Annotated in this window: 104 protein-coding genes and 4 pseudogenes (1 of these 108 running past the window's edge); 69 read left to right on the forward strand and 39 right to left on the reverse strand. The window is 42.3% G+C overall.

Features of this window, described 5'->3' with window-relative positions:
• From EAE89_RS02375 to EAE89_RS02495, 25 genes and pseudogenes are all read left to right on the forward strand, one after another.
• On the forward strand, positions 1-209 hold a 209-nt coding region (locus EAE89_RS02375), incomplete at its 5' end, for a transposase (RefSeq protein WP_422615499.1).
• Positions 210-239: 30 nt separating this feature from the next.
• Complete coding sequence (tssB, locus tag EAE89_RS02380) at positions 240-791, forward strand: type VI secretion system contractile sheath small subunit (protein WP_214085310.1); 552 nt, start codon at positions 240-242, stop codon at positions 789-791.
• Between the two features lie 7 nt (positions 792-798).
• Complete coding sequence (gene tssC / locus EAE89_RS02385) at positions 799-2,280, forward strand: type VI secretion system contractile sheath large subunit (protein ID WP_214085370.1); 1,482 nt, start codon at positions 799-801, stop codon at positions 2,278-2,280.
• 57 nt (positions 2,281-2,337) lie between these two features.
• The gene (locus tag EAE89_RS02390; protein ID WP_214085311.1) at positions 2,338-2,832 is read left to right on the forward strand and encodes an Hcp family type VI secretion system effector; all 495 of its coding nucleotides are present in this window, start codon (positions 2,338-2,340) and stop codon (positions 2,830-2,832) included.
• A 58-nt stretch (positions 2,833-2,890) separates the two neighbouring features.
• A complete protein-coding gene (tssE, locus tag EAE89_RS02395) occupies positions 2,891-3,334 on the forward strand; it encodes a type VI secretion system baseplate subunit TssE (protein ID WP_054475585.1) in 444 nt (147 codons plus the stop codon).
• A gap of 1 nt (position 3,335) precedes the next feature.
• Positions 3,336-5,147, forward strand: a complete 1,812-nt coding sequence (tssF, locus tag EAE89_RS02400; protein ID WP_214085312.1) for a type VI secretion system baseplate subunit TssF — start codon at positions 3,336-3,338, stop codon at positions 5,145-5,147.
• Positions 5,138-6,100, forward strand: coding sequence for a type VI secretion system baseplate subunit TssG (gene tssG, locus EAE89_RS02405; RefSeq protein WP_214085313.1), 963 nt, complete (start codon positions 5,138-5,140; stop codon positions 6,098-6,100). Before tssF ends, tssG begins: the two co-directional genes overlap by 10 nt.
• Before the next feature lie 23 nt (positions 6,101-6,123).
• A complete protein-coding gene (locus EAE89_RS02410; protein WP_214085314.1) occupies positions 6,124-8,130 on the forward strand; it encodes a type VI secretion system Vgr family protein in 2,007 nt (668 codons plus the stop codon).
• A gap of 34 nt (positions 8,131-8,164) precedes the next feature.
• Positions 8,165-8,761, forward strand: a complete 597-nt coding sequence (locus EAE89_RS02415; RefSeq protein ID WP_214085315.1) for a DUF6931 family protein — start codon at positions 8,165-8,167, stop codon at positions 8,759-8,761.
• A complete protein-coding gene (locus tag EAE89_RS02420) occupies positions 8,761-9,060 on the forward strand; it encodes a PAAR domain-containing protein (RefSeq protein WP_021323682.1) in 300 nt (99 codons plus the stop codon). The genes EAE89_RS02415 and EAE89_RS02420 overlap by 1 nt, the downstream gene beginning before the upstream one ends.
• Positions 9,061-9,073: 13 nt before the next feature.
• A complete protein-coding gene (gene tssA, locus EAE89_RS02425) occupies positions 9,074-10,159 on the forward strand; it encodes a type VI secretion system protein TssA (protein WP_235525372.1) in 1,086 nt (361 codons plus the stop codon).
• Between the two features lie 94 nt (positions 10,160-10,253).
• Positions 10,254-10,826 (forward strand): type VI secretion lipoprotein TssJ, encoded by a 573-nt coding sequence (locus tag EAE89_RS02430; RefSeq protein ID WP_235525371.1) that lies wholly within the window; start codon positions 10,254-10,256, stop codon positions 10,824-10,826.
• Positions 10,827-10,831: 5 nt separating this feature from the next.
• Positions 10,832-12,229 carry a type VI secretion system baseplate subunit TssK gene (gene tssK, locus EAE89_RS02435; RefSeq protein WP_149616682.1) on the forward strand — a complete coding sequence of 466 codons (1,398 nt, stop codon included), beginning with the start codon at positions 10,832-10,834 and terminating at the stop codon, positions 12,227-12,229.
• Positions 12,229-12,849: a DotU family type IV/VI secretion system protein gene (locus EAE89_RS02440; protein ID WP_054475571.1), complete on the forward strand. Its 621-nt coding sequence runs from the start codon at positions 12,229-12,231 to the stop codon at positions 12,847-12,849. Before tssK ends, EAE89_RS02440 begins: the two co-directional genes overlap by 1 nt.
• A gap of 15 nt (positions 12,850-12,864) precedes the next feature.
• A complete protein-coding gene (locus EAE89_RS02445) occupies positions 12,865-16,368 on the forward strand; it encodes a type VI secretion protein IcmF/TssM N-terminal domain-containing protein (RefSeq protein ID WP_214085316.1) in 3,504 nt (1,167 codons plus the stop codon).
• Positions 16,361-18,919, forward strand: coding sequence for a type VI secretion system ATPase TssH (tssH, locus tag EAE89_RS02450; RefSeq protein WP_339423026.1), 2,559 nt, complete (start codon positions 16,361-16,363; stop codon positions 18,917-18,919). Before EAE89_RS02445 ends, tssH begins: the two co-directional genes overlap by 8 nt.
• 98 nt (positions 18,920-19,017) lie before the next feature.
• Positions 19,018-20,256 (forward strand): hypothetical protein, encoded by a 1,239-nt coding sequence (locus EAE89_RS02455; RefSeq protein WP_235525370.1) that lies wholly within the window; start codon positions 19,018-19,020, stop codon positions 20,254-20,256.
• A gap of 16 nt (positions 20,257-20,272) precedes the next feature.
• Positions 20,273-20,899, forward strand: coding sequence for a response regulator (locus tag EAE89_RS02460; protein ID WP_054475564.1), 627 nt, complete (start codon positions 20,273-20,275; stop codon positions 20,897-20,899).
• Between the two features lie 3 nt (positions 20,900-20,902).
• Positions 20,903-24,508: a transporter substrate-binding domain-containing protein gene (locus EAE89_RS02465; protein WP_244866103.1), complete on the forward strand. Its 3,606-nt coding sequence runs from the start codon at positions 20,903-20,905 to the stop codon at positions 24,506-24,508.
• Positions 24,490-24,638: pseudogene (locus EAE89_RS02470) on the forward strand (IS110 family transposase); the annotation flags it as partial. The gene EAE89_RS02465 and the pseudogene EAE89_RS02470, both read left to right, overlap by 19 nt.
• Positions 24,639-24,729: 91 nt before the next feature.
• Positions 24,730-24,975, forward strand: coding sequence for a type II toxin-antitoxin system Phd/YefM family antitoxin (locus EAE89_RS02475; RefSeq protein ID WP_054475561.1), 246 nt, complete (start codon positions 24,730-24,732; stop codon positions 24,973-24,975).
• Complete coding sequence (locus EAE89_RS02480; protein WP_214085317.1) at positions 24,975-25,376, forward strand: type II toxin-antitoxin system VapC family toxin; 402 nt, start codon at positions 24,975-24,977, stop codon at positions 25,374-25,376. The genes EAE89_RS02475 and EAE89_RS02480 overlap by 1 nt, the downstream gene beginning before the upstream one ends.
• Positions 25,377-25,712: 336 nt before the next feature.
• Positions 25,713-27,272: an MFS transporter gene (locus EAE89_RS02485; protein WP_072161782.1), complete on the forward strand. Its 1,560-nt coding sequence runs from the start codon at positions 25,713-25,715 to the stop codon at positions 27,270-27,272.
• Positions 27,273-27,297: 25 nt separating this feature from the next.
• Positions 27,298-28,101: an SDR family NAD(P)-dependent oxidoreductase gene (locus EAE89_RS02490; protein ID WP_214085318.1), complete on the forward strand. Its 804-nt coding sequence runs from the start codon at positions 27,298-27,300 to the stop codon at positions 28,099-28,101.
• A 115-nt stretch (positions 28,102-28,216) separates the two neighbouring features.
• The gene (locus EAE89_RS02495; RefSeq protein WP_214085319.1) at positions 28,217-29,332 is read left to right on the forward strand and encodes an NADH:flavin oxidoreductase; all 1,116 of its coding nucleotides are present in this window, start codon (positions 28,217-28,219) and stop codon (positions 29,330-29,332) included.
• A 158-nt stretch (positions 29,333-29,490) separates the two neighbouring features.
• Here the strand turns inward: EAE89_RS02495 and EAE89_RS02500 are convergent, their stop codons facing one another.
• Complete coding sequence (locus EAE89_RS02500; RefSeq protein WP_214085320.1) at positions 29,491-30,471, reverse strand: EthD domain-containing protein; 981 nt, start codon at positions 30,469-30,471, stop codon at positions 29,491-29,493.
• Positions 30,472-30,830: 359 nt separating this feature from the next.
• On the opposite strand from EAE89_RS02500, the gene EAE89_RS02505 reads away from it, so the two are divergent.
• The 3 genes from EAE89_RS02505 to EAE89_RS02515 are packed head-to-tail and all read left to right on the forward strand — an operon-like array spanning position 30,831 to position 36,282.
• Positions 30,831-32,519 carry an FAD-dependent monooxygenase gene (locus EAE89_RS02505; RefSeq protein WP_214085321.1) on the forward strand — a complete coding sequence of 563 codons (1,689 nt, stop codon included), beginning with the start codon at positions 30,831-30,833 and terminating at the stop codon, positions 32,517-32,519.
• The gene (locus EAE89_RS02510) at positions 32,519-32,752 is read left to right on the forward strand and encodes a DUF2783 domain-containing protein (protein ID WP_054475547.1); all 234 of its coding nucleotides are present in this window, start codon (positions 32,519-32,521) and stop codon (positions 32,750-32,752) included. Before EAE89_RS02505 ends, EAE89_RS02510 begins: the two co-directional genes overlap by 1 nt.
• 44 nt (positions 32,753-32,796) lie before the next feature.
• Positions 32,797-36,282, forward strand: coding sequence for an indolepyruvate ferredoxin oxidoreductase family protein (locus tag EAE89_RS02515; protein ID WP_054475545.1), 3,486 nt, complete (start codon positions 32,797-32,799; stop codon positions 36,280-36,282).
• A gap of 175 nt (positions 36,283-36,457) precedes the next feature.
• On the opposite strand, the gene EAE89_RS02520 is transcribed toward EAE89_RS02515, so the two are convergent.
• The 6 genes from EAE89_RS02520 to EAE89_RS02545 form a co-directional block, all read right to left on the reverse strand.
• Positions 36,458-37,849, reverse strand: a complete 1,392-nt coding sequence (locus EAE89_RS02520) for an MmgE/PrpD family protein (protein WP_214085322.1) — start codon at positions 37,847-37,849, stop codon at positions 36,458-36,460.
• Positions 37,850-37,908: 59 nt separating this feature from the next.
• The gene (locus EAE89_RS02525; RefSeq protein WP_214085323.1) at positions 37,909-38,487 is read right to left on the reverse strand and encodes an acyl-CoA carboxylase biotin carboxyl carrier protein subunit; all 579 of its coding nucleotides are present in this window, start codon (positions 38,485-38,487) and stop codon (positions 37,909-37,911) included.
• 45 nt (positions 38,488-38,532) lie between these two features.
• Positions 38,533-40,011 carry an acetyl-CoA carboxylase biotin carboxylase subunit gene (locus tag EAE89_RS02530; protein WP_054475538.1) on the reverse strand — a complete coding sequence of 493 codons (1,479 nt, stop codon included), beginning with the start codon at positions 40,009-40,011 and terminating at the stop codon, positions 38,533-38,535.
• Entirely contained in the window at positions 40,008-41,240 is a 1,233-nt protein-coding gene (locus tag EAE89_RS02535; RefSeq protein ID WP_054475536.1) for a hydroxymethylglutaryl-CoA reductase, read from the reverse strand. The genes EAE89_RS02530 and EAE89_RS02535 overlap by 4 nt, the downstream gene beginning before the upstream one ends.
• A gap of 13 nt (positions 41,241-41,253) precedes the next feature.
• A complete protein-coding gene (locus EAE89_RS02540) occupies positions 41,254-42,759 on the reverse strand; it encodes an acyl-CoA carboxylase subunit beta (protein WP_214085324.1) in 1,506 nt (501 codons plus the stop codon).
• 236 nt (positions 42,760-42,995) lie between these two features.
• Complete coding sequence (locus EAE89_RS02545) at positions 42,996-43,457, reverse strand: MarR family winged helix-turn-helix transcriptional regulator (protein ID WP_054475531.1); 462 nt, start codon at positions 43,455-43,457, stop codon at positions 42,996-42,998.
• Between the two features lie 551 nt (positions 43,458-44,008).
• On the opposite strand from EAE89_RS02545, the gene EAE89_RS02550 reads away from it, so the two are divergent.
• The 5 genes from EAE89_RS02550 to EAE89_RS02570 all read left to right on the forward strand — a co-directional run bounded on the left by EAE89_RS02550 (position 44,009) and on the right by EAE89_RS02570 (position 51,926).
• Positions 44,009-44,590 carry a nucleoside deaminase gene (locus EAE89_RS02550; RefSeq protein WP_083451849.1) on the forward strand — a complete coding sequence of 194 codons (582 nt, stop codon included), beginning with the start codon at positions 44,009-44,011 and terminating at the stop codon, positions 44,588-44,590.
• 283 nt (positions 44,591-44,873) lie between these two features.
• The gene (locus EAE89_RS02555; protein WP_054475528.1) at positions 44,874-45,752 is read left to right on the forward strand and encodes a PhzF family phenazine biosynthesis protein; all 879 of its coding nucleotides are present in this window, start codon (positions 44,874-44,876) and stop codon (positions 45,750-45,752) included.
• A gap of 602 nt (positions 45,753-46,354) precedes the next feature.
• On the forward strand, positions 46,355-46,939 hold the full coding sequence (locus EAE89_RS02560) for a phosphopantetheine-binding protein (protein ID WP_054475526.1): 585 nt from the start codon (positions 46,355-46,357) through the stop codon (positions 46,937-46,939).
• Between the two features lie 1,225 nt (positions 46,940-48,164).
• On the forward strand, positions 48,165-48,713 hold the full coding sequence (locus EAE89_RS02565; protein ID WP_083451848.1) for a GNAT family N-acetyltransferase: 549 nt from the start codon (positions 48,165-48,167) through the stop codon (positions 48,711-48,713).
• A gap of 78 nt (positions 48,714-48,791) precedes the next feature.
• The gene (locus EAE89_RS02570; RefSeq protein ID WP_214085325.1) at positions 48,792-51,926 is read left to right on the forward strand and encodes an AMP-binding protein; all 3,135 of its coding nucleotides are present in this window, start codon (positions 48,792-48,794) and stop codon (positions 51,924-51,926) included.
• 196 nt (positions 51,927-52,122) lie between these two features.
• Here the strand turns inward: EAE89_RS02570 and xylB are convergent, their stop codons facing one another.
• Both xylB and xylA read right to left on the reverse strand, forming a co-directional pair.
• Entirely contained in the window at positions 52,123-53,610 is a 1,488-nt protein-coding gene (gene xylB / locus EAE89_RS02575) for a xylulokinase (RefSeq protein ID WP_054475522.1), read from the reverse strand.
• A gap of 35 nt (positions 53,611-53,645) precedes the next feature.
• Entirely contained in the window at positions 53,646-54,965 is a 1,320-nt protein-coding gene (gene xylA, locus EAE89_RS02580; protein WP_149616668.1) for a xylose isomerase, read from the reverse strand.
• 277 nt (positions 54,966-55,242) lie between these two features.
• Here xylA and EAE89_RS02585 point away from each other — a divergent pair, with 277 nt between their 5' ends.
• On the forward strand, positions 55,243-56,424 hold the full coding sequence (locus EAE89_RS02585) for a XylR family transcriptional regulator (protein ID WP_214085326.1): 1,182 nt from the start codon (positions 55,243-55,245) through the stop codon (positions 56,422-56,424).
• A 140-nt stretch (positions 56,425-56,564) separates the two neighbouring features.
• On the opposite strand, the gene EAE89_RS02590 is transcribed toward EAE89_RS02585, so the two are convergent.
• Entirely contained in the window at positions 56,565-57,878 is a 1,314-nt protein-coding gene (locus EAE89_RS02590) for a glycoside hydrolase family 30 protein (RefSeq protein WP_214085327.1), read from the reverse strand.
• A gap of 493 nt (positions 57,879-58,371) precedes the next feature.
• Between EAE89_RS02590 and EAE89_RS02595 the strand changes: the two genes are divergently transcribed.
• The gene (locus tag EAE89_RS02595) at positions 58,372-58,755 is read left to right on the forward strand and encodes a nuclear transport factor 2 family protein (protein WP_054475515.1); all 384 of its coding nucleotides are present in this window, start codon (positions 58,372-58,374) and stop codon (positions 58,753-58,755) included.
• Positions 58,756-58,928: 173 nt separating this feature from the next.
• The gene (gene aptA / locus EAE89_RS02600) at positions 58,929-60,260 is read left to right on the forward strand and encodes an omega-aminotransferase AptA (RefSeq protein WP_214085328.1); all 1,332 of its coding nucleotides are present in this window, start codon (positions 58,929-58,931) and stop codon (positions 60,258-60,260) included.
• 135 nt (positions 60,261-60,395) lie between these two features.
• Here the strand turns inward: aptA and EAE89_RS02605 are convergent, their stop codons facing one another.
• Positions 60,396-61,382: an alpha/beta hydrolase family protein gene (locus EAE89_RS02605; RefSeq protein WP_214085329.1), complete on the reverse strand. Its 987-nt coding sequence runs from the start codon at positions 61,380-61,382 to the stop codon at positions 60,396-60,398.
• 273 nt (positions 61,383-61,655) lie between these two features.
• On the opposite strand from EAE89_RS02605, the gene EAE89_RS02610 reads away from it, so the two are divergent.
• The 3 genes from EAE89_RS02610 to EAE89_RS02620 all read left to right on the forward strand — a co-directional run bounded on the left by EAE89_RS02610 (position 61,656) and on the right by EAE89_RS02620 (position 63,874).
• Positions 61,656-61,934, forward strand: coding sequence for a type II toxin-antitoxin system TacA family antitoxin (locus EAE89_RS02610; protein ID WP_172908031.1), 279 nt, complete (start codon positions 61,656-61,658; stop codon positions 61,932-61,934).
• A complete protein-coding gene (locus EAE89_RS02615) occupies positions 61,931-62,455 on the forward strand; it encodes a GNAT family N-acetyltransferase (protein WP_214085330.1) in 525 nt (174 codons plus the stop codon). The genes EAE89_RS02610 and EAE89_RS02615 overlap by 4 nt, the downstream gene beginning before the upstream one ends.
• Positions 62,456-62,698: 243 nt before the next feature.
• Complete coding sequence (locus EAE89_RS02620) at positions 62,699-63,874, forward strand: DmpA family aminopeptidase (protein WP_214085331.1); 1,176 nt, start codon at positions 62,699-62,701, stop codon at positions 63,872-63,874.
• A 6-nt stretch (positions 63,875-63,880) separates the two neighbouring features.
• On the opposite strand, the pseudogene EAE89_RS02625 reads toward EAE89_RS02620, so the two are convergent.
• From EAE89_RS02625 to EAE89_RS02645, 5 genes and pseudogenes are all read right to left on the reverse strand, one after another.
• Positions 63,881-64,126, reverse strand: a pseudogene (locus EAE89_RS02625) (type II toxin-antitoxin system death-on-curing family toxin); the annotation flags it as partial.
• Between the two features lie 101 nt (positions 64,127-64,227).
• Positions 64,228-64,614 carry a type II toxin-antitoxin system death-on-curing family toxin gene (locus tag EAE89_RS02630; protein ID WP_149616661.1) on the reverse strand — a complete coding sequence of 129 codons (387 nt, stop codon included), beginning with the start codon at positions 64,612-64,614 and terminating at the stop codon, positions 64,228-64,230.
• Complete coding sequence (locus EAE89_RS02635; protein WP_054475504.1) at positions 64,611-64,832, reverse strand: type II toxin-antitoxin system Phd/YefM family antitoxin; 222 nt, start codon at positions 64,830-64,832, stop codon at positions 64,611-64,613. The genes EAE89_RS02630 and EAE89_RS02635 overlap by 4 nt, the downstream gene beginning before the upstream one ends.
• Positions 64,833-65,190: 358 nt before the next feature.
• Positions 65,191-65,598, reverse strand: a complete 408-nt coding sequence (locus EAE89_RS02640) for a type II toxin-antitoxin system HicB family antitoxin (protein WP_133813054.1) — start codon at positions 65,596-65,598, stop codon at positions 65,191-65,193.
• 286 nt (positions 65,599-65,884) lie between these two features.
• The gene (locus EAE89_RS02645) at positions 65,885-66,328 is read right to left on the reverse strand and encodes a cupin domain-containing protein (protein WP_214085333.1); all 444 of its coding nucleotides are present in this window, start codon (positions 66,326-66,328) and stop codon (positions 65,885-65,887) included.
• A 268-nt stretch (positions 66,329-66,596) separates the two neighbouring features.
• Between EAE89_RS02645 and EAE89_RS02650 the strand changes: the two genes are divergently transcribed.
• The gene (locus EAE89_RS02650; RefSeq protein WP_214085334.1) at positions 66,597-67,490 is read left to right on the forward strand and encodes a dihydrodipicolinate synthase family protein; all 894 of its coding nucleotides are present in this window, start codon (positions 66,597-66,599) and stop codon (positions 67,488-67,490) included.
• A gap of 227 nt (positions 67,491-67,717) precedes the next feature.
• Positions 67,718-68,743, forward strand: a complete 1,026-nt coding sequence (locus tag EAE89_RS02655; RefSeq protein WP_054475494.1) for a P1 family peptidase — start codon at positions 67,718-67,720, stop codon at positions 68,741-68,743.
• An 81-nt stretch (positions 68,744-68,824) separates the two neighbouring features.
• Here the strand turns inward: EAE89_RS02655 and EAE89_RS02660 are convergent, their stop codons facing one another.
• Both EAE89_RS02660 and EAE89_RS02665 read right to left on the reverse strand, forming a co-directional pair.
• Complete coding sequence (locus tag EAE89_RS02660; protein ID WP_149616655.1) at positions 68,825-69,703, reverse strand: Insecticial toxin; 879 nt, start codon at positions 69,701-69,703, stop codon at positions 68,825-68,827.
• 391 nt (positions 69,704-70,094) lie between these two features.
• A complete protein-coding gene (locus tag EAE89_RS02665) occupies positions 70,095-71,789 on the reverse strand; it encodes a glycoside hydrolase family 18 protein (RefSeq protein WP_054475490.1) in 1,695 nt (564 codons plus the stop codon).
• A gap of 415 nt (positions 71,790-72,204) precedes the next feature.
• On the opposite strand from EAE89_RS02665, the gene stlA reads away from it, so the two are divergent.
• The 4 genes from stlA to EAE89_RS02685 all read left to right on the forward strand — a co-directional run bounded on the left by stlA (position 72,205) and on the right by EAE89_RS02685 (position 75,426).
• Positions 72,205-73,803, forward strand: coding sequence for a phenylalanine ammonia-lyase StlA (stlA, locus tag EAE89_RS02670; protein ID WP_054475488.1), 1,599 nt, complete (start codon positions 72,205-72,207; stop codon positions 73,801-73,803).
• Between the two features lie 101 nt (positions 73,804-73,904).
• The gene (gene ydfG, locus EAE89_RS02675; protein WP_054475486.1) at positions 73,905-74,654 is read left to right on the forward strand and encodes a bifunctional NADP-dependent 3-hydroxy acid dehydrogenase/3-hydroxypropionate dehydrogenase YdfG; all 750 of its coding nucleotides are present in this window, start codon (positions 73,905-73,907) and stop codon (positions 74,652-74,654) included.
• Positions 74,655-74,768: 114 nt separating this feature from the next.
• Positions 74,769-75,131 carry a DUF1283 family protein gene (locus EAE89_RS02680; RefSeq protein ID WP_054475483.1) on the forward strand — a complete coding sequence of 121 codons (363 nt, stop codon included), beginning with the start codon at positions 74,769-74,771 and terminating at the stop codon, positions 75,129-75,131.
• Between the two features lie 22 nt (positions 75,132-75,153).
• Complete coding sequence (locus EAE89_RS02685; RefSeq protein WP_054475481.1) at positions 75,154-75,426, forward strand: DUF1161 domain-containing protein; 273 nt, start codon at positions 75,154-75,156, stop codon at positions 75,424-75,426.
• 63 nt (positions 75,427-75,489) lie between these two features.
• Here the strand turns inward: EAE89_RS02685 and bioD are convergent, their stop codons facing one another.
• The 3 genes from bioD to EAE89_RS02700 all read right to left on the reverse strand — a co-directional run bounded on the left by bioD (position 75,490) and on the right by EAE89_RS02700 (position 78,526).
• Positions 75,490-76,161: a dethiobiotin synthase gene (gene bioD, locus EAE89_RS02690; RefSeq protein ID WP_214085335.1), complete on the reverse strand. Its 672-nt coding sequence runs from the start codon at positions 76,159-76,161 to the stop codon at positions 75,490-75,492.
• Positions 76,162-76,270: 109 nt separating this feature from the next.
• Positions 76,271-77,488 carry a sugar metabolism global transcriptional regulator Mlc gene (mlc, locus tag EAE89_RS02695; RefSeq protein WP_161804201.1) on the reverse strand — a complete coding sequence of 406 codons (1,218 nt, stop codon included), beginning with the start codon at positions 77,486-77,488 and terminating at the stop codon, positions 76,271-76,273.
• 123 nt (positions 77,489-77,611) lie between these two features.
• The gene (locus EAE89_RS02700; protein WP_054475475.1) at positions 77,612-78,526 is read right to left on the reverse strand and encodes a LysR family transcriptional regulator; all 915 of its coding nucleotides are present in this window, start codon (positions 78,524-78,526) and stop codon (positions 77,612-77,614) included.
• Positions 78,527-78,670: 144 nt separating this feature from the next.
• On the opposite strand from EAE89_RS02700, the gene EAE89_RS02705 reads away from it, so the two are divergent.
• Positions 78,671-79,921 carry an MFS transporter gene (locus EAE89_RS02705; RefSeq protein ID WP_420806651.1) on the forward strand — a complete coding sequence of 417 codons (1,251 nt, stop codon included), beginning with the start codon at positions 78,671-78,673 and terminating at the stop codon, positions 79,919-79,921.
• A 269-nt stretch (positions 79,922-80,190) separates the two neighbouring features.
• Here the strand turns inward: EAE89_RS02705 and arsH are convergent, their stop codons facing one another.
• Positions 80,191-80,889 (reverse strand): arsenical resistance protein ArsH, encoded by a 699-nt coding sequence (arsH, locus tag EAE89_RS02710; protein WP_054475471.1) that lies wholly within the window; start codon positions 80,887-80,889, stop codon positions 80,191-80,193.
• A gap of 84 nt (positions 80,890-80,973) precedes the next feature.
• Here arsH and EAE89_RS02715 point away from each other — a divergent pair, with 84 nt between their 5' ends.
• From EAE89_RS02715 to EAE89_RS02725, 3 genes and pseudogenes are all read left to right on the forward strand, one after another.
• Complete coding sequence (locus EAE89_RS02715; RefSeq protein ID WP_054475469.1) at positions 80,974-81,294, forward strand: transcriptional regulator; 321 nt, start codon at positions 80,974-80,976, stop codon at positions 81,292-81,294.
• A gap of 44 nt (positions 81,295-81,338) precedes the next feature.
• The gene (locus tag EAE89_RS02720) at positions 81,339-82,628 is read left to right on the forward strand and encodes an arsenic transporter (protein ID WP_214085336.1); all 1,290 of its coding nucleotides are present in this window, start codon (positions 81,339-81,341) and stop codon (positions 82,626-82,628) included.
• Positions 82,629-82,739: 111 nt separating this feature from the next.
• Positions 82,740-82,892: pseudogene (locus EAE89_RS02725) on the forward strand (Tn3 family transposase); the annotation flags it as partial.
• Positions 82,893-82,927: 35 nt separating this feature from the next.
• Here EAE89_RS02725 and EAE89_RS02730 read toward each other — a convergent pair.
• From EAE89_RS02730 to EAE89_RS02765, 8 genes are all read right to left on the reverse strand, one after another.
• Positions 82,928-83,440, reverse strand: coding sequence for a GNAT family protein (locus EAE89_RS02730; RefSeq protein WP_054475464.1), 513 nt, complete (start codon positions 83,438-83,440; stop codon positions 82,928-82,930).
• Complete coding sequence (locus tag EAE89_RS02735; RefSeq protein ID WP_054475463.1) at positions 83,437-83,718, reverse strand: type II toxin-antitoxin system TacA family antitoxin; 282 nt, start codon at positions 83,716-83,718, stop codon at positions 83,437-83,439. Before EAE89_RS02735 ends, EAE89_RS02730 begins: the two co-directional genes overlap by 4 nt.
• Before the next feature lie 131 nt (positions 83,719-83,849).
• On the reverse strand, positions 83,850-85,016 hold the full coding sequence (locus tag EAE89_RS02740; protein ID WP_054475461.1) for a glutathionylspermidine synthase family protein: 1,167 nt from the start codon (positions 85,014-85,016) through the stop codon (positions 83,850-83,852).
• 148 nt (positions 85,017-85,164) lie between these two features.
• Complete coding sequence (locus EAE89_RS02745) at positions 85,165-86,085, reverse strand: DUF1190 domain-containing protein (RefSeq protein WP_054475459.1); 921 nt, start codon at positions 86,083-86,085, stop codon at positions 85,165-85,167.
• A 12-nt stretch (positions 86,086-86,097) separates the two neighbouring features.
• Positions 86,098-86,535 carry a DUF350 domain-containing protein gene (locus tag EAE89_RS02750; RefSeq protein ID WP_054475457.1) on the reverse strand — a complete coding sequence of 146 codons (438 nt, stop codon included), beginning with the start codon at positions 86,533-86,535 and terminating at the stop codon, positions 86,098-86,100.
• On the reverse strand, positions 86,536-87,198 hold the full coding sequence (locus tag EAE89_RS02755) for a YjfK family protein (protein ID WP_083451847.1): 663 nt from the start codon (positions 87,196-87,198) through the stop codon (positions 86,536-86,538). It abuts the gene before it with no gap.
• A gap of 61 nt (positions 87,199-87,259) precedes the next feature.
• Positions 87,260-87,946 (reverse strand): PspA/IM30 family protein, encoded by a 687-nt coding sequence (locus EAE89_RS02760; protein ID WP_054475455.1) that lies wholly within the window; start codon positions 87,944-87,946, stop codon positions 87,260-87,262.
• A gap of 20 nt (positions 87,947-87,966) precedes the next feature.
• Positions 87,967-88,353 (reverse strand): DUF2170 family protein, encoded by a 387-nt coding sequence (locus tag EAE89_RS02765; RefSeq protein ID WP_054475453.1) that lies wholly within the window; start codon positions 88,351-88,353, stop codon positions 87,967-87,969.
• A 762-nt stretch (positions 88,354-89,115) separates the two neighbouring features.
• Between EAE89_RS02765 and EAE89_RS02770 the strand changes: the two genes are divergently transcribed.
• Positions 89,116-89,715, forward strand: a complete 600-nt coding sequence (locus EAE89_RS02770) for a lytic polysaccharide monooxygenase (protein ID WP_054475452.1) — start codon at positions 89,116-89,118, stop codon at positions 89,713-89,715.
• A gap of 73 nt (positions 89,716-89,788) precedes the next feature.
• Here EAE89_RS02770 and EAE89_RS02775 read toward each other — a convergent pair whose 3' ends face one another.
• Positions 89,789-90,379, reverse strand: a complete 591-nt coding sequence (locus EAE89_RS02775; RefSeq protein ID WP_235525369.1) for a LysE/ArgO family amino acid transporter — start codon at positions 90,377-90,379, stop codon at positions 89,789-89,791.
• Positions 90,380-90,740: 361 nt separating this feature from the next.
• Here EAE89_RS02775 and tus point away from each other — a divergent pair, with 361 nt between their 5' ends.
• On the forward strand, positions 90,741-91,667 hold the full coding sequence (tus, locus tag EAE89_RS02780; protein ID WP_054475448.1) for a DNA replication terminus site-binding protein: 927 nt from the start codon (positions 90,741-90,743) through the stop codon (positions 91,665-91,667).
• Positions 91,668-91,727: 60 nt separating this feature from the next.
• Here the strand turns inward: tus and EAE89_RS02785 are convergent, their stop codons facing one another.
• Positions 91,728-92,099 carry a VOC family protein gene (locus tag EAE89_RS02785; protein WP_054475446.1) on the reverse strand — a complete coding sequence of 124 codons (372 nt, stop codon included), beginning with the start codon at positions 92,097-92,099 and terminating at the stop codon, positions 91,728-91,730.
• 134 nt (positions 92,100-92,233) lie between these two features.
• Positions 92,234-92,803: a hypothetical protein gene (locus EAE89_RS02790; RefSeq protein WP_054475444.1), complete on the reverse strand. Its 570-nt coding sequence runs from the start codon at positions 92,801-92,803 to the stop codon at positions 92,234-92,236.
• A 317-nt stretch (positions 92,804-93,120) separates the two neighbouring features.
• Here EAE89_RS02790 and xre point away from each other — a divergent pair, with 317 nt between their 5' ends.
• Positions 93,121-93,570 carry a type II toxin-antitoxin system antitoxin Xre gene (gene xre, locus EAE89_RS02795; RefSeq protein WP_054475443.1) on the forward strand — a complete coding sequence of 150 codons (450 nt, stop codon included), beginning with the start codon at positions 93,121-93,123 and terminating at the stop codon, positions 93,568-93,570.
• Positions 93,567-94,046, forward strand: a complete 480-nt coding sequence (locus tag EAE89_RS02800) for an RES family NAD+ phosphorylase (RefSeq protein ID WP_054475441.1) — start codon at positions 93,567-93,569, stop codon at positions 94,044-94,046. Before xre ends, EAE89_RS02800 begins: the two co-directional genes overlap by 4 nt.
• A 62-nt stretch (positions 94,047-94,108) precedes the next feature.
• On the opposite strand, the gene fumC is transcribed toward EAE89_RS02800, so the two are convergent.
• A complete protein-coding gene (fumC, locus tag EAE89_RS02805; protein ID WP_054475439.1) occupies positions 94,109-95,503 on the reverse strand; it encodes a class II fumarate hydratase in 1,395 nt (464 codons plus the stop codon).
• 233 nt (positions 95,504-95,736) lie between these two features.
• Here fumC and manA point away from each other — a divergent pair, with 233 nt between their 5' ends.
• From manA to add, 3 genes are all read left to right on the forward strand, one after another.
• The gene (gene manA / locus EAE89_RS02810) at positions 95,737-96,912 is read left to right on the forward strand and encodes a mannose-6-phosphate isomerase (protein WP_214085337.1); all 1,176 of its coding nucleotides are present in this window, start codon (positions 95,737-95,739) and stop codon (positions 96,910-96,912) included.
• Between the two features lie 135 nt (positions 96,913-97,047).
• Positions 97,048-98,595 carry a YdgA family protein gene (locus tag EAE89_RS02815; RefSeq protein ID WP_054475436.1) on the forward strand — a complete coding sequence of 516 codons (1,548 nt, stop codon included), beginning with the start codon at positions 97,048-97,050 and terminating at the stop codon, positions 98,593-98,595.
• A 78-nt stretch (positions 98,596-98,673) separates the two neighbouring features.
• Positions 98,674-99,675 (forward strand): adenosine deaminase, encoded by a 1,002-nt coding sequence (gene add / locus EAE89_RS02820; protein ID WP_054475434.1) that lies wholly within the window; start codon positions 98,674-98,676, stop codon positions 99,673-99,675.
• A gap of 135 nt (positions 99,676-99,810) precedes the next feature.
• Here the strand turns inward: add and EAE89_RS02825 are convergent.
• The 3 genes and pseudogenes from EAE89_RS02825 to vapB form a co-directional block, all read right to left on the reverse strand.
• Positions 99,811-100,071, reverse strand: a pseudogene (locus EAE89_RS02825) (CcdB family protein); the annotation flags it as partial.
• A 53-nt stretch (positions 100,072-100,124) separates the two neighbouring features.
• Positions 100,125-100,544, reverse strand: a complete 420-nt coding sequence (locus EAE89_RS02830) for a type II toxin-antitoxin system VapC family toxin (protein WP_214085338.1) — start codon at positions 100,542-100,544, stop codon at positions 100,125-100,127.
• Complete coding sequence (gene vapB / locus EAE89_RS02835) at positions 100,541-100,774, reverse strand: type II toxin-antitoxin system VapB family antitoxin (protein WP_054475430.1); 234 nt, start codon at positions 100,772-100,774, stop codon at positions 100,541-100,543. The genes EAE89_RS02830 and vapB overlap by 4 nt, the downstream gene beginning before the upstream one ends.
• Positions 100,775-101,081: 307 nt before the next feature.
• Here vapB and EAE89_RS02840 point away from each other — a divergent pair, with 307 nt between their 5' ends.
• Both EAE89_RS02840 and EAE89_RS02845 read left to right on the forward strand, forming a co-directional pair.
• Complete coding sequence (locus EAE89_RS02840) at positions 101,082-101,483, forward strand: hypothetical protein (protein WP_054475428.1); 402 nt, start codon at positions 101,082-101,084, stop codon at positions 101,481-101,483.
• 166 nt (positions 101,484-101,649) lie between these two features.
• Positions 101,650-102,042, forward strand: a complete 393-nt coding sequence (locus tag EAE89_RS02845; RefSeq protein WP_054475426.1) for a hypothetical protein — start codon at positions 101,650-101,652, stop codon at positions 102,040-102,042.
• A gap of 253 nt (positions 102,043-102,295) precedes the next feature.
• On the opposite strand, the gene EAE89_RS02850 is transcribed toward EAE89_RS02845, so the two are convergent.
• Positions 102,296-103,273, reverse strand: a complete 978-nt coding sequence (locus EAE89_RS02850; RefSeq protein ID WP_214085339.1) for a bile acid:sodium symporter family protein — start codon at positions 103,271-103,273, stop codon at positions 102,296-102,298.
• Positions 103,274-103,338: 65 nt separating this feature from the next.
• A complete protein-coding gene (locus tag EAE89_RS02855; protein WP_054475421.1) occupies positions 103,339-104,376 on the reverse strand; it encodes an oxidoreductase in 1,038 nt (345 codons plus the stop codon).
• 185 nt (positions 104,377-104,561) lie between these two features.
• On the opposite strand from EAE89_RS02855, the gene EAE89_RS02860 reads away from it, so the two are divergent.
• The 11 genes from EAE89_RS02860 to EAE89_RS02910 all read left to right on the forward strand — a co-directional run.
• Complete coding sequence (locus tag EAE89_RS02860; RefSeq protein WP_054475420.1) at positions 104,562-105,002, forward strand: DUF2569 domain-containing protein; 441 nt, start codon at positions 104,562-104,564, stop codon at positions 105,000-105,002.
• Positions 105,003-105,110: 108 nt separating this feature from the next.
• Complete coding sequence (gene rsxA / locus EAE89_RS02865; protein ID WP_054475418.1) at positions 105,111-105,692, forward strand: electron transport complex subunit RsxA; 582 nt, start codon at positions 105,111-105,113, stop codon at positions 105,690-105,692.
• Entirely contained in the window at positions 105,692-106,324 is a 633-nt protein-coding gene (rsxB, locus tag EAE89_RS02870) for an electron transport complex subunit RsxB (protein ID WP_214085340.1), read from the forward strand. Before rsxA ends, rsxB begins: the two co-directional genes overlap by 1 nt.
• Positions 106,317-108,569: an electron transport complex subunit RsxC gene (rsxC, locus tag EAE89_RS02875; RefSeq protein WP_214085341.1), complete on the forward strand. Its 2,253-nt coding sequence runs from the start codon at positions 106,317-106,319 to the stop codon at positions 108,567-108,569. Before rsxB ends, rsxC begins: the two co-directional genes overlap by 8 nt.
• Before the next feature lie 12 nt (positions 108,570-108,581).
• Positions 108,582-109,661 carry an electron transport complex subunit RsxD gene (rsxD, locus tag EAE89_RS02880; protein ID WP_054475411.1) on the forward strand — a complete coding sequence of 360 codons (1,080 nt, stop codon included), beginning with the start codon at positions 108,582-108,584 and terminating at the stop codon, positions 109,659-109,661.
• Between the two features lie 9 nt (positions 109,662-109,670).
• Complete coding sequence (rsxG, locus tag EAE89_RS02885) at positions 109,671-110,300, forward strand: electron transport complex subunit RsxG (RefSeq protein WP_054475408.1); 630 nt, start codon at positions 109,671-109,673, stop codon at positions 110,298-110,300.
• The gene (locus EAE89_RS02890; RefSeq protein WP_054475405.1) at positions 110,297-110,995 is read left to right on the forward strand and encodes an electron transport complex subunit E; all 699 of its coding nucleotides are present in this window, start codon (positions 110,297-110,299) and stop codon (positions 110,993-110,995) included. Before rsxG ends, EAE89_RS02890 begins: the two co-directional genes overlap by 4 nt.
• A 1-nt stretch (position 110,996) precedes the next feature.
• Positions 110,997-111,635 carry an endonuclease III gene (gene nth / locus EAE89_RS02895; RefSeq protein WP_054475403.1) on the forward strand — a complete coding sequence of 213 codons (639 nt, stop codon included), beginning with the start codon at positions 110,997-110,999 and terminating at the stop codon, positions 111,633-111,635.
• Between the two features lie 135 nt (positions 111,636-111,770).
• On the forward strand, positions 111,771-113,714 hold the full coding sequence (locus EAE89_RS02900) for an exoribonuclease II (protein WP_054475400.1): 1,944 nt from the start codon (positions 111,771-111,773) through the stop codon (positions 113,712-113,714).
• 805 nt (positions 113,715-114,519) lie between these two features.
• Positions 114,520-114,969, forward strand: a complete 450-nt coding sequence (locus tag EAE89_RS02905; protein WP_214085342.1) for a phage tail protein — start codon at positions 114,520-114,522, stop codon at positions 114,967-114,969.
• 136 nt (positions 114,970-115,105) lie between these two features.
• Positions 115,106-115,343, forward strand: the beginning of a protein-coding gene (locus EAE89_RS02910) for a phage tail sheath family protein (RefSeq protein WP_214085343.1). 827 nt of this gene lie beyond the right edge of the window; only the first 238 of its 1,065 coding nucleotides appear in the window; it begins with the start codon at positions 115,106-115,108; its stop codon lies beyond the right edge, outside the window.

A 115,343-nucleotide genomic window follows, 5' to 3' on the forward strand; every position in this document is an offset into this window, starting at 1 on the left:
AAAATAGTCAGCATTATATTCTTGATGTCGTTTTTAAAGAAGATGATTCACGGATTGTTCTGGATGGTGCGATTGAGAATCTTGCGTTATTCCGGCGTCTTGTCTTGAACATGGTTAAACAATGTGATTGTGGCGCCCCGAGCCAGAGAAACAAGCTCAAGAAAGCAGGCTGGAGTGATGATTATCGTGCAAGAGTGTTCTTTGGATGAAGATGAGTCAAAGTATGCTCGCGCCCTGCCATGAATACTCAACGTAAGCTTGATAAAGTAAGGTCGCCCCGTGTTCAGATTACTTATGATGTCGAATTAGGTGGTGCGGTCGAGAAAAAAGAATTGCCTTTGGTTATTGGTGTGATTGGGCAATTTGCTGAGCAATCAATTCCTATGCGTGAACGTCGTTTTATGCATGTTGATAAAGATAATTTTAATGCTGTGATGGAAGGTTTATCACCTTCGTTGGAATTACAGGTTGAAAGTGCGCTGCCGGGTCAGAGTGGATTTATTAATGTTGATTTGCGATTTAAATCAATGGCTGATTTTACCCCAGAGAATCTGGCGAAGCAGATTGAGCCACTGCGTAATTTACTGGAAGTTCGCAGCAAATTGAGTGATTTGAAAGGTCGTGCATTGAGTAATGAAAAATTGCGTGACCGTCTGGCGGAAATTCTTGCTGAACATGCGGATAAATTACCGCAGGTAAATGAGGGAGCGGAAACCGCCGTCACAGAAAATACCGCGGATGACGCCACCCCGGAAAATAACAATATTCCGGAAGATAACAATGCACAGTGAGGACAGCATGGAACAGAGCGTTGTTGAACAGCAAGAATTGAAAGCAACGGAAACCAGCGGCGATTTTCTTGATCAGATTATTGATAACACTCAGGCCATTCGTCGGGAAACGGATCGTGATCGGGTAAAAAGCCAACTCGACCAGTTTTTAGCAGAAGTGACTGCGGGCTCATTAGCGGTTTCTGGTGATTTGGTAAACAGCATTGAGGAGCGTATCGCCGCGATTGACGCGCTGATGTCCGCCCAACTGAGTTTGGTATTGCATCATCCAGAATTCCAGTGTCTGGAATCATCCTGGACGGGGCTAAAAGGGTTACTCGATCAGAGTGAAACTGAGAATACCCAAATTCGCATGTTGAACGCGACAAAAACCGATTTGATTAAAGACTTTAAATCGGCTTCTGATTTTGATCAGTCAATGCTGTTTAAAAATATTTATGAACATGAGTACGGTACCTTTGGTGGTGAACCTTACTCGGCATTTGTTGGTGATTTTGATTTTGATAACAGCCCAGAAGATCTTTACTTACTGGAGCAGATTTCTCATGTGGCGGCTGCTGCCCATGCACCGTTTATCAGTTCGGCTAATGCAGGCATGTTGGGGCTGAATGATTTTGGAGAACTACCGCGTCCGCGTGATTTGTCCAAGCTGTTTGACACATCCGACTATTTGCGTTGGAAACGCTTCCGGGAATCTGATGACTCCCGCTATGTCGGCCTAACTTTACCAAGAGTGATTGGACGTTTGCCTTACGGAGCAAAAACCATCCCGGTTGAACAGTTCTGTTTTGAAGAGAAGATGAGAGAAGGGGACAGCAGCAGTTATCTGTGGATTAACGCCGCTTATGCATTGGCTGGCCGTATGGTGGCTGCGTTTGAACAATATGGCTGGTGTGCCGCGATTCGCGGTGTGGAAGGCGGGGGATTGGTAGAGGCATTACCGACTCATCATTACTCCTCTGTGTCCGGCGAAAAAATGCTGCAATGTCCGACTGAAGTGGCTATTTCAGATCGCCGTGAGAAAGAATTGGCAGAATTAGGCTTTATTCCGCTGGTTTATTATAAAGGGACTGACTACGCTGCATTTTTCTCGGTGCAGTCGCCAAATAAACCCAGGAAATATAATTCTGACTTGGCAAATGCTAATGCGAAATTATCAACACAATTGCAATATATTATGACGACCTCTCGTTTTGCACATTATTTGAAAATGATTGTGCGTGACAAAGTGGGTAGTTTTATGTCCCGTGGAGAATGCCAGACTTATCTGCAAAGTTGGATCAGCCAGTATATTGTTGGCTCTGATACTGTCGGCGCAGAAATTAAAGCCAGCCATCCATTGCGGGAGGCAAGAGTTGATGTTGTTGAAGTTCCCGGTTCGCCTGGAACATATCGCGCAGTAGCTTATTTAAGGCCACACTTCCAATTAGAGGGATTAAGTATGTCTTTACGGTTGGTTGCAGATTTACCACCGTCTTCGGCTGCCTAATTATTTTATTTATTAATATTTATCCTATTCTATTACAAATAACAGGAGTAGTTAATTATGAGTTCTTCTATTTTTTTACAAATTGATAGTATTCCAGGTGAAAGTACCGACAGCCAACATAAAGGTTGGATTGAACTGGAGCATGTCAATTTTGGGGTGTTCAACCACGCACGTATTGCAGACAGTGGTAAACGTAAGATTACTGTTGGTGCAGCGGATTTCCGCACCATCGATTGTGTGAAGGTGATGGATACCAGTTCTATCAAACTGTTGTCTGCGGTAGCGCAGGGGACTGCGATTAAGAATGTGAAATTGGCAATCTGTACGATTTTCAAAGGAGAAATGCACCCTTACGCGGAAGTTGAAATGGACGAATGTATTATCTCCGATGTCCATGAAACTTGTTCACGTGGCGGCGAATTCCCGCAAGAGCAATTTTCCATCACTTATTCCAAAATTAAATGGACATTCACACCACTCAGCCCAGACGGCACCAAAGGCAGCAAAGCAGGTCCAGAAGGTTGGGATCTCATCGAGAACAAAAAACAGTAATTTTTACTGTTTACTGCCGGCCTTTGGCCGGCAGTTTTAACCAGAAAGAAAGGATATTATGATTCAACCTTCATTTCTCCATCGTCTGAAAGATGATCATCCACAAAATGAAGAACGTGGTGTAACGCCCACTTGGTCACATCAGGAAGTTGTGAAAAGCCTCATGTTCGATCTGAATATGTTATTTTCATCAAGACCGATTTCCGCAGTTTTACCTTTATTTGGTGAGTTACCGAAATCAGTTTTAAATTATGGCGTTTCTGATGTGATTAGTGTTGATATTTCGGATGATGAGCGTATTGATGCACTGAATAATAATATTTACCAAGCTATTTCCTGGTTTGAACCACGCCTGAAAAATGTCGTTATTACATTACAAAAAAATACACCGGAGAATATTACTTTTTGGGTGAGTGGAATTTTTTTCAACGAGCAGATTGTGTTTTCTATCTCATGGAGCAGTACCGCTTATACCTATTCAATTTCATGGGACAGATCATAATATGATGTTATTACCACAGAAAATACTGACTTATTATAATCGGGAGCTGAGTTATTTAAGGCAATATGGTGCCGCTTTTTCTCAGCATTTTCCTAAAATTGCTAAACGTCTTGGATTTGCGGAGGGCGTTTCAGAAGATCCCCATGTAGAACGGTTAGTAGAATCTTTTGCTTTTCTGACGGCCAAGATTCATCAACGTATTGATGAAGATATGCCGGAATTGAACAACGCAATGCTGGAAGTACTGGCGCCACAATTCTTACGTCAGATCCCGTCGGTGTCGTTGGTACAGTTTCAGCAAGACCCGTTGGCATCGGGTGTGACTGGCGTGATGACAGTAGCACGGCATACGCCGTTAATTTCTCAGCCAGTCGGTGATGTGGCTTGCCGTTTCCGCACGGTATATCCGCTGGAAATGTTGCCATTGGATTTAACCCACGCAGAACTGATGCCAGATCCTTATGATCGGGATTTTATCTTAACGCTGAATTTCACGCTGTGGCCGGGGGCCAGCTTTCAGGCGCGCCATATTCGGTTGTACTTACATGGAACGCCGATATTGGCCCATAGCTTATATGAACTGTTATCGGCGCAGGTTAAGCAACTGGAATGTCGGTTGGGTGAGCGCGTATTCAATATGGATGGCCGAGATATTCAGGTCGTGGGTTTCGAGCCGCAGGATAACTTGTGCGCTGATGATCTGATGATAAATCCGATTCATCATCTGTTCCGCGATTATTTTAGTTTTCCTGAACGGTTCCTATTTCTGGATATTCCGTTGCCTGATGCGGGTTTAATCACTAAATCAGCCGGAGAACTGCATTATCGTTTCCGGCTTAAGGATTGTGCTGCGCTGCGTCGTATTGAGCGTATGAGCAATAAAGTGGATAACGAAACGTTTCGGCTAAATTGTGTACCCGTAGTAAATCTTTTTTCTCATCAGGCGGAACCGATTATCCCGTTGGAAACTGAGCACGAATATCTGGTTCAGCCGGATGCGCGTCGTCCACAAAGCATGGAAGTCTATACCATTGATCGGGTTGAGATTGTCAGCCGTCAGCAGGAGCAATTGAGTTCTAGAACAGTGCCGCCATTATTCGGTATTGAACACACACAAGATGGCGAACAGCCTCTGTTGTTCTGGCAAGCATCACCGCGCCTTTCACTCAGGCACAACGAAACAGGAATGAATATGTTTATCGGTTTTTCCGATAGCAGTGGTGAGCAATTAAAGTCAGAAACCGATGTGGTGGTATTGAATTTAACCTGTACCAATCGTGATATGCCACGGCTGTTGAGCAATGGTCATCCTGATGGGGATTTTGAATCAGAAGTTGCTTTGCCGGGCGTAAAAATTCTGGGATTGATCCGCCCCCGATTTCCGGTGCGCCCACAACCGAACTGCGCATTGAACTGGCGTTTGGTATCACAGCTCAATCTGAACCAAATGTTGCTGAGTGGCTCGCAAGGCGTTCAGTGCCTGAAAGAGACGCTGGAGCTGTACAACTTACATAGTGATCCCGCTATATCGCAGTTAATTGCACAGTTACAACAGATTGCGGTTGTGCCGGTGAGTGCACGCCTGAATCCGGCTGATCCCTATTCTCTGGCGCGTGGATTGGAAGTGACGTTGACATTCCAGACACAGGCGGGTGAGTTTGTCGATTTTTATCTTTTTTGCAGTCTACTGGAACGTTTTATCGCTATGTATGCGCCAATTAATAGTTTCACGCAGACAGTGATTCAATTGGAGTCGGTCAATAATAGTATGCGTCGTTGGCCTCGTCGTAGCGGGAGGCTGACATGGCTTTAGAAAATAGGATACGTCTGGCTGGTGGCCGCTTTTATCAGAATGTTCGTCGTCTGCTTAAATGCTGTCACTATCGGCGGAGTGGTGAGACAGAAATTACTCCTGATGATGTGGTGCAATTTAGCTCGGTCCTTACGCTGGATGCGCCGGAAAGTGAAGTGGATGCTTTGTTGTCACCGCAGCAAGAGGGTGAACAGTATCGCATGGCGGTGTATCACTTTGGTTTGCTGGGAACGTTTGGTGCATTGCCGTTGCGCTATACCGAATGGCTGATTGATCGGCGTTATCGCTATGGCGATGAATCAGCTCAAGCGTTTATTGATATTTTTACCCATCGTCTGCTCAGTCTGCGTTTTCAGGCGTGGCAGAAATATCGGTTATTTGTTAATGCCGAATTGCGAAGCCGTCGGGCGTTACCCGCGATCATTCCAGCAGTTGCCGGGCAATTAACAGTAAGTGAAACTCAGCATGTTTATCCTGCCTGCGTTGGCTTGTTGGCAACATCTGTCCGCTCAATGGTGAATTTGCAACATCTGTTACAGCGGGAATTTAACATGGCGATCAGTATTCAGCCGTTTCGGGGACGTTGGCAATATGTAGAGCAAATGCACTGTTGTTGCCTGGGCCGCAGTTTGTTGGGTGATAACCCGATGTTGGGGCGTGCTTACTGGGATATTCAGTCAGGATTTCATATTCAGCTGGGTCCGTTTGCAGCCCAGCAGCGCGCCGATTTTATGCCGGGAAATGAACGATATCGCAGATTGACGCGGTGGGTGTGGCAATTTGCTGGTCCGTTGCTCTCTTTCTCGCTGGAATTGTTGGTACAGCACGATGGGCGAGGCAATAGATTAAATGGCAGCCGTCGATTGGGATGGGACGGTTGTTTGGGGGATACCGGCGATACCCATATTCAGCATGTGTATCTGGGAGAATGTGTGAGTCCTTATACGGTTTGAACAAAAAATTCAGGTGAGAAAATATGCTGTTAGGGCAAAAGAATCGTTTTTTACAGGTTATCGGCAGTCTGTCAGATATTGTGGCGCTGAGTAAAATCAGAGGAGAAGAGCGCTTGTCTCGTCCTTATTCCTTTTCTGCCGAGCTTTATTCCAGCGCGGACTGGGACAAACTGGAGTCTTATATTGGTAAACCATTGGCATTTCGTATTGGTGATGCACCAAATCACCGTATTGTGCATGGCATATTGACGGAATTGCAGCAACAAGGTTTTACCGACGGTCAGTTTTGTTATCAGGCGCGAGTTGAACCGTGGCTGAAAATGTTGACGTTAACTAGTAACCTGCGTGTTTATCAACGCATCAGTGTACCGGATATGGTGTGTGATATTTTCCGTAAACGTGGGTTTAACGATGTTGAATTAGCGTTAAAAAGCAGTTATCCGAAACTTGAATATTGCATGCAATACAAGGAGTCAGATTTTGATTTTGTGACGCGCCAACTGGAACAGGCAGGTATTTTCTACTTTTTCCGCCATGAAGAAGGGCGCCATGTGTTGGTACTGGCTGATCACCCTTCGACGTTTATTAACGCCCCTCTGGCGGTATTGCCGTATCAGTCGAAGCTCGGTAGTCAGCAAGGATACGGGCTGCGTGCCTGGCATATTCATCGTACGATGATCCCAGGTATGGCGGAAATGAGTGGCTATAACGTTAAAAATGCATCGGTAGTTAGCGCCAGTGCTAAAGCGAATAGTGGTTATTCCGTCAATCCGAAGCTTTCTATCTATGACGATCGGCGGCAGGAGGAACGTAATCAGCTGGAGGCGCAGGCGGCGCTGTGCATGGAACAATGGGAATCACAGTCGCATTATGCAAATGCGGTTAATAGTTATCCTGGTTTGCAAGTTGGACATCAATTTACATTGAAAGGGCATATCAGCGCTGATGGGCGTTATGCGGTGGGCAGTCAGCAATTAAAAGCGGAAAGTAATCTGGAGGAAGGCGGGTTGTTGTTTTCGTCGCAGGTGACGCTGTTTCCGGCAAATAAAACATTCCGCCCACGTCCTTCAGTTACGCGGCCCTATATTGCGGGTGTGTTGTCTGCGTTGGTTGTGGGCGCGGCATCGGAGGAGATCCATACCGATGCACAGGGGCGTATCAAAATCCAATTTCATTGGGATAAAGAACACAAAAAAAATGATGACAGCTCTTGTTGGGTGCGTGTGAGTCAGTTTTGGAATGGTGCAAAATTTGGTGCTCAATTTGTGCCACGTGTGGGCAGTGAAGTGCTGGTGAGTTTTGTCGACGGCGATCCCGATAGTCCGCTAGTGACTGGAACGGTTTATAACGGAGTAAAGATGCCTCCGTTTGCGTTGCCGGGACAAAAAACGCAAAGCGGCATTGCTACTCGCAGCAGTGCAAAAGGTACGGTGGAGCAAGGGCATCAATTTTGTTTCGAAGATAAGAAGGGTGAAGAATTTATTTTGCTTCACTCACAAAAAGATCTGCGTCTAAAAGTGAAAAATGATTTTTCGGCGAATATCGGTCGTAATGCCTCGTGGGAAATTGAAGAGAAGCGCGATACAACAATTAAAAAAGGCCACGATACGTTAATTCTGAATGAAGGTAATGCTGTCACCGAGGTGAAAAAAGGCGATAAGAAGCAAACACTGGATCGCGGCAATTTCACCACGACTGTCAGCGCTGGCAGCTATTCTCTGGAGGTATCCAGAGGCAGCGCCAAAATTAACGCTGGACAACACTGCACGATTACGGCCAATCAGGGAATTGAGCTGAAAGTGGGTGCCAGTAAATTGTCGATTACCCCTGCGGGGATCACCATCAAAGCGCCATCTGTCACGGTAGAAGGGTCAGGGAAACTGGCATTGAAGAGCAGTGGTGTGGCAGAACTCACGGGAACCACAGCTAAAGTACAGGGCAGTGCAATGGCACAATTAAAAGGCGGCATTGTTCAGGTGGATGCGACCGGTATTGCGATGGTGAAAGGGATCTTGACCAAGATTGGTTAATAGTAGAATCAACGGATAATGAGAGTTTGGAGCAATGGCTAAATTACGACACTGTCAGCTTTCGTCACAGGCGGAGTTGGTATTACAGCAACATGTAGCACATGAGCAGAATCTATCGGCACTTAGCCAGGAAATGTTGTGGCAGGATGCTGTGTTCTACACCATTTTCATGTTGCCTTACACCCAGGCTCTGGAACTGGCACTGACATTTATCTCCTGTGTTTATGAACGGGATCTGGGGCAGGAACAGCGGTTGCTGTTGCAGCAGGTGCGACACTGGCGCGCTAATGGGGGTGACCTGTTACGTCATGAATTGTTCGAGCAGGCACAGACTATTGGGTTTGATAACCCTATCTCGTGTCTGGCGCTGTCGGTTTTCTGGAGCGAGGGCAGCATGACCACGCCGGATCTTGAAGATGTTTATCCGCAGCCGTGGCAGTCACTGGCGGCACTGGCAGATGCGCTGTGTCTGATCCTGCACTTTTATGGTGAACAGCCGGAACAGCAAACGCGGTATGCCGAACAGTTTTTCCAACTGGCGCATGGGCACTTAAGGCAATTGACACCATTACAGGATCAAGGCCGCAAAAACTATCTATACCATGAAGCTATGTTATCAGGAGAAAAATGATGCCAATGCCAGCAGCTCGGGTAGGTGATATGCATATTTGTCCAATGATGTCTCCTGCTGTACCCCCCATACCGCATGTGGGCGGCCCGATTATGCCGCCAGGCGTACCAACCGTTCTGATTGGTGGCTTGCCCGCTGCGACGATGGGATCGTTATTGGTGTGTGTGGGGCCGCCGGATACGGTGGTGATGGGAAGTCCAACGGTGTTGATTGGCGGACGGCCAGCGGCCAGACTTGGCGATTTGTGCGCGCATGGCGGCACGATCACGACAGGCTATCCGTTGGTGATTATTGCCTGAAAGGGAAGCAAGCGTGAATTTAGCACAGACAGACATCACACGTTTTTTACATCCTATCTCTGCTGATACACCTGCGGGATGTGATATCGAATATGAACCTCTTTTTGAACAGATAAGCGCTGCGCGTGAAGTTGATGAGGATCTCCCACAGGATGATGAGTGGGGATATGAAACACGTCAGGCTGACTGGCCTCAGGTTTCAGTGTTGTGCCAGGAAGTATTGGAAAAGCACAGTAAAGACTTACAGATAGCTTGTTGGCTAACTCAGGCACAAGGGAAACTGTATGGTTTGGCAGGTATTGCTGGCGGTATGACATTACTTGCCAGCCTACTGGAGACTTTTTGGCCGGTACTGTATCCGCCGTTGGATGATGAAAAAGGAAACCGTGCTGATGCCCGTCTTGGTCGGTTGAGTTGGCTGGATAAACAACTGGTCAAACAGCTGGATAACCTGACACTGACTAGTGATGGTAAATTGAGTCTGAGCGTTTGGCAGCGAGTGCAGTATTTTGAACAACGTGTCGCGGCTAATAGTGAATTACGCGCTCCCCTGATCAGTGATGGCTATTTCGGGATCGCTGAATGTGATGACAGTATTCGCGCTACGCCGGCTGAACAATTTGACCAGCTATTGGCACAGGCAGAACAAGTCAAGCAAGCATTGGAAAAACTACACCAAATTATGGCGGGTCTGGTGCCAGATACTGGCAACAGTATGAGTGCTAGCGCCCAGCGATTACAGGAGATGGTGGCATTAATCACGCGTTTTCATGAAATTGTTGCGCCGGAAGCCACGCAGCAATATCACAGTGGGGAAGTGTTATCGGGAGGAACAGCGGCAAACGGTATCAATACAACGTTGGCAGAAGATCGGTCGCATCATGAAATACGCGCTGTTGCCATTGGGCAGATGATCAATATCGCCAATTATTTTCGTAAGAATGAACCCACCAGCCCGGTGCCATATTTAATGGAACGGGCAGCGCGCTGGGCAAATATGGGAATGGCCGAATGGCTGGAGGAAATGATGGAAGATAATACCTCAGCGCGACAGGAAATTATGCGCGTGATAAAAGGACCAGAGAAAAATAGAGAGTAAAATAATGAAGAATAAGATGAATTTTTATAATGTTATTAAACGTAGTTTCTTAGTATTACTAATGATTTTTTTAATCAGTGGTTGTAGTGATTCAATGTCTAATAATGAAAAACGATTACAAGCGATTGAACAAGCTAAACCTATTTACACTAGTAATGCGATTCGTTTAAAAATGACAGCTGATCCACAGCTGAATGTTTTTAATAATATGCCAAATAGTTGCACGATATTAATTGCTCAGGCGGAGAAACGTGAACAATTGGATAAATTACTGGCTAATCCCTCGCTATTACGCAATTTATTTGCGGGTACGGGTGCAACAGAAAATATATTACAGCTTGATAATTATGTGATGATGCCGGGGCAATCTGTATTTTTACATATTGACAGAGCGGAACAGGCACGCTATGTCGCGCTGATTGCGGGTTATTATCCGGCTCCAGAAAGCGCACATGTGCGGGTATTATCGCTACCGTTGCGTCTTGAGCAAAGTGGTTGGTGGAATAAATCCTGGAGTGCTGAGTTTGTTCCTATGAATATTGATTTAATGCTGGGGCGTTATGCGATTACCCGGAGTCATGTCTTTGCGGGCAATGCGGGAGATGAAGTGATTTTCCCCGGGCAGGCAGCAGTATCTGATAATAATGGGAATCTGTTGAGGAAGTAAACGCCATGTTTGAACATAAACCGATGTATTGGTATTCAGGATTGTATTTACAACCGCAACATTTTCAGGCGCATGAATTGCAACATGAATATTGGCAAGGACGTTATCAGCTATTGACTCAACCTTATGCTTTCGGTGTCGTAAGGCTGGTGTTTAATCTGGCCGCGCTGAGTGATGAAGTACTCAGTGTTCATAAAGCGGCATTCGTTTTTCCTGATGGTTGTTATGTGGATTGTGATGTGAATGGTGTGCTCAGTGCCCGCTCACTGCGCGATTGCTGGCCGGAACGTGAAAAACCACAGCGCATTTATATTGGCTTGCGGACGTTTAATCATAACCAGAGTAACGTCACCGGTGTCGCGGATGCGACTAGTGTAGGTGATATTACTAGCCGTTGGGTGACATGGCCACAAGAGCAGAGGATGCGGGATGCTTTTGGGGAAGGGCCAGAGGCAGAAGTGCAGCAACTCACTTATAACTTACGTTTTTTTCTGCATGATGAGATTGCACAGGCAACGGGCTATACGCTGTTACCTGTGGGCCAACTGCGCTGTACGGGTGATGGTATTGAACTGGATAACCGCTACTTGCCGCCATGTTTGACGTTATACGCTGTGCCACAACTGGGACAGCGTATTGATCAACTTTGTCAGGAATTGACAGGGCGTGTCCATCAACTGGAAGAATTGAAGCGCCCGCAAACATTGGAAGCAGAAGTTTATACTCAGGAGAAAAGCACATTATTACTGACACTGCGTACTCTGGTGCGTTATGTCGTGCAGTTGCATCACTATCAGGAGACGCGTGATGTTCATCCTTTGCAGATTTTTGGGCTATTGCGTCAACTGATCAGTGAACTTTCCTGTTTTACTGACCGTTGCTCTTTTTTGGGGGAATGGAATGGCCGGGAGGGGACGCGGGAGAAATATCAGCATTTGGATCTGGCTTTAACACTCAATAGTTGTGAGCGAACAATTATCGATCTGCTCAATGCGCTGGTGCTAGAACCGAACACGGTCATCCCACTGCAACAGGAATACAGCGGTTATTATCATGCGGCGTTCAACGTAACAGGTGCGAGTGAACAGCAACGGATCTATTTGGTGCTGCGCTCTGACAGCTTAACTCACAGCGAGCGTGAAATTCCTGATGATCGTTTGATTAAGTTGGCGGCAGCGGAACAGATTGACGGCATTATTAATCGGGCTTTGCCCGGAGTGCGTTTGTATTACCAGGAGATTGCCCCACACGGTTTACCTAACCGAATGAATACCCGTTATTTCCGGGTAGAGAATCGTGGCGCGTTGTGGCGGCAGGTAGAAGATAGCGAACGCGTGGCGGTGCACTGGGCTGATGCGCCGGACGATTTACAGATAGAAATCGTTATAGTGAGAGTGTCGTGATGTGTTTGTTGGATTGTTACATTCCGGTATTTACCTGTGTGTTGCGTATGATCCAACAGCAGGTGAATCAAGCCGAAGAGCTGCGGCAGACATTGTTAACCGCGCTGACGCAGGCGCAGAATGAAGCGCAGCGGCATGGTTATGGATTGCAAGATATCGAAGAGGCGAATTTCGCGGTGGTGGTTTGGGCTGATGAAGCTATTTTGTGCGCAGGTCAGAAAGAATTGAATGTTTGGCGACAGTCATCGTTGCAAGCGCAGCTTTATGATGCTGAACTTGGCGGAAATACATTTTTTGATCGTCTGGCGGCATTATCTGCGGATAATTATCAAGTTCGGTTGGTCTATGTTTTTTGCCTGCTTTCTGGATTTTATGGGCGTTATGGCAGACGTGACAATTTGGAATTGCACAATATTATCCAACAGGAATTAGATAATTTCCCTGATACTTTGCGTCGTTATATTGCTACAAAAAATCACAGGTTGATGAACACGTGCGATAATATTCTGGAAAATAAGCGGCCCAATAATAAATGGCGTAGGAAGTTAATGTTATTAATATTGTCTCTTACCTCAATTTATATTTCTATCACAGTTTATTTATTGAATATTAGCCGATAAATTCGGAAATTAAACATGAAAAAGTTATTTTATGCCATTGGCTGGCTCAGCGTGATGGTCGTCCTTCTGTTACTCAGTTTAATCATTGCTGTGGCATTTTCATGGCCAACAATCGGTGGTCTGATATTATTTCTTTGCTTATTGCTGTTGTTATTACTGCTACGTGGGACGATGGCATTAATACCGCAAATAACAAATAGGCTGAGTCGGATAAATAGGTTCTGGCGGCAGGGAAATAATCGTCTGGAATATTTACTGTATCAGCATTGGTGGTGGGGAGGACGTTTACAAAGCTGGCGTCGATTCCGTTCTCGGTTACACCGTAACGGTCCTGTTCCTCCGTGGTTTCTGGTGGTGGGAGAACGTGGTAGCGGTAAACAACCGTTGTTAGCACACAGTAATGTGGTGCCTATGGCAGGGAGAGATCTGACATCGTTTTCGGAGAATGCCTTTACTTGCCGTTGGTGGTTTTTCCGCCGGGCAATGTACATGGTAGTTTCTGGCCGTTATACCGAAGGGCAATCCTTGTATCGGCAAGCATGGTTACGTTTGATACGTTGGATCGCACTGGTGCGTAACCCTGCTGGTGTACTCGTTTGTTTGTCGGTGGAGCAGTTACTAAATAGTGACAATAGAGCGCTTTATATCATGGCGCGTAATGTACGTGCGCAGTTGGAACCGTTGCAGATACGTTTGGAACGTCGCTTACCGATCTGGTTGATTCTGACACACAGTGAAGCATTACCGGGGTTCAGCCATTGGTGTTCGCAATTGTCGGCAGAGCAGCGTGCTGATTTATTGGGCAGTTTTATCAGTCAACATACCGATGGCAATGTCACTGATGTGCTGGATAAGAGCATGCGTACGATGGTCGATACCTTGAAGATGATGCGTCTTAAGCTGCTTAATCAGCAACGGCAGCAACCACGGTCGGAAGTACTGGCATTGCCGGAAACCGTTGCTCAACTGAAACCTGCATTGGGCTGTTACCTGAGTGCATTATTCGAACGCGATCATTATCTGGAGCATGGCCTGTTACGCGGCGTGTTTTTTACTGCGGAACATCAAACCGAGTTACAGCAAACCGAAGGCGTTTTTAGCCACCGTTTATTGGGGGAATATCTGCCCGGCCAGATTCGACGTAGTGATTCTGTTTTGCTAACAGGTTGGCGAACATTAGCCAAACGCACGTTGGTTAGCGTGTTTAGCCTGACGATGGTGTACGGCGCCGGTAGCGCATTGGTTAATACCTGGCGTGGTGTCACGCAGCTTGAGAATATCCATGAAACCCATCCGCTTGAACGGAGCTACTTACGTTATCAGCAGGTTGAACGCTGGTTACAGCAAACCTTGCCTCCTCTGCTTTTTTATCCTGTTACCTATACGACAGAACAACGTATGGCGAGGGAATATCAGCAGCAGGTTTCTGTTGATGTGTTCAATCCTGAGTCGACAGTCACTCGCTTGCTAACACGTTTCCAGAATGCTGAAGCACCGCAAAAACGACTGTTGGTTTTGCATTGGGCGCGTTTTATCAATATCGAACAGGCCATGGCGCGTGGTGCTTCGCTGGAAACTTTACAACACATGCCCGCTTATTCCGCTACGTTATTAAGCGGTACAAACGACTCTTTACGGGCAGATCAGCGTGTGGCATTGCGTTTAGCGCAATACCGTCAAGGCAATGCACAACAAGCGTTTGATCAATGGCGGGATACATTGCAGGCATTATTGGAAGATTCCAGCGACTGGCAGTGGCTTTTGGCGGATGAACAGCCGACAGGAACGCACTCGCTAACGTTGGCGGATTTCTGGCCGCTGACGGGAGATGATGCCGCTAAGGCTAACGCGCGTATTCGTGGCATTTATACTCGGGCAGGTGAACGAGATATTCAGGCTACATTGGTCGAGTTAGAGCAAGCTCTCAACCGACCGGCAGTTTTTCCTCCTTTACAACGCTCGTTTTATCAACAATATCAGAATCAGCGTCAGTCTGAGTGGTTGGCATTTGCTCAAGCAATGCCACAAGCGGAAGGGTTGGTACGTGGCAAGAAAAACTGGCAAACACTGGTATTAGCAACCGGCCAGTATGGCAGTCCTTATATTGTTTTTCTGTCGCGGTTGGAGAGTGATCTGTCCACAGTGAAGCAGGAAGATCGGCAGCCTTGGTTGCAAACACAGCAGCGTTTATGGCAACTGCATGGCTATGTGCAAAAAGGCAGCATGATGCAGCGTGTCTCGCTGGGAAATATTTCCTTACGTCAACGCATAATGTCATGGCTTGGTATTTCACCGCAGATCTCTGTGCAACTGGATGACAATACGTTAACGCGCTATCGCGATTACCGGCAGGCCATACAGTTGAATAGCCAACGTGAATTACTCAGTGATATGGAAACTGAATCGTTAGTCAAAAATGCGTTGAGTGATGGGAAAGGGGAACTGAACGATGACGGTTTGCGTACATTATTCAATCGCTTCGCGCTGTGGCGTCATGAAACGGAAAGCAAGAATGCCGGGGTGAATGAAACCTTGTGGCGGCTCTATCAGGGGGATGCTCATCTGGTACTGCGTTATGCCTTCTTAAGTGCCGCCAGCCGCTTGCAAACACAGTGGGAAAGTAAAGTGATCTGGCCGATGGAAAAATTAAGCGGACAAGCGCTGTTCGATGGCCGGGAACTGAATGCTCGATTGTATGAATACAGTAATGCATTTGTGCGGGATACGGCAGATTATGCGCTGGATATTCGTCCTGCAGGCATTAAGCGTCAGGAAATTGAAGGGGTGGCTTTTCCATTTAGCGACAATTTCATTTTTTATATCAATAACTTGATTCAACCGAATAACATGCTTTCATCTACATCTGATATTCGTCGCCGTTTACAAGAAAAGCTTACTTTGTTGGAAAACGAACATGAATTGGCGGCGGTACAGCAGCAGAAACCAGAACAAGAGCAATCGGCAGAAGTCGTGATGACTAGTCAGCCCGCGACGGCTAACCGGGGAGCACGGGTGTTGCCAGTTGGTAGTTCGGTGACATTGAGTTGTGATGATGGTGAACAGCAACTCAGAAGTATGAATTTCAATGACAGCATGACCCTGCGTTGGAACCCAGCATCATGCGGCAAGGTACAAATTGATGTGTATTTCCCCAGTTTTACGCTCAGTAAAAGCTACGTTGGTACTGATGGTTTGCTGCAATTTATACGCGCTTTCTCCCGTGGTGAACTGACACTGGCAGCACAGGCATTCCCGCAGCGGCACAATGAATTAAGTTCGCTAGGTATCAATAATGTCACCGTGCGCTATCAGATCAGCGGAGAGAAAGCCGTTTCTTCATTGTATCAACAGTGGCAACAACGTCAGCAGCAACAAACCGCGTTGTTGGAACAACGCAACCGGCTGGATAGTCAGTTGCTGGATTTAAGTGAACCGACAGTGGCGAAAGGCTCTCTTTCCACACTGCCGTTACAAATCACCACCTATTGGAATGAATTAAGGAAACCTAAAAGTGAGTAATTATCTGAAACAGATCGTGGGTAAATTAACGGTGGAAGCGCGTCAGTGTCTTGATGAGGCGGCTAATTTGGCGGTACGGCGCACCCATCATGAAGTGGAGATTGAACATTTGCTGCTAGCTTTGTTTGAAAAACAGATGTCGATGATGGAGCAGGTGTGTCATCACGGTGGTATTGATGCTATCGCGTTACTGAATGCTTGCCAACGGTCGCTGACGCTATTGCGTAGCGGTAATCATCGTCCGCCAGTATTCTCTACCAATCTGACAGAATGGCTGGAACAATCCTGGATGTATGCCAGCACTCGTTCTCACTTGGGATCGTTGCAGATTACCGCTCAGGCGTTGATTGTGGCATTGCTCGTGAATCCATCACTGCAACATTCACTCACCTCGGAGCTACAACAGGCGTTACAGGGTAACATTGATGCGATAGAACAGTGGTTGTGTACACAGGTACATACCGAACTGCAGCAAATGACGGCTGCCAGGGATAATACGCAATCTGCTCTGGCACAGTATGCTCATCATCTGACTCAGGCGGCACGTGATAACAAATTGGACCCGGTTTTGGGACGTGAACAGGAGATTCGTCAATTAATTGACGTGCTGTTGCGTCGTCGTCAAAACAATCCGTTGTTAACCGGTGAAGCAGGTGTCGGCAAGACAGCTTTGATAGAGGGGCTTGCTCAACGTATTGTCGATGGCCGTGTGCCGGAGGTGCTGACGCAGGCCGAATTATTCACACTTGACATGGGGCTATTGCAGGCAGGTGCTAGTGTGAAAGGTGAGTTTGAAAGTCGCCTGCAAAACTTATTAGACGAGGTGCAGGAATATCCGGCACCCGTGATTTTATTTATTGATGAAGCGCACACTCTGATTGGCGCTGGTGGTCAAGCTGGACAAAACGATGCAGCCAATTTGTTGAAACCGGCATTGGCACGGGGTGAATTGCGGGCGATTGCTGCAACTACCTGGGCCGAATATAAGAAATACTTTGAAAAAGACGCAGCGTTAGCACGTCGTTTTCAGGTGATTAAAGTTGAAGAGCCTTCTCTGGAACTGGCGACAGCTATGTTGCGTGCCATAACACCGGCTATGGAAACACATCATGGAGTCAAAGTACTCGCAGAGGCGGTAACCGAAGCCGTGACATTAGCTAGCCGTTATATCAGTGGGCGTCAGTTGCCGGATAAATCAGTCAGCCTGTTGGATAGCGCCTGTGCCCGTGTCTCAGTTTCACAGACTGACGAACCTGCGCCTATTGAAGATCTGCGTGCCATGCTGGCAAATATTGCTACCGAACAGGAAGCATTATTACGAGAAGGTGGTCATGAAACTCAGTTAAAGAAATTGGCACAACGTCAGGCCGAATTACAGGCGTCACTGGAAGAAATTTTGCCGGAATATCATGTTCAGCGTCAGTTAGTGAATGACATCCTCGCTTGTGAAGAACATGACGAACAGCTACCCGTATTGAGGGCAGAACTGCATCAACGCCATCGTCAACACGCCTACGTATTTGACTGTGTTGATGCCGCCTGCGTAGCGGATATTGTTGCGGGTTGGACGGGAATACCGCTTGGTCGGATGGTGGAAAATGAACGTGATGTACTGCGTCAGCTCGAAAGGCGCCTTGGTCAGCGAGTTATGGGACAAGATCATGCGCTCAGTCAGATAGCCCGGCAAATTCGAATTGCCAAAGCGCAACTGGCCGATCCGGTCAAGCCTACCGGAGTATTTATGCTTGCAGGTCCTTCTGGTGTTGGGAAAACGGAAACCGCTCTGGCATTAGCGCATGAATTGTATGGTGGTGAACATCATATGATTACGATCAATATGTCGGAATATCAAGAAGCTCATTCGGTTTCTGGCCTGAAAGGTTCTCCTCCAGGGTATGTCGGTTATGGACAAGGTGGCGTGTTGACCGAAGCAGTTCGGCGTCAGCCTTATAGTGTGGTACTCCTTGATGAGGTGGAGAAGGCACATCCTGATGTGTTGGAGTTGTTCTTTCAGGTGTTTGATAAGGGCATGATGGAAGATGCGGAAGGGCAACAGATTAACTTCCGCAATACGTTGATTATTCTTACCACTAATGCGGCATCGGATTGGGTGATGCGGGCAGTAATGCATGGGGTAAAAGAGGAGGGCGAAAATCGCTCGGCAACACTTGAAGATATTCAGCAGGTTATCCGACCAGAACTGCAACGGATTTTTACTCCCGCATTTTTAGGTCGTTTGCAGGTTATTCCTTATTTGCCGGTACAGGGTGCAGTTCTGCATGCCATTGTGCGCCATAAACTGAATAAAGTTGTGGAGCGTTATCGTCAGGCAACTCAGTGTGAACTGCACTATAGCGCTGCGTTGGTGGATTTTATCGCTGAAGGGTGCCGGATTGCCGAAAGTGGGGCCCGTGAAATTGATAACTTGTTAATGCAGTTTGTTCTACCGTTGTTATCGGATCAATTGCTACTAGGAGATACGCCAGTGAATGAGGATGTTTGGCTGGATGTTATGGACGATCAGGTCCAGTTATTGTCAGAACAAAACTGAACTATCACCATAGAATATTATCAACTTAGCGTAAGAAGCTGCCCTCTCTGCTATTATTATCTTATGATGTAACATCAGTGTTACGGAATGAGATCCTGATGAAAATGAAAAAGATAGTGGTCTTTTGGTTTGCTTTTACGCTAGTTAATTTTGCGCTGGCACTGCTAAGTTTGCAAGTGCGTGATGTCTGGAGCTTGTCGTCATTGGTGTGGTTTCCGGCGGGTTTGTTACAAGGTATTTTTTGTGCCAGGGCGCCCCGGTACTGGCCTGTCTGGTTAATAACGGGGGCGTTGATTTCTCTGACCGCGAGCCAATGGTATGGCAGACCAGTAAATGTATCGTTGATATTTGCTTGCATCAATGTCGTGATGTTGGCAGTGACGGGGCTAATCTGGCAATTTTTTTACGGTGTAATGTGGGCGCCAAAACGAGCAAGGGATATCTTTAATCTGACAGTGCTTTGCTCATTAAGCGGAATTATTGAGCGATTTGTTGCGAAGTTAGTACTTTATTTATTGGACTACCCTACCGATATATCCATTTCATTATCAATTGCCGTAGGCTCTGTGTTGAGTTATCTGCCGTTTACGTTTTTTGTCATTTCTTGTATCACCTACGAAAAGAGTCGGGCTGGAGATAAGAGAGTCTATGGTTTATGGCTAGTGGCTTTGTTAGTCATGGCAGCGTTGTTTACCAGCCCGTCACCTGAAACCGGGAAAATACAGTGGCAAGGAGTAGCGCTCATGTTTTCCTTCAGTTTGCCGATGCTACTAGCGTTAAGTGGTGATTTATTGGTATTAGGCAGCTTCTTATCTTTATGTACGCTGGGGATTGTGAGTGCAACCATTTTTGGTTTTGGGCCATTTTCATCTCCATCAATGAACCTTCAACAGAATGTACAAATGGCGGCATGGTACAGTACCGCGTTTACCTTGCCTGCGTTACTATGCTGTGGCTGTTTATATAACGCAATCAATGCATTGCATCGTTGTAAAGCGCGTTTTTTGTTAATGAAGATGATGCTGGAACAAGAACAGATTAACTGTTTTCGATTAAGTGCCGATGGACATCTGTATTGGCACCATGATTCGGTTTGGATGCGGTGTGGAAAAGCTCCTGTCTACTGGTCACAGTTGATGGCCTGGGTGCATAAAGAAGATAGACAGAAAATTGAACAGCTTAAGAGTTCAGTTTCTTTGATGCCACAGATGTTAAAAGTGCGGATTGCTGATGGCAAAGGTGAATTTAACCAAGTCATTATCGCCTTGATTGTTCATGTGGGGGAAAATGCCGGTTTTATTGAAGGAACTATGCGTGAAATAGCAGATAGAAAATAATATGGAGAAATAACCTATGTCAAGACGAGTTATTATTGCTGACGATCATCCGGTATTTCTATTAGGACTGCGTACAGTATTGGCAACATTACCCGAGAATTATCAGGTTGTGGGGGAAGCGCATGATGTCTCGGCACTTTTCTCTCTGCTGGCGGAAAAAGAGGTGGATATGCTGATTACGGATTTCAATATGCCAGGTGATAACCAGATAGATGGCTTGAGGATGATTAGTCGGATACGTGAGCAGTATCCGAGCTTGCCGATTGTGGTGATCACGATGATTAGTGACCGAAAGATAATTGCGTCGTTGATTGATTACAAAGTGAAAGCGATTTTAAATAAAAATAGTCTATCTCACGAGCTAGTGAAAGGGTTGTACAGCACAACGGGACGTGATGAGCCTTATTTAAGTGAGCAATTTCTCGAATCTCCGGGTGAGGAAGTTGTAAAAGCACTCACCGGCAAAGAGCTAGAAGTGATGAAATTATTGGGCCAGGGGTTGAGTGTGAATGATATCGCTGCGCGTTTGTACCGTACTAAACAGACGATCAGCGCACAAAAAATCAGCGCAATGAAAAAGCTGGGATTAGACAATGAAGCTGCTCTTTATAATTATTTGCATCAGGTTGGATTGGGATTGTAACAAATGAAAGGCTGGTGGAACGGACCTCGATGGGTAGCTATATTGTTACTTTTGTTGCCATTATCTGGCCGGAGTCTCAATCTGTTTGAATACCATAATGCGCAAGATCTGCCTTCAGGTGGACTGCCGGTGGAATTTTATTCGAACGTCGTCACTCAGGAGTTTGTTCCATTACCTGTCAAAGAACCCGAAATTCTGGCGCCGCATTTCCCAACCCTAAAAGTCGGCATTCTTTGTTGTATTGGGGCTCCATTGGTGATCCATCGTTGGGATGGCAAGCTGGAAGGGATTTATGCTGATTATCTTCGCCTGATTGAAACGGTGTTGAAAAGGCCGGTGGAGGTACGTCTGTTTGGTAACTGGGCATCCGCCTATGAAGCATTGCAGCGTGGAGATATTCAGCTGTTATCGCATTCTGCCTCATCACAGTCGGGAAATAGGAACGATGATACTTACCCGATTCTGGTGCAGCCGCTCGCCCTGATTGTGCGTAAAGAACAAGTGAAGATGCCATTTGACAAAATGAATATTATGGCAGCACCTGGCAGTAACCCGAATGTCGTTAAGCAATTGAGCAAATACTACCGCAGCGTTTCAGTGGCGCAAAATCAACAGGAAGCAATTCAGGCGGTGGTAGATGGTCAAGTGGATGCTTATCTGGATGGTCAAAGCCAGATTGCCTATTTGCTGGCTTTTCGTCCGTTTGCTGGGCTAACCTACCGTCGGGATCTTTCTCAGGGAGAACGGTACGATTTTCTTGGTCACAATGGTGATGATATGGTTGAAACGATCAATCTCATCCTGACCGCCATTCCCCATGAGATAAGAAATAAGGTTTATCAACGTTGGATTTCTGGATTAGCGCTGGGAAGTAATAACGACACCTCGATCTTTTCACCACAAGAAAAAGCCTGGATTAAAAAAAATCCTGTTATTAATGTCGCAATCAGTCGTACTGCACCGCCTTATTCATTCTTAGATAAAAATGGTGAAATTACGGGGTTAGATGTCGATATTTTACATCTGATAGGAGAGAAAAGTGGCATCACCTTTAATTTTATTCCGGCTGATGGTGCTGTGGGGGTCAAAAAGCTGTTAAAAAACGGCGAAGCTCAAATGACTTCTTTGGTCAATACACCAGAGCGGACCCGATGGCTCTCTTTCAGCCATCCTTATGGCACGGTGGAATGGGTAATGATTACCCGCAATGAGCGTAATGCGCCTTATGAGTTTGATCAGCTTAAGCACCACCGGGTCGCTGTTCAGCGCGATCATGCGCTATTGTCAGTATTGAAACAATACCCAGAGATTTCCGTCGTGGAAGTTGACAATGTGACGAAAGGCATTGATATGGTACTGGCTGGGGCAGCGGATGCAACCTTTGATAGCTTGATTAGTGCTGATTATCTACAGGCAAGCCACTATGGTTCTAATATTTCTATTCAATTCTTTAGGGATTCCTTACAACCAGAACAGTACGCCATCCTACCTTCCTATCCTAAACTAGTTAGCATATTGAATAAAAGCATTGATGCACTACCGCCAAATGAGCTGCGTGTATTGCGCTTAAAATGGTTATCTATGGCGAATGTAACGCCCTATGATGACAATAAAATCTCTCCTTGGGTGAAATTGTGGGGAGGGGCGTTATTTGTGATTGCATTGAGTTCAGCCTTTTGGGGGAGCTATCTTGCACACCAAATCAGACGCCGGAAAAAGGCTGAAAATAACTTACAGAATTTGCTGGCATACTGGGAAACGTTATTCAATAACATCCCTACGCCTATGTTTGTCTGTGATCCAACGATGTGCATTACGGCGGCGAACCTCTATTTCAGACGCGAAATGAGCCTGATTGAGTCTGATGTGATTGGTCGCAGCCTTTTTTCTCTCTGTTTTTTAGATCCTGATGATGAGCAAGAGATCAGTATGATTTTCTTACGTTGTCTGGAGGGGGAACTGGCACATTTTTCTGACCGCAGTATTGTGGCACGAGGCAGAGACAAACATGTTTATTTATGGCTTGAAAGTTACCGAAATACTGAAGGCATTGTTCAGGGGATCATTGGTGGTTGGTTTGATGTCACTGAGCGTAAATTGCTAGCGCAAGAGTTGCGTCAGGAGCGCGATAAAGCTGAACTTGCCAGTTTGGAAAAATCAGATTTTCTGGCACACATGAGCCATGAGATCCGTACCCCTTTACAAGCGATTATCGGTATTCTCGATTTGGAAGTAAAACAGCAAACTCAACCATCCGCACCGTTGCATATCGCATGGCATGCCGCTATGTCCTTACAGGGAATCATCGGTGATGTGCTGGATTTTTCCAAGATAGAAGCTGGGCGCATGGTGCTGAATTTGAAGCCAGAATCATTGCAGGATGTTTTGGAAAGTTGTGCAGCGACGTTTAGCCATCGAGCAAAGGAGAAGGGGCTGTATTTCACCCGGCAGTTCGATTTGCCATCTGAATATTATCATCTGCTGGATGCTACACGTGTCACCCAGATAGTTAATAACCTGTTGGGCAACGCGATTAAATTTACTGAACAGGGCGGTGTGCGGATCAGCACTCGCTATCAGCATATTCCAGACAGTAATCGAGATGAAATTACGCTGGTGGTTGCAGATACGGGTTGCGGTATCCCGGAAATCCTGTATGAGGCGGTTTTACTACCCTACGTACAGGTGACGCAAAATAATGGCGGTAAAACCGGTACTGGGTTGGGATTACCTATCTCTGTACAGTTAGTTGAATTAATGGGAGGGAGCCTAAAAATCACTGGTGTGCCTGGTGGTGGCGCACAGGTAACCGCGGTATTACCGCTTATGCGCAGTACGATTGAAAAGGAGATTGCGAGTGAAAGAACTGAAAATATTGGCATAGAGATTAATGAACCACTGAATATCCTGGTGGTTGATGACTTACCTGCCAATTTACAGGTGCTATCATTACAGTTAGCGCCATCGGGCCATCGTGTTTTATTGGCTGAAAGCGGTGAACAGGCCATGAACCTAATGGAAGATGGGTATTTCGACATTGTGCTGACGGATTGCCAGATGCCGGTGATGAATGGTTACGAGCTGACCCAGTTACTGAGAAAACATGAACGGCTGCGGCAATTACCGCCATTCATTATTCTGGGGTGTACCGCGAATGCGTTTTCTACCGAGCAGGCCCGCTGCCTGGAGGCGGGAATGGATGGTGTATTGATTAAGCCGCTGGTGCAAAGCAAGTTACTGGCAGAAATTACTCGTTATTACCGACAAGTCAATGATGAGGCAGCGCTCCAGTTTGATGAGATTCAAACGTTGGCTCAACAAGACATAGTTGTAGAACGTCAATTACTCAGTGCGATACAGAAAGGGATGTTGGAAGATATTGCAGAGCTGAGGCAACAGGAAAATCAACAACGCCATGAGAAAGTTGCGCATCATGCACATCGTATGAAAGGTGCTTTTGCTTTGATGCGATATCAGCAGGGAATACGTGTCTGTCTGCGTATAGAAAAAGGCGAATGTTATGATGAGAAAACAATTGCCGTTTTGTTGACTCGTGCGGAATATTTCCAACGGCAGATCGAGCAGCGATTGGAAATAAAGCTAAATTAATTTCCTCTCAGTCTGTCTGGCCTTTCGTTAAAAGCAATAAAAATGATTTTATTGTTGTCGAAGCGATATGCGAGGCAGAGCATCACGGTCTTCAATGCGTTTTGTTCAACCCAGAATCGAAGCTCAACAAGCCCCTGATAAATCCTTAATCTAGTCTAGTTAACTTGACTAGATTAATAAAGACAAATAAACTTAAAGTGTGTACATCAAGAGGTGATGTTATGGAAAAGGTTAACATCTACGATGCGAAAACCAACCTGTCTAGAATTGTTCAGGAAGTTGCTCGCACTGGAGAGCCAGTCGTGATTGCTAAGAATGGTCATGCACTGGTTAAAGTCGTCGCATACAGAGAAGAGAAGCCTAAGCGAAAATTAGGTTTTCTCAAAGGTAAAGGCAGTGTTCCCGCCAATTTTGACGATATGAACAGCGCCGAAATTGTTGATATATTCGAAGGAAAATACACTTAATGGAATTACTGTTAGATACCAACATCTTGCTGTTTATGGCATATGAACCAGAAAAACTGAAAACTGATATTGTTGATCTTCTGGAAGATACCAGTAAAACGCTTTGTTTTAGTGCGGCGTCTATATGGGAGGTCGTCATTAAAAGCAATCTGAATAAGCCTAATTTTTCTGTAGATCCTGAACAGTTCAGGGATGGACTGTTTGAAGCTGGTTTGATTGAAATACCCATCAAAAGCGAGCATATGCTCGTTGTGTGCGATTTACCGGAAAAGCTACATAAAGACCCGTTTGACCGGTTAATTATCGCTCAGGCGAAATACAATAAGATCCCACTAATCACTAGTGATAGCAAACTGATAGATTTTGTCAGTGATTATATTACTGTAATCCCTAATAGATAGCCAAAATGAGTAGGTAATTTGGCTATCGTAAGCTAATAGTTTAAGTACCGGTATTTTATCCTCTCCATCTTCTATTTCTGCACGTATTATCTAAAAGCAATTTCTTCTGAAATATATTACATCACTTTATTACTCCTATTGGTGAGTTTTCAGGGCATTTTAGCCTTCAAATCACGACCTTCTTGCAACCAACTTACCTTGTATCCTGTTTACGCTATACTTCATAAAAATAGATTGCATGCGATCTATTCGTATGACACCATTATGGTCATTATAGCTCCTTGAGCTGAAACAAAGATGACATCTGATTAACCAAACCGAGTCATGGAGTTTAAAATGAACGTTTCACAGCAGATACCAGCTCCTGATAATTATAGTGAGGAGAGAAACCGGTATTCAGTATTACTTCCTTTATGTGCTGCGGGAATCATCATCCCTATCGTATTTACAGGGCCTGCAATTGCTACGCCTATGATTGCTCTCGAACTTGGTGGTTCTTCGATTGAGTTGGGCGGGATTGTTAACGCTTATAACGTTGCTTTTGGTAGTTGTGTGATGGCTGGTGGAACATTGGCTGATCGGTTTGGTCGTAAGCGTTGTTTTTTAAGTGGATTAATCCTGTTTTTTATCACGTCACTTCTCATTGGTTTCGCTCCCGATATTACTTCACTCAACATACTTCGAGGCATAGAAGGAATCGCCGGCGCGTTGACCCTGACAAGTTCATCAGCGCTTATCGCGCAAGAATTCGATGAACATTTACGATTGCGCGCGTTTAGTTTCCTTGGTACCTCTTTTGGCATTGGATTAGCATTCGGCCCTATGCTTGTGGGGATGATGATAGCTAATTTCGGTTGGAGATCGCTTTTTTTCTTTATCGCGCTGGTATCACTAATTGTCCTTTTGTTCAGCGCCAAAAAGGTAAATGAATCAAAAGATCCCGACGCGAAAAATATAGATTGGCCGGGCATCATTCTTTTTACACTTGCCTTGAGTACATTAACGCTGGGAATTGTTTTTGCACCAGAAAGAGGATGGACTGATATTTATATTATTGGATTATTTCTTGCGAGTGCTTTGTTTTTAGTTATTTTTGTTATAGCGGAAGTTAAGTCTCGCTATGCAATGCTTGATTTAAGCCTATTCCGCTATCCGCGATTTATTGGCGTGCAATTATTGCCCATTTCAACCGGATTCTGTTTTGTCGCATTATTAGTTTCTCTACCAATCTGGTTTATCGGTATTCAAGGTTTTGATGAGGGGCGAGTAGGTCTTGCAATCCTTCCACTGACAGCGCCGATGCTGGTTGTCCCTTTCATTGCTGGATATCTCTCGAAATATGTCTCACCTGGGCTGATTTGTAGTGTTGGGTTGTTGGTTGCTGCTGTTGGCGGGTGCTGGTTAGCTTTCAGCCTCCAAGTTAACGGAGAGATAAATTCTTTAGTTGGTCCTTTGTTAATGATCGGTATTGGTAGTGGATTGCCGTGGGGACTCATGGATGGTTTATCGATGAGTGTCGTTCCTAAAGAACGCGCAGGCATGGCAGCAGGCATATTTACAACGATGCGCGTGTCTGGAGAAGCTTTAGCTATCGCTATCATTGGTGCTTTGCTGGCAGCTCAAACATCAGCCATTCTGGTTTCCTCCAAAGCAGATCATGCTTTTTCAAATATCGTCTCCAGTGAGTGGGGAGGAAAGATCGCGAGTGGTCAAATGTCATCCATACTTGAATCGGTTGCTGATGCAGATAGGACAAGTTTAGGCCACTGGCTTGCAACAATATATCAAAGCTCATTTGGTTCAATTCTACTGATAATAGCCGCATTAACAGCGTTGAGTGCGTTAGCTTGTGCATTATTGCTACGACGTGAAAAACAAAACGCCATTCGTAATTAATTGACTTGCAAAAGCGAGGTATCTGATGGATTTGCAGCTGACAGGAAAACGAGCTTTGGTAACAGGAAGCAATAGTGGGATTGGTAGAGCGATAGCGATTTCCTTGGCAAATGAAGGCGTACAGGTTGTTGTACATGGACGAAGGAAAAAGGAAACTGAAGAAGTCATGCAGGAAATACTTGATCATGGTGGGCAAGCACATATGGTTATCGGCGATCTGACCAATGATGATCAAGCTCAAGATGTTGTCCGGTCGGCTCAAATTGCCTCTAGCGGAATCGATATATTAGTGGCAAATGCGGGCGCTTTTCCGCCAACGCCAATCCTGGAAAGTACGGCTCAGGATTGGTTAAATCTTTACGATCAAAATGTGGGTTCTATTATTCGTTTGCTTCGTTTTATTGTTCCTTCAATGGTGGAAAATGGATGGGGACGAGTGATTACTTTAGGGAGTATTGCCGCATCCCGTCCCTTTGCTTCTTTCGGTGCTTATGCGACAACAAAATCGGCCTGTGTGAGCCTTGCGGTCACCATTGCAAAAGAATTTGCGGGTACCGGTGTAACTGCCAATTGTATTAGTCCGGGTGATGTTATTACCCCAGCCGCAGAACAGCATTGGCGAACTGTAGCTAAACGTAATGATTGGGCTGATGAATGGGAAAAGATTGAATCTCATGTGGCTTCTAATATTTCACCGACTTTGGTGGGACGATTAGGGCGACCAGAAGAAATTGCTGATCTGGTGACTTTCCTGGCAAGTCCGAAATCTAATTATATTAATGGTTCTAATTTTAGGATCGACGGGGGTTTTCTAGCGAGTACGGCTTAATTCGATATATACTCAGTGGATTTCAAGATGGATCGCGACGGCAAGGGAGCGAATCCCCGGGAGCAAGAGGCAACTTGAAAGATAACGGGTATAGATAAATAGCTAGAGGGATATTATGGATACGCATTACGCTGCATTGTTTGCGCCAATGTCATTTGGTTCTCAGATGTTGAAAAATCGAATTGTCATGTCACCAATGACACGGCAATTATCTCCCAATGGTATTCCTGGGCAGGTAAATGCTGCATATTATCGACGACGTGCCGAGGGAGGTGTTGGTTTAATTATTACCGAGGGGGTATGTATTCCCCATATCGCAGCAAATGGTTACGCGGATGTTCCGGTAATGTATGGAGATGAAGCGCTTAACGGATGGAAAACAGTTGTAAAGCAAGTGCATGAATATGGTGCATTGATAATTCCCCAACTCTGGCATGTTGGCCCAATGCGTAGACCGGGTATTGGGCCAGATCCTTCAGTGCCTGGATATGGCCCGATGACCATACGCGACGGCGACCAGACAATAGTGAAAGGTCTCAACGAGAAGGATATCAAAGATATTATTGATGCGTATGTTCAGGCGGCTAAGAATGCATTGGACATTGGTTTTGATGGTATTGAGATCCATGGAGCCCATGAGTATTTGTTAGATAGTTTTATTTGGCAAGTGACAAATCAGCGTAAAGATAAATATGGAGGAACATTTAATAACCGTATTCGTCTTGCATCTGAGGTTGTCAGCGCGATACGAGCAGCCACTAGCCCTGAATTTCCTATCGTATTCCGTTTTTCACAGTGGAAAATACGCAACTATGGCGCTAAAATAATCGAAACCCCTGATCAGTTAGAGAAATTTGTGACAACGCTAGTTAAAGCGGGTGTAGATGTATTTGATGTTAGCACCCGCCGTTTTTGGGAACCAGCATTTGAAGGGAGTCCAGACAGCCTGGCAGTTTGGACCCGACGTTTAAGTGGCAAGCCTACTATTATGGTCGGTAGTGTTGGTTTGGATAAAGCCTATGCGATCGCGCAGTTGCGTGGAGATGAGAAACCAGATGCAGGGAGAGCTGATTTAGCTCCGGCAATAGAATTGTTGGCATCCGGCTCAGTTGATTTAGTTGCTTTGGGGCGAATGTTATTAGCTGATCCAGAATGGCCGACAAAAGTTTATGAAGGAAGACTATCGGAAATTTTTCCTTTTGATAAGTCGTCAATGATGACGCGTCTTTGATGTTATTTACATATACCCTTCCTCTCACCCCAGTCACATAGTTATCTATGCTCCTGGGGATGCGTTCATTTGCCGCCGCGCTGCAACTCGAAATCTGCTCCCGATTATTTGTCTGGTGTCTGTCAGATGAATTTTTGTATCTGATTGTCAATCCAAAATTATAAAAGGCTATTTATCGAGTTTTGATTTATTAATGTGTGAGAAAGTGCACTCCAATATTCACTTTTTTCTATATTAAATAAAGAATTATTTTCTAGAGTGGCAGATAAATCCAGATCCTGGAGAAAGTCTTCTAAATCGGTTATCGATGCGAATGCCATAATTGAGATGGCATCGATATCTTTTGCTATCGGATGGAAAAATTTCTCTCCTGTCATGATGGGACCAATATTATGTAGCTGAATGTAACGTTGAACAAACTTTTGTGTTGAAGGTTGAGAGATTATTGCTTTGGCATATTGGTATAACAGAATTTCATGAAAATCACTGCGATTTAATTCCGTTGCCCGTCGATGAATATTGACTAAAAGTATAGCATCGCTATTTGTTTTGCTCGGAATTAAAACATGTTGACGGCAAAGTACTGGACAGAGTTCTCGAAAGATCACTTGGTCCTCAGGCAAGATGGCTCTACTAATTTCTGGATGTTCGAATAAGGAATACAAGTTATCTATATTTGGGAAGCTTAAATACGCTATGCCATCCCATTGTGGCCGACGATGGCTAGGAATATGCCCTATGATGGTATTAAACAAATGCCCGTCTTTATCAAGTGGTGGCTGATAAGGAAGAGGGTTGATGCTTGAAGGACCCGATGAGAATCGGTGGATTTGATCATAGCGTAGTAACGTATATTTCCCATCGGATTCCCGTGGTAAGGCATGAAGGAACCTGGGACCATGAACTTTACGCCAATATTCGGTCCATTTTTCGAAAGCCAAATTTGCATCCTTTTCAAATGCATTTATGACTAAAGGCGGTTCCACCAAAGGGTGGCCTTGTACGTCAAGCATTTGATTTGGATCTTTGCGACGTTCTGTTAATGGCGAACTGTCAGCTCTGGAGAGCAATGTGCAAAGTACGGTTGTCTGAGGTGTGGATGATGAACTAACGGGAAGAACGCTAATGCAATCAGTCATATGTTACTTCCTTAGCTAAGCGCTGGTGCAATATTAGTGCATTACAAACGTTCGAAGTGTCCGATCAGTATGCGAGGGACAATGAACCAAATAATGGTATCATGCGATTAGTAAGCATGTAATGGTATTTTTGTGCTGGCTAGACCCTATCATGATAGGAAAATAGCATAAGGTTACTGTTCGCTTCATTTTTTGGCCCTTATAACGAATAGCAATGTTGTAGCTGTTTATATTTACATTAAAATTTAAAGAATATATTTGCTTATTACACGCAAACGATCTAAATTCAAAAAAGAAATAATCCCGTTCAGTTCTCATCTATCGTCTCTGTTCTCGCGTCATTTCGGAGAGCTAAAAAAATGCATCAACCTCCAAGTTTGGATTATAAAAAACCTTTGGATATCAATTTATCAGTGCCAAGGAAGGTTCCCGTAGTGATTGTAGGAGCTGGATTAGTAGGATTGACTTTGGCATTAGATCTCGCTCGTAGAGGTGTTCCAAGTGTCGTGCTTGAAACACGTCAGGCATTAATTGAAGGTTCTCGAGCCATTGTCTTCGCTCAGCGTTCTTTAGAAATACTTCAGCGGTTAGGGTTAGGGGAACGATTGACTGAGAAAGGCGTCAATTGGAATTTGTCCAGAATTTATCATAGAGAACGAGAGTCTTTCAGTTTTGACTTTAAAACCGAGCCTTATTTTGGTTGCCCTGCATTCTTGAATATTCAACAGACTTATATAGAACAGTGGCTAATTGAGGATTGTTTAGCCAGTGGGTGGGTTGATTTGCGCTGTTTAAACACGGTGACCTCGTTAGAATCGAGTGGTGTTGGGGCTTCGGTGAAGGTCACCTGTCCAGATGGTTCGTATCGACTGGATTGTGATTGGCTCATAGCTTGTGATGGCGCGCGCTCATTTGTGCGGAATGCGCTGAATTTACCGTTAGTTGGTAGGCATTTTCATGATCATTTTTTGATTGTTGACGTCGAAATGAAACCGGACTTTCCTGCGGAACGTCGTTTCTGGTTCGATCCACCGTTTCATCCGGGGCATTCGGTTCTTTTACATAAACAACCTGATAACTTGTGGCGTGTTGATTTTCAATTGGGTGCAGAAGCAGACCCAGCATTTGAGAAACAGCCAGCAAGAGTTACCGAACGTTTAAAGGCAATGCTAGATCCGAAAATCGCTTTCAGGATCGACTGGATAAGCATATATACCTTTCGATGCAGGCGATTGGAGAATTTTGTTCATTCACGAATCGTATTCGCTGGCGATAGTGCCCACGAAGTCAGCCCTTTTGGAGGAAGAGGGGGAAATGGAGGAATTCAGGATGCAGATAATTTGGCCTGGAAACTCTGTGCCGTTGTAAAACATGGAGCATCACCAAAACTATTGCAGTCCTATGATGAAGAACGAGTTTACGCTGCGGATGAGAACATAATTAATTCGACTCGCAGTGCACAATTCATTACCCCGCCAAATCACGCAATAGCGACGCTTCGTCAAGCCAGTCTTGTTTTGTCTGAAACGACGGCAATGGGATGTACCTTTGTAAACTCTGGGCGTTTATCCAGTCCAGCTCGACTAGGAGGTATCGGGCAATTTTTGCCCGATACCTCTGTGAAAGGCAGAGTGAAACCCGGGGATGTTGCTCTGGATGCTCCGGTAAAAAATGGAGATGAGAGTAGCTGGTTATTGCACTTTATCGGTAGAAAAGGGTTCACACTTCTATGTTATCGGCTAAGTTCCAATTATGACGGAGGAGTAAATCATATTCATATAGAAGATATTAGTAATTCCTATCCATTAGAAATCATTACAGTCGTGTCGGCTACAGTAGAACAACCGACTGTAGCCTCAATTGATATCACTTTGGTAGATCACTATGGTTTGGTTGCTAAGCGTTATGATTTGGCTTGTGGATCAATCGTATTATTCAGACCTGATCAACATGTGTTAGACGTATTTCCCTCGTTTAACCGTGATGACATTGAAAGGACACTTGCTCATTCCATGCCAATAGCTACCCATGCCGAGAGAAAAATATAATGAAACCGTACAATCACTTTTTGGCAGGATCGTTAATTACCTACAGCCATTTAACAGACCCAGATGCCTGTTATGAAATGATAACAGAGGCGTGTCAAGAGCTGGGGGATGAACCAGGGAATCTATTTTACGCTCAATTGGTTTTATTACTCGTTAATCATATCGGTGATTCTAATATCTTACGAGAAGCGATAACTGTTACACGTAAGGGGCTGACGACAGTCGCTAATTAAGTCGCGTAATAACCTTTAAAAACTTATATTCAAGGGGAATTGATATGATTCTCGATACTTCTTATCGTCTTGAATCTCGATATCGTCGAGGTATTGATGAACCTCAAGGCAAAATATTTATCAGTGGACAACAAGCTCTGGTACGAATGTTATTAGCTCAATCAGCCCTTGATCGATCTGTTGGTTTAAATACTGCGGGATTTGTCAGTGGTTATCGAGGTTCACCACTTGGTGGTGTTGATAAAGAGCTTTGGGCTGCAAAAAATTTATTGGAGAAAGCAAATATTCGGTTTCAACCCGGTATAAATGAGGATTTAGCGGCAACGACCCTCATTGGGACCCAACGTGTAGAAACGGATAAAATGCGTCTCTTTGACGGTGTTTTTGGGCTTTGGTACGGGAAAGGGCCTGGGGTGGACCGATCCGGTGATGCGTTAAGGCACGGTAATGCATATGGTTCATCACCCCACGGAGGAGTATTAGTCGTTATTGGTGACGATCATGGATGTGTATCTTCCTCAATGTCGCATCAATCAGATCAAGCTTTAATTGCCTGGGGATTACCCGTTATTCATCCTATTAACCTTCAGGACTATGAATATTGTGGACTCTGGGGTTGGGCATTATCGCGTTTTTCAGGTTTATGGGTGGGTTTTAAGGCGATTACTGAAACTGTAGAAGCAACAGCATCAATTAAAGTATCTGAGTTTCCCTCGTTCAAACAACCTGAAATAGAAACTGGGCCTGATGGATTACATTGGCGTTGGCCAGATTTACCGGGTATGCAAATTGAGCGACGTTTTGCTTATAAGCTAGAAGCGGCTCGTCGTTTTATCAGCGAAAATTCGTTAGATAGCGTAGATTGCGCCCCGGCTACCCCAAAATTGCTTATTGCCGCAGTGGGTAAAGCCTACCTGGATGTTCGCGGAGCATTAGATGAACTGGGTATCACTCTGACTGAATTAGAGACGGCAGGCATTGCATTACTCGGTATTCGAGTTGTTTATCCATTATCTCCTGTCTTAAAAGCTTGGGCACAACGGAGTGAAAAGGTATGGATTATCGAAGAAAAAACCGGGATCGTTGAGAACTTGCTAAAGGCCAGTATATTTAATTCAATTCTCGATAGCAGGCCATTAATTATTGGCAAGTCAGACGAAAATGGAATGAAACTTTTACCCAGTGAGGACGAGTTAAGGCCATCACGTATTGTCGATGTTCTTGTCAAACAGCTTCGGGAATGTGGCCTGTCAATAGAAGTCCCATCATTTTGGTCAATGAAACTCATAGAGCGTTCTCTGAATTGGGTAAAACGCACGCCATATTTGTGCTCCGGTTGCCCACATAATAGTTCCACAATGATTCCAGAAGGGAGTCAGGCGAGGTTAGGTATTGGATGTCACGCGCTGGCCGCTCGTATTCCTGAACGTGCCACGACAGGCAGTGTACAAATGGGAGGGGAAGGTGTTGATTGGATAGGTCAAATGTCGTTTGTCAGAACAGACCACATTTTCCAAAATATGGGGGATGGAACTTTTTTTCATTCTGGATATTTGGCTATTCGACAAGCGATCGCGGCAAAAGCTAATATCACTTATAAGATTTTATATAATGATGCTGTCGCAATGACCGGTGGTCAACCACTGGATGGTAGCTTAAGTGTTGAGCAAGTAGCGGCGTTAGTTTGTAGCGAAGGGGCTAAAGAAGTGGTTATTGTTGCTAAAGAGCCTGAGCGTTATAAAACAAAGGACCGTTTGCCAGAACAAGTCAAAGTCTACCACCGTGATCAGCTTAATGAGGTGCAGCTTCGATTGCGAACAATACCGGGTGTCACCGTATTGATTTATGATCAAGTCTGCGCCACTGAAGATCGCAGACGTCGCAAACGCCAACCCGTACCTGCTAAAAAGACCTATGTAACAATAAACGAACTGGTCTGTGAAGGTTGTGGAGATTGTCAAATCCAGTCGAATTGTTTATCCGTGGTACCCGTTGATACCGAGTTTGGAGCTAAACGAGCGATAGATTCTGAGTCGTGTAATACCGATCTTTCATGCTTAAAGGGTTTTTGTCCCAGTTTCGTCACTGTTACAGGGAAACCGCGTTTAGTTAATATGGATAAAACTGAACGGCAATTGATTATGACACGGGCAGATGAGTTACCGCTGCCGCAATTACCCGGTATTAATCAATGCTATGAAATATTGATAACCGGTGTTGGTGGTACGGGTGTTGTTACTATGGCGGCGACTATCGGTTTGGCGGCGCATCTACAGGATTTTTCAGTTAGCGTGCTTGATTTTACGGGATTCACACAGAAAGGCGGCTCGGTTTTTAGTCACATACGCATTGGTGCTAAAGATCATATATTACATCAGCATCGTATTGAACGAGGATGTGCCGACGTTTTAATCGCTGCGGATTTAACTGTTGCTTCAGAGGATGAGGCATTAAATGCTCTGCGTTCAGGACAAACTAAAATCATTGCCAATACTCATGAAATGCAGACAGGTTCAATGGTTCGTGATAGAAACCTCAAAATAGACACTTCTGATATTGAGAAACGATTAATAGAATTAGTCGGGGAAGATGGCTATGACGCTATCAATGCACGTTATTTTGCAACTCAATTCGTGGGGAGCATACAAACAAATATATTATTGTTGGGATATGCTTGGCAGAAAGGCGTCATCCCGTTAAGTTTACAAGTTCTTGAGCAGGCGATTAATTTACAAGGCGGTGATGTTGCTGCTAATAAAGTTGCGTTCGCTGGTGGTCGGTTGCTAGCGACTGATCCTGCGTATGTGCAATCCTTAGTTGTCCCTGCCGCATCTGTCAGGGCCAGCGGCGGTGAACAGGGGCTCCGTGAGGTTGTCGAGTCTCGTAGCCGTTATCTTACGGACTACCAGAATGAAAGCTATGCGGAAAAGTATCGAGCACAGGTCAATGCTGTTGTAAAAGCTACTGCTAACTGGGGGGATTTCACATTAGCTCACGCAGTTGCTCGCAATTTATTTAAACTCATGGCTTACAAAGATGAATATGAGGTTGCCCGCCTGCATAGTTCACCGCAATTTCTGCATTCTTTGACCGAATCATACATTGGGCGTCCCAAATTAAATTTTCATCTTGCACCGCCATTCTTGGGTAAGTGGCTGGGAAAAAATGGGTATCATCGTAAAATTACTGTATCTGGTTGGATTATTCCTTTTTTTCGCGGGCTTGCCGCTCTCCGATGTGTGCGTCACACTTTTTTCGACATCTTTGCCTGGTCTCATGAACGACGTGAAGAGCGGCTTTTGGTTTCGAGATATAAGGATACATTAAATGATTTATTATCAAAGGTTTCACCAGATAATCTCTCTTTGATTGTCCAGTGGGCGGAAGTACCCGAAAATATTAGAGGATATGGACATATCAAGGAGCGTTCAATTGCAGTCGCTTATAAACGTCAGGATGAATTACTTAATCAAATAGCGAATGGTGGCGCCACAATATATTCATCAATACCCATTAAAGAAGTTAATTAATAAGCTCTGTATAAATAACTGAATTAAGTGATAATCATTGGTTATTAATTTCTAAATAAAATAAAGTTTGAGAGTTACTGGTTCTAATATTTGGCTACATTCTTATATAAAACACAAAGTAACTCTCATTAATAATAAATTTATATGTCCATACCAGAATAGCGGTTAAATCCCTTTATCTTGGGAATAATACGTTAGCAAGCATTTGATAATCTGGATTATGATTTTCGCGATCTAAAATCCAATCTAATATTGCTGAAATATTTTTGTGAATATATGCATTTTGGGAATAAACCACACATTTTTTAAACTTGTCTATCAACTCTTCAAGCGTCATTGGGTTTTTGGCATTACCTTTTGCATAAGAAACTTCGCCTTTAAGTTGGGTCGCATCTTTAAACTGAATAATAATTTTGATTTTTCCATGTGTGCCTAATTCAGGTATTTCACATTCGGCTGCACTTCTGAGATAAATTTTTCTACTTAAATCAATGATATCCTTGCGACGAATGGCGTTTTCCGTGAAATCATCAATAAATAAATCCCCTGTTGTGAGTACGGCCGCAATATTATACGCGAGGCTGAAACGGGCTTCGACTACGGTTTGTGGTACTTGTTTTCGTTCTACTGGCGAGCCAACGAGATCAAATATTTGTTGGTTGGTAAGAACATCTATACGCTCTATTTCATTAATATCAATCTGTTGACCATTTAGCATTTCTTTTATTAACGCCACGGCTGAGGTATTTGGGCGGCAAGTAGGATAGGGTTTAAATGCGATTAATTGATCGAGTACAAAGGTTGTGCCTAATTCGTCAATAATTGAGTCAAGATTTGAACCAGGTTCAAAGGCGCTATAATAGCCCCAGCGTCCACTGAGAAATTGTTTTGCCCCGGTAAAACCTTGTTCAGCGAATATTACCGCTTTCACTGCATGGGATGCGACCAAGCCTTGTTGGTAAAAAACGGTTGAGGCACCGTCTATCATACATTGTGTTTCACCCAATGCGGATGTATATGCAATCCCAAGTGCGTTATGCAGTCGATCTCCTGTCAGGCCATATAACATTCCTGAGGCCGCTGTTGCTGCAATAACTTTACACAGGTCATACCGGCCACTTTCAAGTAATGTTTCCTTACGCGCCCTTGAAAGTCTAAGAGAAAGTTCCATACCTGCAATATAGGCAGTCATGAATTGTTCACGCGATATTGGTCGATCAAGGGAATCGGCAATAGCAAGCAACGCGGGTAATATCGCCACACTGGGATGTGTTCCGAGTGAGTCGCCAACATCATCGAAATCTAGCACTCTGGCAGCCGCTCCGTTTAACATTGCTGTGGCCGGAGCCGGTAAAGCTAATATTCGCCCAACTACTCGACTTTCTGGTTTTCCTCCCCATTTTTCGGTTATTTTAGTCAATAGTTCAACGCCGGGGTCACGGGTGCCAGCTAATAAAACACCAATAATATCAAGTAAGCAGTGGCTGCCGATTTCTCGGGTATTGTGATCAATTGAGGAATATTTAAGACTATCACAATAACTAACGATTTTAGATTCTAAGTTCATGATAATTCCTGTTTATAAAAGTCTTATTCACGCTATAAGTCTTAAAAATAATTAAATATTTATCTAACTGGATTGAAAGTCATGAGTACCTGATCGGTACTGACATTTTCTCCCACTGCCACATCTATTTTTTGGATTAAATATTTTCCTGGAGAGTAAAGTGTTATAACCATTTTCATGGCTTCTATACGTAATAACGGTTGTTTATCTTCTACAACACTGTTTTCAGAGACGAGAATCTCTAATACATTGGCTGGAATAGGGGATGACAATATATTGCTATCTTGATAAGGCTTAATGGATTTGTTTTTCCATAAATTCCCCATACTTAAAGCTATTGCTCGATGGCTTCCCGCATAGTCGATAAGAAAGTCATTTGATGAATTGCGTTTTAATAAAATCGTTTTTCGAATACCGTCAATCTTTATTCTTAATCGTATTGTATCGCTTGATATATGTTGCACATCTTCTAACTTGAGTTCACATGAAATGCCTTGAATATCATTCCATTGCGCTTGGTAAAGATGCGAACCAAGGCTATGAATTGTTGTCCTGACTTGGTTCAATTCACCTTCTACGACACCGTTTAGCAATGTTGATATTGTTGATGATACAGAGCTTGGATCTGTATTACGCATATGCAGTCCTCTTAATATGAAGGAATTTATGGCGTACCTGTTGACTCATTTCCAACTGCTATTTCGTTGAATCCATGGTGATATTGGTTTATGTGTATCCGAATGTGTTTGCACATCAGGAATAAGATTTAAATGTAGAACCAAAGCGGTAATTGCATGCATTGCCAGAGCTTTCCGCTGGGGTAGGGAATGGGTATTTTCGATTGTTTTACCGATAGAAAGATCATAATTGCCTTGGTTGAATGATTGGTTGTCTATTAACCAACGATGTACTGCGAGATTAGTACTAAAACCCGCAATAACCAGTTCATCCAGCGCCAGCCGCGACCGCTTTAAAGTTTGTTCACGATTGGCGCCGGAAACAATGAGCTTGAGGCATAAGCTATCAAACAGAGGCGACATCTTAGCGCCCAGATGTATCCCTGAATCAACACGTATACCCGGTCCTTCCGGGATACGATAATCCAACACTTCCCCACCGTTTGGTAGAAAATTCCCGTGGGCATCTTCCGCACAAATACGAAATTCCATTGCATGACCTGAGAAATGAATGTCCTGCTGAGTCAGTGTCAAAGGCTGATTTGCCGCGGAATAAATCATGTGTTCAACGATATCTATGCCGGTTATAGATTCTGTAACCGGATGCTCAACCTGAATGCGGGCATTCATCTCAATGAAATAAAAATGTCCTTCTTTATCAAGCAGAAATTCAACCGTGCCGGCGCTGTCGTATTCTACCTGATGAGCAACCGCCAACGCAGCGTTATGAAGTTTTTCATATTGCATTTCTGTCAGTCCGGGAGCGGGTGCTTCTTCAACAATTTTTTGCCGTCGGCGTTGCACGCTACATTCACGAGTTCCAAGATGTAAAATTTTTCCGTATTGGTCAGCCAGTATTTGAACTTCTATATGGCGGATATCTTCTCCCAGGAACTTCTCAAGATAGACCTGATTGTTGCCGAATGCCCGTAGAGCCTCTTGCCTGACTTCCTCATAAGAGGTGATAAAGTCTTCCGGTTGATCTACCACTCGAATCCCACGTCCGCCGCCGCCATGAGCGGCTTTAATCAACAGGGGATAACCCAGATTATTTGCCAAAATCATTGCCGCATTAGCATCGGCATCAATTTGCATGCCCGGAATAATAGGAATTTTAGCCCGTTCTGCCGCTGCGCGAGCAGCAATTTTGTCACCTGTCTGGCGGATAACTGCGCTATTAGGACCGATAAAAATTAAGTTGGCCTTAGCACAGGCGTCAGCGAAATCAGCGTTTTCTGCGAGAGGGCCATATCCCGGTGCTACGGCATCTACCTTACAAGATAGCGCGACGTTAATCACCGTCGTGATAAGCGTTTCAGGTATCCAGGCGTCAACTCTTACCGCTTGATCAGCAGCATGAACAAATTCTGCATTATCATCATCCGCGCTGTAAATCACGGTGGTATTAATATCCATTAGCCGACATGTACGTATGAAACGCAGGGCGATTTCTCCTCTGCAACAGATAAGTACATGGCGGATCATAACGATGTATCCTCGGATGATTCAGTTGGCTTGGTCGGGTTTAAGCCACGACCCAATACGGTATGGGCACGGGTGAATTCTCCCGCACTTACCGCGCCAGCAACGGAGATTTCACCCGCCAGTGCAACTGCTGCTGTTATTTCAGCCAATTTACGGGCATCGTGAGTGCACCCAATCATGCTGAGACATTCTTGCTGGATGGGGAGTTTAGTTCCACCGCCGACCACGCCAACGATAAGGTTGGGGATGGTCAAACTGGCGTTGAGATCTCCGTTATCAAGTACTTCAAAATGCGTGCAGGCATTTTTAAAAGAGACGGTAACAAAAGCCGGATCTTGCCCACAGGCGATAAACATTGCGGTTAACGCATTAGCGACATGGATGTTTGGCGCTGTGGCTCCGCGTTGTGCAAGTAATGTGTTACATGCTAATAGAAATTGTTGCATGCGTAATGGCGTTGTACGTAATCGTTCTTTTACCAAACTGTGAGGTATTCGGACACTCGCGGCAACATATCGGCCTTTAGCCTGATCACTGACAAAACGTTTATCTCCCCCTAAGGTATTGAAATAGTGTGAAATAAGTTCGGGACACGCTTCCTGAATATAACGACAAACGGCCTCATTCGCCTTAGTCGCCATATTTAATCCCATTGCGTCACCTGTCTGGTAGGTCAATGCTAATCCGATTAAATTACCCTGAAAGAGCGGGGAAATTTCTAACAGCCGAGCGTAACGGCTGGTGTTGTTGGCAACTATTAAGATTTGCGACATGTGCTCTTGCAGCCAGTTGGCGAATTTTAGCGCATCCTCAGATCGGTGTAATACAACAGCAGAGACTTTTGTCAAAGCGTCGCCCAAAAAGCGATATGCGGGGTTTGGTGTGTTTTGAACGGAATTCTCCTGACTCAGTATTTGGCAACCTCCGCTATCACTGATTAAATTCATTCCTCTTGAAAAAGAAGCAATCAAAGCGCCCTCTGTCGTTGCCAGGGGAATAGCAAATGTTCCTTTGGCTGATATGCCATTGATCAGAAGCGGGCCAGCTATGCCTAGAGGAACCCCAACGTAACCAATCATGTTTTCGCAGGTTCCTTGAGCTAACTCGGGTCCCATGGTTTTGCCTGCAATATAGGGATAAGATTGCCCGGTTGTTTCGGAAAGCCAGGATAACCGTCGGCTTACCGATGCCTGACTATAGTCATCGTGTCGATCACGCGGAATTGCCATAATTTTAATTCCTTTATAGTTGTATGTTCGAATGCCGTCTGGCTGGATGACCACTTATTTTGTCTCTTAATATTCTGAAACTTGAAATAAGCCGGTTACGCAGATGAGAAGCGGGGATCAGTCCTTCAATGTAGGTTTTTTTTGCAGAATATGCAGCGCTAGCGTGGGCTTGACGATATTCTGTAATCAAAAGTTCTCGCTGTTTTTCTGGTTCTTGAGCAGCCGCAACAATTTTACGAAATATGATATTGACCGCGCCTTCTGGCCCCATGACAGAAATTTCGGCATCAGGCAGGGCATAAATGAAATCCGTGGCTCCCCGATTGGCTAGTGTTGGATATGCTCCTCCATATGCTTTACGCAATATCACGGCAATCTTAGGGATCGACGCTTCACAATAGGCGTGCATAAGCTTAGAGCCAGCGCCTATTATGTTACCTTGTTCCTGCTGTTTTCCCGGTAAGTAGCCCGGTACATCAACTAATGTCAGTAAGGGGATGCCAAACGCATCACATAAACGGACAAAACGAGCGGCCTTTTCAGAAGCATCAATATCTAAACAGCCCGCTAACCAATTAGGTTGATTAGCGACAATGCCGATGACATGTCCACCCAAGCGAGCCAGACCGGTAATGATATTGCGAGCATACAATTGCTGTATTTCAAGGAAAGTTTCTTTATCGACTATTTCTGCAATGACTTCCTTGACGTCGAAAGGAAGAGATTTGTCATGAGGTACAATTTCCTCAATGTTGGGTGTTTCTCGCTGCCTCGCTGTAGAATCTGAGATAACGATAGGCGTTTCGGCATTATTCTGGGGAAGATAGGATAATAGATGTCGTGTTAAAGATATTGCCTCCAACGCTGAATCGACCAGAAAGTGAGCCAGCCCGGTCTGACTTGCATGCATTAACCCACCGCCTATATCTTCTTTACTGACATTTTCTCCGGTCGCTTGTTTAATGACCGCTGGACCGGTTAAAAATAAAGTAGATTGTTTATCAATCATTATTATGAAGTCAGTGAGTGCTGGTGTGTAAGCCGCTCCGCCTATACAGTCGCCGAGTATTAATGATATTTGAGGGACAACGCCGGAAGCTTGTACTGTTTTACAAAATACGTAACTGAATTGAGAGTTGGCATCAACGCCTTCATGTATGCGTAAGCCAGATGATTGATTCAGCGCTATGATCGGCATACCAGTACGTAAAGCTAACTCTATGACTTTGCATATCTTTACGGCATGAATTCGGCTGGAACTGCCTCCCATAAACTGATTGTCATGACCATAAACAACCACTGGACGGCCATTGATGAATCCATATCCGGTAGATATCCCGTCTCCGGGTATTTTCTTTTGATCTGCGTTAAAGAGAATACAGTCATGTTCTGCAAGCGCATCCAATTCTGAAAAGCTACCTGGATCAAGCAGATTTTCGATCAGATTATAATTTGGGTTTGCGGGGGATACTTCTTTTTGTTGATTGATGATACCGGTAGTGTCAGATAATTCGGACATGTAGTGACTCCGCTCGCATAACGAAACAAGATAACAAAATGGACCTTATCTGATTATGATAATAGATCTCATGCGAACTAATCGCAAGCTGTGTTATTGAGGATTTCGTTGATATAAATTTGCGCGCTGAATTTAGGTGTACGATGGACGCTCTCGTGGGTTAAATGAATTTTTTTCTCCATTTTGCTGCATAGGGTACTTACTCGAGGCGTCCATCTCGTCAGATCCGTACTCGTTTATTCACTGGTTTCACTAGCCGTACTGGCTGCATTGATAATCTTGTCAAAAACGCGATCAACAATGGCCAGATTTTCGTTAGGTTCACCATCAAGTAATCGAGCTCGGATATTTCTTACGACAATTTCGGCTTGCTCGGCTAAATTACGTCCTTCATCAGTGAGGTAAAGCGCCTTAGCGCGACGATCGGTAGGATCGTCTTGCCTGATCAGTAACCCGGCTCCTTCTAGCTGATCGAGTAGCCTGACTAATGATTGTCCTTCAAGCCCCATATGGTCGGCTAAGGTGCGTTGGCGCAGACCCTCTCCAAGTTTATTAATCAGCCAGAGCGGAGTTGTTGTCGCTTCGGATAAATTTAGTTTGCTCAGTTCCTCATCAGATACCTTACGCCACATCCTTGCGGCGCGTTGCAAACGTAGACAGAATGTATCGTCAGCCAAGGTTAGTAAACTTGTGTACATCTTATTGCCTTTTTGTTTGAGTGCTTATGCTCTGATGAGATCAGCTAGCATGGGATAAATCTGCTAGTTATATAATATCGGAGTAAGCAGGAGCTTGTGAATCTGTGGCAAGTTATGCTCAAAGAATAGATACTAACGAGCAATAAGCATGCTTCTAACTTCAAAGTTATACCAAATATACCAAAGTGAGGGAAAAATAACACCACTTGTCCGAATTCCGGGATTGAACGTTACCAAAATCCAAAATCGTGCTCCTGTGTGTCGCGGGCAAATACCGACCGGGCTTGATTTATATAATATCTGAAAAAAAGGGTGTGACGGTTATGATATTAATAAAAGCAAGAATAAACATCACATTAGTTACTTAATAATTTTCTTTTTTATGTAATTTACTCGTCAATATTAATGATTTATATATCAGATAAAAAATTAACATAAAACTATGTTGTTGTTTTTTAAATGATGGAATAATCGGAAAATATTACTCAAACTGTAATTTATCCTATTGAAATAGAAAATCGATAAAATGATAACCAAGAAAAGGATTAATCATGAATAAAACCAGAAGAAAATTATTGGCAATGCCTGACATTATGAGTGCCAATATATCTTTTGTTACACAAACGGGTGAAAATAAAACACAGTTTACAAATAATATATTATCAGAACAGGAGATTGCCAAACATGAAAAATATATGCGAGAAGCAATAGAAGAAGCTAAAAAGAGCGCTAAATATCCTTTTGGTGCGGTAATCGTTAACAGGAACAGCGGGGAAATATTAAGTCGTGGTGTGAATTCATGGGTAAAGAATCCCATTTTGCATGGAGAAATTCAGGCAATAAATCACTATGTTACTTTATATGGCAACCAAGGATGGAATAATGTTGCACTGTATACCACAGCAGAGCCTTGTTCAATGTGCATGAGCGCCTTGGTCTGGACGGGTATTCGGGAAGTGATCTGGGCGACGTCTATCAGTGGCCTTCGTAATATGGGTATACGCCAAATTGATATTTCTGCGCAGGAGATTGCGGAAAGAGCATCATCATTTTACAGCCCGATCTCTTTGGTCGGAGGGATCTTGGCAAATGAGACAGATAAATTGTTTTCTGAGCTCAGAAAGAAAAACTGAATCATAGTACTTCGTATCAGTAGCGAAATAATAAATTGTTATTTCGCTATCTTTATTGTCGAATAAACCTAAATTTTTATACCCTTCATCTTTCAAGCTGCTGCTTTGTTGGCTGCGTTCACTTGCCGCCGCCCTGCAACTTGAAATCTATTGGGTATAGTTCTGTATTTATCTGGAAACTCAGAGTAGCATGAAACCATATAAATATGAGACTGACTACTGTGTTATTCTTTTTGGGGTCAGGGTTTAAGTTAATTTAGAAAAACAAAAAACAGGAAACTCTATGTCTAGTGTACCTTTTAAACAAGTTGACGTTTTTACTTCAAAACGATTTAAAGGAAATCCCGTTGCGGTTGTTATGAATGCTTCTGAGCTTTCGACGGAGCAAATGCAAAGTATCGCCCGTTGGACCAATCTTTCCGAAACCACTTTTGTCCTTCCAACAATAGATTCGGCGGCTGATTATCGGGTTCGTATATTTACACCAGGAAGTGAGTTACCTTTTGCGGGTCATCCCACTATTGGTACCGCACATGCATTGCTTGAAGCTGGCGTTATCTCAGTAACAGATGGGCGTTTAATTCAGGAATGCGACGCAGGCTTGATCACCCTAAATGTTAGTGAAATGGAAAATGGTGAACGGTCAATCTCATTTGAGTTACCAGATCCGAAAATCACGTTACTTAGCAGAGAACAAATCAGTCGCCTTGAAGATATTCTTAGTTGTTCGATCAATGATGAATTAACGCCAGCATTAGTTGATGTTGGTGCCAGATGGATAGTTGCCTGTACTCCTGATGCAGAAACAGTGCTCGCTGCACAGCCCGATTTCAGCCGCTTAAAAGCTCACGACATTGAAATGAATTGCACCGGAATTTGTATCTATGGTTCGTACCCGGAAGGCATGGAGGCGCACATTGAAGTTCGCTCTTTTGCCCCTGCTTGTGGTGTAAATGAAGATCCGGTTTGTGGTAGTGGAAATGGCAGCGTTGCGGCGTTTATGCGTCACCATCATGTTATGCCACCAGAAGGTGTGGCCGTGATCTCTTCACAGGGTGCAAAACTGGGTCGTGAAGGGTTGTTATCGCTCGTTCAGCGTGGAGGCAAGATTTTTGTAGGCGGAAGTGCCGTTACCTGTATTGACGGCACAATTGCATTCTGAAACAAATATGAGCGAATAAGACCAGTTCTAATTTAAGCATGTTTAATGTAATACAGAATTATGAATATTTTCAAAAAGCTAGATTATTCTAGCTTTTCATGTTTGTTATAACTAAAGGTTTGATTTATTTAAGTTATACCCAATAGATTTCAAGATACATCGCGACGACCAGGGAGCGAATTCCCGGGAGCCCCGGGAGCATAGCTAACTCTGTGACCGGGGTGAGTGAGTGCCGCCAACTTGAAAGATAACAGGTATATTGTCTAAGGATGAAATAATGGCAGTTAACAACTCGGCTCGTGAAAGCAGTGATCAGGATATCCTATCAAGCAAATGCAATGTGGATGATTTTAAAGGCTGCCGGTATCGCCAGAACGAGCCAAGTTTATGCTGCGTGATACGAAGGCTCGTGTAGTTCTAACATTGGGCGCGCCGGGAGAGCTTTATCTTGGTGGTATTGGATTGGCTCTCGTGAGGAATTAAGTACTCAACGATTTGTCGCAAACCCTTTTGCCGATGAACATGACAAAGAAAAAGGGTATACACGACTCTATAAAACGGGTGATCTGGTTCGCTGGCGAGGTGACGGTGAGCTGGAATATTTGGGAAGAAATGACTGCCAGCTAAAAATCCGCGGATTTCGGATCGAACCGGGAGAGATAGAGAATACGCTGATGGACCTAGACGACGTACAGCAGGCAGTGGTAATTGCCCATGGAAATGGAGCGAGTAGCCACTTAATTGCGTATATCGTACCGACACCGGGAAAAGGGCAATCAGAATCGAGCCTGCGTGATGCGTTGGTGAAGGTTTTGCCGGAGTACATGGTTCCGAATATGTTTATTACGCTGGAAAAGTTACCGTTGACGATAAACGGCAAATTGGACCGCAAAGGCTTGCCGGCGCAGGGAGAAGTCAGAAATGGTGACTACGAGGCACCCGTGAAAGAGATAGAGCGTAAGCTGTGTCAAATCTGGCAAGCAGTATTGGGTGTAGAGCGGGTAGGCATCAATGATAATTTCTTTCACATCGGTGGTAACTCTTTATCCGTTGTCCGGTTGGTTGCAAAGATGAATGCTCAAATGCCGGATCAAATGAAAGTAAGGATTAGGGATGTTTTCAGACATAAAACCATCGCCATGCTGCTAAAGTCGCTGGAAAAGACATTTGAAGTAACAATGGCGTAAATCATCAATAATATAGAGGGAAAGCAAGGTACGAAAACACCGCTTTCCCTAAATTGTCTAAAAAGCCTTTGCTCATTATGATAGAACTGGCGGGGGCTTATTGAAGGCACTTAAAAATCGTTTTATTAAATAAGCTTATTATGTTCAAATTATCAGTAATAGTGATGAAATAAATAAACAGGAGTTTAGGTTTTAAAGTTATTCGTTATTCTAATAAATCAAATCAATAATATGCTTCTACATAAATACCACCTGGTTTAATAAATTGACAACTGCATATATCAGCAGTAGCATATAAAGGCAGTTTGTGGTGGTAGGAGCGCCCCATGTAAAAAACAGAAATTTCCAAACAGAATTAACTGCCAGAAAAAAAACTGAATTTTGGGGTTTTTCTGATCTAAGCAAAAGTGATCAGAATTAAATTAAGAAAATAAAAAGATTTAGGGAAAAGAATATTTCATTGTTAGGTCTATGAATAATACGATAATGTTTTTTCATTGATTGGTGATCTACTTTAACGGAAATATTAACAGAGCATTTAACTCAAATAATTTAATTTTTACTTGTTAAACTTATACACATTCGATTGATGAAATACCTGTTTGAATCATTATCATCAAATTAGGCAGCATTTAATGCTGATAAATATGTACAGAAAGCCACAGTTGTTTAAATAAAGATCATTCATTTATTCCCATGTGATATATTAAATATTTTTAAGATCGAAAAAATTATATTGGCTATGCGCCATAATGAACGGCATATTTTATCCATATGTTAATTTATGGGAAATTTATTATTAATATTAATTCTTAGTGTGACTAATATCACAAAAAAAGAAGAAAACAGAGGAAAAATATCAAGCAAAATTTTATCTTGCATCACAATTTCAGTATGAAGCTAATTATTGCTAACTACTTAGTTTCATAAAGTAATTTCATTATGAAATTGTTATTTATAGAAACTTTCAGGTGTTAATGGGTTAGAATCAGCTCTTGGCATCTCTGGATTTATTGGATTCGGTTGCACACCATCTGGTGTCGTTGCTCTTGATATCAAAATGATGCAGATCATTCGCGGTCAGTTTAGTCATGTGAAAGCACGGATAGACAGAAAAACTCGGACAATGATTTTTGCGTCAGCACATCTCTATAGCGAGAGGGGCGGTTTATGTGCGACTGCAAGCGGTATCATTGCTAAAGGATGATGAAAGGGAGAGCTGATTATGCTGAAAAATGAAAGAATTATGCTGGTTGAACCTACAATCGACCTTGCTGACACAATGTATTCCGCAATTAAAGAAAATAGAGAGCACCTTTCTCGTTATATGCCTTGGGTAAAAGCCATCACGGATGAAGAAAGTTTTATCGAGAATATGAAGGAAGCGGTGGAAAATTTTAATAAATGTGAAAGTGAATTGCGATTTTCCATTATTCGGTTAGCTGATAATCGATTTCTTGGCGCACTGGGGCTTATTGTCCGTGATAAATCAATCCCATTCTTCGAAATGGGATATTGGCTATGTCGTGATGCTGTAGGCTTGGGCTATGTCAGTGACGGTGTGAAACTCTTAGAAAGATATGCTTTCGAAAATCTTAAAGCCAAAAGAATCGAAATTCGTATGGCAGCTTGTAATATGGAAAGTCGGAAGGTCGCAGAAAGAAATAATTATCAACTAGAAGGCATTCTAAAATGCGAACGAAGGCTACCATCTGGAGAAATAGACGATACTGCAATATATAGTAAATGTATGTATCAGTCCGCATTAACATAAAAAAACAAAATCAAGAAAATAAAACCCTCTGTATTGAGGGTGGCACAACTCATTCTTAAACAAACTATGTGAATGCTTATGTACGATACAACGCGTTATCCAGTTAATAGCTACCAACAAAATTTTCATTTGGCCTCTCAATTAGATGAGACCCACACGAAGTACTTAATTCCGGTCAAGGTGTCGATACAATGTGTGTATGATATAAGCAAGATATTAAGCGCACTAAATCAGTGGATAGCACGGCATCCAAATATTTTTTCTAAATTGTCGTTTGATCAAGGCATGACATTTTTTACTGCCGAAAACGCGACAATAGAACAATATAAATTTAATCAGGAAGAGAAAAGAGAGCTGGCGTTACTGAAATATCTCCAACAGCCTATTAAGGTCGATGACGATCCTTTATTTCGGATTGTGCTATTTTATCTGGAAAACGCTGGCATTGAACTTGCACTGCTTTTTCATCATATTCTCATTGACCAGCAAGGGCTTGAAGAATTGATGACAGATCTCGACCTTATTTTTCAAGGGCACGACAAATCACCTGCTGTCAGGTTAAACTCATCACCTAACAAAGAAATTGAGCACTCACTTTTTGACTTTTGGTATCAGTCAATACATTCATATGAAGCAATTAGATTCAAAGCACCTGAATCTAAAGATGCACCTTCGTCAGACTGGCGCTACGATTTAATATTCACTCAGGAACTGTCAGATAAAATAACCCAATTCTGCAAGGAAGAGGGCGCTACTCCGGCAATTTTTCTCAACAGCTGCCTTGCGATTGTTATTTCATCACTACAACATTCAGATAAAGTTCTCCTGGGAACAGTGACCAATGCCCGTCAGGAAGAAGATGAAGGTATAGGATGTTTTGCTAATACGACATTCCTTCCGCTCGATCTGTCGAAAGCGACAAGATTCACTGATGTTATAGAAATAGTGTTAGAAAAGACTATCGATATTCTTGAATATGGACATTATCCGTTTCAGGCATTGCGCAAAGGTATGCTGGAAAAAGGCTGGGGAGGAGAAAATCCATTTCACATTTTTACCAGCTTTGCCGAGAAGTCGGAAAATAAATTAACCACACTTGCATGGGAAGTGATATTTGCTGGTGGATCTAAATTTCCGCTGAATGTGCTGTTCTCAAAAGGGCATGAATGTTTTTCTGCATGTATAACATACGACACCACTATTTTTAACCAAGATTATGTGGCTGCTGTATGCCAAATGATTATTGAAGTGGCGCAGAAAGCCGTTCATACCAACAACCATTTGGATATTACCAATCGAGAACTTTATAGAAAGTTTGCACCGTTAACGACAGGAGCATTTCAGCCAGACGGTACATTACTGGGGCGATTTAGACAACATGTGACAGCCTGCGGAGATAGGCCGTTCTATGTAGACCATGAGCAAATATTAACCTGGAGTGAGATTGATACCATTTCAAACCGTGTCGCCTCATCATTACTACGTTTAGGTGTTAAAGCTGGAGATAGAGTAGTTTTTGAGGCGTCAAGGGATTACCGATTCATCTGCCTGGTATTAGGTATCTGGAAAATCAGGGGGAGCTTTGTTTGCATAGACGAACAGGCCATTTTAAGCAGAAAGACCCGTGTCTTTACTGAGGCGAAAGCGGCCCTCCTGCTTACTCTAACCGAACACCATGAATTGCATGAGAAAAGCTACTGCATAGAAGAGATATTGCAACATAACGGTGAAGCACAAATCCTCACCAGTTATGACGTCGCCTCAGTCAGCGATGAAGCCTATATGGTGTTTACTTCTGGAACTACGGGAACGTCAAAAGGTATCTCTATATCGCATGGTAATGTTATTCATTATGCCAAGAGTATCGCGATTGAACTGGAGCGACTGGCATTGACAGAAGCCGAATCGCCTCTCGCTTTTGCAGTCGCATCTACACTGTCAGCCGATTTGGGTTATACCTCTATCTTTGCTTCTCTCTACATGGGGGGAAGCCTGAGTATTGCGCCTTATCACATCAGCCTCGATCCTTTGTTATTCTCGCAATTCATCCGAGAGAACCAGATTGATGTTCTAAAAATCACGCCATCCCATGTATGGGGCCTTTCACAGGGAGAGGGAATCGCCTCAACATTCCCCTTAAAATGTCTCATTTTGGGAGGAGAGAAACTTTCGGGCCAGCAACTTGATGCTGTTCAACAAAGCGGTATCAAAGTACTTAACCATTATGGGCCATCAGAAACAACGGTAGGCGCAGTACTCCACCATCCCAAATCCGCCGATGTCAGATTACCCAGCGTCCCTATTGGCAAGCCTTTGGGCCTTAATCAGGTTTTGATAGTCGATCACAATAAAAGATTGCTGCCGGATGGAGTCATGGGTGAATTGACTATTTCTGGCCCCGGTGTCTCCAGAGGGTATCAGGGGTCCCACGAAAACACGGCGGGTTTTGAGCAAAATCCATTGACGGGGCAGACATACCATACGGGGGATCTTGCTTACTACAACAACGATGGCGATCTGGTTTTTGCATGTCGGAAAGATAAGCAAATAAAAATCTTAGGACATCGAGTTGAATTAAATGAGATTGAACATGCGGTGGCTATGCACATCAATCCCGCAGAGTTTCGGGTGAGATTTATCGCTGGGCGTATCACACTTTTTTGTACAAGTTTGACGTTTGACCGTTGGCAGAAACTGTCGGTACTCCTAAGAGATACCTTGACAGACTATATGATCCCAACTGAGTTCGTGAAACTTGAGCGCCTGCCGACAACCCTGAATGGAAAAATTGATGAAGAGGCGTTAAAGCAGTTTGCACACAATGTCTTTACACATAATGCTTTTACACAAATAAAACAACACCAATTTTCTCTGTCACAGATTGATCAACGGATTCTGAATATATGGGAGAAACACATTGGGCTGGCTAAGTCACTGGAAGATTCTATTTATGCATCAGGGGCGAGTTCCATATCTGCGGTAAGGCTGATTGCTGAAATTAATGAGCAATTTGGTTTGAACCTGAAAGTATCAGACTTTCTTAAGCAGCCAAGAATTGTTTTTTTTCAGGATATTCAATTAGGGAAGCCGACTCAGTCAGAAGAAGTGGAAGAAAATCAACATGGAGAGAGAAGCTATTCATTAAGTTCACTGCAACAGACGATGTGGAATATCAACCAGCTTGATGAAACAGACACCTCTTATCTGAACTAATACAGTTTAGTTAGGGTTCTTGGTTACTCTCCAGAATATCGCCCAATGATTACACCAGTATTTGATTCGATTTATACCCTTCATCTTTCAAGCGGCTGCTTTGTTGGCTGCGTTGCAATTTGAAATCTATTGGGTATATATACATTTTCATTACCCAAGTCGATTCACTGAGCTCAATAAGTGAGCGGCAATGATGTCAGAATGTCGTACCATTATGTCGTTCCGGGAGATAAATCGATTTCAATGCCTGATAAATTTTACTAAATGACTGTCTTCTTTCTTGATAAATTTCATAATGTTTCTCATTGGGCCGCACTACGTGTTCTAAAGGTAATTCCGGTAGTAGTTCCTTTAACGATAAAAATGGATTGAGAGCAATTTGTGCCAAACGAGCTGCACCTAATGCTGGCCCGACATCACCTCCTAACCTAAATTCTAAAACTTGCCCGGTCACATCCGCTAACATTTGCCGCCAATATGGACTACGAGCACCACCACCAATCAAGGTAATTTTCTCTGGTGTCACTCCTGCCTTAACTTTGTGAAGGGCATCTATACCATCAGCCAGACCAAAACTAATTCCCTCTAATACCGCTCGACAAAAATCGATTCTTTTATGTTGATGAGTTAATCCCCAAAATAGACCTTTAGCATTTGAATCATTATGTGGTGTCCTTTCGCCTGATAAATAGGGGAGAAAAATAGGAGAAGCGATATTAATATCTGTCTGAGATTCAATGGTGTCTAGCATAATCGATACTGAAGAATGATGCGTTATTTCTGCAACCCAATCCAGACAATTTGCCGCATTCAACATAACAGACATTAAATGCCATGAATTAGGTAGAATATGGCAAAAACTATGTACTGCATTTTGTGAAGAATAAAACCCATTATTCACAACAAAATAAACCCCGGAACTACCAAGAGACAGCATTGCTTGCCCAGATCGGTATAATCCGACACCTAAAGCGCCGGCAGCATTATCTCCTCCGCCGGCAATAACCGGTACAATTGGCATTCCCCAACGTTTAGCCACGTCAGGTAATAACGTACCCGTTATTTCATTGCCCTCAAATAAATAGGGCATGTGAGAACGATTTAATCCAGTTGCATCAAGTAACTTATCACTCCAGTCTCTTTTGGCAACATCAAGCCACATTGTACCTGAGGCGTCAGACATATCTGTTGCAAAATTACCGCACATTTTAAACCGCAAAAAATCTTTCGGTAATAAAACCTTATCAATTTCCGTATAAATTTCTGGTTTATGTTTGGCTATCCATTTTATTTTAGGTGCCGTAAAACCAGGCATCATTATATTACCTGTAATCTCTTGTGCATCAGGAACAAGATGCATAATTTCTTCACATTCTTTTGTACAACGCCTGTCGTTCCAGAGAATCGCTGGATGCAAAACGTGATAATTTTTATTTAGTAAAACAGCGCCATGCATTTGCCCGGTTAAGCCAATGGCTTTCACTGATTGAAGGGAGTTTCTTTGAGATAATTTTTGAATAACTATCTCAGTTTTATGCCACCATTCTGAAGGTTCTTGTTCCGAATAAAGTGGATGTGGATGAGAAATTGATAACTGCTCACTCGCGATATCAATGATTTTTCCTTCTTCATTCAATCGTACCGCTTTTATACTTGATGTTCCTAAATCAATACCAATGTACATAGTCCACCTTTCATTCCCATTATCTGTCGATTCATTTAACCATGAATATAACGATTAATAAGATTTTCCAGCCATTCCTGTTGCCCACTTTGATGTTTAGGTTCTTGTGTCAGTCTTGCTGCATAATCAGCAACTTCATCAAGCGTCATTCTTCCTTTAAGAATATTTTTACCTAATTCACTATGCCAACCGGAATAACGTTGAGCGATATATTTATCTAATTTACCGTCTGATAATATTTTCATGGCATTTTTTAATGATAAGGCCATCGTGTCAATTGCACCGATATGTCCATAGAATAGATCTTCAATATCGATACTTTGGCGGCGAACTTTTGCATCAAAATTTAAACCGCCTGTTGTAAAGCCACCGGATTTTAATATTTCATACATCACGAGCGAATTTTCTTCTACACTATGGGGAAACTGATCGGTATCCCAACCAAGTTGAGCATCCCCGCGATTTGCATCAATAGAACCAAATAGACCTAATGCAATTGCTGTCGCAACTTCATGTTGAAATGAGTGCCCGGCTAATGTGGCATGGTTGGCTTCAATATTCAGCTTAATTTCGTTTTCCAAGCCAAACTGTTTTAGAAAACCGTAAACTGTCGCTACGTCATAATCATATTGGTGTTTAGTTGGCTCCTGGGGTTTAGGTTCAATAAGCAAGGTGCCCTGAAAACCAATTTTATATTTATAATCTACAACCATTTGCATAAAACGACCGATCTGTTCTCTTTCCTGGCGTAAATCTGTATTGAGCAAACTTTCATAACCTTCACGTCCTCCCCAGAGTACATAGTTTTCACCAGCCAATTTTTTAGTTATTTGCATGGCTTGACATACCTGTGCTGATGCATAAGCGAAAATATTTGGATCGGGGTTAGTTGATGCACCGGCAGCATAACGCGGATGGGTAAAACAATTTGCCGTTCCCCATAATAACTTAACACCGGTCAGCTCTTGTTTGTTGGCAAGAATATCGGACATGACATTCAAATTATAAATATATTCTTTTAAGGAATAACCTTCAGGGGAGACATCAATATCATGGAAACAATAAAAAGGAATATTCAGCTTGTAGAAAAACTCAAAAGCAACATCCGCTTTAAGTTTAGCTCGTTCTAAGGCATTACCTCCTTTTTGCCAAAAACGTTCAAAGGCGCCAGAACCAAACATATCGGAACCATTCCAGCAGAAGTTATGCCAATAGCAAGCAGCAAAACGTAGATGATCTTTCATTTTTTTACCCAGAATAATCTCTTCAGGATTATAGTGGCGGAAAACTAATGGATTATTGCTTTGCCTACCTTCATAAATAATTCTATTGATTTTCTTAAAATACTGGTGCATATCAACCTCTATCTATATACCCGTTATCTTTCAAGTTGCCTCTTTGTTGGCTGTTTTCACTTACCCTGGTCACAGAGTTATCATAGACATACGTGAGTGTATAAAATTTTGTTTATCAACTGCTATTTTTTCAATTGTGTTATTTTATTTCTTCATTAAGATTATTGTTAATTGTGTGATTTATCTCATAATTTGGCATTAATTTAATCCTGAAAATAGAAAAATAATTATGATTCACACTGTATATATTCAATTTTAATCTTCAAGGTCACCAACAATGCCTAGACGCTATCACATAACATTATTATTCAACGCCAATAAAGCTTATGATCGTCAAGTGATAGAAGGAATAGGGGGATATTTACAGGCATCTCAATGTAATTGGGATATTTTCATTGAGGAAGATTTCACCACTAAATTAAATGGCTTGAAAACCTTGCAGAGTGATGGAATTATTGCTGATTTTGATGATATGGAAATTCAACGTTTTTTCAGTCACTTAGACATTCCTGTTGTTGGTATTGGTGGTTCTTATCACCAGGAAAATCATTATCCTGCGGCGCATTATATTGCGACAAATAACTTTGCTTTAATAGCGAGTGCGTTTAATCATTTAAAAGCTAAGGGTATTAAACGTTTTGCATTTTATGGTTTACCGCCAGCTAGTGGTAAACGATGGGCAATAGAACGTGAATATGCTTTTCGGCAATTGGTTGAAAAAGAAAAATATCAAGGTATTGTATATCAGGGAATGGAGATAACGCCAGAAAACTGGTTTTACGCACAAAATAGATTAAAAGATTGGCTCCAAATTTTACCCTCAAATATAGGAATTATCGCGGTAACAGATGCAAGAGCCAGACATATTTTAGCAGCATGTGAACATTTGGATATTCCTATTCCTGATAAAGTCTGTGTTATAGGTATCGATAATGAAGAAATAGCCCGTTTTCTTTCACGTACTGGACTATCTTCCGTTGTGCAAGGTACACAACAAATGGGCTATCAGGCTGCAAAATTACTTCATCGGCTGCTTGATGGTTATGCGCCTAAAAAATATCATCGTCAGTTAATTCCACCTTTAAAAGTTATTGCAAGACAATCGACAGATTTTCGTGCATTAAAAGATCCCGCTGTCATTCAGGCAATGCACTATATTCGCCATAATGCTTGCAAAGGGATAAAAGTTGAACAAGTTATTGATGCCGTGGGCATGTCACGTTCTAATCTTGAAAGCCGTTTTAAAAGTGAGTTTGGGCAAACAATTCATACTATCATTCATAATAATAAATTAGATAAAGTCAAAAATCTTTTAACAGATACCTCTATTCCAATAAGTGAAATTGCCAGTATTTGTGGATATTCTTCTTTACATTACTTTTACTCTATGTTTAAAAGAAATTATAATATAACACCTAAAGAATATCGGAACAGATATAAAATTATTAAAAAAATTTAAACGTTAAATGACATTTTTAATGTAATAAACCATCCGTTAAATTAACAGGATGGTTTTTAATTAGATATTTTTGCCATTCCCATGGTGTATAGCTTAGTATATCTAAATCATCTGATAAAATAGACCAAGCAAATAATAACTTAGCTAAAAATAATAGAATTAATAGAGTTAGGCTCTAAGAAAATATGCCAAACATCATTGTTATAATTTATATTTAGTGGTTGTTTTTCTTTATGCGCGTTATTTACATTAACTACAATAGATCCATCTTTATTCTCGAAAGCGACAGAATTTCCTGACATATTACCTTCTAACTCAACATGTTCCGCATCAGGTAAAATTAAACCAGAAAAATGGCGCATGACATAATACTCGGGATTATATATTACTTCGTTTGTTCCTTTGGGAATACTTATCATGCTATTTTGTTGCCAACCCCAACTACTTTCTCCACCTGAATGCAGCACCATATTCCAGTACAAATAACCATTAGCACCATTAGTTAAATAATGTCTGAAAAGTGTAAATATATAATGGGAATATTCCCAACTATTATGACCATTACCACATTCATTTTCAGTTTGATAATATTTTAATTCTGGGTAGCTTTGTACTGTCCTTTGAATAGCATTTTTTCCTTGCCATTGATAACCAACACCTTTTATATATTTATAGGCGTCTGCATCACGCAATACACAGTTTGCGTAATCATCATAATCCTGTCCAACTTCTTTGGAGAATTCTGGTGCATTAATTGTGCCTAACCAAATTTCAGTTTTTATATTATTTTGTTCGAATTTAGGACCAAGGTATTTCTTTATAAAATCTCTTAATTGTTCACCACTCCACACACAAGAAGGGAACTTTTGATCTGCGGCAACTTCATTTTGAATATGAATTTGAGCAATTGCAATGTCTTCTTTCTGATATTCTTCAACAAATTTCGTGAAATATAAAGCATATGCATCCTGGCTTTGAAAATCACTCTTTAATTTACCAAAATTATATACCTGATGAGTTTTAAGCCATATAGGGGGACTCCACGGTGAAGCAGATATTTTTAGGTTAGGTTGTCTTTTTAAAGCTTCTTTTATATAGGGAATGAGTAAGCGTTTATCTCTTTGAATGGAGAAATGTGCCATACTATAATCATCTTCAATATCATTTAAACTATACCAGGAAACCGCATAATCACTGGCACCAATAGGCATTCTGGCTAATGTAAATTTGCACTCTCCATCGGGTGAAAATAATTTATCTAAAATGGTCTTTCTATTTTCTTTATCTAGTTCTAATAAAGATTTCATTCCAAGCTCATTAAAGCAACCACCAAATCCGTCTAACTTACGACCTCGTTTATTAGTGATAATTAAATTGGGTTTTTTATCTGTTTTTGTAATAAATTCTTCTTCTTTCCATTTTTCTTTATCATTTGTATAAATAAATTTAATCATGTTTTATATCCTGCTATTGTTAAATATAAGTAAATTCACATAATATTATTTCTTTGTTGCAACCAATTAAGCACAGTTAATTTGGTTTTAATATTACGTTATTTCACAAATGGTTTAACTTAACTGGTTTTTTTGAATTCCATCACATATCTTTTATCGGGATCATTTTTTGATTATAAACCATAGTGTTAATAATATAGATGTTTACATTAAATTAAAGGGTAGGGTAGAAGCCGCTCTTAAGAAAATAAACGTAACTACACAACACACATGTATTAAGTACATATATTAAGTACATATATTAAGTACAACAGGGTATGGGGAATGCGTCATTATACGGGAGCAGTATCGATTCACCGCAAGGAAAGTACTAAATTCTCGTAATATGACCGTTAAAACTCATAAATTTATTTTATGTATGATATAAAAGCTATGGCTATTCCGGCTTACGGTTTTCAACATCCATATTTACCTTAAATTAAGGAGTTATTACATGAACAACCCAACCTATATTCAGGAATACAATGCTATCGTTGAAGTTATAAACAAGTACAAAGAAGGCTGTGCAAAAGCTAACAGCGACATGATGAAACCTGCTTTTAATGAACAAGCGACCATTTTTGGTGTTGATGACGATAACACGTTGGTTGGTGGTCCGATTCAGGGGCTTTTTGACATCATCGACAACACGTTCTGTCCATCCCCGGAAACGAAAATTGGCATCGTTAGTATCGATATTGTAGGAACCGCCGCCAGTGCTCGTATTGATATGGACGACCTTTCTGGTTTCCGTTTCACCGATTTCCTCCATCTCTTGAAAGTGGACGGTAAGTGGACAATTGTCAGCAAAATCTACCACACTCATCAAAACACATAAGCCAAAGCGATATGGGGCTAATTCAAGTCTCTATCATAAGCCTGACAGCGTTCTTTTTGGACTCTGTTGAAGCCGAATTAATAGGTGCGTAAATACAAAGTATTTAAATATGTTGGCGAAAATAGAGGTGGGGCACTAAACTCAAATTTTACTTTTGTGAGAGGAAGTTAGCTATGTCTGAAACCCGTTTTTCTGAATCGTTAAACCTGAAATCTCACTGGATGCCATTCAGCGGCAACCGAAATTTCCAACGCGATCCGCGCCTTATCGTCGCAGCTGAGGGACAATGGCTAAAGGATGATAAAGGGCGCAAGATTTATGACAGTTTGTCCGGTCTTTGGACTTGCGGAGCGGGTCATACCCGAACAGAAATTCAGAAAGCTGTTGCTGATCAATTAAGTACGCTCGATTACTCGCCAGGATTTCAGTTCGGTCATCCTTTATCGTTTCAACTGGCAGAAAAAATTGTCAATTTAACACCTGGTAATCTCAATCACGTCTTTTTCACCAGTTCAGGTTCTGAATCTATAGACACCGCAGTTAAAATAGCGCGAGCTTACTGGCGTGTGAAAGGCCAACCCGAGAAAACCAAACTGATTGGCCGTGTGCTTGGCTATCATGGTGTCAATATTGCTGGTACCAGTTTGGGGGGGATTGGTAATAACCGCAAAATGTTCGGGCAGTTGATGGACGTAGATCATTTACCCCATACGTTACAGAGTGGTATGGCATTTACGCCAGGTATGGCGAAAACCGGCGGCGTGGAGTTGGCCAATGAAATGCTCAAGTTGATTGAACTGCATGATGCCTCCAATATCGCGGCGGTTATTATCGAGCCGGTGTGTGGCTCCGCTGGTGCGATTATTCCACCTAAAGGGTATCTACAGCGTTTGCGTGAAATTTGCGATCAGCATAATATTTTGTTGATTTTTGACGAGGTTATTACCGGCTTTGGCCGCATGGGGCGCTGGACGGGGGCTGAATATTTTGGAGTGACACCAGATATTCTTAACTTTGCCAAACAAATTACCAATGGCGCTATTCCTCTGGGAGGTGTAGTAGCAAGCAGTGAAATTTATGAAGCTTTTATGTCTCAACCGCTACCGGAACACGCCGTGGAGTTCAGTCATGGTTATACCTATTCGGCACACCCCGTAGCCTGTGCCGCTGGACTAGCAACCTTGGAACTGCTGGATAAAGACCATCTTATCCAGCGCTCTGCCGAACTTGCTCCTCACTTCGAAATCGCTCTTCATTCTCTCGGAAACTGTCCAAATGTGACTGATGTCCGCAACTGTGGCTTGATAGGGGCAATTCAGTTGGCGGCCCGTGATGGTGATGCTGCTGTGCGTCCTTTTGATGCCAGCATAGCGCTTTGGAAAGCGGGTTTTTATGTCCGCTTTAGCGGCAATACGCTGCAATTCGGGCCTATGTTCAATGCTGAACGAGCTGATTTGGATCGCCTTTTTGACGCCGTAGGTGAAGTCTTACATTACATTAACTGAGGATAGGGCGGGTAACCCGCCCAGAATAAGGTGATGAAAGGGTACGAAAATGCTCAGTAGTGAAACGGACCATTGAAAACAGTGGTCCATTTATCGACCAAACGCGAATATAAAAATAATAGTGTACAAATATGACTAAAACGTCTTGTTTTGTAACGTTCTTTTAAAAAACTGAATGACCTCATCATTAAACTCTTTGTGAAAATTTATGCGGTCAAAACCAGCCGGGTCTGTACAAATTATTGGTACATCACGTTTTTGTCGAATGGTGCACGGGGCAAGAAAAGAAAAATGGCCTGCATTCTTTGCAATATGAAATTCTGGAGCAAATCTCAGGGCATTTCTTATCGATTCTATATCTTTCAGTACCACACCATCACCACCGAATTCAGACGCCCATAGTTGTATTGGTGCAGAAACACTTTTAAATCCATCTTGCGAGAACAAATTGAGTGGATCGGCAAGCACGAAAGCTCTTATACGAATGTCACTTTTAGGTAATACCAGAAATTCTCGTTCACGAGCTTCTTTGCAAAGTGGCAAATCATCACGCAAGCAAAAATTGGCAGCCATCCCATAATCCGGTTTAGCTCCTGCTGCGGCTAAACCTGTATAACCGCCTCGAGAGAAACCAAAAAAACCAATTTCTCCTGATGCTAAATGCGTATGTTCTGGCCATGTTCCAGTCATGAAATCAATCAGACGTTTTATATCATTTGGACGATTTACAAACACACGTAAGTGTCCTTGATCGGACACGTCCTGAAAATTGTCGCCAGGATGATTGATGGCTGCAACAACAAAACCGGCATCAGCCAATGCTTCTGCCGTGTCGTGATGCCCTAAGAACGATCCCGCACTTCCATGTGAAATAATCACCAATGACCACATTGATCCAGATGCTACACAATCACGCACCCCAGGTAAGGTAAATGGCCCAAGTTGAAATTGACCCGCAGGTGATTGGCATGGATACCAAACAGCCCCATGCATCTCAGGACCCTGTTCGTCCGCTGGAACATCAATCAAGCTAAATCCAGCCGCTTGTACACTCTGAATAAATGCTATCAGCATAAATGTACTGAGTGCAGCGAGAAAATAGTGAATGGTTGAACGTAGCATAGGGATATTTTCCTTAATCGAAACTTATTGAGATAATAGAGTAGTGAGAATATTGTTTCGAGAACTATTTTCAAGAACATGGAAGCCTCGTTTTCAGGTTTCTAATCAAAGCTGAACTCTTTTTCCCAAAAACAATTGGTTTCAATGAGAGGAGAGAGTTGGCACTCAGAAACTCTGTGTAATCCGTTCGAATAGCACTTTCACTGCGTATACCTTGCTGGCCGGTACGCTTTAATGTACAATTTTAATACGTACAAATAGGAGGGCTTAACCATGCCTCAGATCCCAGTAGAAACTAACGACCGTATGTCGCTACGTATCGCCTCAGAAGAAAAATCGCTGTTAATACGTGCAGCCGCTTTACAGCATACCAACTTGACTGAGTTCGTGATCCGCAATGTGATGCCAATAGCACGAAAAATTATCGACGAGAATGAGCGGCTGGAGTTGACAGAAAGAGATAGTTTGCATGTTCTGGATCTTTTAGATAACCCACCGGCACCCAATGACAAATTGATGGCTGCCGCATTTGCCTTGCCGAAACAATCATGATGCTATCGATTTGGCATGAAGAAGCTATTGGCAAATATCATGATCGTACCTCCTTTAATTGCGGTGATGAGGCGCTGAATCAGTTTTTACATCTCCATGCAAGGCAGAGCCATGAGAAAGGTGGAGCAAAAACTTTCCTGGCTGTTAGCGGGGGCAATAAAAAGATATTGGGCTATTACAGTTTAAGCCCGGCCTCCATTGCTTACGAACGAGCGCCTGAAGTGATTAAACGCGGTTTGACTCGACATGAAGTACCGGTATTTCGGCTTGGCCGCCTAGCTGTAGATTCTTCAGTACAGGGGCAAGGACTTGGCGGGCAGTTATTGCTTACAGCTGGGCGGCGTTGTTTGTTGGTAGCTGCTCATGCCGGCGGAGTGGCATTGTTGATTGATGCCAAAAATGAGCGTGTCGCTCAGTGGTATACCAGCTATGGTGCTATTTCGTTATTAGATGCTCCTCTATTTTTGCTGTTACCATTCAAAACGATCCATACAGCGCTGACTACAGCGGGGAAGCTCTAACACTAATGCCTTCATGATACATCCTCTCATTTTTATGTTTTCAATATCATTTGTATAGACAATGAATGGACAGTAAGCAATTTAACTTATGTTGAATATTTAGTGATGGAAATTTTTTAACCGAGATCCCGAAAAAAGATACAAAAGGGCATACAGACTGGCCGAAAACGAATCCTTTTCATATTATATTGTGGATCTTGATATTCTGATCTTGAGCCTACAAGTTAATTACAAGGAGTAATTGTGAAAATATTGAATATTATAATTTTATCTATATCGACAATAATAGCTTCCAATTCTTTAGCCAATGAGATGAGAGCAAGGGACTTAGGCATTCCGTTCTCTGGCGTAACGGGGAAATATAATGCGATTACAGATGTCAGCGGTGTACAAGTTGGCTATTCAACCATAATAGAAGGCAATGGCAAGCTAGAGGTTAGAAAAGGCCCAATAAGAACCGGCGTGACAGCTATATTGCCAAGGGGGAAGAAATTTAGCCCAGTATTTTCGGGTATATTCTCTTTAAATGGAAATGGAGATATGACAGGCAATCAATGGGTCAAAGAGAGTGGTTTCTTGGAAACGCCAATATTAATCACTAACACTCATAGCGTTGGAGTGGTCAGAGACTCAACAATTAGCTGGATGATTGATAACAATCTAACATCACCACTAAAAGATGATTTATTTTGGTTATTACCTGTGGTTGCAGAAACGTGGGATGGAATATTAAATGATATAAACGGTATGCATGTAAAAAAAGAACATGTATATAATGCGTTGAATAGTGCTAAATCAGGAGCGATAGAAGAGGGTAATGTCGGTGGGGGAACGGGAATGAACCTTTTTAAATTTAAAGGGGGCACAGGTACTTCATCAAGAGTTCTGGATAAAGAAGATGGAGGATATACTGTTGGAGTTCTTGTTCAGGGCAACTTTGGTAATCGTGATGACTTAATTATTGCGGGGATTCCGGTTGGTAAAGAAATACAGGATCTTGAGCCGATATATCATGGGAGTAAGAAAAAAATAAAGGATGCGGGTTCTATAATAGCCGTCGTAGCCACAGATGCACCATTAGCGCCTCACCAATTAGAAAAAATAGCCAAAAGGGTATCTCTTGGGCTTGCAAAAGTAGGTGGTGTAGCCAGAAATACTAGCGGTGAGATATTTATTGCATTTTCAACCGCAAATAATGATGCATTCTCCAGAGATAAGGCAAAAACAATAAAAATTCTGCCAAATGACAAACTAGATCCTTTATATGAAGCAACAATAAACGCAACAGAAGAAGCAATAATTAATGCCATGATTGCCGCTAAAAAAATGGTTGGGAGAAATAGTAATACTTCCTATCCTATTCCTAAAGATAGGGTTAAAGAGATATTAAAAAAACATAATGTACTTAATATCACCTGAGAGATATTAGTTCAGACAAGGTGAATCCGAGCTGTCCACCAATTCCCGCAAATATTGAGCTAACTGACTGACAGTTTTCTCACCGGTAGCAGCTTCTACAGTTAGGTTTTCCAGCATATTGCCGTTGTCTCGAATACGAACACCATTACGCCATAGAAAAGTCGTAGTCACGAGAAATGCAGTCCGCTTATTACCGTCATTAAAGATATGACCACGAGCAATCGACACCCAGTAAGGGTGTGTCAATTCCCACTCTGTACCGCTGGTTGCTAGCGCCTACCTAGATGGAAATGAATGTCACTGCTCCAGTGATGATCGTGAGATATCGGTAAGTAGGGGCATGGTTTCTTCCATTAATTCCTTGAACTGTCCACCAGTTCACGCAAACACTGCGCCAACTGGTCTACCGTTTTTTCCCCAGTAGCTGCTTCAACCGTCAGATTTTCCAGCGTATTGTCAGTATCGTGAATACGGATGCCATTACGCCAAAGAAAGGTCATAGTAACGAAAAAAGCAGTGCGTTTATTGCCATCGTGAAAGATATGACCGCGGGCGATAGCGATCCAGTAAGTAGCCGCCAGTTCAAACAGATCAGTGACGCCTTCGTAGTGAACACGATTCTGCACCCGATAAATCAACGCCTGTGCTCTGCCGGGGTCAGATAGACCTGCCACACCAGGAAAGCGTTGTAAAATTCGATCGTGGAAGGCAATGACTTCCTGTGCGCTGACCCAAATCATCGGTCAGTCAGCGCCTTGATCGTGTGTTCATGCCGTTGCATGATGGCATCAAATTCCGCATCCAGTTTGGAATTTTGATAGGCCTCGAATTCGGCTTTGCTGATCAGCACGGCGGCACTGCCGTCACGACGGGTGATTTCAACAGGCTCACCATTTAACGCGGTATCCAGTACGGTGGAAATATTGGCTCTGGCCTGTGTGGTGGTATAGGTTTGCATGGTTATTTCCTGATATGTACGAGTATAGTGTACGTTTAAATTGTACATTACCCTAGGGCTAATGTGTAAATACATTTCATCGGCATATAAAATCACCCATAATCACTTACGTAACATTAGACAATCCGCTTTTCGCCGACAATAACGTCCTGCAAGAAGAATATGGGGGCGGGGTAACTGTATGATTGATCGTGGTCTGCGGGCGGTTATGAACTAAATGAATGGCGGACTAAATTTAACATAATATACATTAGGCGCACTATGGTTATAACACCAATATAGTCATATCACTTTGGTATTCTTAAAAGAAAAAGCCCGCTAACAGCAGGCTTTTCATGGTTTTGATAGAGGAATTATCTTACGAGTGTTTCGACAGCTCACGTCGAGCCAATTCAGCCAAGAATCCGCTGCGGCTATGATACTCACGATGTGAGTTCACGTATTCATCAATTCTACCCAACAAAAATTGAGGCATAGTAATGTTTAGCTTGATGGCTTTTCCATCGTATTTAGTTAAATCCATATCAACATAAGCCCAACTACCGCCAGTGCAATCTTCATTGCTTAGATGGTCAGCAACAGTTCTGGCTTGTACTGGAGCCTCACCCTTTTCGCTCATGTATTCAAAATAAGTATCTAATGCGTTTTGAGCATCGCTAATAGCGTCGTCAATGGTATCACCAGCAAAGTAACATCCGATCACGTCTGGCACAAAACCAGAAAACGATCCGTCGTCAGCCTGATGTAAATAAATAGGATATCTCATGCTTACACCTTCTCTTTGATTAAAGAGCGGCCTTTCAACCGCTTAATTAAGTTATTTCAGTCCTGCTTAAGTATTTTAGTGACATTTTAAACTTGGAATAACAACTTACTGCTGTATCGTGTGACGGGCAATATTAAATATGTCTTCATCAGCCAACTCGGAAAACTTATACATTTAAGTCTTTCGTTGCCATTACAAAAATATCATCCATGCTGTTTTTGCTGACAGGAGAATTCAGGCCATCCCAACGCTGACACGTTCTTTCGTCTTCATGCCTGAATGATTTTTACTCAGCGGGTTTAGAAAGCGGGATATCTTTTTGCCCCGCGTAGAAGACCAAGAGAGTAACGCCTTCTTTGCCTGTGTAACCGCGATGAGTGCTGTCAACCATCTCAGGTAACACCTCTCCCGCCTTTATAAGACGTTTTTCACCACTGGATTTTTTCTCTGCCGTTAACACCCCGTTCAGCACGTAAGCGGCATTAGGTATCGGGTGCTGATGCCAGTCAAGACTGGTATTTGGAGCAATAGTAATTTTGAGAACTGAAAGCTGAGGTGTGCCTTTAGGATATCCCTGATAAGGCACGTCATCCCAAGATTTTTCAGTCTCAAGCAATTTTTCAATGTTAATACCCGCAGTATTGCTGCTATGTGCTTGAATGAAAAACGGAGTAATGAGGAAAGCAAAAGATGTAAAGAAGAGTGATAAAGTTTGAATAGATAGCCGCATATGGGATTCCTTGTACATAAATAATTGGGTAGGTGACCTGTGGCAATTAGTCAATATAAGATTATCTAATGATTTCTGTTATTCCGTCAATTGAACAATCGCGGGTCCGTGAGGATGCGTTAAAACAGGCTTGTAAAGCCGTATCCATAAGATGGTGAACCCGCTATTATTAGAATTGAAACTAATCTCATCAGTCTGGAAGAAAAATAATTAGTTGATTCTCACGGGTAGCTTCAATTATTCATTTATTAAGAAACAGGAGAAAAAAATGTTTACCGGATTGAGTGCTTTTCCTTTAACACCGCTGTGTGGCAATAAGGTGGATGAGAAAACATTTATCTCGCTTATTGAAAATCTTGTTGAGGCTGGAGTGGATTCTGTCGGCGCACTGGGATCGACGGGGAGCTACGCCTATCTTACATTGCCGGAACGTGCACATGTCGCCCGACTAGCTGTTGAACATGCGAACGGTATACCGGTTATGGTCAGCATTGGAGCGCTGCGTGTAGCAGATATACTCAATCTTGCTGAAGATGCCCAGCACGCGGGTGCTAGCGCGGTAATGCTGGCTCCTGTTTCTTACCAACGCCCCACACCGGATGAGGTGTATTCACTCTATGAAGAAGTCAGCCGCCATCTATCCGTGCCGCTCTGTGTCTATGATAATCCTGCAACGACAGGTTTTGAATTCAACGATGAGTTACTGATTAATATTGCCAGTTTACCGTTTGTCAGCTCGCTCAAACTTGCTCGCTTGCCGCAAGAGCTGTCTTTGGCTACACAACGGGTGAATGCACTTCGTTCCCGCCTTCCCGGCCACGTTTCGCTCGGAATCAGCGGGGACTGGCAAGCGGCGACGGGTCTTTGTGCGGGATGTGATGTCTGGTTCTCTGTTATAGGTGGACTTTTTCCGCAAACTGCACAGGCTATTACCCGCGCAGCAAAGGATAATGATGAAAAAACGGTACAGATGTTGTCGGCTGCCCTTGAGCCTGTCTGGAGGCTTTTCAGAACCCATGGTAGCCTCAGGGTCACCGCAGCCGCCGCTGAGTTGCTGAACAAAGTAACCGCCCCTTGCCTTCCCTTTCCACTCAAATCATTATCAGGTCAGTCCCGTGATCAGCTAGATGCTATTCTCGAAGATTTAAAAAAACTTATTTAAACTAAATGATGAAAAATATGCTCGCCGGAAATTTCCTTTTCCGGCGAAGAGAGCCATCTTTCTTTTCATAAGTGCATAATCTCTGTCTAACCTTGAATATCCCCCCTTCGTTTATCAAGCTGAATTCATGCCAAAAATCACAGTTTGTTTAGTCGTCTTTGCTATGATTTACTGCAAAATCATTAATATACTTTATGAATAACTTTAAAGATTAAGGTGGGTAATTTATGTATAAGACAAATGGAACAATCCTGGATGTACCGGGTATCAAAGTTGGGCATGCTGAAGATGAGTTGAAACAAACCGGTTGTAGCGTAATTATTTTCGACGATGGGGCTGTTTGTGGTGTTGATGTCAGAGGTTCTGCTCCGGGGACAAGGGAAACCGAACTTTTAGACCCTATTAATACTGTTCAGAAAACCAACGCATTGGTGCTAAGTGGAGGGAGTGCTTTTGGATTAGATTCCGCCTCTGGCGTCATGCGCTATCTTGAAGAAAGAAAAAAAGGTTTTGATGTCGGTGTCGCTGTTGTGCCTATCGTTCCTGCCGCAATCATATTTGATCTAAATTTTGGTGATCCTGCTGTTCGTCCTGACGCTAATATGGGCTATATTGCATCGAAAAATGCTTCTACAAATTCTTTTCCATCGGGCAATATTGGTGCAGGTGCTGGGGCCACTATAGGTAAAATGGCCGGTTTTGATAAAGCTATGAAAGGTGGGCTTGGGACAGCATCTGTTAAGTTAGCTGGGGGACTGACAGTCGGCGCCATGGTTGTTGTAAATGCTGTTGGTGAAATCAGAGACCCTAAAAATGGTAAAACTATTGCAGGTGCATGTGATGAAAATGGCCACCTTATCGATCTTATTTCCTACGTTTTAGAAAATTATAAAGATCATCATTTCACTCAGGGGAAAAATACGACCATTGGCATAATTTGTTGTAACGCAAATATGAATAAAAGCCAGATGAAAAAAGTTGCCCAGATGGCTCATGATGGGCTTGCGAGGACGATATATCCTGTTCATACCATGAGTGACGGGGACACTATTTTTGCAGCGACAACAGGTGGTGTAGATTCATCGGTGAATATTGTTGGTATGCTTGCAGCGGAGGTTATGGCTGTTGCGGTTTTAGATGCTGTGAAATCAGCTAAGTCAAAATTTGGGGTTAGAGGTTATGCTGATTTAGCAAATACTTCTATATCCAGTGACGTCCCAAGTGTCACCGGAGCCAACAAAGAAGTACGATGAAATCCAAAACGTCTTACCACCCTTTTCACGAATGAGTTAAAAGGGTGATTTGGCCTGAGCTAATACAATTAACAGTAATGTTTATTTTTTCCGACTAAATCTTGCCATACCCGGTTTTTTAGGATTAGGAACAAAGCCCGGATTTCCAGCGCCCGGTTTCCAACTCACTTTCATTTTTGCACCAACCTTGTTGTAAAACTTTTCTAATTCATAAATATCATTGGCTATTATCCATTTTCCTTTACAGATGATAGCAACTGGAAACTCTCCAGGTTCGGCAACAACTTTGACAATCCCACCTCGTTTTTTGACTTCTTCTCTCTCTTTGTCCATAGCAAAAGCAGGATAACTTACCTGAGGACCATGTCTGATAACATTATGTTCTATATCTTCAAATGGCCGGTTTAAATCAGCGTGGGCAATAAATCGGTTAATCAGATCGATTATTTTCTTTTCTTCTAATGAAGCAGATGGAACTGAATGTGGTTGCGTCGTGAAACTAATCATGTCATGCATATCATAGTCACCAGTGAAAGGCAGCGCGGCCCAGTTTTCTTTTCCTTTTAAGGAAGAGAGACTTGCCTCGAGATTGTTTAAATCTATTGGATAAATTCTTCTGTCACCACTGCTCATATATATACCTTTAAGATGACCACTTTTTTTATCCCAGTGACCGACATAACCCTCAATAGATGCCTTCCGCACCTTATTTATGACATCTGAAGCTTCATCTCCAAAATATGCTTTTCTAATTGAACCAGGTTTAATTGTTTTTTCAAGAATATCGTGTCCTTTCGCGGCAGCGCCTTTACTAAGCGCTTTCAGAGTTGGTTCACCTGCCGCCCGAAAACTGACAGCAAAATTACCCATTTTAGACGCTTTTTCAATCGCCTTCATGTGCCCTTCCCAAATAAATTCTCTCTTAACTTGCTGGCGAACACCAAAGTCATTCTCGAACATATTTATAAATCCTTTGAATAGTCTAAGCGCGGAATAATAAAAATAAGATTAATATTAACTTATTTAAATATCCTCCACTCTATATTGTATATTTATATAAAATAACTCTAAACCAAGTTAATGCCTACATCACGATTAAATATTAATTTTATGACAAATCAGAAACTGTAAACACAAAGCTAAAAGTCCACTTCGGTAATGAAATTGTTGGAATTTCATTGCGTAGTGCTTAAAATGCTATACCCAATAAATTTCAAATTGCAGAGCGGCGGCAAGAGAACGCAGCCAACAAAGCAGCAACTTGAAAGATGACGGGTATATATGCAGATTAAAGAAAGAAATAACACCACCAGTACATATATTGTACTGGTGGCTTGGGTTTAATTAATTATTAAATTTTTATCCAGGGATAAGCATCATCAGATGTTCCAGCGCCGTCAGGTACGGTTCCCCTATTCCACCATTTAGCTTCCCAGTTTTGACCTTTCCAGCTGACTTTATCGCCAGCTTTATACTCATTATTTGCATCCCATGTTGGGTAATCTCCGCCCTTGTCCTGATCACCCGGATCAACATTGACACCTTTGAAGTAGAATGGCGTCATATCTATTTTTTGGGTAATTAGCTCACAGCCAAGACCTTCTCTTGCGGCATTGACTAACAAACCTCGGTCTTGGTCTGCGGTCCATGTAAATATTCCACCCAAGTTCTTCTCCAATGCATATTGAGCCTTGGATTTAACGGAACGAGGGGTGTCAGTCGAAATAAACAATTTGCTTTCCTCATTGTAGAGATAATCAGCATCTGCTATTTCATCTGTATATAATTTAAAGTTATTCCTCCCTTTCTTTCCTTCTAAATCCAGATAATTATATATTGTGTCGTACCATTCTATTGTTCCTGATTCAAACGAGCCTGTTGTCGTAATTTTGGGATCTTTTTTCGGAACATAGCCAGGATCATAACTACCAGACAATGGAGAATAGCTATCAATAACGGTATTTCTAGCATTGCGTGAATATCCAGCATAACCAATATTGATTGCAGATGCTGGAACACCAATACTTAGTAAATATTCAACCGCTTTTTCTACACTATTCTCACCTTCTGGATAATTACGGAGATTCGTATGATGTAGCAGTTTTTCAGCCCATGGAGTACCAAAGAAATCATAGGTCATCACGTTAATACCATATAGTCCGGCTTTCAATAATTCTGGTATTTTTGATTTCTCCATTTTTTCTGGTACTGCGGAACAGGCTATGCTTATTTTTATATCTGAACGCCCTGCTTCTTTGAAAGCAGCTGTTAAGTCCTGAATTAAGCTAATATAATAATCACCATCATCAGGCGCGTAAATATTACCTTCGTTCCCTGCAACTCCTGGATATTCCCAGTCAATATCAATCTCAGTAAACATGGGAAAACGTTGGAATATATCAACCAGACTTGAGCAGAAATAAGATTTCAGTGTTTCATCTCTGACCATATTATAAAAACCATTACTCATGGTCCAACCACCAACACTGAATGACATAATAAGGTCATGGCCCTGAGCTTTTGCAGCCTGTTGAATTTTAGCCAATCCACCTAATACGCCCATACTTTTAGATTGATCAAAATCCCTTGGCATTTGGATATCCTGCCAACCAGCATAAGTACAATTCTGATAAGACTGGCAATCACCCCATGCATCTGTAAATGTCACTTCTCCATTATTGGTACGGTTAAATAGTGGTGCTTGTTCTTTAATTTGCTGCTTTTTTTCACCTTCATCACCTAATATTCCACAGAACCCAATAATTAATTTATCATAAGCGAAAGGATTATCTAAAAGGTGTTGTAAATCTATTCCTCTACCTCGACTGGTGGGATCTTGATTCCCTTGTAATCTGCCATCATATTGTGACCAATCTGTATAATACCCGAAAATTTTCGGTTTATTTCGTGTATCATATTTATTATAAACAGGTAATAAAACTCTCCCTGATGTGTAACTGAAATTTATTGTCTCCGTTGATGGGTTGAAATTATCTATTTGGTAAGACTGTTCACTAAGAAAATCTGTCTGGATTATTTTTGACATAAATGACCTCGATTATATATCAATTTATTTATGTTGATTAACATTCCGCAACTTTATTTCTTACAGTGATGCAATTACAGTCTAACTTGTTTTATTAGGAAAACAACTAATTGCTATTTTTTTGATTGTTAATGGTTAACTTAATTTTATGTCAATGTGTATGATATTATCACTTGTTTATTATAAGATGGAAAAATTAAAAGCAATAGTCTCAATTTGAAAATATATTAATTTGACATTATCATAACTTCCAATTTAAATAAAATTCCGTAAATTAATTTTTACGAACCATTGATTTTAATTTTATTTTCAGGTGGCTATTTTTCTGTGTTTTATACTTATACTAATTTGTATCATTAAGGGAGTTTGTTTCTTTAATATATTATTATCATTCTTATTTTATACGGAGATGAAAATGACCGCTAAAGATATTCAGCCAACCATTATTATTAATGAAAATGGTTTTATCTCTCTGGAAGATATCGATCAGATTGCGACAAAACAGAAAAAAGTAGAGATATCAAAGGGTGTCATAGATATTTTGAATCGTGGTCGTGAAAAATTAGAGGAAAAATTAAACTCAGGAGAGGTGATATATGGGATTAATACCGGATTTGGGGGAAATGCCAATTTAGTTGTGCCGTTTGAGAAGATTTCAGAACATCAGGAAAATTTGTTAACTTTTCTTTCTGCTGGCACTGGGGACTATATGTCCAAAACGTGTATTAGAGCTTCACAATTTACGGTGTTACTTTCTGTTTGCAAAGGTTGGTCTGCAACTAGGCCAATTGTCGCTCAAACGATAGCCGATCATCTTAACCATGATATTGTGCCTCTGGTTCCCCGATATGGCTCAGTGGGTGCAAGCGGTGATTTAATTCCTTTATCTTATATTGCACGGGCATTATGTGGTATTGGTCAAGTTAATTATATGGGCGAAGAAATTAGCGCGGCTGAGGCAATTAAACGTGCAGGATTGACGCCGTTATCCTTACAAGCAAAAGAAGGACTCGCTCTTATTAATGGCACTCGGGTGATGTCGGGTATCAGTTCAGTTACAGTTATTAAACTGGAAAAACTATTAAAAGCCACACTTTCTTCTATTGCATTGGCTGTTGAAGCATTACTCGCATCTCATGAACATTATGATGCCAGAATTCAGCAAGTTAAAAACCATCCTGGACAGAAAGCAGTAGCTAGTACATTGCGTAATTTATTGGAAGGTTCGACACAGATCAATTTATTAGCAGGGATTAAAGAACAAGCGAATAAAGCTTGGCGTCACCAAGAAATCACCCGGCTAAATGATACTTTACAAGAAGTTTACTCAATTCGTTGTGCACCGCAAATATTAGGTATAGTTCCAGAATCTTTAGCTACAGCTCGAAAAATATTGGAGCGGGAAGTTATTTCTGCTAATGATAATCCTTTGATTGATCCAGAAAATGGTGATGTTTTACATGGTGGGAATTTTATGGGGCAATATGTTGCCCGGACTATGGATGCATTAAAGTTGGATATTGCTTTAATTGCCAATCATCTTCATGCAATTGTAGCGTTGATGATGGATAGCCGTTTCTCCCGTGGATTACCAAATTCACTTAGCCCAACTCCCGGTATGTACCAAGGTCTGAAAGGTATCCAACTTTCACAAACAGCTTTGGTTGCTGCAATTCGCCATGATTGTGCTGCATCTGGTATACATACTTTGGCGACAGAGCAATACAATCAAGATATTGTGAGCTTGGGTTTGCATGCCGCGCAAGATGTTCTGGAGATGGAACAGAAGTTACGTAATATTGTTTCAATGACAATTCTGGTAGTTTGTCAGGCAATTTATCTCCGTGGCAATATTAGTAAACTTGCACCTGAAACAGCTAAGTTTTACCATGCGGTACGCGAAATCAGCTCTCCTCTGGAGGCAGATCGTGCATTGGATAAAGATATAATTCGGATTGCAGATGCAATTATTAATGATCAACTTCCTTTGCCAGAAATCATTCTTGAAGAATAAGAATAAAGTTACTGAAATTCTTCAATGATCTCTTGACTAAAAATGCAGAACCCCATTTACTTGCTGGGATAAAAGCAATATCGGTAAATAAGGGGTTTTGTATGATTGTTTTTGTGACAGGAGCAACTTCAGGTTTTGGTGAATCAATCGCTAGAAAATTCATTCAGCATGGTTCTAGTGTTATTGCTGCTGGACGCCGTAAAGAACGATTAAAAAAATTAAAAGAGGAATTAGGGGATAAATTTCACTTTGTTCAACTTGATGTTACTGATCGGATGGCTATTAACCAAGCTATACAGCAATTGCCAGCATCACTCCGTGATATTGATGTTTTAGTTAATAATGCAGGTTTAGCGCTTGGATTAGAACCCGCGTATCTGGCGAACCCGGATGATTGGGAAATGATGATTGACACCAATACCAAAGGGCTTGTAAATATGACCCATGCTCTGCTGCCTAAAATGGTAAAACGAGACCGTGGGCATATTATTAATATCGGTTCTACTGCTGCAAGTTGGCCATATTCAGGCGGGAATGTTTATGGCGCCACTAAAGCATTTGTAAAACAATTTAGTTTGGGTTTACGGGCAGATTTACAGGGGAAACAAATCCGTGTTACTGATATCGAGCCTGGTTTAGTTGGTGGCACCGAGTTTTCTTTAGTACGTTTTAAAGGTGACAACGATAAAGTGAATAAAACCTACGATGGAGCACAGGCATTAACAGCCGAAGATGTAGCAGAAGCTGTTTTTTGGGTTGCCAACTTGCCTGATCATGTCAACATTAATACATTAGAGATGATGCCAGTTTGCCAGTCATTCGCAGGGCTTAATGTACATAGAAATATATAATCACATTCTTCTTGATATTTTGTTGAATATCTCAATGCTATCTTATAGTTTATCTATCTGATAATTCCCTATTGTGCCATTAATGGGTCCCACTTTCTTTCAAGAGGATAAAAGATGAATATTTATAAGTCTTTGATATTAAAAATTATATCAGCTATTGCTCTGGTAATTCCTTTGCTGTGGCAAGCGCCAGCATTGGCGGCAACTTGTACCTCCAGCAGTACCTGTGTCACAGTAAATGGTAGCGGTGATACGGCTATGGAGAAAGAAGCAGCCCGTCAAAGTAAAGAGCAATGGGATGAAACCAAGAATATTCGTACCAAGGTGAATAAACGTGCTGAGAAGGAATTTGATAAGTTAGATAAAGCGATTGATAACCGTGATGCATGCATGAAAAGTACCAATATAAACGCTTATTGGGAGCCGAATACCGAACGTTGCCTAGACAGCAATACAGGTATGCCTATTAGACCGTAAAATTTGAATAAAGGTGATGACCATGAAGAAAGCGTTTTTATTTAGTGCATTGATTTTTACTGTATCTCCATTTGCATTTTCTGCACAAGCTTCATGTGAAAGCGTGAAAGCACAGATTGCGCAAAAAATTATCAATAATGGTGTGCCGGAATCCAGCTTTAAGTTGGAAATTGTTCCTAATGACCAAGTTGAACAAGCCAGTGGTAAGATCGTTGGACATTGTGAGAATAATACCCAAAAGATTGTATATACCCGGCAAGTAAATCAATCCCCAAATTCGCCAGTTGCAAAATAAACTCTCCGTAGAGGGCTTTGGATGCCCTCTTTCCATATCTTATTTAATATTTCAAATCCATAATTATTCTCCAGTTTGTTTTAATATGGTAGAAATATCCAAATAGCTGGATAAATCTTTCTCTTCTGGACGTAAAAGATAAGGAATTTCACCCAATTGTGGTGCGTTGATGTGACGGCGTAACCTATCCAGAACTTTTGCATAGTAAGATAAACCAGGATTAGTTCTGTTTGCTACCCATCCAACTAACTGCAAACCATCATTTATTATTGCCTGTGCGGTCAGAATCGAATGATTTATACAACCAGGCTGAATTCCAACAACTAAAATTACTGGGATTTTTTCCCGAATAACCCAATCAAAATAAAAAGTCTCATCATTTAGCAATACACGCCAACCGCCATTACCTTCAATAATAACGCGATCAGCTTTATTGTTAAGGTTATTTAATCCTTTTTTCATCTGTTCGAAATCAATCTGATTTTCTTCACAGTAACTGCTTTTCCAGATAACTGGGTTTATTTCTTCATATTTAAGCTGGATGGGAGAGGATTTTTGCAAAACTACGGCATCTCGATTGCGCATTCCTTCTTCTGTTTCATACCCTTCTGTAGCTATAGGTTTATAACCTACTGCTGTTGCTCCGTCACGATTAAAAACTTGTAATAATGCACGGGTAACAACTGTTTTACCGATGTTGGTATCTGTCCCCGTCACAAATAAGCGAGTTAACATAAATTTTGTTTTCCATAATGACAGATAAAATCCAGTTAATAAGGAGTTAAGTTTAGAGTATGTGGCTATCAAGGAGATTGCGTTAGCTCAATGTTTAGGTCAATTATCATTATCCTTTCATCAAATTGATCAATAATGAACCATCATATAAAGCTTTTTTAACTGAGGCTACAGCCGATAATGTTCCAGAGTTATTGAATTCCGTTGCAACCAACGTAACTTGTTTACTATAAGCAGGCAAAGATTGCTGTTTAATACATTCATTGATGATCGGGTATAAAATCTGCTGGCAAGTGTTAAGAGGAGAACCAATCAAAATTTTCTCTGGATTAAATAGGTTCACCATAATTGCGATAATACGACCAATTTTCACACCTATATCACGAATAATATCCATGGCTAAAATATCGCGTTTATTGGCTGCCTGACAGAGTGACTCAATAGTTAGCGACTCATCATTAAGTAAAGAATCTGGGGCAGTTGTTAACAACTGTTTTGTTCTGGATAAAATATGGCTGATATTTGTAACGGTTTCCAGACAGCCTAAGTTTCCGCACTGGCAGAGTTCACCGTTGGGTTCAGATTGGATATGCCCTATTTCCATTACACTACGGTTACCTGAATGTAATGTTTGTCCTGCAATGATAACGCCAGCACCGATATTATCATCAATAACAATTTGGATAATATTCTGGCAGTTTTTTGCCGCCCCATATAATGATTCAGCTATCGTCCAGGCGGTTATTTCATGTTGAAGAAATATCGGTAGTCCAGTGCGGCGATGCAAATATTCACTTATTGGCAATTCCTGAACCTGATAGTAAGGAAAACTATGGATGAGTCCTTTGGTTGGATCAACAATAGCATTTATAGTAATACTGATTGCCGTCAAACGCTCAAGACAGGATTGATAGCAGCTGAAAAATGAATCAATTTCATCAACAATTCTGTCTAAAAAGGATTTGTCATTGTTGGCAGGTAATGGCAATACATCTTCAACAATTAATTTGCCACTGAGATCGCGAAGACCCAACATCAAATTTCCCAGACTAATACTGACACATAAAAAATGCCAACTTTCAGAAGCAAGCCTCAGCCCGGTTGCTGGACGCCCTCTGAATCCTAAATCCAGAAACTCTGTTTCCATGACTAAATGAGCATCAACCAGCTCACGGACAATTTTGGTAATACTGGCTGGAGCTAGTTGAGCTTTTTTAGAGAGCTCAATACGGGAAATCGGGCCATATTGATCAATTAATCGGTAAACAGTACCAATATTATTCTGCTTTATTTGATCAATGTGACTTGGTTGTCCATCCATATTCACCCTTTTGCTCGTTAATTAATTCGTGCTCCAAAATAATTGAAGGCTGATTATGTCGATGTTTTAGGCAAAAGGTATCATTCTTTCAATCAATATGTGATATTAAACACGAAATTTAGCTAATTTCTACTCATTTTTCTCGTTCAAAATGTTAGATATGAGTAATTTTATCAGCCTGTTCGCTGCTGCTGATACCGGTCGATTTTTATGGTTTACCAACCACACTTCAGAAAAAGAGTGATTATCCGCTATTGGAATATATTGGACACCATCGACTTTCATTCGCGTAAAGGACTCGGTAACAACACTTATCCCTAACCCAGCAGAGACAAGACCGAGAATTGTCATTGCTTCGCCTGCTTCCTGTGAGATCATAGGTGTCACGCCAGCTTCAGCGAGTAAAGTGATTATTTCATCATATAAAGCCGTCCCGACTTCGCGCTCAAAAAATACCAATGGATAACCAGCCAGCATTTCGAGTTTTATTCCCTGCTGGGTAAATTCCAACAAAGGGTGTCCATCACAAACAGCAAGTACAAAAGATTCGCGAAATAATAGCCGATACTCAAGGTTATCTGGTAATTGAGTATTACGCATGATACCGATATCTATCCGCCCAGTGAGTAATGGTGAGATCTGTTGTTTAGTATTCATTTGGTGCATATGAATAGATACCTCCGGATAACACTCCCGGAATTGGCGTAAACTAAGAGTGACCTTCGGCATAAAAGGGGTTGTAGAGGTGAAACCGATTGATATTTCACCTAATTCCCCTTTTTGCATTCTCGCTGCTTTTGTTGCAGCAGCATCAACCTGAGCCAGAATTTGGTAAGCTTCCTCCAGAAACATGTTACCTGCCGGAGTCAGTTTCACATTTCGGTTATTACGTTCTAGTAACTGTGCGTTTATACTATTTTCAAGCGATTGAATTTGTTGGCTTAATGGCGGCTGTGAAATGTTAAGCCGTTCTGCCGCGCGACCAAAATGTAATTCTTCTGCAACTGCAATAAAGTAGCGTAAATGCCGTAATTCAATAGCCATAATCACCTTTAATATTTAATACATATCATTATGAATGATTAATATATTAGACAAAATATTTCACAATTCATATGCTTGATTTAGTCAAAACCAAAGTTACTTATTATGAGTTAAGTAAGGATTCATGTGAGCACTATCCATAGCATTAGTGAAAACCGGGTTTCTGGTAAGAATCTTGTCCAAAATATTCAAAATGAGAAAAATTATATTCAGAAAAAAGACGCTTTGTACATTAGAGTGACGTTGTCACTCTTTACTGTAGGATTAGCCTCGTTTGCCTTGCTCTATTTTGTTCAGCCGATTCTACCGATGTTATCAGAGGACTTTGGTGTTTCTCCGGCAACCAGCAGTTTATCTTTATCACTTTCGACTGGCATGCTGGCTTTGGGATTATTGATAACGGGTCCTTTGTCTGATGCCATTGGTCGTAAAAATATCATGGTAACTGCATTGTCTGCCGCTGCAATTTTCACTTTACTAAGTGCATTTATGACCAGTTGGTCTGGAATTCTAATTGTACGCATTCTGGTTGGTTTGTCTCTCAGCGGTGTAGCTGCTGTTGCTATGACTTATCTTAGTGAGGAAATTCATCCAAATTTTGTTGCTTTATCAATGGGGCTTTATATCAGCGGTAATTCTATTGGTGGAATGAGTGGACGATTAATATCGGGTATTATCACTGATTATTTCTCATGGCGTATTTCTATCATCGTATTAGGTGCATTTGCATTGATTGCTGCCATTATGTTTTGTCGTATGTTACCTCAATCGCGTCATTTTCGTCCAAGCTCCTTAAAACCAAAATCTTTATTGATAAACCTGAAGTTACACTTTCGTGATAAAGGATTGCCATTATTATTTTCTGAGGCATTTTTGCTGATGGGTGGCTTTATTACGGTGTTTAATTATATAGGTTATCGTTTATTAGACTCACCTTATCATTTCAGTCAGTCAACTGTAGGTATATTATCCATTGTATATCTTGCAGGTACATACAGTGCATCTAAAGCAGGCGCATTAACCCGTAAATATGGACTTGGAAAAGTTTTGATAGCTACGATTAGTATGATGCTGGTTGGTATTCTTATTACTATGCTATCGTCTGTAATGATGATTATGATTGGCATAACAGTATTAACCTCCGGTTTCTTTGCAGCACATGCTGTCGCTAGCAGTTGGGTTGGACGTCGTGCTCGCCGGGCTAAAGCCCAAGCTTCTTCTCTTTATCTCTTTTGCTACTATGCTGGCTCAAGTGTAGCAGGTACCCTTGGTGGTATATTCTGGCTTCAATTAGGTTGGAATGGGGTTGTGTTATTTATTACCATTCTTACCCTTTTAGCCTTATTTTTGGGGTTTAAACTCATTAAGTTACCTGATGCAAAAATAACATATTAGGAAATATAACCACCCAATTTGGGTATTGCTGAACTGCACCAATGTAGCAATACCAGATTGAATCAACGTGAAGCGAAACCGTTATTCATGGATATTGAACAACAGGCCGGGTATGGATATAAAGCTCTCCTAGGGGTCCGTTTGGAAAACGGAAAATATCCCACGCTAAGCCTGTTTTTTATACAGCCATGTAATGATGCTTGATTTCGCTGACTGCCCCATGAAGGGCGCAAACTTCACGACAGCAAAGCAGAGACATCACACTTGATTTAAATTTTTGTCTGATTAACCCGCACAGACAGCTCCTCGTGACTTTCTTTTCGCTCACTGTATCTGTCGGCAAGGTATCCCGTATGCCCTTTCAGCAGGAGCGTGACTTTAAACAGCTCTTCAGTGACGTCGACGATACGGTCGTACCACGAGGAGGGCTTCATACGCCCATTGTCATCGAACTCCTGCCAGGCTTTTGCCACCGAGGACTGGTTGGGGATGGTGAACATACGCATCCACCGGCCCAGAATCCGCATCTGGTTAACGGCATTGAAGGACTGCGACCCGCCGCAGACCTGCATCACCGCCAGCGTTTTTCCCTGAGAGGGGCGAACGGCACCTTCGCTTAATGGTATCCAGTCGATCTGTGCCTTCATAATTGCGCTCATCGCACCGTGCCGTTCCGGGGAACTCCAAACCATCCCATCACACCATCTGACCAGCTCACGGAGCTCGACGACCTTTGGATGTGTTTCCGGTGCATCGTCGGGTAATGGTAGTCCGGAAGGGTTAAACATTTTCATCTCCGCCCCCATAGCGGCCAGTAGTCGTCCCGCTTCCTCAGCAGCAAAACGGCTGTACGAGCGTTCTCTTACCGAACCATACAAAATCAGGATTCGTGGTGGTTCCTGTAGGTGCAGGCGTTCCGCGATACGTTCATCAAAGCAATCAGCGTTCAGGGCAGGAAATTGTTCCATTTTTCTCCTCCGAAAGATTTGGGGATTCAAATCTCAATATATATGATTTACCATATATGTATTCTAAAGGGAACGGAGTAAAAAATGCTACAACCTGTTCAACTTTTCAAAATCCTGTCGGACGAAACGCGACTCGCTATCATCCTGCTTCTCAGGGAGTCCGGAGAACTATGCGTCTGCGATATTTGTGCGGCCACCTCGGAATCACAGCCCAAAATTTCGCGCCATATGGCAATCTTGCGCGAGGCTGAGCTGGTTATGGACCGCCGTGAAGGGAAATGGGTTCACTACCGTCTGTCACCTCACATGCCTGCCTGGGCGGCTGAAACAATCACGACTTCCTGGCTGTGCCTGCGGGAGGATGTACGTAAATGGCTGGACAAATCGGCCTGCACCTCCTGCTAGGGCAGGAAAACACATGCATATGATCATATTTATTGGAGTCTGAAATGCTTTTGGCAGGGAGTATATTTTTACTGACGCTGGTACTCGTTATCTGGCAACCCAGAGGGCTTAGCATCGGCTGGAGTGCAAGTATCGGGGCTGTACTGGCACTGGCTTCTGGTGTTATTCACCTCGATGATATCCCCGTTGTCTGGAACATTGTCTGGAACGCGACAGCTACATTTATCGCAGTGATTATTATCAGCCTGCTGCTTGATGAGTCGGGTTTCTTTGAATGGACAGCACTGCATGTTTCCCGCTGGGGTAATGGGCGCGGGCGCTTATTGTTTACCTGGATAGTCTTGCTTGGCGCCGCCGTAGCTGCGCTATTTGCCAACGATGGTGCGGCGCTGATCCTGACGCCGATAGTGATAGCCATGCTGCTTGCGCTGGGGTTCAGTAAAGGGACTACGCTGGCTTTTGTGATGGCCGCGGGATTCATTGCTGATACCGCCAGCCTGCCGCTCATAGTCTCTAATCTGGTGAATATCGTTTCGGCTGATTACTTTGGCTTGGGCTTTACGCAATATGCTTCTGTCATGGTTCCCGTGGATGTGGCGGCGATTGCAGCCACACTGATGATGCTGCATCTGTTCTTTCGCAGGGATATCCCGACGACATATGACGTTTCGTTACTGAAGTCACCCACAAGCGTAATAAAGGATTTAGCGACGTTCAGGGCAGGCTGGATTGTCCTGCTGTTCCTGCTGATCGGTTTCTTCGTTCTGGAGCCTTTGGGTCTTCCCGTCAGCGCGATAGCAGCAATCGGAGCCGTTGTACTGTTTGTCGTCGCGAAGAGAGGCCATGTGATTAATACGGGAAAAGTGCTGCGTGGAGCGCCCTGGCAGATCGTTATTTTCTCCCTAGGCATGTACCTGGTGGTCTATGGACTCCGCAACGCGGGCCTCACGGAGTACCTGTCTGGCGTGCTGAATATGCTGGCAGATAAGGGCTTATGGGCTGCAACGTTTGGTACCGGCTTCCTGACGGCCTTCCTGTCGTCGATCATGAATAATATGCCAACAGTGCTGGTTGGGGCATTGTCGATTGACGGGAGCACAGCTTCTGGTGTTATCAAAGAGGCCATGGTCTATGCCAACGTGATTGGCTGCGATTTAGGCCCGAAAATCACCCCGATTGGTAGTCTGGCCACGTTGCTGTGGCTGCATGTGCTCTCGCAGAAAAATATGAAGATCACCTGGGGATATTACTTTCGTACCGGCATTGTTATGACCCTGCCGGTTCTATTTGTTACTCTGGCCGCGCTGGCTCTGCGGCTCTCTGTCACTCTGTAATGAGATACTGTTATGAGCAACATTACTAACCTCAGCTTCGTTTAAAAATAGCGATATCACAATCCCGTAAATTCAAGCTCGGTTTGCTGGACTGGTTTCGCGATCCCGTCCCTGCGTCGACGTGTGCAGGCGGGACTGAATAAAGGTAAGGCCCTTGCCCGAGCCGTTTTCATGCATCGGTTGGGGGAAATCAGGGATAGTGGGCTGGAAAATCAGAGCTACCGCGCCAGTGGGCTGACATTGCTGACTGCGGCGATCTCACTCAGCATTTGACAATCGTTGGATGTCTTTATAATTGCTCACAGCAAGGTACTGGCAACTTCTATACAGGTTTTAATGGGCAGCCACATTCCAAGACATGAAGGGTCGTCTGGCTCGACGGGTAAAAAATCATACTGCCGATAAAACGAAATGACCTCTGGGGTCATAGGATCAACAAATAGTCCGATAGCTGATATTTGTTGTGCGACCAACACGGTGCGATAGATGGCATCAATCAATAATTTTTCGCCTAATCGTTTCCTCTGGCACGAATGATCCACCGCAAGACGGGCTAGTTTTACTGCATTAAGTGGATGAGGATACTTTTTATAGTCTTTATGGGCGGGCGGCGTTGTTATTGAATACCCAGTCAGCGTGTGATAACCGATGATAGCTTTGGGTGTCGAATCCCAGCAGGCCACGTAAGTTTTTGATATGTGCTTTACGGTTTTCTGCCGGGCTTGTTGCTGTAAGAACTTATTTAATTCATTGACGCGGCAATCAAACACTTTGCGATTATGTTGATGGGTTATTTCTTCAATGGTTATCATTTCACTGCATCCTTGTAGCCCAGCGCTGCTTTAAGTAGCTTCTTGTTTGCTTTTGGAGGATTTTCCAGCGCAGCGAACAGTGCATCCGCACCGGCCATCGACAAATGTAATGTTTCAGTTCGTTCAATCACGTTACGGGCCTTATCCATTGCCGACTCAATAAGGAATTGTGAAAGGGTTGTACCGGAGTAATCAGCCGCCCTTTGAATAATTTCTTGTATCTCTGCGGATGTTCGTGCAACCAAGCGAGTTTCTTTACGTTCTGCGTTAGTGGTCATAATTTTACCTATTGTCATCAGTATTAATAAATTCCATCAGGTATCATTATGGCACGCGAAAATAATGTATGCCACAATGACACACAAAAATAGCAATAAACTCCATTTTTAATCCATCATATGAGGTTCAGCTAACCTAAAATAATGTGAGGCACAAATAACGATGTATCTTTTGTGATTCGGCCAATATCTTCCCTCACCGATAGACCAGCGGGTCTGTCATTAATAAGCCAGCTACCGATAAGTACATGGTTCTCACCGAATTTTGGTAACGGAGTATATTGTTGCACGATGTAACCCTCTTCCCCATAAGGTCCATCGATTTTCTCAATCACTTTGCCGTCTTTATAAATACTGATATTCGACCCCTCACGACTAAATATTGGCTTCTTGACATAATGAGTCAGGCGTTTGGCTTTTGGGTCATCGGCAAAGTAAGCCTCAAGCAGGTTTGGATGTCCTGGGAACATATCCCAAAGCAACGGCAAGATGGCTTTATTTGAGGTAATACACTTCCACATTGGTTCAAACCAGTTAACACCAGCAGTTGCTAGATGCTGAGCATATTCCTCGCGGAACATAAACTCCCATGGGTATAACTTGAACATAGAATCGATGATTTTACTATTGTTGTCCGTAAACTTGCCGCATTCGCTTAGGCCAATGTCTTCAACATAGACAAACTCAGTATGAATGCCAGCATCCTTAGCACAATCAGCCATATAATCGACTGTACCCTTGTCTTCTTCTGTACCCTTGCAGCATGTAAAATGAAGTGTGTTGAATGGCAAAAATGGTTTAAGTTCGTGGAAGCGATTCACAAGCAACTCTTGCAGAAGGTTGAACTGATCTGCCGAGCGCGGTACTTTGCCGCGATTAACCTTATCTTCCAGCCACAACCAACCAAAGAAACCCAGTTCATAGATCGAGGTCGGCGTATCTGAGTTGATTTCTAATAACTTGGCTGGATTTTTACCGTCATAGGCAAAATCGAGTCGACTGTAGAGGCTCGGGTCTTTGCGTTGCCAAGATTCACGCACCAACCGCCACATTATTTCTGGAATTTGGAATTTAGCCATCAGCTTGTCGCTGTTAATCACTCGTTCTATCGCTTGAAGGCTCAGCTGGTGGATTTCCTCTGTCGGATCTTCAATATGTTCCTCTATCTGCTTGAGAGTAAATTGATAGTAACGGTCTTCGATCCAGTACGGTTCATCATCAATCGTGTGGAAACCAAAACCGAATTCTTTTGCGCGTTCTTTCCAATCATGGCGTGGTGCCGTTGAAATTTGTAGCATTCTTTAACCTTTCGATACTTCTTATCTGAATATCGGAGAAAATTATCGCCCAGACGTCTAATTCCGTAATTAATGATGAGCTTATGCAAAATTCTGATAACAAAGAGGCTTGATAAAAACAGCCTCCGAATTAGATGTCAGAGTGGGTTTAACTGCCCCATCCTCCCCAGCTTGACTTTGCTGAGGAGGTTGAGCCAAAACCACCTTTAGATTTGGTAGTTACGATGGGTTTACTATCTGCGGTCTTAATCATGTCCTTGAATCCTGTTGAAGGGCTGACATGAGTGCCACCGTAGTAACCTGTTTCTAATTGCTGCGCTTTCTCACGATTTAGGCGCTCTCTATGCATCCTCTCTCTCTGCTTACACTCTGAATAATTGCCTATTTCAGAAGCTATATAAGCATTTCCCAGAGTGTTTATGTTTAATACTGAGTTTGTCGCAGAGGTATTTTCTGCCCTCTTGCCTGAGTTTTGAAAAACCTCTGGCAGGCGAACAGTCTCTAGGGGATGTAAATAACGTTGGTTCATCTCGAACTGGATATTGTCCATATTAGAGTAAGAGCCAATGACTTTGCCATCAGCGAAGAACAGCTTATCATACAGGTCGCTGTAGCTTGATGTTGAAGTGAATATTGGCTGGTAGAACACATTACGGTATTGGTCAGAAAGGTTGTACTTGTTGAAATCCTCAGGCTTTACATCAGCCATCATAAAGGCAGCCATTTTTGGTCGATAACCAAGCTTGTCCGGCATCTCTTTACATTCGCCGTACTCAAGTTTACACATTGCTTCTTGCCTGAATTTTTGTGATGTACGATCTGCTTCACGTAATGCTGCCTTGTACGTGGCTTCACATTCAGTAGTGATAGTATTCTGTGGATCATTTTGGCAAGCCGCTAAGTCCTTATAGATCCTGATTGACAGTTTGTCGGTTGATTGGCTACAGCTAGCTATACAACCAACACTAAGCGCTAGCGAAGTGAATGAGAAAGTTCGCCAGTATTTACGCTTATTCTCAATGTTGATGTCTGTGCTGCGCATTCTGCGCTTTTTATTCTTGCTCGTCATACAACCTCTGAATTAGTAAGTCATACAAGCTGCGTTTAGAAGACCAACAGAAATTGAAACGGCAGCCAGAACTACAGCTGCTGGGATCTCATTGTTTTCAATACGAGATACGATTTTCGGCATCATGAATACGCGCACCATGAAGAAGCCAGCAATTTGAGCGAGTAATGCAACAACACCCCACATAACGAAATCAGTCACGCCGACAGAGTTGCTTGCTGCACTTGCAATTGCGATGGTATAACCTACCAAAGCCCCTCCCAGCGATATTGCAGCCGCTGTGTTCTTTTCTTCTTTGATCAGCTTCCATTCATCATGTGGAGTCACCATAATGTAAACGAATTTGAATATAATGAAGAAAACGAGCGCCAGACCAAAGCATAATCCAAAGTTGGCTACACTATTAATAAATTGAGTTAAAGCTTGTTCTTCATTTACTAGTGTAATCATTTATGCTACCACTCTAAAACCTGTTTGATTAAGTTGAATACCGGTACTTTGTACCATCAGTCTGTCTAAGTTGTTGCTTACAATTTTCTCTTCGCCGGCAATCAGAAGCTCTTCTGTTTTGTTATCTGAAACCTGACGTGTGTAAACCATTACAAACTGGTCTGTTTCAGTCATGTTGCTGTTCTTATGGTAGGTTTTCTCCGTCATAGCTACCGGTTTCGTATTACTCCACAACTGAGAAAATTGAGTGCCATCGAGGTCATATTGACCGTTCGGTGTGATGATGCCATTTTCAATCAACGCATCCCACTGTGTTTGGGAATCGATCGGTTTAGTTTCGTAGAAGTACCAAAGGCTCACTTCTTTCACACCATCATCGTTCTCACCTTCTTGAAGTACCTGGAGGTAGCCTTCATCATCGGTGTAGTAGCGAACCAAGCGCATATTATCGCCAAGGTCAATAACACCAACAGCGCATATAAGCTGAGTTGAGGCCGCATTTTCGATGGTAAGATCAGACTCAATCAGTTTTAGTATGAGCGGGTCTATCTCAAATGCACCACCAATCCGCAACCCCAATATTTCTGGTACCTTCGGACCAACAGGCACAACTTCCTTGCGGCGAAGTGCTTTATTAAACGCGTCAGCGATTTTGGAAAACATAGAAACATCCTTTGAAGAGGAAGACCCTAAGGAACAGGGCCTTTATCTAACAACCAGGGGATTACTTGCCAAGAATACGGGCAAGTTCGTCTTCCGCAGATGCAGAACTTGAGGTAATGCCAGCTGCTTTAAGTTTTTTGTCCAAATCGCTTGAAGTTGCGTTATCGTGAAGCTCTTGCTGAGCCTCGAACTGGGCAGCTTTCTCAGCCTGGCGTGCTTTGATACGTTCAAGCGAATCAAGAGCGGTAGATGTTTTAGATGATGCGCCAACAACAGAGTTGTGGGTAGCAGCCTGTGCTTTTTGTACCTGTTCAGTTGCTTTAACAAGGTCTACTTGGTTCTCAAGCTGAGACACTTTTTCTTTAGCTTCTTGCACAGTGCGGCGGTGGGTAACTTCAACTTTCTTGAAAGCTTCAAGCTGTGATTGCTCTGTTTCCAATTCACCACGCAGGCCAGCAACTTTCTGAGCACATTCTAAAGCAAGCCCATTGTCACCTTTATTAGCCGCAGAGCGAGCGTGATTTTCGTATTCACTGATACTGGTTTCGATAGATGAAACCTTTTTTTCTGCCACTTTGCGCTTAGCGATAATGCCAATCAGGCTTTCATCAGCGCGGCGAATTTCTGCTTTTGTTTCACGAAGCTCCTGATCAAGAATGGTCAGCGCTTTCCCATCAGCTACAGATTCTGCTGCGTTGTTTACAGTTCCTTTAATTGCTTTGAAAAGCTTTTTCCATACACTGCTCATAATATTTTTACCCTATGTTGTTATTTTAGAAACTCAGAATACGCATCAAGAAGCTCAGCAATGTTGGTGAATAACATAGAAACTTCGATGACAATACTCTCCATTTTTGATTCTGAAGATAAAGCGCCAAAAGCTGCATAGTAAGATTGACCATCTACTACAGTAATTCCAACAGAAGTCAGAGGGATCATCTTGTGCGTTTCTAAAATGAACTTATTTAAGGCCGCTGTATCCGAAACATATTCTTCCGAGAACAGCAGCGCTTCTACTGTGATTTGTTTTCCACAAATGGCTAAATGTGCCTTAATGCCGTCTTCGTTAGTGATTACGAGACATTCACCTATTTGCTCTACAGTCCAATTGTTATCAGACTTTTCAAGCTCAGTTATTACTTGATTTAATTCCAAGTTACTTACTCCAATCGTTTGTGTAGTTTTCCAGCCACAACCCGTATTTTACAGCACTAATTTTAACAAATATCGTATCCAGATAAATAGTAGAACACTTAAGCAGTTCAACTAGGTTTTGAACTATCAGAACTATCGCTGAATAATACAAGATCACTAACCAGACTGAATTATGCTTATCATAACATCGATACTCCGTAATTCGCCAAAACGTTTTATTATGCTCCCCCGCTATATTGCTGCTATCCCCACAAACAAATTCATTTGCCAGCCAAATACCATTTTAGGAACTATTGTGTGGATGATTGAGTTCATACTTTGCAATGACTCAATAAAACAGACTGACGGTGACACATCACCAACATCACCATACTATATACCTGTTATCTTTCAAGTTGCCTCTTTATTGGCTGCATTCACTCACCCCGGTCACAGAGTTATCTATGCTCCCTTGCCGTCGCCATCCATCTTGAAATCTATTGGGTATAAATACGTGTTTTTAAATGAGCAGGCGCCCCGTTCAAAATGCAAAAATTGTCTTTTTCATCAGTAAGGTAGAATAAATTATAGAAATCTTATCCTTTTATATTACAAAAAATAATAACAGGCACTTTTAATGAAAAATTTCAATACCTTAATGTAATTAGATTATTAATTAATTTATGAAATGGATAATCATATTATATTCATCTAGGATAATAATTAAGTCCCGGGGCTTTGTTTGTCATAGACTAATTATCCTGTCTAATGGAGGGCACTATTATGTACAAACATAAAGTGAGAATTATGACTTTAGCCACTACTGTAATCGCAGCTTTATTTAATGGAGCATGGGCTCATGGTTACATTGATAGTCCAGGAAGTCGGGCATTCCTTTGTTCTGCACAGGGAAATAAACAAAATACAGATTGTGGGTTGGTAGAATATGAACCTCAATCTCTTGAAGCTAAAAAAGGCTTCCCGCAAGCTGGCCCAGAAGATGGTCATATTGCCAGTGCGGGTATTGGTCACTTTGACGCATTGGATGTTCAAACAGCAGAGCGATGGAAGAAAATTCCCATTACTACCGGTGATATTGAATTCAAATGGGAAATTGTAATCCAACACAAGACTTCAAGTTGGGAATATTTTATTACTAAATTAGACTGGGACCCCAATAAGCCTTTAACCAGAGAGCAATTTAATAGTACACCTTTCTGCTTTGAGGATTACCAGGAAAAAATGCCGGGGAATGAAGTTATTAATAAATGTACTTTGCCAGAAGGTTATCAAGGTTATCACGTTATATTGGGTGTCTGGACAGTTGCAGATACCCTGAATGCATTTTACCAAGTGATTGATACAACAATTAACCCTGCCTGATATCCAATAGATGTTGCAAGACAATAATTATTGGGAACAGCATAACGCTGTTCCTTTTTAGTTTCAATTTAACTTAAATGATGAAAGTACGCTGTACTAACCAGCAGGCCGTAATAAACAGAGTGACTGCGGCAATGCATTCTATAATACGGTACTGCCATGGTTTCGATATGAAGGCTGAGAACTTGCGAGAACTATAGGCCAGACCGTAGAACCAAACAGACGAGGCCGCAAGTGCACCAGCCATGAACAAAATTCGATGACTGGCAGGATAAGGCGCTGCTGTTGATCCCAGGATGACAACGGTTTCCAGTAGCGCTAAAGGGTTCAGGAACGAGAGAACGAGTCCGCGTTTCACCATGTTAAAAGGTCTGGTATTTTGTTTCTCACTGAGGGTAATAGCCTCCCCACTCTCACTTATAGATCGACGCCCTGCCTGGAACGCCAAGAATAGAAGGAACACTATGGTAAATGACATCAAAACCATAGTTATTTCTCGATTCAACGCAATGATACTTCCAACACCTAAAGCACCTATGGTAATCAGGATTGCATCACAAGCCACAAACACTGAAGCGAGCAGAATTGCACGGTCATTCAGCAGACCGACCCGAAGGATTTCTATATTCTGAGGACCAATCGAAATTACCAGCCCTAAGCACAAAATAAAACCATTAATTAATGCCAACATAATCCTTCCAAAGTATTGTTTTAAGTATCACCCGGTATATCTAGATTTGCTGGAAAATCAGGTCGTCTCGATGCACTCTTGCTACCTGATTATCAAATTATTCATGATATTGACCTCCAAAGAAACATCGACACAGCAGCCTACCCCACTGGCAAGTCGCCGCAATGTTCTTTAAGCATAAAACAATCAATGCCGTTACACTATTGGAGCAACAGTTTATGTGATATGGGTATTTATTTAATTTTACTTAGCTGTTTTAGTGGACAGACGAGTTTGATGTTTATGTTTTTTGTTCTATAATGAAAAGCATGTTGTAACTAAAACTGTTACTTATATGAATAAATACTTATCAATTGAAAACTTGAATAGTTGCTTTCAAAAACAAGAAAGCAGATTGAAACAATTGTATGAACTTCTTCATAGTTACACTTTGCTGGCCGCCCATGTATTTGTTCTGCCCAATGTAGAAAAAGGCAGTGAACATGATCCAATAACAGAAATAACTGTTAATAAAACGACAGGTAATGAAGCATTAGATTTAGGTTTAAGCCATTATCTGAAGCTATTTATCCATCACAACAATCAAAATATCAGCAGTAAAGCAGCTGTTCGCCTTCCTGGTGTATTGTGTTTTTCTGTGAACCAACCACAATATCACTCTGCTTTACTTTTGATTGAAGAAATTAATAAGTTGAAAGCAGAACTTGAACATATCGTAACTATTCAATCAGGCGTAAATAAAGAACAACGATTTGAATTTGTTCACAATCAATTACATGGATTGATTACACTAAATGCCTACAGAACCATAACTCCCCTTCTCAATCCTGATTCCGTTCGTTTTGGTTGGGCAAATAAAAACATCATCAATAAAGTCACAAAAAATCAAATTCTGCAACGTTTGGAGAAAAGTTATCACTCTGGGCGTGCAGTTTCTCCTTATTCTCGGGAACAATGGGCAGAATTAGTTGCCAGAGAAATCATCGATATAAAAAAATTGTCCAATGATGTGGTTTTAAAAATAAAACGCCCTGTAAAAGTGCAACCTATTGCACGAGTCTGGTATACCGATCAACAAAAGCAGGTGCAATATGCTTGCCCTCTACCAATTATTGCGTTTTATGTTAACTCTGGTGATAACAAACCAAAGATAGGTGAACTTAGTGATTACAATGCTAATACAATAGTACATCGCCATAAACCCAAAGCTAAACCACTGGAGCTGATTATTCCCAGACTACATTTATATCGTGAAATTTAAACGAAAAGTAGCCAACAATAATTGCAAATTGCAGGGCAAGAAAATTGCCCTGCAAGATTTTTAATCCAAAGGACATACCCGAATAATATGACCATCGGGATCTTCAGCAAGGAAAGTACGGCCAAAAACTTCAGTGTAAGGTTCCTGCACAATCTTGATGTCGGGGTTCTTCTGCCATTCTGCAAAAAAGCGATCTACATCTTCGCTGGATGGCAACATAATACCGATCTCAGAGAACCGCGGGACAGCAACATCTGGTTTTGTTCCCCCCGACCAAATGGCAAACAATGCTTCGTCGCCAGCAGAAAATGCCACATAACGGGGACTCGAAAACACCGGTTCAGAATTGAAAAGTGTCTGGTAGAAGGCCGTTGAACGATCAATATCAGATACGTAGACAAGTTGAAGGTTAGGTTTAGAGGATATTGTCATTATGTAATTCTCATGCAAGTTTGATTCATCTAAGAGAGTAAAAATAAATTGTTATAGGGTTTGAGGTTCAATGGAACAATGGAACAATGGAACGAAAACATACTTAACTATATAAAAATATAAATCGACTCTAATTAACGTAAGTTTCGATTAATATTCCAGTATTCGAGTGTATGGGGTGCGCTAATGCCAAAGATATCGCAAATTTTTATTATCATATAATCAAAATCATTTTTACTACCAACAAAGACATCAGGGAATTCTTTTAGGATTTTATTTGTTTTATCAAACTCCATTTCTGTTGCTTCTGCTTTAAAAAACATTTGCTTATAAGATGGCTCAATAATATCAATTTGGTCCTTGCTCAAAACAAAATAGTGCTCTTTAGATGGGTTAACTTTTTCATAATATTTATCATCAACATATTGCAATACCTCGTCGGAACATTCTCCACAATACCCCTTTCTACTTTCGAGGAGTATTTTCCGCTCGTATGGGTTTTGCTGGTAATAATTAAACCCGAACATTTCATTGTTTTTTATGATGATATCATTTAATCGAGCCTCTACTTTATTGTTCAGAATACCTCCTGTTTCATTATCGCTTCCATAGAGGGAATGAACGTCTACTCTCCGGGGAAGTGAATCTTCAGTGCTACTGATTTTAGTTGAGATATATTGATGATTCGATACTGGTCCTAACATGTAGTTTGTCCTTTTTGGATTCAAAAATAATCGATGGAGTATAATTCACAATCTAAATTCAGTATAGTGAATGCCACCCGCCGTAAAGAGAGTTTACGGCGGATTTGCTAAAAAAGCGTATGAATTTTTCAGAATAACGTATTGAGTCCAAAGCCCTCCCTATGCCGGGAATACGAAACTACTACATCAGCTCCTGCATTTCAAGGAAAAACTGTATGTATACACAGTTATTATGATTTATCCTCAAATCACTTGTTATTTGACCTATTCAGGTCATCTGTCTATTATAAAATTGACAGATGACCAACGAGGTGCTTATGCAAGTTTTTACACCAAGCCATAAAGTCCAAAGTCCTCCCCCACTTTGGCGAACAGTGGGTTTTCCTTCAAGCAGTGGACCACATTTGAATGCAGTATTAAACGAAGGGTTACCAGTCACGATAGTTGAGAAAATACAAAATTGGTCCACATTCGGTAAAGGAGATATCCTGCGGATCGCGGGTATTCAAATACGCAGCTATTCAAGGCGCCGTTCAGGTAAAGGTAAATTCACGGCTGACGAAAGTCAGCGGATTGCCCGATTCGTTCGTGTAATGGATCACGCGGTAGATCTGTTTAACGGTGACAAAGATAAAGCAACTCAATGGATGAAGCGCCCAATCCGAGGTCTGGGATACGTCACACCTGAGTCAATGCTCGATACAGAAAGTAGCGCACTAGATGTCATGAATCTTATAGGAAGAATTGAGCACGGGATTGTATCGTGATCCTATACCGACTTACCCGTTCAAAGTATGTCGAATCAGCATGGAGCGGTACTGGAGGAAAACTGTATGGTGGCCGCTGGCACAATATAGGAAGACCAGCGGTCTATGTCGCCACTTCTATTTCTCTTGCTGTGCTGGAAATACTTGTCCATGTAGGAGATGATGAGCTTCTCGCTGATTTTTCGCTGTTGAGTATCGATATCCCAGAAAACCAAATTGATATTTTAAACATCGATACGTTACCGCCTGATTGGAATGATCCCATCCCTCCGGCTTGCACAATGGAAATAGGCAGTGAATGGTTCGAAGTTAGTCATTCCATTGGTCTGATGGTTCCCTCTGCCATCGTCCCCTACGAAAATAATGTCATGTTGAATCCCATGGCGAAGGATTTTCATAAGTATATCAATACGGTTAAACTCCTTGATTTCGGCATTGATTCTCGATTAGTAAAGGAAAAAAATAATCTGAGATGAGATAGTAAAACAAAAAACCGGAGCACCCGTCTCCGGTTAGTTTTTCATGGTAAAAGCAGCAATTATTTCAAGCTACCAACCATATCTTCAGGACGAACCCACTCGTCAAACTCAGCTTCTGTCAGATAGCCCAGTTTCATTGCTGATTGTTTCAGTGTCAGCCCTTCTTTATGCGCTTTCTTAGCAATTTCGGCGGCTTTGTCATAACCGATATGCGTATTCAGCGCCGTTACCAGCATCAGAGATTCATTCAGCAGTTGAGTGATACGCTCACGGTTAGGCTCGATACCTACAGCGCAATGCTCATTGAAGCTACGCATCCCATCAGCCAGTAAGCGGATAGATTGCAGGAAGTTATCAATAACCATCGGGCGGAACACGTTCAGTTCAAAGTTGCCAGATGCACCACCAATATTAATAGCAACATCATTACCCATCACTTGGGCACAAAGCATAGTGACGGCTTCACACTGAGTCGGGTTAACTTTACCTGGCATGATCGAGCTGCCTGGTTCGTTTTCAGGAATTGAAATTTCACCAATACCACAACGTGGCCCGGAAGCCAACCAGCGAACATCGTTGGCAATCTTCATCATTGAAGCCGCCAGACCTTTCAGTGCACCGTGTGAATGAACCAATGCATCACAGGTAGCCAGAGCTTCAAATTTATTTGGTGCAGTCACAAACGGATGGCTGGTTAATTCAGCCAGCTTCTTAGCAACGCGAACGGCATACTCAGGATGTGTATTCAAACCTGTACCTACCGCAGTACCACCTAGTGCCAATTCACAAACATGAGGAATACTGTCTTCAATGTGTTTCAGATTATGAGTCAGCATGGCTACCCAGCCGGAAATTTCCTGACCCAGTGTTAGTGGCGTCGCATCTTGCAAATGAGTACGCCCAATTTTGACGATATCCTTGTAAGCTTCAGCTTTATCAGCCAGTGTTTTTTGTAATACTTTCAGCTCAGGGATAAGATGCTCACGCAGCGCGATAACTGCGGCAACATGCATTGCGGTTGGGAAAACGTCGTTAGAACTCTGGCTCTTATTGACATCATCGTTAGGATGGATAAGACGTTCGCTACCCCTTACCCCACCAAGAATCTCGCTACCACGGTTCGCCAACACTTCGTTCATATTCATGTTACTTTGTGTTCCGGAACCGGTCTGCCAGATAGCAAGCGGAAATTCTGTTGGATGTTTACCTTCCAGTACTTCTTTTGCGGCAGCAATAATTGCTTCACCCCGCTCTTTCGACAGAAGGCCCAAATCCATATTTACACTGGCCGCAGCCTGTTTGGTTAATGCAAGAGCGTGGATCAATGCAACCGGCATTTTCTCCTGCGAAATGCGGAAATGCTCAAGTGAACGTTGAGTTTGCGCTCCCCATAATTGGTCAGCAGGTACTTCGATAGGCCCCATTGAGTCTTTTTCAATGCGAGTGGCTGCCATTACTATCTCTCCTTAACACACAGAATAATCGAATATGCATATACCTGTTATCTTTCAAATTGCTGCTTTGTTGGCTGCGTTCACTTGCCGCCGCGCTGCAAATTGAAATTTATTGGGTATAACATTCTGTTATCATGCCATATATTAGTTCCTGATTATGCCGACCAAGTCGTGTTTATCGTATTGTAGTCGCAAGGAAATAGATTGATTTTTTAAAAAAGAGAGTAACGGCCATGTTTAAAATGATAAATCAGATCCAACACTATTCCTGGGGAAGCCAAACCGCCCTGACTGATATTTATGGTGTTGAAAATCCAGATAATCTGCCAATGGCTGAATTATGGATGGGCGCTCATCCTAAAAGCAGTTCGATTGTCGTCAATCCTGAAACGGGGAAACCGGTGGCCCTAAATGAATTCATTGCCAGTGATCCAGAAAAATATTTAGGGAAAGAGGTTGCAGATACATTTCACCGTTTACCTTTCTTATTTAAAATTTTGTGTGCAGCTCAACCGCTCTCTATTCAGGTTCATCCCGATAAAAAATCGGCAGAAGAAGGTTTTACCAAAGAGAATGTCGCAGGTATTCCACTGGATTCACCTGAAAGAAACTATAAAGATGATAACCATAAGCCTGAGTTAGTTTATGCCCTGACCCCTTTTCGGGCAATCAATGGATTCCGTCCGCTAAACGAAATCGTACAATTACTGGAATTTGTTACTGCGGCGCATCCCAAGATTCGATTTTTTATCCAAAAACCGAATGAACAAAATCTTGCTTTTTTATTTTGCCAATTACTCAATATGAGCGGCAAACAAAAACAGCTGGCTCTTGGCGTATTAAAGTCAGCATTAAACAGCCGCATCGGAGAGCCTTGGGATACCATAAAAAAAATGGCGGAGTTTTATCCTGACGATAATGGTCTGTTTAGCCCACTTTTGCTAAATGTTATTGAACTTAAACCAGGTCAGGCCATGTTTTTATGCGCCCGTACACCTCACGCTTATCTAGAAGGTGTTGCTCTTGAAGTCATGGCAAACTCAGATAATGTCCTGCGGGCTGGATTGACCAATAAACATATAGACATTCCAGAGTTAATGGCAAATCTTGATTTTGTATCAAAACCAGTAAACACATTATTAACCTTACCAAAACAGCAAAAAACAGCGCAAACCTTCCCTGTTCCCATCAATGATTTTGCATTTTCCATTTATCCTTTATCAGAACAGCCAATTACTCTTGAGAACAATTCAGCATCGATTGTTTTTTGTATTGAAGGTCAAACAGTTATACAATCTAGCGAACACCAATTAAGGATTTCCCCAGGCGAATCAGCATTTATATCTGCTGCCGAGAAGATTGTGATTATTCACGGTTGTGGTTTGGTTGCTCGGATTTTTAATCAATAATACGCTAATCTGGGTTTAAAACTTATTCACAGGCTGTTAAGTGCGACTTAAATTTCAAGTGATGTTAACAGCCATTTTTATACTAGAAGAGTACATATTATTTGCAAATATGTACTAAAAGGATGGATCTCCATTATGAAAAAATCGTTAGTGGCAGTAGGCGTTATCGTTGCCTTAGGTGCAATCTGGACGGGTGCTTCATGGTATACTGGTAAACAAATCGAGCAACATATCGGCCAATCTGTTGCCCACGCAAACGCGGAGCTGGAAAAAGCATTCCCTGAAACTGGTTTGGTATTACAGAGTAAAGATTTCCATCGTGGAGTGTTTAGTTCTGATGTACGTCTTGTCCTGACGGTTAAAGCAGGTATTAAAAACGCAGAAATCAAGCCAGGTGAAGAGATTGCAATTAAATCTGTGATTGATCATGGCCCTTTCCCGCTGGCACAAATAAAGAAATTTACCCTTATTCCTAGCATGGCTTCCGTTCATTCCGAATTGGAAAATAATGAAGATCTAAAACCATTATTTGAAGTCACGAAAGGAAAATCCCTGTTCACGGCTGATTCTCGTGTCAGCTATAGTGGCTCTGTTATTTCTGATGTTGATATCATCCCCGTCGATTTTGCAAAAAATGGCGTTAAATTCAATTTCTCTGGCGCCAAACTGACTTCAGATCTCAGCCGCGAGCTGAAAGATATCTCACTAACAATAAAGAGTGACCAACTGACCATCAACAAAAATGATGAAAACTTCGTTGTTAAAGGTGTTGATTTAAACCTGTCCAATAAAAAAGGCAAATTTGATATCTATGTGGGTGATCAAAACATCAACATTCAGGAAATCAGCCTGAAAGGTATCAACAACCAAGATATCGTTCTCTCTGGCCTTAAAATGGGTTCAAATATCAGTGAAGACGAAACGAATCTGAAAGGGAAAATTACGTATAGTTTAGATGGTTTCAAACTAAAAAATATTGATTTCGGTTCAGGGACATTTGCTATTACAGCGGATCGTCTGGATGGTGAAGCCGTGCGTAAATTTACCCAAGCATATAATGATGCCACAGCCAAATCTCTCGCTTCTGATCATCTCTCTCCCGATGCTGTAGACACAGCGGTTATTGACGCTGTTTTTTCTAATTTGCCTATCCTGCTGAAAAATAATCCGCAATTTGGTATCGAGCCATTAACCTGGAAAAATACCAAAGGTGAAAGCACGATTAATTACAAAGTGAATCTACAAGACTTACCGAAAGATAAAAGTAGCTTATCTTCAATGAAAACAGAGGAAGCTATCCGCACTTTGATTCAGGATATGTCTCTGCATGTGACATTACCAAAACCAATGATACTTGAATTCGCCACCCAAGCATCATTGGTTAATGGTATGGATAAAGACAGAGCTGAAGAAAATGCGGAGCAACAAGTAAAACAATTGGAGCAATTTGGGAAATTGTTTAAAATCACCACTGTTGATAATGACGCCATTAGCATCAAGTTTAACTATGCAAACGGTAATGTAGAAATGAACGGTGAGAAAATGTCCTTACCTAAGTTCTTGTCTGAGTATGGTTTATCCGAATCTTCTGATGATGAAGTACCAGAGCAAACGATGCCAGAAGATGATACCCACAGCAGTGGAAATATACAGGTAGAAGGCACTGTGCCGCCGGCACAATAAAACAGCCATAAACGCTTTCGCTAAAAAGCCAGTCAACAAACCTGACTGGCTTTTTTATATAAAAAAAGGACCCAGAATATGATTGATATACAGCTCCCATTGACAGATTTACACCGCCATCTTGACGGCAATATCCGGCCAGCAACCATTTTAGATCTTGCCCACCAGCATAATATTCAACTTCCGGCTAATAACCTGGAATTACTGCGCCCTCATGTACAGGTGATTGGAAATGAACCCGATCTCGTTAGCTTTTTACAAAAACTGGATTGGGGTGTGGCAGTACTGGCTGATTTAGATGCTTGTCGTCGTGTTGCTATCGAGAATGTTGAAGATGCCGTAAATGCTGGTCTGGATTATGCAGAATTACGTTTTTCCCCTTATTACATGGCAATGAAACATCAATTACCTATTGAAGGGGTTGTTGAAGCGGTTATCGATGGTATCTATTCTGCCCGCCAAAATAATGATATCGACATTCGCCTTATCGGTATTCTAAGCAGGACTTTTGGAGAAAAAGCCTGTACTCAGGAATTGGCGGGCTTGCTGGCTCACCACCAGCATATTACAGCACTGGATCTGGCAGGTGATGAATTAGGTTTCCCCGGCCATCTTTTCCAGTCTCATTTTACTAAAGCCCGTGATACTGGCTGGAAAATAACTGTCCATGCTGGTGAAGCGGCTGGCGCCGAAAGTATTTGGCAAGCCATTCGTGAGTTAGGCGCAACTCGTATTGGTCATGGGGTAAAAGCGATTACTGATCCGGCGCTAATGGATTATTTAGTTGAAAACCGTATCGGAATTGAAGCCTGTTTAACCTCAAACCTTCAAACCAGCACCGTGAATTCTTTACTGGACCATCCACTAAAAAGATTTTTGGAAAAAGGTATTCTTGCTTCCATTAATACAGACGATCCGGCAGTTGAAGGTATCGAAATTCGCCATGAATATGAAGTTGCCGCCCCTGCCGCAGGTTTATCTGCCATTCAAATCCGTCAGACTCAGATAAACGGATTAGAAACTGCTTTTATCAGTGATACAGAAAAACAAGCATTACGAATAAAAGCAGCAAACCGTTAAACATTAAACAGTGCAGGAATGGGTTTTCCATTCCTGATTTTTGTCAGTGAAGCGGCTTCGTATGGCACCATAATTATTCGCTCTTTTCTGTTTTTTTATTTGATATACGCCAAAGCAATAGTAAGCAATACTGATTTATAATGTTTCTCTACTCATCCCCCCATTGATTAATCGAGAAATATTTAACGGATTACGGTATTGCGATGCATCGCAAAATTCAGCCCCCAAAGCATGAACAGATATACTAGCCAGTTCGTGGGTCATGACAGCATATTCTTTGTTGTCTATCAGCCTGATAAGGGGGATCATTCGAACAGGGCGACTGTTGTCAGGATATTTTTCAACTGGCAGCAGTGGGATCACAATTCGGCGGTTTAACTGCCCGATAATGTCACTTATTTCCTATCATAGATTTATATCTATTAAGGTTAAAAAATTTAATTGTAGTATTAGGGTTTCATCCAATCTTCGAGTTTAAGCCCTTCGACTCGTGAAAATTCACGGGTATTATTTGTTACCAATATTGCATTAACAGCAATTGCATGTCCTGCTATTGCAGTAGCATTATTACCTATTGGCATTCCGACATCAGATAAGCATTTTTTTATCATAACTGTTGCGTCTATTGCTTCTTTATCCCAAGGTAGAATCGCATCAAGACGTTCACAAAATGCGTCAACTAAAACATTATGTTTAGGTGATGCTTTCCTTCCTATTGCCCCAAAGCGTATTTCTGAATAGGTAATTGCTGAAACCACAATAGTATGGCGTTTCATTACACACGCTTGAAGTTTTTCAAGCAGATATACAGGTTGTTCTCTCATAATGAAAGAACAAATATTTGTATCAAGCATGTAGACTTTTTTCACAGAATAACCCGTCCATCTTCGATAACATCATTACGTTCAATCAAGAAATCATTATCTGCTTTTTCTTCTTCTTTAAATGAGATCCAATTAGGTTTTGCTGGGCGTAGGATGATGCTATCACCATCACGGATAATCTCTAATTCGTTCACTCCATCAAAATCAAGATCTTTCGGTAAACGGATAGCTCGGTTATTACCATTTTTAAACACTGAAACTGTTCTTGTTCTCATAATGTATTCTCTCCATTAACTTAATAAGTTAGCATATGCATAGTATATGCCAAACCGTGCATATGTCAACATATGCTCCTTTATTCATATCCACTAAGCGCTTTCCGAGTTGACTCACCTGCCACACGAAAATAGACAGCAAAATTACCCTCTTTAGAAGCCGGAATAGATAAAATAAGATGTAAAAGCTTTTCTACAGTACAAAATGTTATTGTTACTTGGGATTGGTAAGAGTATATTATTAATGGCCCTACTTAGTTTTTAAGTGGGGCTATATGTAGTTTCTAAATATGACAGGTTCGAAATTATGAAAAATCTATTTGTTATTATGATGTTCCTCTCCGCAATAGCCGGATGTTCCGACAAAAACAATCGAAATAATCTAATTCAAACGAAAGAAGGGTTAAAATTTGAATTTTCATCCGGTGACAAATTTGTCTTAACACAAGCGTGTACAGATCAAATCGATTATTTAGGAGCACATGATGGAATGGATAATGAGTTATCAGTAGTCATGAAGAAAGATAAACAATGTTTTCCTAAATTTAATGCTCTAATCACTAAAAACATTGGAACCAAAATGACAGTATCATTCAACGGTATTCCTATGTACACGACGACTATTCAAACCGCTTTATCTCCTTCATTTAGAATGGGGGCAAACGATAAAAAACAAGCCATGAGTATTGTAAACACATTAAAAAATTAAATGGTTTACCCTAAATAGTTTTCAAAATAATAGAGCACCGGAAACTCAGTTCAATTTAAAAAATATATCCAATCTGAACATCACAATTACTTGCGTAAAAGAACTTAGTTTGGTAACTATAATTGAGAATACTAATGTCAAAAGTCAAAAATGGGGGCAAACCGCTATGACTAAGTTAATTCTTATACTATCTACTATTCTTGGTCTTACAGGGTGTGTTTCACAGAAAAAACCACTTTCCCTTGATTATACAGCAGGTAATGAAACATTCCATTTATCTAAGTCGTGTGTAGAACAGGCTCTTTCTGCAAGAGAAACTGGTAATCAGTTATCTGTAAATTCCAATAACATTTTTATTAAGGTTAAAAAAGGATTGAATTGTAATGATAAGTTCAAGCTTTTTTTAGAAAAAAACTTAGGGAAAGAGATGTTCATTTATTTTGACGGTAAGCCTGTGATAAAAACAAGAATTGTTTCTACGTTTTCTCCAGAAAAGGGATTTTATCAAGCAATTGAATCCAAAACATTATCAGATGAAATTCTTAGACATCTGAATTAATAAAAAGCCTATGGTTTTTACCTTTTGTGTTTTATTCATCCTGAAAAAAGGTAAACCATAGGCTCACTTTAACCGTTATAGGTAATCCTAATATATACTGAACGTCCCGAATCTATTATTATATATATGCCCATTTTTTATATTTTTTGTAGTGATATATATCACATCTTTGTGTTATTTGCATATTTTACACAGCTGTAAAACTGATGTATTCCTTCGATCTAATGAAAGTGTTTTCCAACCATTTACATATCTATTCCCGTTTTAACCTCCGGGCATAACGCTGCGCTAATACCGCGCACACCATCAATTGAATTTGATGAAAAATCATCAATGGCAACAACATCACGCCAACTGTCGCAGCCGGGAATAAAACATTCGCCATTGGCACACCATTAGCCAAGCTCTTTTTCGAGCCACAAAAGACAATGGTAATTTCATCTTCTTTACTAAAACCCAACCAACGGGAGATATAAGTATTAATAACCAACACAATCGCCAACAAGATACAGCAAACAACGCCAATCATCAGAAGTGAATAACCATCAATCTTGTGCCAGATACCTTCTACCACCGCCTCACTGAAAGCCACATAAACCACCAAAAGAATTGATGACCGGTCCGTCATATTAACCAGTTTTTTATGTCGCTCAACCCAACGAGCAATCAATGGCCGCGACAAATGCCCGACAATAAAAGGAACCATCAATTGAAGAATAATGGATTTTATGGCTTCCAACGTATCAGTGCTGCCTTCTCCCTGTGTATGGATCATTAGCCCGACGAGTATTGGCGATAAAAATACCCCCAAAATACTGGATGCCGAAGCGCTACAAATAGCAGCAGCAATATTACCACCAGCAACAGAAGTAAAAGCAATCGCCGACTGAACCGTGGCCGGTAATGCACAAAGATAAAGAAATCCCCAATAAACCGTTGATGTCATTATCTCAGGTACCAACAGACCCAACCCTAACCCCAGAATTGGAAACAAAACAAAAGTACTGAGAAAAACGACCAAATGAAGCCGCCAATGCGCCATACCCTCAATAATGGCTTGACGGGATAATTTGGCACCATGCATAAAGAACAGCAAAGTAATAGCCGCCGTCGTTAACCGTTGAAACCAAACTTTAATTTCACCTTCACAAGGAAAGAACGTCGCAATAACAACGACTGTCACTAATACCATCAAAAAAGGATCTATTTTTAATCTTTGCCACCAGGTCATTTATCATTTTCCTTGCTTTGCAAATAATTAGCCCGGTAAACCGGACTAATCAATAAAAGTCACGACTAAACTGCCACTGTACGTTGCTGTTTTGCCGATTCTGAACCAGCTTCAATTAGCTTCATGATTTGAATAGCTTCACTTGCCGTTACTGGATTGAGTTTACCTAACGTAATCGCATCACGAATCGCCGCATAATAAGCAGAATAATTACCGGGCAAAGTCGGCACATATTCAGTTACTAACTCCTCTCCACGTGACACCGTCATAATTCCATCACGAATATCATATCCCCAGTCAACATGTGGCGGTCTTTCTCCTGCTTTCAATCGTTCTTCCTGAGGATCAAGACCATATTTCACATAGCTGCCTTCCATACCATGCAATGTATAAACAGCAGATTCAGCCGCTGCCACTGTTGTCGCATGAAGAACCACTTTAATATCCGGGTAATTCAGCAATACATGGAAATAATCTGCCGCTTCGGCTTGTGGACGGATCATCCCCAAATCAGCCGTAATAGATTGCGGTTTACCAAACAATTGAACCGCCTGATCAAGCAAATGAGGACCTAAATCATACCAAATACCACTTCCTTCCCCTGCCGCTTCACGCCATCTTTGACGTATAACTGGACGATAGCGATCAAAATGAGATTCAAAATATTTCAATTTGCCCAGCCGATTTTCTTTAATTAAAGATTTTATGGTCAGAAAACCAGAATCCCAACGACGGTTATGAAATACAGAAAGGAGTAATCCAGCTTCTTCAGCTTGTTGTTTTAAAGATTCAGCTTGTTCAACTGTGATAGTAAATGGTTTATCCACTACAACATGTTTACCCGCTGCCAGCGCCTTCTGAGCCAGTGGGTAATGAGTATCATTAGGTGTTGGAATAACGATTAAATCAATGTCAGGATCATTAAAAAGATCTTCAGGGCTGGATACCACCGGAATATTTGACCAATCTGATTTAACTTTCTCTGCATCACTGCTGGAAATTGCTGTCAATTTAACACCCGTAGTCCCAGCAATTAATGGCGCATGGAACGTTTTACTGGCATAACCATAGCCTACCAACCCAACCTTTAACAAACCACTCATGACAGCCCCTCAAATTTATTCTTAATAATAACTGCAATGTTATATCAGTAAAAAATATCACCCTCGACAGCCGTCTCACAAATTATCTCTGAACTCAGCTCTGAAAATCTTTCAATCAATCTATTTCCTAACCCAACAGAATCGCCTATTATTCTTCCTTCGCATAGTTTTAAATGGAATGATTTATGTATCAAGCCCATGACTACCAAAGAATTAATGGTTGGATTCTGGCCCCAGCAGCTTACCTGATCATGACATTTCTCAGTGCCAGTGTCATGCTTGCCTTATACATTATGATTTTTTTCAGTCAGAACAATATGTTGAGTACCGGAAGTCATCACTTTACTCTAATGTGGTTTCTTTCCGTCGTCATTACGGCGGTAATGTGGTGCTTCACCCTATGGGTCCTAAAACTGCTTTTTATTCGGTCAAAAAGATTCCCTCAAACTTTTATTATTTGGCTTATTGTTACCGTATTAATTGCATTGAAAACTTTCACCTTTTCCCCTATTCCTGATCAAATGGCTCTACGTGCATTAGCATGGCCATTACTGGCAGCCGCTATTTTTGTCCCCTATATTAAACGCTCTCATCGGGTCAAAATGACTTTCACACAAGATCGATAACCGCAACTTTCTTTGATTGTTATCATAACAATAGATTGCCCCTCAGTAAGATGAGGGCATATTTATAATTTTATAAAAAGTAAACAAACTTCATTTTCAGGCACAGCAATGACTGACTATTTTCTTTTATTTGTTGGAACCGTATTGGTTAACAATTTTGTCCTGGTGAAATTTCTCGGCTTATGTCCTTTTATGGGCGTCTCTAAAAAGCTGGAAACTGCCATCGGGATGGGATTTGCGACAACATTCGTGATGACACTGGCCTCAGTGTGTTCATGGCTGGTGAATACGTTTATTTTGTTACCACTGGACTTAATCTATTTGCGTACCCTGAGCTTTATTCTGGTCATTGCCGTTGTCGTGCAATTCACAGAACTTGTTGTACGCAAAACCAGCCCGACATTATACCGGCTGTTGGGTATTTTCCTGCCGTTGATTACCACTAACTGTGCCGTACTCGGCGTAGCGCTGTTGAATATCAACCAATCACACGATTTTCTACAATCTGCCATTTATGGATTTGGTGCTGCCGCAGGCTTCTCTCTGGTTATGGTACTGTTTGCCGCTATTCGTGAACGCCTGGCTGTTGCTGATGTACCGGCGCCTTTCCGGGGTTCATCTATCGGTCTTATCACCGCAGGTTTAATGTCCCTGTCTTTTATGGGCTTTAGTGGTTTGGTGAAGTTCTGATGATATCGTTATGGATTGCTATTGGTGCACTAAGTGCACTAGGGTTAATTTTTGGTTTAATCCTAGGCTTTGCTGCCCGTCGTTTTCAAGTGGAAGAAGATCCTATTGTTGAAAACATCGACAATATTCTGCCTCAAAGTCAATGTGGGCAATGTGGTTATCCCGGCTGCCGCCCTTACGCTGAAGCCATAGCGAATAATGGTGAAATGATTAACAAATGTGCACCCGGTGGTGAACAAGCAATGCTGAAAATCTCAGAATTACTTGGTGTCGATCCACAGCCACTGGAAGGAGATGAAAGCGTACAAAACCCAATCCGCAAAGTTGCATTTATTGATGAAGAAAATTGCATTGGTTGTACCAAATGTATCCAGGCATGCCCTGTAGACGCTATCATCGGCGCAACCCGTGCTATGCATACCGTTGTTGAAGATTTATGTACTGGATGCGACCTATGCGTTGCCCCCTGTCCTACAGATTGTATTGCCATGATCCCGGTGGCAACGACCACTTCCAACTGGAAATGGGATTTGAAAACCATTCCGGTAAAAAATATCCCAGTTCAGCCATCTCAAGATGTTTTCGTTAAAAACATTCCTGTTAACAATATTGAGGCTGAACACCATGTTTAATTTGTTAAATTTACTCCATAAAAACAAAATATGGGATTTCGACGGTGGAATTCATCCACCGGAAATGAAGCTGCAATCCAGTCAAACACCATTGCGCATTGCACCACTACCGGAAGAGTTAATTATCCCATTACAACAACATTTGGGAACGGAAGGCGAATTACTGGTTAAAGCAGGTGATAAGGTGCAGAAAGGCCAACCTCTGACATTTGGCTCTGGTCGTACTGTACCGGTTCATTCATCGACTTCCGGTACAATCATTGCCATTGAACCTTGCATTACAGCGCATCCATCTGGGTTGAAAGAATTGTGTGTTCGTCTACGCCCAGATGGTGAAGATCAATGGTGTGAACGCATTCAGACACCTGATTATCAATCACTTGATGCAAACACTATTCTTAATCGAATCCATCAGGCAGGTATCGCGGGTTTAGGTGGCGCGGGTTTTCCCACCGCCGCCAAACTTCAAAGTGGCCGTTCTGGTATTAAGACGCTGATTATTAACGCCGCAGAATGCGAACCTTATATTACCGCTGATGACCGCCTTATGCAGGAACACTCAAACGAATTAATTGAAGGAATTCGTATTCTGGAACATCTGCTTAAACCTAAGCAAATACTGATTGGTATCGAAGATAATAAACCAGAAGCAATAAGAGCACTGAAAACCGCACTAAAAGGCGATAAAACTATCATCGTCCGGGTTATCCCGACCAAATACCCCTCCGGTGGTGCAAAACAACTGACCAAAATCCTGACAGGTGAAGAAGTGCCATCCGGTGGCCGTTCCTCAGCTATTGGTGTTCTGATGCAGAACGTCGGCACAGTGGTTGCTATCAAAAGAACCATTATTGATGGCGAACCCTTAATTCAACGTGTGGTGACCGTCACTGGTGACGCTGTAACCTCCCCCGGTAATTTCTGGGCGCGAATCGGTACTCCAGTTCAATTTCTTCTCCAGTTAGCCGGTTTTGAACCACAATCAGAACAGATGGTGATTATGGGTGGCCCGCTAATGGGATTCACTCTGCCCGATCTGAATGTACCTGTTGTCAAAATCAGTAACTGTATTCTGGCACCCTCTCATCAAGAAATGGATGCAAATACTGCGGAAGAAGCATGTATCCGTTGTGGATTATGTGTGGAGGCTTGTCCCGCTAGTTTATTGCCACAACAACTTTACTGGTTCAGCCGTGGTCAAGAACATGAAAAAGCCCGCGATCACAACTTGTTCGACTGTATTGAATGTGGTGCCTGTGCTTATGTCTGTCCCAGCAACATTCCTCTGGTGCAATACTATCGCCAGGAAAAAGCGGAAATTAAGGCATTAGATCAGGAAAACCGTCGTTCAGCAGAAGCCAAAATTCGTTTTGAAGTTAAACAAGCTCGTATGGAACGAGAAAAGCAGGCTCGTGAGGAAAGACACAAAAAAGCGGCTGTTCAGATTGATAATCAAGATAAAAATACAGTACAAGCGGCACTCTCCCGAGCAAGGGAAAAACAGGCTGACACAGGCAAAATTGTTTCCATAGAACCGGGACAAGTACCGGATAATTCAGCAGCAATAGCGGCTCGTCAGGCAAGAAAAGAGCAGATTCGGGTTCGCCAAGCGGAAAAACAAGCGGCTGAACATATTCATACTGCTACATCGGTACAAACAGAATCAGAAGATCCACGCAAAGCCGCATTAGCCGCAGCCATTGCCAGAGCTAAGGCAAAGAAAGCTGCTCAGAGCCAAGAGGTGACAACGTCACCTGAAATAGCAGAACCAGAATCTATAACCAGTGAAAAGCCAGATCCCCGTAAAGATGCAGTGGCTGCCGCAATCGCTCGCGTTAAAGCGAAGAAAACCGCGCAAACGCAACAAGTTACTGAAACCCAAACCGAAGTTCCACCTGCATCCGTAGAAGAAATCGATCCTCGCAAAGCAGCAGTGGCTGCCGCTATTGCCCGCGTTAAAGCTAAAAAAACCGCGCAAACGCAGCAAGTTACTGAAACCCAAACCGAGGCTCCACCTGCACCCGCAGAAGAAATCGATCCACGTAAAGCAGCAGTGGCTGCTGCTATTGCCCGCGTCAAAGCTAAAAAAACCGCGCAAACGCAGCAAGTTACTGAAACCCAAACCGAGGCTCCACCTGCACCCGCAGAAGAAATCGATCCACGCAAAGCTGCGGTGGCTGCCGCTATTGCCCGAGTTAAGGCTAAGAAAGCAGCTCAGGAACAGCAGAAAATTTCAACAGAATAGTGATTGTTATAAATGAAATTCAGACCCGTTCAAACTGATAATAAAAAGCTAAAAGTCGCCAGTTCGCCTTTTACACACAACCAGCAAAGCACCAGCCGTATTATGCTGTGGGTCGTGCTGGCAGCTATACCCGGTATAGTTGTACAAACTTACTTCTTTAGTTACGGGACATTGTTCCAGCTCCTGCTTGCAGTGATTACCGCCCTGCTTGCGGAATCACTTGCCTTGTCTCTGCGTAAACAAGCAATTATCACGCGCTTGAAAGATAATTCTGCTCTACTGACAGGCTTACTTTTGGGGATCAGCCTTCCGCCGCTCGCTCCCTGGTGGCTGATTGTATTGGGAACAGTTTTCGCGGTGATTATTGCTAAACATCTATATGGCGGTCTTGGACAAAACCCATTTAACCCCGCAATGGTAGGTTATGTGGTGCTGCTAATATCGTTTCCTGTCCAAATGACCAGTTGGTTGCCTCCCATGGATTTACTGGCAACTCAAATTACCCCACTAGACAGCCTGATGGTGATCTTCACCGGCCACACTCCCAATGGCGCGACATTACAACAGTTGCAACAAGGTTTCGACGGAATAAGTCAAGCCACCCCCTTGGATAGTTTCAAAACGGGTTTACTCACTCATAATATTGATGACGTTCTGCATCAACCAATATTACAAGGCTCTCTGGCAGGTATTGGCTGGCAATGGGTCAACATTGCTTATCTTGTTGGTGGATTTATTCTGCTAAACAGAAAAGTTATCAGTTGGCAAATTCCAGTAGCATTTATCCTGGCATTAGGTCTGTGTGCACTCGCAAGCTGGCTGGTTGATCCAACTCGTTATTCCCCGCCATTGCTGCAATTGCTTTCAGGCGCAACCATGCTGGGCGCATTCTTTATTGCCACAGATCCTGTTAGTGCCTCCACGACCCCTAAAGGCCGTCTCATTTTTGGCGCTATGATTGGCTTGCTAGTCTGGGTCATCCGTGTTTATGGTGGTTATCCTGATGCAATCGCATTTGCCGTCTTACTGGCAAATATCACCGTTCCACTCATCGACCATTACACTCAACCCCGCGCTTACGGGCATAAATAAGGAGCCGTTATGTTAGAAACCATGCGACGTCACGGCATCACACTAGCTATCTTTGCTGCATTTACCACCGGACTGACCGCAGTCGTGAACTCATTAACTCAAAATACTATCGCTGAGCAAGCCGCATTACAGCACAAGTCATTGCTTGATCAGGTCATTCCTCCAGAACTGTATGACAACGATATACAAACCGAATGCTATCTGGTAAGTGCTGATGCTCTGGGAAATAACTTACCTCATCGTCTCTATCTGGCCCGCAAAAATGGCCAGCCAGTAGCAGCTGCGCTGGAAAGTACAGCACCGGACGGCTATTCAGGTGCCATTCAGTTGCTGGTTGGTGCAGATTTCTCAGGAAAAGTGTTCGGTGTTCGAGTAACAGAACATCATGAAACCCCCGGCCTGGGCGATAAAATCGAAACCCGAATTTCAGACTGGATCAATGTGTTTTCAGGGAAAATCATAAAATCAGATCATGACCAACACTGGGCAGTGAAAAAAGATGGCGGTGAGTTTGATCAATTTACCGGTGCCACGATTACCCCACGTGCTGTGGTAAACTCTGTCAAACGGACCGCTCTTTATTTAAAAACCCTACCTGAACATCTCTCTTCTTTAGAATCCTGTGGAGAAAAATCATGAGTGAAACCAAAAACTTATTTGTCCAGGGATTGTGGAAAAATAACTCCGCTTTAGTGCAGCTTCTTGGACTATGTCCACTACTGGCGGTGTCTTCTACTGCAACCAACGCTCTTGGCTTAGGGCTGGCAACCACATTGGTTCTGGTCTGTACCAACATTGCAGTTTCCTGCCTACGCCGTTGGGTACCCAATGAAATCCGTATCCCGATTTATGTAATGATCATTGCTTCGGTTGTCAGTACCGTACAGATGCTGATTAACGCCTACGCTTTTGGTCTGTACGAATCATTAGGAATTTTCATTCCATTAATCGTGACTAACTGTATTGTTATTGGTCGTGCGGAAGCCTATGCCGCTAAAAATCCGGTTATACCTTCTGCCATCGATGGCTTGTCAATGGGATTAGGCGCTACTTTTGCCCTGTTTGTTCTCGGTGCCATGAGGGAAATTCTCGGCAACGGAACCTTATTTGATGGCGCTAATCTGCTTCTGGGCCATTGGGCTAAAGCATTACGAATAGAAATCGTCCATATGGATTCCCCTTTCTTGCTAGCCATCCTACCGCCCGGTGCTTTTATTGGCCTTGGATTAATGCTGGCAGCGAAATACCTTATTGATGAAAAAATGAAAACCAGAGCAATAAAAGAAAAAAGCAATGCAGTTGCTATGTCACAAGGATCGGAGAGCGCTACTTAATATGAACAGCCAAAAACGTATCGAAATTTTAACGCGCTTACGCGATAACAACCCAAAACCAACGACTGAGTTGGTTTTTACAACACCATTCGAACTGCTTATTTCAGTATTGCTTTCAGCCCAGGCTACCGATGTGAGTGTTAACAAAGCCACAGCGAAGCTCTATCCCGTTGCCAACACCCCTCAGGCAATACTTAATCTGGGTGTTGATGGGCTGAAAGAGTACATAAAAACCATCGGCCTGTATAACACGAAAGCAGAAAACACCATTAAAACCTGCCGAATCCTGCTGGAAAAACATGCAGGCGAAGTTCCTGAAGATCGCGCTGCGTTAGAAGCATTACCGGGTGTTGGCCGCAAAACAGCCAATGTGGTATTAAACACCGCTTTTGGCTGGCCAACGATTGCTGTCGATACACATATCTTCCGGGTTTGTAACCGTACCTACTTCGCTCCCGGTAAGAACGTTGATGAAGTCGAAAAGAAGTTACTGCAAGTTGTTCCCGCTGAATTTAAAGTGGATTGTCATCACTGGCTTATTTTACATGGTCGTTATACTTGTATAGCCCGTAAACCTCGCTGTGGTTCTTGCATTATTGAAGATTTATGCGAATTTAAAGAAAAAATTTACCCAGAGTAACTATTATAATTTTTACCGCAATTTCCATGCTGTTTTACGCTATTTTGCAGATGTTGCTTGCTCGACACCGCCGATTCGCGTAAAACTATTGTTCCAAAACTATCTGATAATAACCTCCAACTTTCTCCGGATATTATGTTTCAAAACAACCCGCTGCTTGCGCAGCTAAAACAGCAACTTTACTCCCAAACCCTTCGTGTAGAAGGTTTGGTCAAAGGCACCGAAAAAGGTTTCGGATTTCTGGAAGTCGATGGGCAAAAAAGCTATTTCATTCCTCCTCCACAAATGAAAAAAGTGATGCATGGCGATCGGATTACCGCTGCTATTCATACTGATAAAGAAAGAGAGATCGCTGAACCAGAATCATTGATCGAACCATTTCTAAATCGCTTCGTTGGCCGTATTCAGAAAAAAGAAAATGACAATCGACTGTGGATCGTTCCTGACCACCCGCTGATAAAAGATACTATCCCTTGCCGCCCAACCAATCAGGTTACTCATTCGTTTCAGAATGGTGACTGGGCCGTCGCTGAAATGCGCCACCATCCATTAAAAGGAAGCCGTGGCTTTCATGCAGAAGTTACCGGCTACATTACTGAAAGCAACGACCATTACGCCCCATGGTGGGTAACACTCACCCGCCATAATCTGGAACGCAATGCTCCAACCATGACGGCTGATTGCCAGATGGATGATGGTACTCTTGAGCGCATAGACTTAACTTCTCTGGATTTTGTCACTATCGACAGTGCAACCACAGAAGACATGGATGATGCTTTGCATGTTGCTAAGCAAGACGACGGTAGCCTGAAACTCAGCATTGCTATCGCTGACCCAACAGCTTATATCGCCGTTGACAGCGAACTCGATAAGATCGCCCACCAGCGGGCTTTCACTAACTATCTGCCAGGTTTCAACATTCCAATGTTACCGCGCGATCTGTCAGAAAATCTATGTTCATTGCGCCCCAATCTTCGCCGCCCAGCACTGGTTTGTCAGGTTTCCATTCTCGAAGACGGGCAACTTGGTGATGATATTGCGTTTTTCTCCACCTGGGTTGAATCAAAAGCGAAGCTAGTTTACGACGAAGTTTCTGACTGGCTGGAAGAAAAAGGTAACTGGAAACCTTCTTCTGAGTCCATTGCTACTCAAATTACTCTTCTGAAAGAAGTGAGCGATCGTCGTAATCAATGGCGCCATCAGCATGCACTTATTTTCAAAGATCGCCCTGACTACCGTTTTGTCCTTGATGAAAATGGTTATGTACTGGATATCGTTGTAGAACAACGTCGGGCAGCCAACCGCATTGTTGAAGAAGCCATGATCACAGCCAACCTATGCGCAGCAAAGATACTATGTGATAAGTTTGGTTTCGGTATCTACAATGTTCATACAGGTTTTGAACCACTCCAAATTGAACAAGTGATTGAATTACTAAAAGAAAACGATATTGATGCAAATGCGGAAGAATTATTGACACTGGATGGCTTCTGCAAGTTACGTCGTGAATTAGATAAACAACCAACCCAATTCCTCGATAGCCGTATTCGCCGTTTCCAAACTTTTGCAGAAATTAAATCTGAGCCGGGTCCTCATTTTGGCCTTGGTTTTGATTCTTATGCTACCTGGACATCCCCAATCCGTAAATACAGCGACATGATTAACCATCGTTTACTGAAAGCCATTATTCAAAAAACGGATGCAGGAAAACCAGCAGAAGAAACTTGTCTGCAACTGGCGGAGCGCCGCCGATTGAACCGCATGGCTGAACGTGATGTCGGAGATTGGTTGTATGCGCGTTTCCTACAACCACATGCAGGAACAGAGCAACCATTTACCGCAGAAGTCATCGATATTACCCGTGGCGGTTTACGTGTCCGTTTGGTAGATAACGGCGCAGTTGCCTTCATACCTGCCCCATTCCTGCATGCCGTGCGTGATGAACTGCAATGTAGTCAAGAAACCGGTACCGTGCTTATCAAAGGTGAAGCTATTTACCGATTAAACGACATTATCGATGTTCGTATTGAAGAGGTAAGAATGGAAACCCGCAATATTGTCGCTCGCCCTGTTGCCTGACTTTCCTCATTGAATCTATTTATACCAATAGATTTCAAGATGGATCGCGACGGCAAGAGAACGCAGCCAACAAAGCAGCAGCTTGAAAGATGACAGGTATATATCAAACTACAGCGTGATCGCTGTAGTTTGTATTTAAAAATATTCTCTATTATATGAAAACTATAAATCCCCCACTCTTCGTTATTAAAACTTAATAACCTGACATATTAAACCTGATAAAAAAGCATACGTAACCTTCTGTTAATAAATCTCTTTACTGAAACTCGTCATCATTTATATATCAAAACTTATAACACACTATTTATTCATCCTTTCATAGAAAAATATAACAATGTGATTGCAAAATGATTTATATCGCAATGATTTTATTGATTGATAATTTTAAATATTAATAATTGATATTTGAAATTAATACGAGTTGACTATAATCCAACGTGATCATCACTGTGATCTCAAATTCACCGAGTAACGTTTCTATACCCAATAGATTTCAAATTGCAGTGCGGCGGCAAGTGAACGCCGCCAACAAAGCAGCAGCTTGAAAGATGAAGGGTATAAAGAGTAACCAAGGCAAAACAGGTTAGTGCGGTAGCTATTGTCTATAGCTCAGTGCTAATAAAAACAAAACAATAATCGCTTTTAATTCGCAATATATACCCTATGGATTTCAAGATGCATCGCGGCGGCAAGAGAGCGAATCCCCGGGAGCAGAGATAACTCTGTGACCGGGGTGAGTGAGTGCAGCCAACAAAGAGGCAATTTGAAAGATAACGGGTATAAATGAAAAATAAAGGAAATAATTATGACCACAACTACAGATCAAATCGCTGTTGACTATCCTATTCCTACTTATCGATTTGTTGTCTCCGTTGGTGATGAACAAATCCCTTTCAACAGTGTTTCGGGACTGGATATTACGTATGACGTAATAGAATACAAAGATGGTACCGGTAATTACTATAAAATGCCGGGTCAACGTCAGTTAATCAATATTACGCTACGTAAAGGCGTATTCCCTGGGGATACTAAACTTTTTGACTGGCTTAATTCCATTCAGCTTAATCAGGTTGAGAAAAAAGACGTTGCCATTAACCTGACCAATGAAGCCGGTACCGAGATTTTAATGACCTGGAGCGTAGCAAATGCGTTCCCAACTTCATTAACTTCCCCTTCTTTTGATGCCACCAGCAATGATATTGCGGTTCAAGAAATAAAGCTTACCGCAGATCGAGTAACCATTCAGGCAGCTTAAAGTGCCAAGCCAAAATAGCTGATGACGATATCAGTCAAGACAAAATAATTATCAAAAATTGGATAATTGCCACCTGTCTAGCTGAATTCATCATCCTGTAGTTTACTCAACATATCGCTTAATAATTGGAGGCAATATGCCAACAACAACAACTTATCCTGGCGTTTATATTGAAGAAGACGCTTCACTGTCACTCTCCATTCGTTCCAGTGCAACGGCAGTACCTGTTTTTGCAGTTGCAAATGGTCATCCATTAATACCACAAAAACCTTTTATCCGAATTAACAGTTGGTTGGAATATTTGACACTAAAAGGCGGGCCATTTAATTCTAACGAAAAACTTGATATTTCACTGCGTGCCTATTTTATTAATG

This window comes from Photorhabdus heterorhabditis, assembly GCF_018448905.1.
GTDB classification, from domain to species: domain Bacteria; phylum Pseudomonadota; class Gammaproteobacteria; order Enterobacterales; family Enterobacteriaceae; genus Photorhabdus; species Photorhabdus heterorhabditis.

Bases quoted from the DNA above. Each gene is read 5' to 3' on its own strand.
- EAE89_RS02540 (WP_214085324.1), bottom strand. From the start codon at position 42,759: ATGTCCGAATTATCTGACACTACCGGTATCATCAATCAACAAAAAGAA.
- tssG (WP_214085313.1), top strand. From the start codon at position 5,138: ATGGCTTTAGAAAATAGGATACGTCTGGCTGGTGGCCGCTTTTATCAG.
- EAE89_RS02390 (WP_214085311.1), top strand. From the start codon at position 2,338: ATGAGTTCTTCTATTTTTTTACAAATTGATAGTATTCCAGGTGAAAGT.
- EAE89_RS02635 (WP_054475504.1), bottom strand. From the start codon at position 64,832: ATGCAAACCTATACCACCACACAGGCCAGAGCCAATATTTCCACCGTA.
- EAE89_RS02685 (WP_054475481.1), top strand. From the start codon at position 75,154: ATGAAGAAAGCGTTTTTATTTAGTGCATTGATTTTTACTGTATCTCCA.
- EAE89_RS02845 (WP_054475426.1), top strand. From the start codon at position 101,650: ATGACTAAGTTAATTCTTATACTATCTACTATTCTTGGTCTTACAGGG.
- EAE89_RS02715 (WP_054475469.1), top strand. From the start codon at position 80,974: ATGCTACAACCTGTTCAACTTTTCAAAATCCTGTCGGACGAAACGCGA.
- EAE89_RS02815 (WP_054475436.1), top strand. From the start codon at position 97,048: ATGAAAAAATCGTTAGTGGCAGTAGGCGTTATCGTTGCCTTAGGTGCA.
- fumC (WP_054475439.1), bottom strand. From the start codon at position 95,503: ATGGCAGCCACTCGCATTGAAAAAGACTCAATGGGGCCTATCGAAGTA.
- EAE89_RS02550 (WP_083451849.1), top strand. From the start codon at position 44,009: ATGAATAAAACCAGAAGAAAATTATTGGCAATGCCTGACATTATGAGT.
- EAE89_RS02420 (WP_021323682.1), top strand. From the start codon at position 8,761: ATGCCAATGCCAGCAGCTCGGGTAGGTGATATGCATATTTGTCCAATG.
- aptA (WP_214085328.1), top strand. From the start codon at position 58,929: ATGTCTGAAACCCGTTTTTCTGAATCGTTAAACCTGAAATCTCACTGG.
- EAE89_RS02590 (WP_214085327.1), bottom strand. From the start codon at position 57,878: ATGATTAAATTTATTTATACAAATGATAAAGAAAAATGGAAAGAAGAA.
- EAE89_RS02720 (WP_214085336.1), top strand. From the start codon at position 81,339: ATGCTTTTGGCAGGGAGTATATTTTTACTGACGCTGGTACTCGTTATC.
- EAE89_RS02840 (WP_054475428.1), top strand. From the start codon at position 101,082: ATGAAAAATCTATTTGTTATTATGATGTTCCTCTCCGCAATAGCCGGA.
- EAE89_RS02545 (WP_054475531.1), bottom strand. From the start codon at position 43,457: ATGTACACAAGTTTACTAACCTTGGCTGACGATACATTCTGTCTACGT.
- tssB (WP_214085310.1), top strand. From the start codon at position 240: ATGAATACTCAACGTAAGCTTGATAAAGTAAGGTCGCCCCGTGTTCAG.
- EAE89_RS02570 (WP_214085325.1), top strand. From the start codon at position 48,792: ATGTACGATACAACGCGTTATCCAGTTAATAGCTACCAACAAAATTTT.
- tssC (WP_214085370.1), top strand. From the start codon at position 799: ATGGAACAGAGCGTTGTTGAACAGCAAGAATTGAAAGCAACGGAAACC.
- EAE89_RS02445 (WP_214085316.1), top strand. From the start codon at position 12,865: ATGAAAAAGTTATTTTATGCCATTGGCTGGCTCAGCGTGATGGTCGTC.
- arsH (WP_054475471.1), bottom strand. From the start codon at position 80,889: ATGGAACAATTTCCTGCCCTGAACGCTGATTGCTTTGATGAACGTATC.
- EAE89_RS02890 (WP_054475405.1), top strand. From the start codon at position 110,297: ATGAGTGAAACCAAAAACTTATTTGTCCAGGGATTGTGGAAAAATAAC.
- EAE89_RS02760 (WP_054475455.1), bottom strand. From the start codon at position 87,946: ATGAGCAGTGTATGGAAAAAGCTTTTCAAAGCAATTAAAGGAACTGTA.
- EAE89_RS02535 (WP_054475536.1), bottom strand. From the start codon at position 41,240: ATGGCAATTCCGCGTGATCGACACGATGACTATAGTCAGGCATCGGTA.
- EAE89_RS02650 (WP_214085334.1), top strand. From the start codon at position 66,597: ATGTTTACCGGATTGAGTGCTTTTCCTTTAACACCGCTGTGTGGCAAT.
- EAE89_RS02745 (WP_054475459.1), bottom strand. From the start codon at position 86,085: ATGACGAGCAAGAATAAAAAGCGCAGAATGCGCAGCACAGACATCAAC.
- EAE89_RS02440 (WP_054475571.1), top strand. From the start codon at position 12,229: ATGTGTTTGTTGGATTGTTACATTCCGGTATTTACCTGTGTGTTGCGT.
- EAE89_RS02850 (WP_214085339.1), bottom strand. From the start codon at position 103,273: ATGACCTGGTGGCAAAGATTAAAAATAGATCCTTTTTTGATGGTATTA.
- EAE89_RS02700 (WP_054475475.1), bottom strand. From the start codon at position 78,526: ATGGCTATTGAATTACGGCATTTACGCTACTTTATTGCAGTTGCAGAA.
- EAE89_RS02735 (WP_054475463.1), bottom strand. From the start codon at position 83,718: ATGACCACTAACGCAGAACGTAAAGAAACTCGCTTGGTTGCACGAACA.
- xylA (WP_149616668.1), bottom strand. From the start codon at position 54,965: ATGCACCAGTATTTTAAGAAAATCAATAGAATTATTTATGAAGGTAGG.
- EAE89_RS02465 (WP_244866103.1), top strand. From the start codon at position 20,903: ATGAAAGGCTGGTGGAACGGACCTCGATGGGTAGCTATATTGTTACTT.
- EAE89_RS02460 (WP_054475564.1), top strand. From the start codon at position 20,273: ATGTCAAGACGAGTTATTATTGCTGACGATCATCCGGTATTTCTATTA.
- EAE89_RS02595 (WP_054475515.1), top strand. From the start codon at position 58,372: ATGAACAACCCAACCTATATTCAGGAATACAATGCTATCGTTGAAGTT.
- EAE89_RS02855 (WP_054475421.1), bottom strand. From the start codon at position 104,376: ATGAGTGGTTTGTTAAAGGTTGGGTTGGTAGGCTATGGTTATGCCAGT.
- EAE89_RS02485 (WP_072161782.1), top strand. From the start codon at position 25,713: ATGAACGTTTCACAGCAGATACCAGCTCCTGATAATTATAGTGAGGAG.
- vapB (WP_054475430.1), bottom strand. From the start codon at position 100,774: ATGAGAACAAGAACAGTTTCAGTGTTTAAAAATGGTAATAACCGAGCT.
- EAE89_RS02770 (WP_054475452.1), top strand. From the start codon at position 89,116: ATGTACAAACATAAAGTGAGAATTATGACTTTAGCCACTACTGTAATC.
- EAE89_RS02415 (WP_214085315.1), top strand. From the start codon at position 8,165: ATGGCTAAATTACGACACTGTCAGCTTTCGTCACAGGCGGAGTTGGTA.
- tssE (WP_054475585.1), top strand. From the start codon at position 2,891: ATGATTCAACCTTCATTTCTCCATCGTCTGAAAGATGATCATCCACAA.
- rsxD (WP_054475411.1), top strand. From the start codon at position 108,582: ATGAAATTCAGACCCGTTCAAACTGATAATAAAAAGCTAAAAGTCGCC.
- manA (WP_214085337.1), top strand. From the start codon at position 95,737: ATGTTTAAAATGATAAATCAGATCCAACACTATTCCTGGGGAAGCCAA.
- EAE89_RS02505 (WP_214085321.1), top strand. From the start codon at position 30,831: ATGCATCAACCTCCAAGTTTGGATTATAAAAAACCTTTGGATATCAAT.
- EAE89_RS02610 (WP_172908031.1), top strand. From the start codon at position 61,656: ATGCCTCAGATCCCAGTAGAAACTAACGACCGTATGTCGCTACGTATC.
- tssF (WP_214085312.1), top strand. From the start codon at position 3,336: ATGATGTTATTACCACAGAAAATACTGACTTATTATAATCGGGAGCTG.
- EAE89_RS02565 (WP_083451848.1), top strand. From the start codon at position 48,165: ATGCTGAAAAATGAAAGAATTATGCTGGTTGAACCTACAATCGACCTT.
- EAE89_RS02490 (WP_214085318.1), top strand. From the start codon at position 27,298: ATGGATTTGCAGCTGACAGGAAAACGAGCTTTGGTAACAGGAAGCAAT.
- EAE89_RS02630 (WP_149616661.1), bottom strand. From the start codon at position 64,614: ATGATTTGGGTCAGCGCACAGGAAGTCATTGCCTTCCACGATCGAATT.
- EAE89_RS02530 (WP_054475538.1), bottom strand. From the start codon at position 40,011: ATGATCCGCCATGTACTTATCTGTTGCAGAGGAGAAATCGCCCTGCGT.
- EAE89_RS02480 (WP_214085317.1), top strand. From the start codon at position 24,975: ATGGAATTACTGTTAGATACCAACATCTTGCTGTTTATGGCATATGAA.
- stlA (WP_054475488.1), top strand. From the start codon at position 72,205: ATGACCGCTAAAGATATTCAGCCAACCATTATTATTAATGAAAATGGT.
- EAE89_RS02905 (WP_214085342.1), top strand. From the start codon at position 114,520: ATGACCACAACTACAGATCAAATCGCTGTTGACTATCCTATTCCTACT.
- rsxA (WP_054475418.1), top strand. From the start codon at position 105,111: ATGACTGACTATTTTCTTTTATTTGTTGGAACCGTATTGGTTAACAAT.
- EAE89_RS02555 (WP_054475528.1), top strand. From the start codon at position 44,874: ATGTCTAGTGTACCTTTTAAACAAGTTGACGTTTTTACTTCAAAACGA.
- EAE89_RS02680 (WP_054475483.1), top strand. From the start codon at position 74,769: ATGAATATTTATAAGTCTTTGATATTAAAAATTATATCAGCTATTGCT.
- EAE89_RS02645 (WP_214085333.1), bottom strand. From the start codon at position 66,328: ATGCGGCTATCTATTCAAACTTTATCACTCTTCTTTACATCTTTTGCT.
- EAE89_RS02410 (WP_214085314.1), top strand. From the start codon at position 6,124: ATGCTGTTAGGGCAAAAGAATCGTTTTTTACAGGTTATCGGCAGTCTG.
- bioD (WP_214085335.1), bottom strand. From the start codon at position 76,161: ATGTTAACTCGCTTATTTGTGACGGGGACAGATACCAACATCGGTAAA.
- rsxB (WP_214085340.1), top strand. From the start codon at position 105,692: ATGATATCGTTATGGATTGCTATTGGTGCACTAAGTGCACTAGGGTTA.
- EAE89_RS02520 (WP_214085322.1), bottom strand. From the start codon at position 37,849: ATGAACTTAGAATCTAAAATCGTTAGTTATTGTGATAGTCTTAAATAT.
- xre (WP_054475443.1), top strand. From the start codon at position 93,121: ATGCAAGTTTTTACACCAAGCCATAAAGTCCAAAGTCCTCCCCCACTT.
- ydfG (WP_054475486.1), top strand. From the start codon at position 73,905: ATGATTGTTTTTGTGACAGGAGCAACTTCAGGTTTTGGTGAATCAATC.
- EAE89_RS02660 (WP_149616655.1), bottom strand. From the start codon at position 69,703: ATGTTCGAGAATGACTTTGGTGTTCGCCAGCAAGTTAAGAGAGAATTT.
- EAE89_RS02605 (WP_214085329.1), bottom strand. From the start codon at position 61,382: ATGCTACGTTCAACCATTCACTATTTTCTCGCTGCACTCAGTACATTT.
- EAE89_RS02900 (WP_054475400.1), top strand. From the start codon at position 111,771: ATGTTTCAAAACAACCCGCTGCTTGCGCAGCTAAAACAGCAACTTTAC.
- EAE89_RS02515 (WP_054475545.1), top strand. From the start codon at position 32,797: ATGATTCTCGATACTTCTTATCGTCTTGAATCTCGATATCGTCGAGGT.
- EAE89_RS02790 (WP_054475444.1), bottom strand. From the start codon at position 92,803: ATGTTAGGACCAGTATCGAATCATCAATATATCTCAACTAAAATCAGT.
- EAE89_RS02455 (WP_235525370.1), top strand. From the start codon at position 19,018: ATGAAAATGAAAAAGATAGTGGTCTTTTGGTTTGCTTTTACGCTAGTT.
- EAE89_RS02615 (WP_214085330.1), top strand. From the start codon at position 61,931: ATGATGCTATCGATTTGGCATGAAGAAGCTATTGGCAAATATCATGAT.
- EAE89_RS02510 (WP_054475547.1), top strand. From the start codon at position 32,519: ATGAAACCGTACAATCACTTTTTGGCAGGATCGTTAATTACCTACAGC.
- EAE89_RS02500 (WP_214085320.1), bottom strand. From the start codon at position 30,471: ATGACTGATTGCATTAGCGTTCTTCCCGTTAGTTCATCATCCACACCT.
- EAE89_RS02740 (WP_054475461.1), bottom strand. From the start codon at position 85,016: ATGCTACAAATTTCAACGGCACCACGCCATGATTGGAAAGAACGCGCA.
- EAE89_RS02860 (WP_054475420.1), top strand. From the start codon at position 104,562: ATGTATCAAGCCCATGACTACCAAAGAATTAATGGTTGGATTCTGGCC.
- EAE89_RS02640 (WP_133813054.1), bottom strand. From the start codon at position 65,598: ATGAGATATCCTATTTATTTACATCAGGCTGACGACGGATCGTTTTCT.
- tus (WP_054475448.1), top strand. From the start codon at position 90,741: ATGAATAAATACTTATCAATTGAAAACTTGAATAGTTGCTTTCAAAAA.
- EAE89_RS02525 (WP_214085323.1), bottom strand. From the start codon at position 38,487: ATGCGTAATACAGATCCAAGCTCTGTATCATCAACAATATCAACATTG.
- EAE89_RS02785 (WP_054475446.1), bottom strand. From the start codon at position 92,099: ATGACAATATCCTCTAAACCTAACCTTCAACTTGTCTACGTATCTGAT.
- EAE89_RS02665 (WP_054475490.1), bottom strand. From the start codon at position 71,789: ATGTCAAAAATAATCCAGACAGATTTTCTTAGTGAACAGTCTTACCAA.
- nth (WP_054475403.1), top strand. From the start codon at position 110,997: ATGAACAGCCAAAAACGTATCGAAATTTTAACGCGCTTACGCGATAAC.
- EAE89_RS02585 (WP_214085326.1), top strand. From the start codon at position 55,243: ATGCCTAGACGCTATCACATAACATTATTATTCAACGCCAATAAAGCT.
- rsxG (WP_054475408.1), top strand. From the start codon at position 109,671: ATGTTAGAAACCATGCGACGTCACGGCATCACACTAGCTATCTTTGCT.
- xylB (WP_054475522.1), bottom strand. From the start codon at position 53,610: ATGTACATTGGTATTGATTTAGGAACATCAAGTATAAAAGCGGTACGA.
- EAE89_RS02430 (WP_235525371.1), top strand. From the start codon at position 10,254: ATGTCTAATAATGAAAAACGATTACAAGCGATTGAACAAGCTAAACCT.
- EAE89_RS02475 (WP_054475561.1), top strand. From the start codon at position 24,730: ATGGAAAAGGTTAACATCTACGATGCGAAAACCAACCTGTCTAGAATT.
- EAE89_RS02750 (WP_054475457.1), bottom strand. From the start codon at position 86,535: ATGATTACACTAGTAAATGAAGAACAAGCTTTAACTCAATTTATTAAT.
- EAE89_RS02655 (WP_054475494.1), top strand. From the start codon at position 67,718: ATGTATAAGACAAATGGAACAATCCTGGATGTACCGGGTATCAAAGTT.
- EAE89_RS02495 (WP_214085319.1), top strand. From the start codon at position 28,217: ATGGATACGCATTACGCTGCATTGTTTGCGCCAATGTCATTTGGTTCT.
- rsxC (WP_214085341.1), top strand. From the start codon at position 106,317: ATGTTTAATTTGTTAAATTTACTCCATAAAAACAAAATATGGGATTTC.
- add (WP_054475434.1), top strand. From the start codon at position 98,674: ATGATTGATATACAGCTCCCATTGACAGATTTACACCGCCATCTTGAC.
- EAE89_RS02755 (WP_083451847.1), bottom strand. From the start codon at position 87,198: ATGTTTTCCAAAATCGCTGACGCGTTTAATAAAGCACTTCGCCGCAAG.
- tssK (WP_149616682.1), top strand. From the start codon at position 10,832: ATGTTTGAACATAAACCGATGTATTGGTATTCAGGATTGTATTTACAA.
- EAE89_RS02730 (WP_054475464.1), bottom strand. From the start codon at position 83,440: ATGATAACCATTGAAGAAATAACCCATCAACATAATCGCAAAGTGTTT.